At 71.9% G+C, this 99925-nt stretch carries 87 protein-coding genes and 2 tRNA genes; 16 read left to right on the top strand and 73 right to left on the bottom strand.

Annotated elements, in window-relative coordinates; all coding sequences use genetic code 11:
• From FRAQA3DRAFT_RS37770 to rimP, 4 genes are all read right to left on the bottom strand, one after another.
• The coding region (locus FRAQA3DRAFT_RS37770) for a translation initiation factor IF-2 N-terminal domain-containing protein (protein WP_035921610.1) at window positions 1–727 on the bottom strand (727 nt) is incomplete at its 3' end.
• Window positions 728–944: 217 nt separating this feature from the next.
• Window positions 945–1277 carry a YlxR family protein gene (locus tag FRAQA3DRAFT_RS33775; RefSeq protein WP_009742357.1) on the bottom strand — a complete coding sequence of 111 codons (333 nt, stop codon included), beginning with the start codon at window positions 1275–1277 and terminating at the stop codon, window positions 945–947.
• Between the two features lie 7 nt (window positions 1278–1284).
• A complete protein-coding gene (gene nusA, locus FRAQA3DRAFT_RS27675) occupies window positions 1285–2382 on the bottom strand; it encodes a transcription termination factor NusA (RefSeq protein WP_009742356.1) in 1098 nt (365 codons plus the stop codon).
• Window positions 2379–3059 (bottom strand): ribosome maturation factor RimP, encoded by a 681-nt coding sequence (gene rimP, locus FRAQA3DRAFT_RS27670; RefSeq protein ID WP_232291792.1) that lies wholly within the window; start codon window positions 3057–3059, stop codon window positions 2379–2381. Before rimP ends, nusA begins: the two co-directional genes overlap by 4 nt.
• Window positions 3060–3543: 484 nt before the next feature.
• Between rimP and FRAQA3DRAFT_RS27665 the strand changes: the two genes are divergently transcribed.
• Window positions 3544–4173: a hypothetical protein gene (locus tag FRAQA3DRAFT_RS27665; protein WP_009742354.1), complete on the top strand. Its 630-nt coding sequence runs from the start codon at window positions 3544–3546 to the stop codon at window positions 4171–4173.
• Window positions 4170–4709 carry a DUF4439 domain-containing protein gene (locus tag FRAQA3DRAFT_RS27660; protein ID WP_009742353.1) on the top strand — a complete coding sequence of 180 codons (540 nt, stop codon included), beginning with the start codon at window positions 4170–4172 and terminating at the stop codon, window positions 4707–4709. Before FRAQA3DRAFT_RS27665 ends, FRAQA3DRAFT_RS27660 begins: the two co-directional genes overlap by 4 nt.
• A gap of 15 nt (window positions 4710–4724) precedes the next feature.
• Here the strand turns inward: FRAQA3DRAFT_RS27660 and FRAQA3DRAFT_RS27655 are convergent, their stop codons facing one another.
• From FRAQA3DRAFT_RS27655 to rpsB, 14 genes are all read right to left on the bottom strand, one after another.
• Window positions 4725–5180, bottom strand: coding sequence for an Rrf2 family transcriptional regulator (locus FRAQA3DRAFT_RS27655; RefSeq protein ID WP_009742352.1), 456 nt, complete (start codon window positions 5178–5180; stop codon window positions 4725–4727).
• 131 nt (window positions 5181–5311) lie between these two features.
• Window positions 5312–6382 (bottom strand): ABC transporter permease, encoded by a 1071-nt coding sequence (locus FRAQA3DRAFT_RS27650; protein WP_009742351.1) that lies wholly within the window; start codon window positions 6380–6382, stop codon window positions 5312–5314.
• On the bottom strand, window positions 6372–7133 hold the full coding sequence (locus tag FRAQA3DRAFT_RS27645) for an ABC transporter ATP-binding protein (RefSeq protein WP_009742350.1): 762 nt from the start codon (window positions 7131–7133) through the stop codon (window positions 6372–6374). The genes FRAQA3DRAFT_RS27650 and FRAQA3DRAFT_RS27645 overlap by 11 nt, the downstream gene beginning before the upstream one ends.
• A 59-nt stretch (window positions 7134–7192) precedes the next feature.
• On the bottom strand, window positions 7193–8272 hold the full coding sequence (locus FRAQA3DRAFT_RS27640) for an ABC transporter substrate-binding protein (protein WP_009742349.1): 1080 nt from the start codon (window positions 8270–8272) through the stop codon (window positions 7193–7195).
• 405 nt (window positions 8273–8677) lie between these two features.
• Complete coding sequence (locus FRAQA3DRAFT_RS27635; protein ID WP_009742348.1) at window positions 8678–9529, bottom strand: DUF4081 domain-containing GNAT family N-acetyltransferase; 852 nt, start codon at window positions 9527–9529, stop codon at window positions 8678–8680.
• 12 nt (window positions 9530–9541) lie between these two features.
• The gene (gene ispG, locus FRAQA3DRAFT_RS27630; protein ID WP_009742347.1) at window positions 9542–10696 is read right to left on the bottom strand and encodes a flavodoxin-dependent (E)-4-hydroxy-3-methylbut-2-enyl-diphosphate synthase; all 1155 of its coding nucleotides are present in this window, start codon (window positions 10694–10696) and stop codon (window positions 9542–9544) included.
• Between the two features lie 109 nt (window positions 10697–10805).
• Entirely contained in the window at window positions 10806–11987 is a 1182-nt protein-coding gene (locus FRAQA3DRAFT_RS27625; protein WP_009742346.1) for an RIP metalloprotease, read from the bottom strand.
• Window positions 11988–12147: 160 nt separating this feature from the next.
• Entirely contained in the window at window positions 12148–13371 is a 1224-nt protein-coding gene (gene dxr / locus FRAQA3DRAFT_RS27620; RefSeq protein WP_009742345.1) for a 1-deoxy-D-xylulose-5-phosphate reductoisomerase, read from the bottom strand.
• 186 nt (window positions 13372–13557) lie between these two features.
• On the bottom strand, window positions 13558–14832 hold the full coding sequence (locus tag FRAQA3DRAFT_RS27615; RefSeq protein WP_232291791.1) for a PHB depolymerase family esterase: 1275 nt from the start codon (window positions 14830–14832) through the stop codon (window positions 13558–13560).
• 61 nt (window positions 14833–14893) lie between these two features.
• Window positions 14894–16144, bottom strand: coding sequence for a 23S rRNA (adenine(2503)-C(2))-methyltransferase RlmN (gene rlmN, locus FRAQA3DRAFT_RS27610; protein ID WP_009742343.1), 1251 nt, complete (start codon window positions 16142–16144; stop codon window positions 14894–14896).
• Between the two features lie 127 nt (window positions 16145–16271).
• Window positions 16272–17189, bottom strand: a complete 918-nt coding sequence (locus FRAQA3DRAFT_RS27605; protein WP_009742342.1) for a phosphatidate cytidylyltransferase — start codon at window positions 17187–17189, stop codon at window positions 16272–16274.
• A 132-nt stretch (window positions 17190–17321) separates the two neighbouring features.
• A complete protein-coding gene (frr, locus tag FRAQA3DRAFT_RS27600; RefSeq protein WP_009742341.1) occupies window positions 17322–17879 on the bottom strand; it encodes a ribosome recycling factor in 558 nt (185 codons plus the stop codon).
• 345 nt (window positions 17880–18224) lie between these two features.
• Window positions 18225–18839: a translation elongation factor Ts gene (locus FRAQA3DRAFT_RS27595; protein ID WP_009742340.1), complete on the bottom strand. Its 615-nt coding sequence runs from the start codon at window positions 18837–18839 to the stop codon at window positions 18225–18227.
• Between the two features lie 268 nt (window positions 18840–19107).
• Window positions 19108–19995: a 30S ribosomal protein S2 gene (gene rpsB, locus FRAQA3DRAFT_RS27590; RefSeq protein ID WP_009742339.1), complete on the bottom strand. Its 888-nt coding sequence runs from the start codon at window positions 19993–19995 to the stop codon at window positions 19108–19110.
• A 1328-nt stretch (window positions 19996–21323) separates the two neighbouring features.
• Here rpsB and FRAQA3DRAFT_RS37765 point away from each other — a divergent pair.
• A complete protein-coding gene (locus FRAQA3DRAFT_RS37765) occupies window positions 21324–21701 on the top strand; it encodes a M23 family metallopeptidase (protein WP_232291790.1) in 378 nt (125 codons plus the stop codon).
• 21 nt (window positions 21702–21722) lie between these two features.
• Here the strand turns inward: FRAQA3DRAFT_RS37765 and FRAQA3DRAFT_RS27580 are convergent, their stop codons facing one another.
• From FRAQA3DRAFT_RS27580 to recG, 26 genes are all read right to left on the bottom strand, one after another.
• Complete coding sequence (locus tag FRAQA3DRAFT_RS27580; protein ID WP_009742338.1) at window positions 21723–22829, bottom strand: tyrosine recombinase XerC; 1107 nt, start codon at window positions 22827–22829, stop codon at window positions 21723–21725.
• 156 nt (window positions 22830–22985) lie between these two features.
• Window positions 22986–24302 carry a DNA-processing protein DprA gene (gene dprA / locus FRAQA3DRAFT_RS27575; RefSeq protein ID WP_009742337.1) on the bottom strand — a complete coding sequence of 439 codons (1317 nt, stop codon included), beginning with the start codon at window positions 24300–24302 and terminating at the stop codon, window positions 22986–22988.
• Window positions 24290–25828: a YifB family Mg chelatase-like AAA ATPase gene (locus FRAQA3DRAFT_RS27570; protein WP_009742336.1), complete on the bottom strand. Its 1539-nt coding sequence runs from the start codon at window positions 25826–25828 to the stop codon at window positions 24290–24292. Before FRAQA3DRAFT_RS27570 ends, dprA begins: the two co-directional genes overlap by 13 nt.
• Window positions 25828–26184: a YraN family protein gene (locus FRAQA3DRAFT_RS27565; RefSeq protein ID WP_009742335.1), complete on the bottom strand. Its 357-nt coding sequence runs from the start codon at window positions 26182–26184 to the stop codon at window positions 25828–25830. The genes FRAQA3DRAFT_RS27570 and FRAQA3DRAFT_RS27565 overlap by 1 nt, the downstream gene beginning before the upstream one ends.
• 383 nt (window positions 26185–26567) lie before the next feature.
• Window positions 26568–26864: a DUF2469 domain-containing protein gene (locus FRAQA3DRAFT_RS27560; RefSeq protein WP_009742334.1), complete on the bottom strand. Its 297-nt coding sequence runs from the start codon at window positions 26862–26864 to the stop codon at window positions 26568–26570.
• Window positions 26861–27586, bottom strand: coding sequence for a ribonuclease HII (locus FRAQA3DRAFT_RS27555; RefSeq protein ID WP_009742333.1), 726 nt, complete (start codon window positions 27584–27586; stop codon window positions 26861–26863). Before FRAQA3DRAFT_RS27555 ends, FRAQA3DRAFT_RS27560 begins: the two co-directional genes overlap by 4 nt.
• Window positions 27583–28572, bottom strand: coding sequence for a signal peptidase I (lepB, locus tag FRAQA3DRAFT_RS27550; protein WP_009742332.1), 990 nt, complete (start codon window positions 28570–28572; stop codon window positions 27583–27585). The genes FRAQA3DRAFT_RS27555 and lepB overlap by 4 nt, the downstream gene beginning before the upstream one ends.
• 349 nt (window positions 28573–28921) lie before the next feature.
• Window positions 28922–29278: a 50S ribosomal protein L19 gene (rplS, locus tag FRAQA3DRAFT_RS27545; RefSeq protein ID WP_009742331.1), complete on the bottom strand. Its 357-nt coding sequence runs from the start codon at window positions 29276–29278 to the stop codon at window positions 28922–28924.
• 364 nt (window positions 29279–29642) lie between these two features.
• Window positions 29643–30467, bottom strand: coding sequence for a tRNA (guanosine(37)-N1)-methyltransferase TrmD (gene trmD / locus FRAQA3DRAFT_RS27540; protein ID WP_009742330.1), 825 nt, complete (start codon window positions 30465–30467; stop codon window positions 29643–29645).
• Window positions 30468–30664: 197 nt separating this feature from the next.
• On the bottom strand, window positions 30665–31207 hold the full coding sequence (gene rimM / locus FRAQA3DRAFT_RS27535; protein WP_035923615.1) for a ribosome maturation factor RimM: 543 nt from the start codon (window positions 31205–31207) through the stop codon (window positions 30665–30667).
• 47 nt (window positions 31208–31254) lie between these two features.
• Complete coding sequence (locus FRAQA3DRAFT_RS27530) at window positions 31255–31488, bottom strand: RNA-binding protein (protein WP_009742328.1); 234 nt, start codon at window positions 31486–31488, stop codon at window positions 31255–31257.
• Window positions 31489–31935 (bottom strand): 30S ribosomal protein S16, encoded by a 447-nt coding sequence (gene rpsP / locus FRAQA3DRAFT_RS27525; RefSeq protein ID WP_035923614.1) that lies wholly within the window; start codon window positions 31933–31935, stop codon window positions 31489–31491.
• A gap of 241 nt (window positions 31936–32176) precedes the next feature.
• On the bottom strand, window positions 32177–33730 hold the full coding sequence (gene ffh, locus FRAQA3DRAFT_RS27520; protein ID WP_009742326.1) for a signal recognition particle protein: 1554 nt from the start codon (window positions 33728–33730) through the stop codon (window positions 32177–32179).
• A 485-nt stretch (window positions 33731–34215) separates the two neighbouring features.
• Window positions 34216–35493 carry a signal recognition particle-docking protein FtsY gene (gene ftsY / locus FRAQA3DRAFT_RS27515; protein ID WP_009742325.1) on the bottom strand — a complete coding sequence of 426 codons (1278 nt, stop codon included), beginning with the start codon at window positions 35491–35493 and terminating at the stop codon, window positions 34216–34218.
• 70 nt (window positions 35494–35563) lie between these two features.
• The gene (locus FRAQA3DRAFT_RS27510; protein ID WP_009742324.1) at window positions 35564–39400 is read right to left on the bottom strand and encodes an AAA family ATPase; all 3837 of its coding nucleotides are present in this window, start codon (window positions 39398–39400) and stop codon (window positions 35564–35566) included.
• Window positions 39401–39815: 415 nt separating this feature from the next.
• Window positions 39816–40013: a hypothetical protein gene (locus FRAQA3DRAFT_RS27505; RefSeq protein ID WP_009742323.1), complete on the bottom strand. Its 198-nt coding sequence runs from the start codon at window positions 40011–40013 to the stop codon at window positions 39816–39818.
• A 213-nt stretch (window positions 40014–40226) separates the two neighbouring features.
• Window positions 40227–40523 carry an acylphosphatase gene (locus FRAQA3DRAFT_RS27500; RefSeq protein ID WP_009742322.1) on the bottom strand — a complete coding sequence of 99 codons (297 nt, stop codon included), beginning with the start codon at window positions 40521–40523 and terminating at the stop codon, window positions 40227–40229.
• 407 nt (window positions 40524–40930) lie between these two features.
• Window positions 40931–41692 carry a DUF2786 domain-containing protein gene (locus FRAQA3DRAFT_RS27495; protein ID WP_009742321.1) on the bottom strand — a complete coding sequence of 254 codons (762 nt, stop codon included), beginning with the start codon at window positions 41690–41692 and terminating at the stop codon, window positions 40931–40933.
• A 207-nt stretch (window positions 41693–41899) separates the two neighbouring features.
• Window positions 41900–42883 (bottom strand): bifunctional DNA-formamidopyrimidine glycosylase/DNA-(apurinic or apyrimidinic site) lyase, encoded by a 984-nt coding sequence (gene mutM, locus FRAQA3DRAFT_RS27490; protein WP_035921605.1) that lies wholly within the window; start codon window positions 42881–42883, stop codon window positions 41900–41902.
• Between the two features lie 106 nt (window positions 42884–42989).
• On the bottom strand, window positions 42990–43808 hold the full coding sequence (rnc, locus tag FRAQA3DRAFT_RS27485) for a ribonuclease III (RefSeq protein ID WP_009742319.1): 819 nt from the start codon (window positions 43806–43808) through the stop codon (window positions 42990–42992).
• Window positions 43805–44878: a phosphate starvation protein PhoH gene (locus FRAQA3DRAFT_RS27480; protein WP_009742318.1), complete on the bottom strand. Its 1074-nt coding sequence runs from the start codon at window positions 44876–44878 to the stop codon at window positions 43805–43807. The genes rnc and FRAQA3DRAFT_RS27480 overlap by 4 nt, the downstream gene beginning before the upstream one ends.
• A 6-nt stretch (window positions 44879–44884) precedes the next feature.
• Complete coding sequence (gene rpmF / locus FRAQA3DRAFT_RS27475) at window positions 44885–45055, bottom strand: 50S ribosomal protein L32 (RefSeq protein ID WP_009742317.1); 171 nt, start codon at window positions 45053–45055, stop codon at window positions 44885–44887.
• Window positions 45055–45666: a DUF177 domain-containing protein gene (locus tag FRAQA3DRAFT_RS27470; RefSeq protein ID WP_009742316.1), complete on the bottom strand. Its 612-nt coding sequence runs from the start codon at window positions 45664–45666 to the stop codon at window positions 45055–45057. The genes rpmF and FRAQA3DRAFT_RS27470 overlap by 1 nt, the downstream gene beginning before the upstream one ends.
• Window positions 45667–45999: 333 nt before the next feature.
• Complete coding sequence (gene coaD / locus FRAQA3DRAFT_RS27465; protein WP_009742315.1) at window positions 46000–46488, bottom strand: pantetheine-phosphate adenylyltransferase; 489 nt, start codon at window positions 46486–46488, stop codon at window positions 46000–46002.
• Window positions 46485–47042, bottom strand: coding sequence for a 16S rRNA (guanine(966)-N(2))-methyltransferase RsmD (rsmD, locus tag FRAQA3DRAFT_RS27460; RefSeq protein WP_035923610.1), 558 nt, complete (start codon window positions 47040–47042; stop codon window positions 46485–46487). Before rsmD ends, coaD begins: the two co-directional genes overlap by 4 nt.
• A gap of 11 nt (window positions 47043–47053) precedes the next feature.
• Window positions 47054–49231 carry an ATP-dependent DNA helicase RecG gene (gene recG, locus FRAQA3DRAFT_RS27455; RefSeq protein ID WP_009742313.1) on the bottom strand — a complete coding sequence of 726 codons (2178 nt, stop codon included), beginning with the start codon at window positions 49229–49231 and terminating at the stop codon, window positions 47054–47056.
• 220 nt (window positions 49232–49451) lie between these two features.
• On the opposite strand from recG, the gene rpmB reads away from it, so the two are divergent.
• Window positions 49452–49640: a 50S ribosomal protein L28 gene (gene rpmB / locus FRAQA3DRAFT_RS33765; RefSeq protein ID WP_009742312.1), complete on the top strand. Its 189-nt coding sequence runs from the start codon at window positions 49452–49454 to the stop codon at window positions 49638–49640.
• A 6-nt stretch (window positions 49641–49646) separates the two neighbouring features.
• Here rpmB and FRAQA3DRAFT_RS27450 read toward each other — a convergent pair whose 3' ends face one another.
• Window positions 49647–50291 carry an HNH endonuclease signature motif containing protein gene (locus FRAQA3DRAFT_RS27450; protein ID WP_051054491.1) on the bottom strand — a complete coding sequence of 215 codons (645 nt, stop codon included), beginning with the start codon at window positions 50289–50291 and terminating at the stop codon, window positions 49647–49649.
• 354 nt (window positions 50292–50645) lie between these two features.
• On the opposite strand from FRAQA3DRAFT_RS27450, the gene FRAQA3DRAFT_RS27445 reads away from it, so the two are divergent.
• Window positions 50646–51761 (top strand): D-alanine--D-alanine ligase family protein, encoded by a 1116-nt coding sequence (locus FRAQA3DRAFT_RS27445; RefSeq protein ID WP_009742311.1) that lies wholly within the window; start codon window positions 50646–50648, stop codon window positions 51759–51761.
• 130 nt (window positions 51762–51891) lie between these two features.
• Here the strand turns inward: FRAQA3DRAFT_RS27445 and FRAQA3DRAFT_RS27440 are convergent, their stop codons facing one another.
• Entirely contained in the window at window positions 51892–52365 is a 474-nt protein-coding gene (locus tag FRAQA3DRAFT_RS27440; protein ID WP_232291789.1) for a DUF3515 family protein, read from the bottom strand.
• 369 nt (window positions 52366–52734) lie between these two features.
• Window positions 52735–52968, bottom strand: coding sequence for an Lrp/AsnC family transcriptional regulator (locus tag FRAQA3DRAFT_RS27435; RefSeq protein WP_009742309.1), 234 nt, complete (start codon window positions 52966–52968; stop codon window positions 52735–52737).
• Between the two features lie 268 nt (window positions 52969–53236).
• On the opposite strand from FRAQA3DRAFT_RS27435, the gene thiD reads away from it, so the two are divergent.
• Both thiD and murA read left to right on the top strand, forming a co-directional pair.
• Window positions 53237–54061, top strand: coding sequence for a bifunctional hydroxymethylpyrimidine kinase/phosphomethylpyrimidine kinase (gene thiD, locus FRAQA3DRAFT_RS27430; protein ID WP_009742308.1), 825 nt, complete (start codon window positions 53237–53239; stop codon window positions 54059–54061).
• 101 nt (window positions 54062–54162) lie between these two features.
• Window positions 54163–55557, top strand: a complete 1395-nt coding sequence (murA, locus tag FRAQA3DRAFT_RS27425) for a UDP-N-acetylglucosamine 1-carboxyvinyltransferase (RefSeq protein ID WP_009742307.1) — start codon at window positions 54163–54165, stop codon at window positions 55555–55557.
• A 151-nt stretch (window positions 55558–55708) separates the two neighbouring features.
• Here the strand turns inward: murA and FRAQA3DRAFT_RS27420 are convergent, their stop codons facing one another.
• Window positions 55709–56719 (bottom strand): NAD(P)H-dependent glycerol-3-phosphate dehydrogenase, encoded by a 1011-nt coding sequence (locus FRAQA3DRAFT_RS27420; RefSeq protein ID WP_198286975.1) that lies wholly within the window; start codon window positions 56717–56719, stop codon window positions 55709–55711.
• 537 nt (window positions 56720–57256) lie between these two features.
• Between FRAQA3DRAFT_RS27420 and cofC the strand changes: the two genes are divergently transcribed.
• The gene (gene cofC, locus FRAQA3DRAFT_RS27410) at window positions 57257–58009 is read left to right on the top strand and encodes a 2-phospho-L-lactate guanylyltransferase (RefSeq protein ID WP_009742304.1); all 753 of its coding nucleotides are present in this window, start codon (window positions 57257–57259) and stop codon (window positions 58007–58009) included.
• 70 nt (window positions 58010–58079) lie between these two features.
• Here cofC and FRAQA3DRAFT_RS27405 read toward each other — a convergent pair whose 3' ends face one another.
• Both FRAQA3DRAFT_RS27405 and FRAQA3DRAFT_RS27400 read right to left on the bottom strand, forming a co-directional pair.
• Complete coding sequence (locus tag FRAQA3DRAFT_RS27405; RefSeq protein ID WP_009742303.1) at window positions 58080–60563, bottom strand: bifunctional diguanylate cyclase/phosphodiesterase; 2484 nt, start codon at window positions 60561–60563, stop codon at window positions 58080–58082.
• Window positions 60564–60852: 289 nt separating this feature from the next.
• Complete coding sequence (locus FRAQA3DRAFT_RS27400) at window positions 60853–61929, bottom strand: transglutaminase family protein (RefSeq protein ID WP_009742302.1); 1077 nt, start codon at window positions 61927–61929, stop codon at window positions 60853–60855.
• A gap of 351 nt (window positions 61930–62280) precedes the next feature.
• On the opposite strand from FRAQA3DRAFT_RS27400, the gene FRAQA3DRAFT_RS27395 reads away from it, so the two are divergent.
• Window positions 62281–64467, top strand: coding sequence for an RNA degradosome polyphosphate kinase (locus FRAQA3DRAFT_RS27395; RefSeq protein WP_035921597.1), 2187 nt, complete (start codon window positions 62281–62283; stop codon window positions 64465–64467).
• Window positions 64468–64488: 21 nt separating this feature from the next.
• On the opposite strand, the gene FRAQA3DRAFT_RS27390 is transcribed toward FRAQA3DRAFT_RS27395, so the two are convergent.
• The 3 genes from FRAQA3DRAFT_RS27390 to leuC all read right to left on the bottom strand — a co-directional run bounded on the left by FRAQA3DRAFT_RS27390 (window position 64489) and on the right by leuC (window position 67379).
• The gene (locus FRAQA3DRAFT_RS27390) at window positions 64489–64773 is read right to left on the bottom strand and encodes an HU family DNA-binding protein (RefSeq protein WP_009742300.1); all 285 of its coding nucleotides are present in this window, start codon (window positions 64771–64773) and stop codon (window positions 64489–64491) included.
• 524 nt (window positions 64774–65297) lie between these two features.
• Window positions 65298–65885, bottom strand: coding sequence for a 3-isopropylmalate dehydratase small subunit (gene leuD, locus FRAQA3DRAFT_RS27385; RefSeq protein ID WP_009742299.1), 588 nt, complete (start codon window positions 65883–65885; stop codon window positions 65298–65300).
• A 96-nt stretch (window positions 65886–65981) separates the two neighbouring features.
• A complete protein-coding gene (gene leuC, locus FRAQA3DRAFT_RS27380; protein WP_009742298.1) occupies window positions 65982–67379 on the bottom strand; it encodes a 3-isopropylmalate dehydratase large subunit in 1398 nt (465 codons plus the stop codon).
• Window positions 67380–67514: 135 nt separating this feature from the next.
• On the opposite strand from leuC, the gene FRAQA3DRAFT_RS27375 reads away from it, so the two are divergent.
• Both FRAQA3DRAFT_RS27375 and FRAQA3DRAFT_RS27370 read left to right on the top strand, forming a co-directional pair.
• Window positions 67515–68222 carry an IclR family transcriptional regulator gene (locus FRAQA3DRAFT_RS27375; RefSeq protein WP_009742297.1) on the top strand — a complete coding sequence of 236 codons (708 nt, stop codon included), beginning with the start codon at window positions 67515–67517 and terminating at the stop codon, window positions 68220–68222.
• Window positions 68223–68689: 467 nt separating this feature from the next.
• Window positions 68690–70852 (top strand): serine/threonine-protein kinase, encoded by a 2163-nt coding sequence (locus FRAQA3DRAFT_RS27370; RefSeq protein WP_009742296.1) that lies wholly within the window; start codon window positions 68690–68692, stop codon window positions 70850–70852.
• A gap of 327 nt (window positions 70853–71179) precedes the next feature.
• Here FRAQA3DRAFT_RS27370 and FRAQA3DRAFT_RS27365 read toward each other — a convergent pair whose 3' ends face one another.
• Window positions 71180–72754, bottom strand: coding sequence for a sensor histidine kinase KdpD (locus FRAQA3DRAFT_RS27365; protein WP_035921594.1), 1575 nt, complete (start codon window positions 72752–72754; stop codon window positions 71180–71182).
• Between the two features lie 186 nt (window positions 72755–72940).
• On the opposite strand from FRAQA3DRAFT_RS27365, the gene FRAQA3DRAFT_RS27360 reads away from it, so the two are divergent.
• Window positions 72941–73240: a hypothetical protein gene (locus FRAQA3DRAFT_RS27360; protein WP_232291788.1), complete on the top strand. Its 300-nt coding sequence runs from the start codon at window positions 72941–72943 to the stop codon at window positions 73238–73240.
• A gap of 117 nt (window positions 73241–73357) precedes the next feature.
• On the opposite strand, the gene FRAQA3DRAFT_RS27355 is transcribed toward FRAQA3DRAFT_RS27360, so the two are convergent.
• The 3 genes from FRAQA3DRAFT_RS27355 to FRAQA3DRAFT_RS27345 all read right to left on the bottom strand — a co-directional run bounded on the left by FRAQA3DRAFT_RS27355 (window position 73358) and on the right by FRAQA3DRAFT_RS27345 (window position 74723).
• Window positions 73358–73430, bottom strand: a tRNA-Glu gene (locus tag FRAQA3DRAFT_RS27355).
• A 93-nt stretch (window positions 73431–73523) separates the two neighbouring features.
• A tRNA-Gln gene (locus FRAQA3DRAFT_RS27350) sits at window positions 73524–73595 on the bottom strand.
• A gap of 348 nt (window positions 73596–73943) precedes the next feature.
• Complete coding sequence (locus tag FRAQA3DRAFT_RS27345; protein WP_009742293.1) at window positions 73944–74723, bottom strand: fumarylacetoacetate hydrolase family protein; 780 nt, start codon at window positions 74721–74723, stop codon at window positions 73944–73946.
• A gap of 254 nt (window positions 74724–74977) precedes the next feature.
• Between FRAQA3DRAFT_RS27345 and FRAQA3DRAFT_RS27340 the strand changes: the two genes are divergently transcribed.
• Complete coding sequence (locus FRAQA3DRAFT_RS27340) at window positions 74978–75241, top strand: hypothetical protein (protein WP_009742292.1); 264 nt, start codon at window positions 74978–74980, stop codon at window positions 75239–75241.
• Window positions 75242–75420: 179 nt separating this feature from the next.
• Here FRAQA3DRAFT_RS27340 and cimA read toward each other — a convergent pair whose 3' ends face one another.
• The 5 genes from cimA to FRAQA3DRAFT_RS27315 all read right to left on the bottom strand — a co-directional run bounded on the left by cimA (window position 75421) and on the right by FRAQA3DRAFT_RS27315 (window position 81317).
• On the bottom strand, window positions 75421–77025 hold the full coding sequence (gene cimA / locus FRAQA3DRAFT_RS27335; protein WP_035923602.1) for a citramalate synthase: 1605 nt from the start codon (window positions 77023–77025) through the stop codon (window positions 75421–75423).
• A 474-nt stretch (window positions 77026–77499) separates the two neighbouring features.
• Window positions 77500–78279, bottom strand: coding sequence for a Crp/Fnr family transcriptional regulator (locus FRAQA3DRAFT_RS27330; protein ID WP_369809382.1), 780 nt, complete (start codon window positions 78277–78279; stop codon window positions 77500–77502).
• 7 nt (window positions 78280–78286) lie between these two features.
• Window positions 78287–78673 carry a cyclic nucleotide-binding/CBS domain-containing protein gene (locus tag FRAQA3DRAFT_RS27325; RefSeq protein ID WP_009742289.1) on the bottom strand — a complete coding sequence of 129 codons (387 nt, stop codon included), beginning with the start codon at window positions 78671–78673 and terminating at the stop codon, window positions 78287–78289.
• A 437-nt stretch (window positions 78674–79110) separates the two neighbouring features.
• Window positions 79111–80037, bottom strand: coding sequence for a branched-chain amino acid transaminase (locus tag FRAQA3DRAFT_RS27320; RefSeq protein WP_009742288.1), 927 nt, complete (start codon window positions 80035–80037; stop codon window positions 79111–79113).
• Window positions 80038–80288: 251 nt separating this feature from the next.
• Entirely contained in the window at window positions 80289–81317 is a 1029-nt protein-coding gene (locus FRAQA3DRAFT_RS27315) for a 3-isopropylmalate dehydrogenase (RefSeq protein WP_035921591.1), read from the bottom strand.
• A 632-nt stretch (window positions 81318–81949) separates the two neighbouring features.
• On the opposite strand from FRAQA3DRAFT_RS27315, the gene FRAQA3DRAFT_RS27310 reads away from it, so the two are divergent.
• A complete protein-coding gene (locus FRAQA3DRAFT_RS27310) occupies window positions 81950–83305 on the top strand; it encodes an EAL domain-containing protein (RefSeq protein ID WP_009742286.1) in 1356 nt (451 codons plus the stop codon).
• 98 nt (window positions 83306–83403) lie between these two features.
• Entirely contained in the window at window positions 83404–83598 is a 195-nt protein-coding gene (locus FRAQA3DRAFT_RS27305; RefSeq protein ID WP_035923599.1) for a DUF1059 domain-containing protein, read from the top strand.
• A gap of 144 nt (window positions 83599–83742) precedes the next feature.
• Here the strand turns inward: FRAQA3DRAFT_RS27305 and leuA are convergent, their stop codons facing one another.
• The 11 genes from leuA to gatC form a co-directional block, all read right to left on the bottom strand.
• Complete coding sequence (gene leuA / locus FRAQA3DRAFT_RS27300) at window positions 83743–85506, bottom strand: 2-isopropylmalate synthase (protein WP_009742284.1); 1764 nt, start codon at window positions 85504–85506, stop codon at window positions 83743–83745.
• 363 nt (window positions 85507–85869) lie between these two features.
• Window positions 85870–86694, bottom strand: a complete 825-nt coding sequence (locus tag FRAQA3DRAFT_RS27295) for a septum formation family protein (RefSeq protein ID WP_009742283.1) — start codon at window positions 86692–86694, stop codon at window positions 85870–85872.
• Between the two features lie 242 nt (window positions 86695–86936).
• Entirely contained in the window at window positions 86937–88529 is a 1593-nt protein-coding gene (gene serA, locus FRAQA3DRAFT_RS27290) for a phosphoglycerate dehydrogenase (protein WP_009742282.1), read from the bottom strand.
• A gap of 307 nt (window positions 88530–88836) precedes the next feature.
• Window positions 88837–89829 carry a ketol-acid reductoisomerase gene (gene ilvC / locus FRAQA3DRAFT_RS27285; protein ID WP_009742281.1) on the bottom strand — a complete coding sequence of 331 codons (993 nt, stop codon included), beginning with the start codon at window positions 89827–89829 and terminating at the stop codon, window positions 88837–88839.
• 112 nt (window positions 89830–89941) lie between these two features.
• Window positions 89942–90466 (bottom strand): acetolactate synthase small subunit, encoded by a 525-nt coding sequence (gene ilvN / locus FRAQA3DRAFT_RS27280; RefSeq protein ID WP_035923598.1) that lies wholly within the window; start codon window positions 90464–90466, stop codon window positions 89942–89944.
• 106 nt (window positions 90467–90572) lie between these two features.
• Window positions 90573–92360: an acetolactate synthase large subunit gene (locus FRAQA3DRAFT_RS27275; RefSeq protein WP_009742279.1), complete on the bottom strand. Its 1788-nt coding sequence runs from the start codon at window positions 92358–92360 to the stop codon at window positions 90573–90575.
• Window positions 92361–92713: 353 nt separating this feature from the next.
• A complete protein-coding gene (locus tag FRAQA3DRAFT_RS27270) occupies window positions 92714–94534 on the bottom strand; it encodes a penicillin-binding transpeptidase domain-containing protein (RefSeq protein ID WP_009742278.1) in 1821 nt (606 codons plus the stop codon).
• 439 nt (window positions 94535–94973) lie between these two features.
• The gene (gene gatB / locus FRAQA3DRAFT_RS27265) at window positions 94974–96491 is read right to left on the bottom strand and encodes an Asp-tRNA(Asn)/Glu-tRNA(Gln) amidotransferase subunit GatB (RefSeq protein ID WP_009742277.1); all 1518 of its coding nucleotides are present in this window, start codon (window positions 96489–96491) and stop codon (window positions 94974–94976) included.
• Window positions 96492–96534: 43 nt separating this feature from the next.
• Window positions 96535–96792 (bottom strand): hypothetical protein, encoded by a 258-nt coding sequence (locus FRAQA3DRAFT_RS27260; protein WP_009742276.1) that lies wholly within the window; start codon window positions 96790–96792, stop codon window positions 96535–96537.
• A gap of 106 nt (window positions 96793–96898) precedes the next feature.
• The gene (gene gatA / locus FRAQA3DRAFT_RS27255; protein ID WP_009742275.1) at window positions 96899–98467 is read right to left on the bottom strand and encodes an Asp-tRNA(Asn)/Glu-tRNA(Gln) amidotransferase subunit GatA; all 1569 of its coding nucleotides are present in this window, start codon (window positions 98465–98467) and stop codon (window positions 96899–96901) included.
• Window positions 98468–98480: 13 nt separating this feature from the next.
• Entirely contained in the window at window positions 98481–98777 is a 297-nt protein-coding gene (gatC, locus tag FRAQA3DRAFT_RS27250) for an Asp-tRNA(Asn)/Glu-tRNA(Gln) amidotransferase subunit GatC (RefSeq protein ID WP_009742274.1), read from the bottom strand.
• A 340-nt stretch (window positions 98778–99117) separates the two neighbouring features.
• Here gatC and FRAQA3DRAFT_RS27245 point away from each other — a divergent pair, with 340 nt between their 5' ends.
• Window positions 99118–99828, top strand: coding sequence for an ACT domain-containing protein (locus FRAQA3DRAFT_RS27245; protein WP_009742273.1), 711 nt, complete (start codon window positions 99118–99120; stop codon window positions 99826–99828).
• Window positions 99829–99925: the final 97 nt, after the last annotated feature.

The raw sequence follows: 99925 nt of genomic DNA, 5'->3' as shown, positions 1-99925 counted from the left end.
CACCCGGGCGGGGACCCGGACGCGGAGCACCCGGCCGCGGCGGGGACGCCGGGCCGGAGCCGGACTGACCGGCCGACTGGCGAGGCCCGGCGGACGGCGTCGTGTATGGGTTGTTGCCGGGCGCGGACGGCCGGGGGCCGGGACGCGGACCGGGGCGGGGGCCGCCGGCGGACGGCCCGCTGGGAGCGCTGCCACCAGGCGGCGGCACCGGGGCGCCGGGACGCGCGCGGCCGGGGGCCGCCGGGCCAGCAGGACGCGGACCGGGCCGGGGACCCGACGGGGCGGTCGGGGGCGACGCCGGCGGGGACGAGGGCGCCGGGGCGGGCGACGGCGCAGCCGCGCTCGCCGCGGCGGGCCGCGGCTGGGGTGCCGGTGCACTCGGCGCCGGGGGCGCCGGGGGCGCCGCCGGAGGCGCTGCCGGGCCGGGACGGCCGGCCGAGCCGGGACGGCCCGGGACCGGCCGGGGGCCGGGCCGGGGCGCGAGGCCCGGGCGCGGCGGGGCCGGACGGGCGCCGTTGCCGGGCACCGGTCGACCGCCGGGACGCCCGCCCGAGGCGGATCCGCCCTCGGCGGGGAAGGCTTCCTTCAGCTTGCGGACGACGGGGGCCTCGACGGTGGACGAAGCGGACTTCACAAACTCGCCGAGGTCCTTCAGCTTGGCGAGCACGGTCTTGCTGTCGACACCAAGCTCCTTGGCGAGCTCGTGTACGCGGGCCTTTCCTGCCACGGTGCTCCTTCTTTCGGCCCGCGGTCCGTGCCCGCGTGACCTCGTTACCTGCCGGTCGTGATCATGGCTGGGTGCTCATTGAGCGATCATCGCTGTCTCGACCTGCTTCCCTGTCGACGTCATGTGGCGCCGCCTACCGGACCGGGCGCCCCGTAGGTGGCCGGCGTCCGTCCCGTCTGACCCAAGCACTCCGCTGCCGCGGACCACCCGTACCTCTTTACCCGACTTCCGCCCCGTCCGGAGCCGCTACGGCGGTCCGATCCCGCGGACGGGATCCGGCTGCCGCGAGACGAGGCCGCTCCAGGTACAGCCTGACCCGTCCCGACCCAAGCGGGCCTGCTACCCGCAGGGCCCGCGGAAACGCCTTTCGCCGCTCCGCGAGATCGAGACAGACGAGGTCCGGATGCACGTGTGCACCCCGACCATGCATACGGCGACGAGCATCCGGCAGGAGCTCGCCGCTGTCCACGACGATACGCAGTAGGTCGGAACTCGGCGCACGGCTTCGACATCCGATACAGGTACGGATGGGCTCCGCACGACACGCCATCATGAGTCTATCCCGCCCGACCCCGGGAGTGGCCACCCGCGGCGGGAGAGCGGCGCGGGGCCCCCGGCGGCCCGGACCGCCGCGGGACTCCCGCGGGCGGCGGCTCGGCGGCGGCCGGCGGCCCGCCGGCCCGGTCCTCGGTGTCGGAGTGGATGTCGATGCGCCACCCGGTCAACCGCGCCGCCAGCCGCGCGTTCTGCCCCTCGCGACCGATCGCCAGCGACAGCTGGTAGTCGGGGACGACGACCCGCGCCGACCGGCTCGCCAGATCCGTCACCTCGACCCGGGCCACCCGGGCCGGGGACAGGGCGCTGCCTACGAAGGTCGCCGGGTCGGCCGACCAGTCGACGATGTCGATCTTCTCGCCGTGCAGCTCCGCCATGACGGCGCGCACCCGGCTGCCCATCGGCCCGATGCAGGCGCCCTTGGGGTTGACCCCGGCCACCTTCGACCGGACGGCGATCTTGCTGCGGTGGCCGGCCTCGCGAGCGATCGCGGCGAGCTCCACGGTGCCGTCGGCGACCTCGGGCACCTCCAGCCGGAACAGGCCCTTGACCAGTTCGGGGTGGGTTCGCGAGAGGGTCACGGTGGGGCCGTGCGGACCGCGGGCGACGTGTACCACATAGCACTTGATCCGGTCGCCGTGCTCGAGCCGCTCGCCGGGGACCTGCTCTGCCGGCGGCAGGACGCCCTCGACCGTGCCGAGGTCGACAAGCACCACCTTGGAACCGGCCCGTTGCTCGTGATGCTGCACCACGCCCGAGACGACCTCGTGCTCCCGGTCGGCGTACTGCCCGTAGGTGACCTCCTGCTGCGCCTCGCGCAGCCGCTGCATGATGACCTGCTTCGCCGTCATGGTCGCGATCCGGCCGAAGTCAGCCGGGGTGTCGTCGTACTCGCGGCTGGTCCCGTCGGGACCCTGCTCGCGGGCGAGAACGGACACCTCCCCCGTCGTCCGGTCGATGACCACCCTGGCGTCGGGGGCCGACCCCGCCGTGTGGTGATACGCCGTCAGCAGGGCCGTCTCCATCGCCTGCACCAAGGTGTCGAAGGCGATGTCCTTCTCCCGCTCGATACCGCGCAGTGCGGCCACGTCGAGCTTCACCGGGTCATCTCCTCACCGGCCGCGCCCTGGGCGTCGACCTGGCGGCCCTCGTCGTTGGATACCGGCCCCGGCGACGCCGGGAGATCGTCCTGTGCCGCACCGTCGCGGACGGCGTACGCATCCGGCGCACCGGCGCTCACTCCGGGGGCCGGGGAGTCCGGTGCCTGCGCCGACGGCTGCGACGGCGACTCACCAGAAAGATCATCATACCCCTCGGCCGAAAACTCCACCTCTACCGTCGCCCGCGCGACCTGCGCGTAGGTCACCCGCGCGACGCGGCGCCGCTGCGGCCGCCCGCGCCGGGCCGGCCCCATGGCCACGGCCAGATCCGCCCCGGACTCGTCGGCGGACAGCACCCGGCCGGACAGGAGGTCCCCGGCGCTGTCACGCACCGTTACCATCCGTCCGACGGCGCGGCGCCAGTGCCGCGGCGCGGTCAGCGGCCGGTCGACGCCCGGGGAGGTGACCTCCAGGACGTACGGCCCCGCGCTGAGCCCCTCGCCCTCCGCCTCCGCCGCGTCGAGCAAATCCGAGACCACCCTGCTCGCCTCGGCCACCGCGTCCAGGTCGATGCCGCCGTCGCGGTCCACCGCTACCCGGACCAGGCTGCGCGAACCGGCCCGGCTCACCGTCACGTCCTCAAGATCGAAACCCGCCCCGGCCAGGCCGGACGTCAACCGGTCGCGCAACGCCGGCCGGACGGTGCCCGCCCGCCGAGCCGCTCCGGATGAGCCTCGGCCCTGTCCGTGACCGGACTCCCCCGCCCCTGACACCTGGTCCGTCCCTTCCCGCGTCCGTGCCTGTCCTGATCGTCTTGCCACACCCTGCCGGCCGGCCACCCCGCCCCTCCGGCCGCCACGCCACCAGCCACCAGCGACCAGCGACCAGCCACCAGGGGCGATACCCAGGTTCAGCCGGACGCCACGGATTCGCCGCCGGGTCAAACTGCGACGACGCACAGCGGCCGCCCGCCGCCGGACCGCCGCCCACGAGCCCACCGGACCACGGCGGTGGCAAACGGGATGAGATCCCTAGCCTACGTCCGCCGCCGCGCCGGCCGGCCGCGGCCCACGCACCAAGGGATCACCAGCGGACGGACGGATCACCCCGGCGGGCCGGACGGCGGTCGAACCAGCCGGCGGATGTGCGAAGCTCGGGACCGTGGACCCGGCGCTGCGCACACTCGTCTCGCGGCGGCGGATCCTGCTGGGGCTCGGCGGGCTTGCCCTCGCCGACGCGGTCGGGGCGGCCGGCTGCACGACCACGGTCTCGCCGGTGACCGGGTCAAACGGCGGGCTCGGCGCGGACGACATGGCCGCGGCGCGGGGCGCGATCGCCCGCGCCACGGCGCTGGCCGCGGCCTACCGGACGGCGGCGGGACGCCATCCGTCCCTGCGTTCCCTGTTCGACCCGCTGCGGGCCCATCACGAGGTCGCCGTGTCGACGCTGGGCGCGCAGGTCCCGGCCGCAGCCACGACGACCCCGCCCGCCGGGGCGACCGGATCAATCCCGACGGCCTCCGCTCCGGCCGGGGTCACGCCGGCCGGGGCGACGCCGGCCGGCGTCGACGAGTCGCCCACGGCCCTCGCGGCAACGCTGGCATCACTGCGCGCCACCGAGAGCAGCGCGACGGCCGCGGCGCGCGCCGACAGCCTGCGGGTGAGCGGCATGCTCGCGCCGTTGCTGGCCAGCCTGCACGCCGCCGGAGTCGCGCAGGTGGAGCTGCTCGACCTCTACACCGCGCAGGTCAACGGCGGCCAGCCGGCCGCGACCGCCAGGAGTGTCGGATGATCCCGGGCAGGCAGGACGGACGGGTCGTCGCGGCCTCCCCTGCCGGGAGCGGGGCGGGCGGGGAGAGCCCGGCGACTCCTGGGCACGCGGCCGCCGTCGTCGCCCTGAGCACGATGCTCACGGCGACCCACGCCGCGATCTACGCCGCCGCGACGGCGGGCGGCGCTCTCGCGCCGCTGGGCCCCGCGGCCGCCGGCGCCCGGGAGCTGGCCCGGCTGAGCTGGGTCGCCCACCAGGCACTACGCGACGACCTCATCGTTGCGATCGGGGCGCGGGGCGGCCAGGCCCCCCCGGCGCTGCCGGCCTACCGGATCCCCACGGCGCCGGTGAGCGTCGCGGCCTCGCTGACCCTGCTGGCCCAGATCGAGGACGCCTGCGCCGCGGCGGCCCATGACGCCACCGCCGTCCTCGTCGCCGACGCCCGGGAGCTGGCCATCGATGCCTTGAGCGGGGCAGCCGTGCGGGCCCAGCGGGCGCGCCTTGCGGCCGGCCTGCCGACCGCTACGGCAACCCGCGCGCTGCCGGGTGCGTCGTGAGCGCGCGGCAGCCCGCTACCGGGTGGTCCAGGCATCGGGATCCTTGCCGAGGGTGGTGACGATCTCCGGGAGGCGACCGCCGGCGACGTCCGCCAGGGTCACGTTTTCCAGAACGCGGCGCAGGTTGACCCGGACGGCGATCCAGACGTCCTGCAGGTTCTTCGCCGCACCCTCGTAGCAGGCGTCCTCCGGTCGGCGCCCGCGCACGCTCGCGAGCGGGCCGTCGGTCACCCGAATCACCGTGGCGACGGTGATCTGGTCGGCGGGGCGGCCCAGCTGGTAGCCCCCGTCGGCACCCCGTCGGCTCTGGACCAGCCCCGCCCGACGCAGATCGGTCAGGATGTTCTCGAGGAAGCGCAACGGCAGATCCTGTGCCAGGGCAAGCGACTCGCCCTTGACGAGCTGACCGTCACTCGCCGCCAACGTCAGGAGTGCGCGCAGCGCATAGTCGGCGCGAGCGGAGATCTGCATGCACCCATTTTGCCGCCCGGCAGCGCCGAGCGCGCCCGACGGGTTGGCCGGGCGTGCCGCGGGTGCACCCGCCGACACTCACCGTCCGCAGCGGCGCCCCGCCCACCCAGGGGAAACGGGACGCGATTCGCTCACCCCGCGCCGCCCGAATGCCCGCCGTCTGCGCCCCCGGCGCCCGTGTCCGCCGGCGGGTTCGGCGCCGTCCCGTCGCTGGAACCGCCCACCGGTTCGTTGGCGCCGCTGGCCAGGCCGCGTCCCCGTCCCCGGGCCGCCCGCACCGCGGACGTCCCCTCGGCGACGAGACCGCGACGCACGCGCATCCGCTGGTCGGCCGTGTTGAAGGCGGCGTCGACGACGACTCCGATGACGAAGATGGTGATCATCGAGGCCATCACCCCGACGGTGTCGATCAGTTCCCGGGAGTTCTGCAGGTCGGCGCCGATCGAGGGATGGCCGGGAACGATGACCAGCAGCTCGCCGGCCATCAGGCTGCGCCAGCAGAACGCCCAGCCCTGTTTGAGCCCCGCAAGCACGGAGGGCAGGGCCGCCGGCGCCACGACGTACCGGTAAAGGGAGAACCCTCGCGCGCCCATGCTGCGCCCGACCCGCACCAGCAGCGGCGGCACGTAGTCGACGCCGTAGATCACCCCGTTGGCGACCGAGGGCGCGGCCCCGAGCACCACGACGAACATGATCGCCGACTCGCTGAGCTTGAACAGCAGGATGGCCAGCGGGAACCAGACGATGGACGGCATCGTCTGCAGCGCGGTGATGAAGGAGCCCACCGCGGTCCGCAGGATGGTGGAGCGGGAGACCGCGACCCCCACCACGACCCCGATCACCACCGCGAGGGCATAGCCCTCCAGCGCCCGGATCAGGGTGCGCCCCAGGGCCTCCCAGAAGTGGCTGGTGCCGAGACGGCTGCCGAACTCGGACAGGGCCTTGCCCGGTCCGGGCAGGACGTAGGTGGGCTTCCAGCCGCTCCAGACGACGATCTGCCAGAGCAGCAGGAACAGGGCGAGGGCGCCGATCTTCGGCCAGGTGGCCGCCCACGCCCGGGCCGCGAGCGGCCGCTGGTGCGCCGTCGGGATGTCGAGCGCGTCGAGCCCGGCGAGCGCCGCGTCGACCTCGAGACCGGTCTCGGCGTCGAGGGCGGTCGACCGGGTACGGAGCTGGGTCGAGGCGCCGCTTTCAGTGGCCATGCCGGCCGACCTCCTCGCGTAGTCGCGTGGTCACCGTGGTGGCCAGCTCCGCGACCCGGGCGGAGTCGATCCGCCGCGGCCGCTCGATGTCGACGTCGAAGATCTCCGCGACCCGCCCAGGCCGGGAGGACAGCAGCACGATGCGGTCGCCGAGCCGGACGGCCTCGCGGACGTCGTGCGTGACGAAGATGACCGTGACACCGGTCTCCCGCCAGATCCGCTCCAGCTCGTCGTGGAGCAGGTCGCGGGTCATCGCGTCGAGGGCGCCGAAGGGCTCGTCCATGCAGAGGATGTCGGCCTCCTGCGCGAACGCGCGGGCCAGGCTCACCCGCTGGCGCATGCCCCCGGACAGCTCATGGGGACGCTTGTCGGCCAGCCCGGCGAGGCGGACCATCGCGAGCAGGCGCTCCACACGCTCCCGCCGCTCGGCGCGGCGGATACCCCGCAGCCGCAGCGGCACTTCGATGTTGCCGCCCGCGGTGAGCCACGGCAGCAACGCCGAGTCCTGGAACATCATCCCGGCGCGGCGACCGGTGGTGTCCACCGTGCCGGTGGTCGGCGCGTCGAGACCGGCGATCAACCCGAGCAGGGTCGACTTGCCGCATCCCGACGCGCCGAGCAGACAGAGGAACTCACCGGACCGGACGTCCAGGGAGACGTTGTCCAACGCCTGGACACGGGCGGCGCCGGAGCCGAAGAACCGGCTGACGCCGTCGATGTGCAATGCGGTGTCGGAGAGGACAGCGGTCACGGATCATTCCCCCGTTGCGGTGAAGACGCACGCCCGGCGAGGGGCGCCCTGCGGGTGGATCAGGAGTCGGAGACGGTCGGCTTGCCCTGCTTCGTCAGGACGTCGTTGAGGATCGCCAGGTCGAAGATGCCGTCAATCTTCGGATTCTTGATCAGGCCGAGCTCCTCCTGGTGCTTGGCCGAGGTGATCAGGGAGGGGGCGATCGGGTCCGGCGTGAACGTCAGCGACTTCCACGCCGCAGTCAGGACCTTGTCCGACAGCGGCTTGCCGGCGAGCTTGCCCAGGGCCGTGTTGGCAACCTTCGCGCCGGCGTCCCGGTCGGCGTTGAGGCCGTTGATCGACGCCACGTTGGCGGTGACGAGGCGGCGGACGATCTCCGGGTTCTTCTTCAGGTAGTCCGTGCGCACGAGCAGCACCGTCGTGACGAACTGCCCCTTGGTCTCGGGCCACTCGTCGGCCTCGTTCACGAGCACCTTGCCGCCCTCGGCGACCAGCCGGGACGCCGTCGGCTCGGGCACGAACGCGCCGTCGATCGCCTTGTTTTTGAAGGCGTCGACCGTGAGGGAGTTGTCCTGCGGCTTGATCGAGACGTCCCCGCCGCCCTGGATGTCCGTCTTCAGGCCGTTCTTCTTCAGGTAGTGGCGCAGCGCCACGTCCTGGGTGTTGCCGAGGCTCGGTGTGGCGAGCGTGGTGCCCTTGAGCTGCGCCACCGAGGTGATGTCCGGGCGGACCACGAGCGCCGCGCCGCCCGACGTCGCGCCGGAAATGATCCGCACCGCCTCGCCGTTCGACTTGATGAAGCTGTTCACCGCGGGGTTCGGCCCGATGTAGCCGGCGTCGAGCGCTCCGGACAGGACGGCCTCGGCCTCCTGCACGCCGGAGTTGAACGTCTGCGTCTTCAGCGTGACGCCGGAGCCGAGCTCCTTGGCGAAGATCCCCTTCTCGACGCCGAAGAGCGCGGGCGCGTGGGTGAGGTTCGGGAAGTACCCGAGGCGGAGCGTCCCACTCACCTGGCCGGGCGCCGCGCTCGCCGAGGCGCTGTCGTCATCGCCCGAACTCGAGCAGCCCACCACCGCCAGTGCCAGCGCCCCGGCGGTGATCAGTGGCGTCACGGCGCGCCACAGTCTGCTCGGCCTCATGAAAACCCCCTTCGCGCAGGCTGACGCCCGCGCCATGCAAGTCAATCGAAGTCATCGGGATGGTAAGCATGCCAGATGCCCCGCATCCTGGCCATGTGCCTTCGTCGCGCAGACATCGTCCCGTAACAAATGAATCAGATACTTTGACAAATTACACAAAACGGACACGATCCAACGGCGAAGATTGTTCCCCGTGGACCATCCCGGAACAGGCCGCGGACCAGGTCGGGGGCCTGCGCGGCGAGCTCGACGGCGGCCGCGCGGGCGATGCGCAGGTCACTACCGGAGCTACGGAGGCGGCGGGACAGCGCCCCGCGACCCACCGCGGGACGCCACGCCAATGAACCCGGCCCCCGGCGAGCGATCCTTCTCGCCAGGAGTGGCCCAAGGCAGAAGAGAATCGAGCTAAAAGAGGATCGAGGCGAAGGTGCCCACGCGCTGGAACCCGACCCGCTCGTAGGCGCGGCGGGCAGCGTGGTTGAAGTCGTTGACGTACAGGCTCACCCGCGGGGCGAACGCCGCCCGCGCGAGCGCGACGACGCTGGCGGTGCCGGCCGAGCCCAACCCGCGCCCGCGCAGCGCCGGATCCACCCAGACGCCCTGGATCTGGCAGACGTCCCCGGCCACCGCGCCGATCTCGGCCTTGAACAGCACCCGGCCGTCGACGATGTGCGCGAACGAGCGCCGCTGCCCGATGAACTCGGCGACCCGGGCCCGGTAGAGGGCCCCGCCGTCGGCGAGGACCGGGGACACGCCGATCTCCTCGGTGAACATGGCGATGCAGGCCGGCAGCAGGATGTCCAGCTCGTCGGGCCGGACGGGCCGCACGGCCGGGTCGGGCGCGATCAGCGGCGGCCCGTCGATCACGAGCAACGGCTGGTCGGCCCGGACCTCGCGGGCCCGTCCCCAGGTGGGCTCGAGATGCTGCCACATCGCCATGACCGACGAGGAGATGCCGACGACGGAGGAGCAGCGACGGCCCTGCCGGCGGGCCCGCTCGGCGAACAGCTTCGCCGAGGCCGGGCCCGCCGCCACGGGCCAGAGATTGGCACCGGAGTAACACAGCGCGGCCAGGCGGCCGTCGACCGTGTGACCCCACATCTCCGCGCCGAGCCGCCACGGGTCGAGCCCGGCGGCCTCGACGCGGGAGGCGACGAAAACGTCGGCGACCGGATTACGGGCCAGCAGCTCGCGTACGGCGGGAAGATCCCGATCGTCGAGCAGTCGCGTCGGCGCGGAGCGCAGCGGCAGGCCCACCGGTCGCGCCGCCTAGCTGACGGTGACCGAGGGCTCGCCGGACGGGGTGCCGTCCGCCGTCATCTCCTCGGCCAGCCGCATGGCTTCCTCGATGAGGGTCTCCACGATCTGCGCCTCGGGCACGGTCTTCACGACCTCGCCCTTGACGAAGATCTGGCCTTTGCCGTTACCGGACGCGACGCCGAGGTCGGCCTCCCGCGCCTCGCCCGGCCCGTTGACCACGCAGCCCATCACGGCGACGCGCAACGGGACCTCCATGCCTTCGAGACCGGCACTGACCTGGTTGGCGAGGGTGTAGACATCGACCTGGGCCCGGCCGCAGGACGGGCAGGACACGATCTCCAGCTTACGCTGCCGGAGTCCGAGGGACTCCAGGATCGCGGTGCCGACCTTGACCTCCTCCACCGGCGGCGCGGACAGCGAGACCCGGATGGTGTCGCCAATACCCTCGGCGAGCAGCGCGCCGAAGGCGACCGAGGACTTGACGGTGCCCTGAAAGGCCGGGCCCGCCTCGGTCACGCCGAGGTGCAGGGGGTAGTCGCAGGACTGGGCGAGCAGGCGGTACGCCTGGATCATGACGACCGGGTCGTGGTGCTTGACCGAAATCTTGATGTCGCGGAAGTCGTGCTCCTCGAACAGCGAGCACTCCCACAGCGCCGACTCGGTGAGCGCCTCCGGCGTGGCCTTGCCGTACTTGGCGAGCAGCCGCTTGTCGAGGGAGCCGGCGTTCACCCCGATCCGGATCGGGATGCCGGCGCCCTTCGCCGCGCGTGCGATCTCGCCGACCTTGTCGTCGAACGCCTTGATGTTGCCGGGGTTCACGCGGACCGCCGCGCAGCCGGCGTCGATCGCGGCGAAGACGTACTTGGGCTGGAAGTGGATGTCCGCGATCACCGGGATCGGTGACTTGCGGGCGATGGCCGCCAGCGCGTCGGCGTCGTCCTGGCTGGGGACGGCCACCCGGACGATCTGGCAACCCGACGCGGTGAGCTGGGCTATCTGCTGCAGTGTCGCGTTGACGTCCGAGGTCAACGTGGTGCACATCGACTGGACGGAGACCGGAGCGTCACCCCCGACCGGAACGTTGCCGACGTTGATCTGCCGGCTGTGCCGCCGAGTACCGAGCGGTCGGGCCGGAGCGGCTGGCATGCCCAGAGTAACGGTCACGTTGTCCTCACTGGCGAATCGGAAGAAATGATCGACGTGCGACTGATTCGGCCTGTCGGCTGCGGGACGCAGGGCAGTAGGGCGCACGGTCTCGCGCAACCGTGCGGGATCACTGGTTCAGGCGGATCGGATTGAAGATGTCGGCGGACAGGAGGAGCAGGCTGAACCCGAACAGGACGACAACCGTGGCGTACGTGGCTGGTAAAAGCTTGGCGAAATCCACCTTCTGTACCGGACCACGGTAGCCCCGAAGCCTGCGCAGACCGTGTCTGGCCTGCTCGAAGCCCAGCACGGCGATGTGGCCGCCATCCAGCGGGAGAAGGGGCAGCAGGTTGAAGATGCCGACCGCGAGGTTGATCGCGGCCACCAGGATGAGGAACTGGCCGACCCGTTCGAGCACCGAGCTGTCGGGCGCCGAGACGACGTCACCACCGATGCGCGCCGCACCCACGACGCTGATGAAGCCCTCGGGATCGCGATCGTTGCTGAAGATCTTACCGACGTCGCCGATCCGGTGGGTCAACGTCTCGTACATGCCGGTGAAGCCGGAGCCGATCACCTTGAAGGTTTGCGGAACAGCCTCGATCGGGTTGTAGTGCACCGTCTCGAGACCCGGCCGGACACCCAGCGCGCCGACCCGGTCGCTCCCCACATCTCCGGTCTCGCGGTCACGGCGGACCTCGACGAGGTCCGGGGTGAGGGTCAGCCGCCGGCCGTCCCGCTCCACCACGAGCAAGGCGGGCCCGGCTCCGTGCTCGCGCACCCGGCGGGTGAAGTCCTTCCAGGTGTGCACCTCGGCTCCGGCGAAGCTGACGACCCGGTCGCCGGGCCGCATCCCCGCCGCGGCGGCGGGGCCGGGCCCGGAACAGTTCGTGGTCGTCGCCACGCAGCTCGTCGCGCTGATCTTCGTGCTGATCTGCGTGGTGCCGAGCGTGACCAGCACCCCGTAGATCAGCACGATGGCGATGACGAAGTGCACGAAGGAGCCGGCGGACATGACCACCAGCCGAGCCCGGGCTCGGGCGTTGTGGAACGCCCGGGGCTCGTCGGCCGGATCGATCTCCTCCAGCGGCGTCATCCCCTCGATCTTGACGAAGCCGCCGGCGGGGATGGCCTTGATGCCGTACTCGGTCTCGCCACGCTGGCGGGACCAGATCGTCGGCCCGAAGCCCACGAAGAACTTCGAGGCCTTCATGCCGTAATGCCGAGCGGTCAGGAAGTGCCCGCCCTCGTGCAACACCACGGACACGAGCAGCGCCGCGGCGAACGCCACGATGCCGAGAATCGCCATCAGGCCGGCCTCCGCCCGATGGGACACCGGTCGGGAGCGCCCACGCGAGCCCGGGTAACCCGCGGACCGCCACGCCAGGCGCGGGCCGGACGGGTCGCACCGGCCCCGGAACGGATGCCGGCCGGGTGGGATGCACCGCCCACCCCGCACAGAGCGTGGTTCACACCGATTCCCGTTCGCTCTCGCGCCGGATCAACCGCTGCGCCGCGTCCCGCGCGGCGCGCTCGGTGGCGAACACCTCGTCGAGCGAAGGGTGATCGACGACCTCGTGTTCGGCGATGACCTCGGCCACCAGATCGACGATACGGACGAAGGGCAGGCGTCCGGCCAGGAAAGCGGCCACCGCCTCCTCGTTGGCCGCGTTGAACACCGCGGGGGCGGTGCCGCCCCGGCGACCGGCCGTGCGCGCGAGCTCCACGGCCGGGAAGGCCACCTCGTCGAGCGGTTCGAAGGTGAGCGCCTGGGCGCGGGTCCAGTCCATCGGCGGCTGCGCCTCGGCCACCCGCTCCGGCCAGCCCAGGGCCAGCGCGATGGGCAGGCGCATGTCGGGCGGCGAAACCTGGGCCAGGGTGGACCCGTCGGTGAACTCGACCATCGAGTGCACCAACGACTGGGGATGCACGACGACGTCGATGTCGTCGTAGGGCACCCCGAAGAACAGGTGCGCCTCGATCAGCTCCAGGCCCTTGTTCATCAGGGTCGCGGAGTTGATCGTCACCACGGGACCCATGTCCCAGGTGGGATGAGCCAGCGCCTGCTGCGGGGTGACGGCGGCGAGCTCGTCGCGGCGGCGCCCGCGAAACGGCCCGCCGCTGGCCGTGAGGACCAGCTTGCGCACCTCGTCCCGGCGGCCGCCGCGCAGGCACTGCGCCAACGCGGAGTGTTCCGAGTCCACCGGGACGAGCCGGTCGGGGTCGCCGCCGAGCGCGTCCAGGACCAAGGGGCCCCCAGCGACCAGCGACTCCTTGTTCGCCAGCGCCACCGTCCGGCCGGCGGCCAGGGCGGCGAGCGTCGGCGCGAGACCCACCGACCCGGTGATGCCGTTGAGAACAATGTCACAGGGCCATGCGGCGATCTCGCTCGCCGCATCGGGCCCGGCCAGGATCTTCGGCACGGCGAACTCGCCTCGGCGGTAGCCCCGCCGCGTCGCCTCGGCGAAGAAGGCGAGCTGCAGGTCCTGGGCCGCCGATGCGGCCGCCACACCCACCGCCTGGACACCGAGATCGAGTGCCTGGGCTGCGAGCAGGTCCACCCGGGACCCGCCGCCCATCAGCGCCACCACCCGGAAGCGCTGCGGATTGCGGCGTACGACGTCTATGGCCTGGGTTCCGATCGAGCCCGTGGACCCAAGCAGAACAACTTCACGCAGGTTCGAAGCCTCCACCACACCTCCATTCTCTCAGGCCCGTCGGCGCATCGGCGCCGCCCTGTTCGGTTCATGACAGGTGCCACCCGTAGATGTGCAATGGGTCTGACGGCCACTACCTTTTGTGACGTCATCCTCTCCCCATCGCAGGCACGTCGGCCCCAACCCGGCGGGGTCGCCGGTCTCGCACCCGCCCGGGGGAGCTCATCCGTCCGCGGCCGCCGGCGAGGGCGTCCCGGTCACCGACGGCGATGCCGACGGCCCAGGATTGCCCTGATCTCCCGTCCCCGTGCCGGCGCCCGGGTTCGCACTCGCCGAGGGCGACGCGTTCGCCGTCGACGACGGTCCGACCGGCGAGGCCGAGGGCGAGGGCGAGGGCGAGCCGCTCGGGGCAAGCGGGCCGGACAGCGGGGGCGCCACGGGCGAGCCCGGCGTCCCGGTGCCGCCGCTGCCGACATCCCCGGACGTGGGGGTGTAGCCGAAATAGGTCAGCGCCACCACGGTGGCGCTGAAGGCGTCCGAGGTCGGGCCGAGCGCCGGGCGGGCCTGCGCGCCGGGCCAGGTGTGCCCGGCGCCCTGCATGGCCAGCAACCCGACGTCCCGGCCGCTCGGACAGCCGCTCCACACGGTGCGCTGCCAGGCCGCGGTGTCCCGGGAAACCTGGGTGGCGCCGCTGCACCCGAGTGCGGAGGCATAGCGGGCGAGCCGGTCGGGCGCCGACTGGGCGACCACGCCGGCGAACGGCGCCGGACGGGCGGCGCCCCCGCCGTCGAGCGGCGCGATCTGGTCGGCGGTCCCGTGGATCTCCAGCAGGTTCGTACTGGGCGCCGCGCAGGAGGTGGGCAGCACGCTCGAACCGACCGTGACCGCCGCCGCAAGCCTGCCCGGCAGCGCGCAGGCCGTCGTGAGCACCATGTTCGCGCCGTCCGCGTACCCCACGGCGAAGATGCGCTTCGCATCGAGGCACATCCGGCCGGTGAGCTCGTTGAGCAGCGTCCCCGCGAACAGCACGTCGTCGGGACCGACGGCCGCGGACCGGGGAAAGTTCCACCGCCCCTGCGCCCCCATCGGTGCCGCAACCGCGAAGCCGGCCTTGGTGCCCTGGTCAGCAAGCCGGGTGTAAGCCTCCAGGTCGTCGGTGCTCTGCCCGAGATCATGGAAGGTGAGGATCAGCGGAAGCGCCTGGGCCTGCGATCCGGCCGTGGGAACGGCCAGGACATAGGTGCGGTCGGTGCCACCCACCCGCAACGTACGGGTACTCACCCCGGACGGCAGGGTCTTCCCGGTGACGCACCCGCTGGGTGGCGGCGGGGGGACGGTGGGCGTCGGCGACGCCGAGACTGCCACCGCGCGCGGTTCGCGCCCGTCGGCGGGGCCGAACGCGGAGGGTGACCCCGAGGCATGCTCCGAGCCGGGATCCCGCGATATGGCGTACCACAGCAAAAGCAGGAGCACGCCGACGGCGGCGGTGATCGGCAACCAGACCGTGTTCGTCGTCCGCGCGCGGTGCCGCAGGGAACCGCGCCGTCGACTCGCCGGGCTACCGAAGGACACGGCTGCCGTGCGCGGGCGAGCCGCTCGCCGCGCCGGCGGCCTCGACTGACTTCGCGGACTCGGCACGCCTGGCGGGTCCGACGGGCTCGGCGGCAAGCTGACCGCAGGCCGCCGCGATCTCCCGACCACGGGTGTCGCGCACGGTGGTCGCGATCCCCCGCTCCCGCAGCCGGCGGACGAACGCACGCTGGCCGGCGGGAGCACTGGCCTGCCAGGACGATCCATCCGTGGGGTTCAGCGGGATGAGGTTGACGTGCGCGAGGCGGCCGGCGAGCAGGGTCGCGAGCGCGTCGGCGCGGGCCACGTCGTCGTTGACCCCGTCGATCAGCGCGTACTCGATGCTCACCCGCCGGCCGGTGACCTCGGCGTACTCCCAGGCGGCGGCGAGTACCTCGGCCACCGGCCACCGGGTGTTGATCGGCACCAGCTCGTCGCGCAGCTCGTCGTCCGGGGCGTGCAGGGACACCGCCAGGGTCACCGGCAGGCCCTCGCCGGCCAGCCGACGCATCGCCGGCACGAGTCCGACGGTGCTGACGGTCAGCCCACGCGCGGACAGCCCCAGCCCCTCGGGCGGCGGCGCGATCAGGCGGCGCAGCGCCGCGGTCACCGCGCTGTAGTTGGCCAGCGGCTCGCCCATGCCCATGAAGACCACGTTGGACAACCGGCCCTCGCCCCCGGCCAGCTCCCTGCGGCGCAGGACGCGAGCGGCGTGCACGACCTGCTCGACGATCTCCGCCGTCGACAGGTTGCGGGTCAGACCACCCTGACCGGTGGCACAGAACGGGCAGCCCATGCCGCAGCCCGCCTGGCTGGACACACAGACCGTCGCCCGATCCGGATATCTCATGATCACGGATTCGAGCAGCGCGCCGTCCGCGGTCCGCCACGCGGTCTTGCGGGTCAGGCCGTCGTCGCAACTCAGCGTCCGGGCGGGCACAAGCAGCCGCGGGAGCAGAGCCTCGAGGAGCGGGCCGCGGGCACCCTCGGGCAGGTCGGTCATCGCCTCGGTCTCGTCGGCATCGACCAGCCGGGCGAAGTAGTGGCGCGACACCTGGTCGGCGCGAAAGGCGGGCTGGCCCAAGGAGACCGCGACCTGCCGACGCTCGTCGCGGGAAAGATCCGCCAGGTGCCGGGGAGGCCGCGCGGCGCGCCGGGTCAGGGACAGGCGGACCGGCCGGCCGGTCCCGGCGGACACCGGGCCGTCCGGGGATTCGGATTCGGCGGTCATGGGAGTCATCGCGGATCCAGTGTGCCAGGAGGCCGCCGCCTAGACGAATGCGACGATCGCCCGCGCGGGCGGCGCACACCGCCCGGCGCCCCCGACCGGGCATTCGACACCGCCGGTACGGGCCAGTGCCGTCGGCTCAGTCGAGGAAGGCGGTGAGCAGCAGCCAGGCGACGGGGGCGGTACACAGCAGCGAGTCCAGGCGGTCCATCACGCCGCCGTGGCCGGGCAGCAGATTGCTCATGTCCTTGATGCCGATGTCCCGCTTGAGCAGCGACTCGCCCAGGTCCCCGATCGTCGCCGTGCAGGCGGTCGCGAGGCCGAGCAGGATGCCCTGCCACGCGTGCGCCTCCAGCGGCCACGCCAGCAGGATCCCCGCCACCAGCACGCAGCCCACCGCCGAGCCCGCGAATCCCTCCCACGACTTGCCCGGGGACACGCTCGGGGCCATCTTGTGGCGCCCCCCGGAGAGGACCCCCGCGGTGTAGCCACCGACGTCGCTGGCCACGACCGTGCCGAGGAAGGCGAGGACCCGCCAGCTGCCGTCGGACGGTTCGGTCAGCAACGCCGCGAACCCGGCGGGGAAGCCGACGTAGCCGGCGACGAAGGCGATGCCGCCCACATCCCGGACCAGGCCCTCGGCGGGCCCGGCGACCCGCACCGCGACCCCGGCGCCGATGGTGGCGGCGAGCGTCAACAGCAGACCGTTCGTCCCGGCGACATAGGCCACCGCCGGCATCGCGAGCGCCCCGGCGACCAGCGGCACGGGCGGCACCCGCACGCCGGTGAGCCAGACCGCCCGGATCACCTCCCAGGTACCCAGAGCGACGGCGACACTGATGACGCCGACGAACGCCGCACGCACGGTGAACAGCGGGACGAGGATGCTCGCGCCGAGCAGGGCGCCGACCGCGATCGCGGCCGGCAGGTTCCGGCCGGCGCGGGAACGGCGCGGGGGGACCTCGGCGGGCCCGAAACCGCCGGCGGCGGCCCCGGTCGCGTCGGCGCTTCCGGATGGCCCGCCGTCAACCACGGCGCGGCCGTCGACTGCCGTCATGGATGCCTATATCTCGACAGAAGCGGACAGAACTGGCATACACGCCGCGCCGTCGCCAACCGCACGACGCCACGATCATCAGGCTCGGATCGCAGAGTGGACGGGCCGCATCGGCGTCGGAGGCAGAAATGGTCAAACCGACAGCAGGTCCGCTTCCTTGAGGCGGAGGAGCTCGTCCACCTGTCCGACGTAACGGTGGGTCGCCTCGTCGAGGTCCTTTTCGGCGCGCCGGCCCTCGTCCTCGCCGGCGTCGCCGTCCCGGACGATGCGGTCGATCCCGTCCTTGGCGTGGCGCCGGACGTTGCGGATGCTGACCCGGGCCTCCTCCGCCTTGGACCGGGCGACCTTGACCAGGTCGCGCCGCCGCTGCTCGGACAGCTCCGGGAAGACGATGCGGATGATCGTGCCGTCGTTGCTCGGGTTGACTCCGAGGTCAGAGTCGCGCACCGCCTTCTCGATCGAGGCCAGCGACGACTTGTCGTACGGAGTGATGATCACCATGCGCGGCTCGGGGATGTGGAACGAGGCGAGCTGCTGCACCGGCGTCGGAGCGCCGTAGTAGTCCACCAAGATCTTGGAGAAGACCGCGGGCGTGATACGGCCGGTGCGGATGTTCGCGAAGTCCTCCTTGGCGACCGAGACGGCCTTCTCCATCTTCTCCTCGGCATCGAGAAGTGTGTCGTCGATCACCGCGTTTCCTTCCGTCCGCTCTGACTCGCCGGCATCCGTCCGGCTCCGACAGCAGCCTCCCCGCTATCGGGCCCCCGGACACGGCCGCCTTCCGACCCGCAGGACGACACGGGCCGCCCGCACGTACCGGGGCCCCGGCCCCGTTGATGATCGCACAGCTGTGACAAGCAGTGTCCCGCACGAGGCCGCCCCCACGGAGCCCGGGGGGACGCGCCACGCCGAGCACGTCGAATCGTCACGTTGTCGCCTCGACACGTGGCCACCGGGACATCGCTCCCGCGGCCACCCAGGGAACGCGAAACCGGCGGGCGGCCACTGTCCGCCCGCCGGCCCAGGAACCTGCGCTCAGACCTGCCGGATATTGAACCGGGAGAACCGGCCGACCTCGATCTTCTCGCCGAGCGACGCGCCCGCCTGGTCAAGCAGGGCTCGGATGGTCACCTTGCCATCCTTCACCCAGGGCTGGTCCAGCAGCACGCTGGTCTTGATGTAGCCGTTGACCCGACCGTCGACGATCTTCGCTATCGCCTGCTCGGGCTTGCCCTCCTCGCGGGCGGCCGCCTCGTAGATCTTGCGCTCGGCCTCGAGCACCTCGTTGGGGATCTGGTCCGCAGTGACGTACAGCGGGTCCGCGGCGGCGATGTGCTGCGCGAGGTCGCGGGCGAGCTGCTTGAAGTCGTCGGTCTTCGCCACGAAGTCCGTCTCGCAGCGCAGCTCGACGAGCACGCCGAGGGTCGGGGGCAGCTGCGGGTCCGTGCGGTGAAGGTAGGACTCGACCAGGCCGTTGGCGGCGCTGCGCGCCGCGCGCTTGGCGACCTGCGCCTTGCCCTTCTCCCGCAGCCAGGACTTCGCCTTCTCGAAGTCGCCGTCATTGTCGACCAGCGCCTTCTTGACGTCGCTCATCCCGGCTCCGGTCAGCTCCCGGAGCTTGCGAATGTCGGCGGCTGTGATGTCTGCCATGGTGCTCTTCTCGTCGGTGTGCGTCGGAATGCTGTCGTTGTCCTGGAGGCGCGGCGTGGCGCGCCGTGGGGCTGCAGGCTGCCAGGTGGCGCCGCCGCGCCGACACCGCCCCTCAGCCTCTCCGACCGCCGCACTCCGGGCCCCCGGGTCGGCGGTTGCGCGCTGCCTTGCCTGACCGCCACGAGCGGCCGCTCCGGGGCGAACGCAACCGATGCGGCCGCCGGACGGCATGCGCCGGGCGCCACGAAGGCCCGGGGCGGGGCCGGGGTCAGACGGTCGTACTGACCGCCGCGTCGGGCTGAGTCTCGGCGGCCGGCGCCGACGCCTCGACGGGCTGCTCCTCGGCGGCCTGCTCCTCGCTCGCCGTGGCCGCGGTGCCGTCGCCGCGCAGCAGCGCCTGCTCCCACTCGGCCAGCGGCTCCTCACCCGTGGACTGCTCGGGCTTGGCGTCGGCGGCCTTCGAGGCGCCGGCCCGGGACATCAGACCGTCCGCGACGGCGTCGGCGACCACGCGGGTCAGGAGCGCCGCGCTGCGAATCGCGTCGTCGTTGCCGGGAATCGGGTAGTCGACCTCGTCGGGGTCGCAGTTCGTGTCGAGGATCGCCACGACCGGGATGCCCAGCTTGCGCGCCTCACCGACCGCGATGTGCTCCTTCTTCGTGTCCACGACCCACACCGCGCTCGGCACCCGGCTCATGTCCCGGATGCCACCGAGGGTGCGCTCCAGCTTCGCCTTCTCCCGGGTCAGCACGAGCTGCTCCTTCTTCGTGCGGACCTCGGTACCGCCGGTCACCTCGATCTCCTCGAGCTCCTTGAGCCGCTGGAGACGCTTGTAGACCGTCGAGAAGTTGGTCAGCATGCCACCGAGCCAGCGCTCCTTGACGTAGGGCATGCCTACCCGCGCAGCCTGCTCCTCGATGGCCTCCTGCGCCTGCTTCTTCGTCCCGATGAACAGCACGGTGCCACCGTGCGCCACCGTCTCCTTGACGAAGTCGTAGGCGCGGTCGATGTACGAAAGAGTCTGCTGCAGGTCGATGATGTAGATGCCGTTACGCTCGGTGAAGATGTACCGCTTCATCTTCGGGTTCCAGCGCTTGGTCTGGTGCCCGAAGTGCACACCGCTCTCGAGCAGCTGCTTCATGGTGACGACGGCCATGGCGCGTCGCTCCTCTCCGTCCGGCCGCGGCCGGACGCCTCGGTTGTGACGGCGCCGCCTGACGGCGGCTGCCCCTGACGCCCGGAGTGGTCGTGGCCGTCGCAGCGCGGCGGACCGAGGAGACCCTTCCGACAGCCTCGAGGAGACCTTCGGAAGCGGGCGTGCGAACTGAACCCGCGATGCGGGCCCTGCCGACGATGATACCCGGCCCCACGCTGCGGCCCAGCGGAAAACCCGCCTGCACCGGTCCGTCCGAGATCGCGTGCCGCCACAGCCGGCGTGCCGGCAGGATCATCGCCCGCCGATCTCCGCCGCGGACCGTGCGACGCATCCCCTGGAGACACCGCCACCGGCGCTACGCCGACCCGGGCGGCACCCGGCACCCACCCCGCACGGACACGGTCCACAGCCCGACCGCGGCCGCGCCGACGCGCGAAGCCGCCCGGCACCGAGCCAGATCCCCAGATCGAGAAACTCGCCCGAGGTCGACACCCAAGCAAGTTATCCACAACGAAAAACTTCGGACTACCCAACGAGAACGAAACGCCGCACCGTGGAACCGGCCGATCCGCCGCTCTCGCGGACCGGCCCAGCGGCGGCCGGGACCGTTGCCCCGGACGCCACCCGGCCGCCGCGCCTCCCTCGACCCCGGAGGTTGTACCGCTATGCCTAGAATGCCCCGCTTCGATCCACTCTGGCTCGTCATCCCGGCGATCGCGCTGCTGATCGCCGTCGGCTGGCCCGCCGAAGTTCCGATCAACACGCGTGGGAGCGGGCCGCCCGCCACCATCACCGCGCGTACTCCTGGCCCAGCCGGCCCACGGCCAGGTACAGATCTCGGCGTCGGCCACGTGACCGGCCTGCGGGGCGGGCCGGGCCCGAACGACACGATCGGCCAGGCGCTGAGGGTGGCACCAGAACCTGTCGCCGCCACGACCTCAGCACCGATCCCTGGCGCGGCGGTAACCGCCGCGCCGCGGCGCCCCACCCCATCGCCTGACGCGCCCCCCGCCAGCACGGTCCCCTCCGCCCCAAGCACGACGACACCGGCACCCAGCGCGTCCGGGCCCGGGCGAGGCGCCCACACCGGACCGGGCCCGGGCGGCCCTCCCTCCACCCACCGACCCCCCGAGCCGGATTCCCCTCGGCCCGGGGACCCTCGGCGACCGGCCCTGCCCCCGCCGGCCGCCGATCCGCCGGACGGTGGTGTGCGGGCGCCACACCGCGCACCGCCGTCCGGCACTTCCGACCGGTCCGCCGCGACGGCTGCGCCCGCGACGGCAGACGGCATTCCGCCGCTGCAGTGGCCTCTTGCGGGCCCGGTGGCGGTGAGCCGAGCCTTCCAACGCCCGGCAACGCCCTTCGGGCCCGGCCACCGTGGTGTCGATCTGCTGGGGTCGCCGGCCGGCCCGGTCCTCGCGGCCGCCGCCGGAACGGTGAGCTTCGCGGGTCCGGTGGCCGGGCGAGGCGTGGTCACCATCGGTCACGGGGCGGTCCGCACGACTTACGAACCGCTGCAGCCCGCCGTCACCGCGGGTGCCGTTGTCCGGGCAGGCGACCTGCTCGGTTGGCTCTCCGCCGGCCACCCCGGCTGTCCCACGACAACGTGCCTGCACTGGGGGCTGCTGCGCGGCGTCGAGTATCTCGACCCCTTGGATTCGTTCCGGCGGATCACACCTCGCCTGCTGGCCCTGCGCCGGGGATGATCGGGAACCGTCCGGAGTGGCTCAGGCCCGCGGGTGCGCCTGATCGAAGGCCGCGCGGAGCCGCTCCGGGGTCACATGCGTGTAGATCTGCGTGGTGGCGAGACTGGTATGGCCGAGAAACTCCTGGACAGACCGCAGATCGGCGCCTCCCTCAAGCATGTGGGTCGCCGCCGAATGACGCAGTCCGTGCGGCGTGAGCCCCGCAGGGACGGCGCAGGTCTGCGCGCAGCGCGCCAGGATCCGCCGCACCGTCCGCGGATCGAGCCGGCCGCCGAGCTGCCCCAGCATCAGCGCCACCCCGCTTCGGGGCGAGGCGAGCAGCGGGCGGCCCGAGGTCCGCCACGCCCGCAGCGCTCCGGCAGCGGGCACCCCGAAAGGAACACTGCGCTCCCGGCCACCCTTACCATGCACCCGCAGCAGCCGCCGCTCGTCGTCGACGTCCCCGAGGTCCAGTCCGCACAGCTCGGACACCCGCACCCCGCTGCCGTAGAGCAGCTCAAGCACGAGCGCGTCACGCAGGCCGAGAGCCCGTCGCACGGCCGGATCGCCATCGCGGCGCGGCTGTAGCTCGGCGGAGCGCCGTGCTTCCGCGGCGGCCGGGCCGCCGCCTTCGCCTTGTGCCGGGCCCACCCCAGCCACCGCGTCCAGGAGCTGGCGGGCGGCCACGGCGGTCAGGACCTGCGGTACCTGCCGGATCGCGCGGGCGCCGACCAGCCGGGCGGCCACATCGGTCGCCAGGAATCCGCGGCGGGCCGCATAGGCCGAAAACACCCGGGCCAGCGAGGCACGCCGCGCAAGTGTCGCCGGAGCGGCACCGGCCGCGCGCATGGTGGCCAACCAGCTGCGCAGAACCGTCAGGTCCAGGTCGGCGAGATCCGGGCACCCCTCCCGCTCCGCGTGCGCGCGCAGGCTCGCGAGATCGGCGCCGTAGGCACGCACCGTCTCCGGCGACCGGTCCAGCTCGGCGACGAGGTGGCGCCGGAAGCCCGCGATCGCCGCAGCCCAACCCGCTCCGTCTCCTTCGGGGGCTGCCGACTCCGGAGCAGGGTGCGCGCTCGCCGGCCGGGCTTGCCTCGGGACAGGAGCCGCCCGGCCACGCCCGAAGCCACGATCACGGTGCGATGCCATGCGAGGACCGTCTCCGTACCTGGTTGCCCCGTCAAGACCGTGGACCGCCGACAAGTGGGAGCGAGGACCGCGCGGGCCGGCTGCTGGGACGGCCGTCCGGGCGGTCCCCGAGCGAGACCCCACCGGATCGGGCCGGTATCCGGACGGGGTCTGGGCTCAGAAGAGGCGGGACCGGGACCGTGCGTTGGATGGCGCCCGACCGAGCGGGGTCAGCCGGTAACCGTCGGGAACGCTCTCGACCAGCCCCTCCACCACGAGCGGCCCCAGCATGGCCAGCACCTCCTCCGGGCGCAGTCCGGTCCGCTGGGCCAACACCGACACGCCGACCGCAGCGCGGGAAGGCATCGCGTCGAGCAGATCCCGCACCATCGCGGACAATTCGTCACGAGGCCCGACGGCCATCGGTGGGCGCGCAGCGAACCGGCCCATGGCCGCGATCTCCTCACTGATGTCCTCGGCCCCGGTGACCAGCACGGTCTGTTCCCGGAAGTCGCGGAGCAACCGGTGGCACCCGGCGCTCATCGCGCTGGTCACCGGCCCGGGCACGGCCATCACCTGGCGGCCGAGCCGGCGGGCGTGGGCGACGGTGTTGAGCGCGCCGCTGCGAAGGCCGGCCTCGACCAGCACGGTGCCCCGGCACAGGGCGGCGATCACTCGATTCCGGGTCAGGAACCGCCGGCGGAAGGGCGGGGTACCGGGCGGGACCTCGCTGACGACGGCGCCCGTGCGGGCGACCTCGGCCAGCAGCTCCACATGGGCAGCCGGATACGGCACGTCGACGCCGCCGGCGAGGACGGCGACGGTCGGCCCGGCCGCGGCCAGCGCGCCGCGATGCGCCGCGGCATCGATCCCGAACGCCGCCCCCGACACGACCGCCCAACCCTGCTCCGCCATCGCGAAGGCGATCTCGCCGGCGAGATGCAGACCGTAGCTCGTGGCGGCCCGGCAACCCACCACGGCAACCGCCCGCGACGCGAGCTCGCGCAGGTCACCGGGGCCGCGCACCCACAGGCACAGTGGGGCACCGATCGCGGAGCCGTCGCCCTCGTCGCGGAGGCGATCCAGCGCATCGAGCTCAATCGGCCATTCGGGATCCTGCGGGCATACCAGCCGGGCGCCGACCCTCGACGCGGCGTCCAGGTCGCGCAGGGGATCCACCCCGGGATGCGCCGACCGCAGCTCGGCCCACACCCGAGCCGCGCCGCGCCGTCCCACCTCGATGGCCACGCGCTGATGTTCGGGTCCGAACGCCCGGGTCAGCGCGATGCGGGCGAGTCGCTCCGGATCCGTCTCCGCCAAGCCACCGGGTATCGCCGCGTCGCTCAGCTCCCCACTGCCCTCCTCGGCCGGCGGGGCCACGACATCGGCTCTACTCGCCGCTGACCGCAAGGGGACCGCCGCCTCCGGTGCGGACAGGTCGGCGCCGGGCTCGGGCGGGTCGGAAGGCCGGGTGGTCGCGCTCATGCCACCCATCCGGGCAGCCTCAGATCCAGCGCGGCCCCGAACTGCTCCGGCCCCGGCGACGCCCGCCCGGCGAGGTCGGCGAAGGTCCAGGCCAGGCGGTGGACGCGGTCAAGGCCACGAGCGGTGAGCAGGCCCGCGTCGAAGGCCCGCTCGGCCACCGCCGTGACCTTCGCGGGCAGCGGCCAGAGACGGCGCAGCGCCGGACCCGGCACCTCCGCGTTGACCCGCCACGGGGTGTCCGCCAGCCGGGTGCTGGCCAGCGCCCTGGCTCCCGCCACCCGGGCGGCGACCTGCGCCGAGGTGTCCGAGCGGCCGAGGTCGGCCTTGAGCTCGGCCCGGCTGGGGGCGCTCAGCGCCACCTGGATGTCGATCCGGTCCAGCAGCGGACCGGAGAGGCGGGCGAGGTAGCGCCGGCGCACCAGGCTCGGGCACTCACAGCCCGTCCCCCGCGGCCCGCGTGCCTTCGCGCAGGGGCACGGGTTGGCGGCGAGGACCAGCTGGAACCGCGCCGGAAAGCGGGCCGTCGCCCGGGCCCTGGCCACCTCGATCGTGCCGCTCTCCAACGGCTGGCGCAGTGCGTCGAGACTCTGCCGCGCGAATTCCGGGGCTTCGTCCAGGAAGAGAATTCCGTGATGGGCCTGGCTGGCCAGCCCCGGGCGGATGACCGCGGAGCCCGACCCGACCAGCGCGGCCGGGGTCGCGCTGTGATGTGGGCTGCGGTAGGGCGGGCGGGTCACGAGGGGACCGTCCGGCGGTAGCAGACCGGCGACCGAGTGCACCGCCGTCACCTCCAGCGAGGCATCGGTGTCGAGCATCGGCAGCAGGCCGGGCAGCCGGTCGGCCAGCATCGTCTTCCCGCTGCCCGGCGGCCCCTGCATGAACAGGTGATGCCCGCCCGCCGCGGCGACCTCGACGGCGAGCCGGCCTCGGGTCTGGCCGGCCACGTCCGCCAGGTCGACGCTCGCCGCACCGGTCGGCACGGATGCGACGGGCGACGCAACCAGCACCCTCGGCGCAGCCATCTCCCCGCGCAGGACCGCCAGGACTCCGGCCAGATCGGTGGCCGGCTCGACACGGGCGCCGAGCACCAGTGCCGCCTCGGCCGCGTTGGCTGCCGGGACCACCACTCGTTCGACACCCGCGGCGGCCGCCTTGAGCACGGCCGGCAGCACTCCTCTCACCGCGCGCACGCGGCCGTCCAGGGCCAGCTCACCGATGAACACCCGGCGGAGCAGGGAGTCCGGCGGCACCACCGCGGCGGCACCGAGCACGGCGACCGCCATCGCCAGGTCGAAGCCGCTGCCCGCCTTCGGCAGGGTGGCGGGAAACAGGCCAAGGGTGATCCGGCGGTTCGGCCAACGCTGGCCGGAATTGACCACCGCGGCGCGGATTCGGTCACGCGCCTCGTGCAGAGCAGCGTCAGGCAGGCCGATGAGGGTCAGACGCGGCAGGCCGTCGGCTAGATCCGCCTCGACCTCGACAAGATGTCCCTCGACTCCGAGGACCGCCACCGCTCGCGCCCGGGCGAGCGCCATCAGAACGCACCCCGCAGATGCTCGACGCGGACCGGACCGGCCGGCGGGCGGGACACCAGCACCACGTCGAAGCGCACCGGGGAGGGGACGTGCGGGTGCTCCGCGAGCCAGCGTGCGGCCAACCGGCGGATCCGGGCCGCCTTCCGACCGACGACCGCCTCCGCGGCGGACCCGTAACGTGTCCCGGAGCGGGTCTTGACCTCGCAGAACACCAGATCGGGCCCGTCCTGGACCACGAGATCGAGCTCGCCCTCCCGGCAACGCCAGTTGCGGTCGAGGATCGCCGCGCCGCCCGCCGCCAGATGCCGGGACGCGACCTCCTCCCCGAACCGGCCCAGTGCGTCCTTCGCCCGCATCGCCACGCTCCCGTCCGCCGGGGGACGTGCGCCCGCCGGCCTGCTTCAGCGTCGCGGCGGCGAATGGAAACAACCAGGGCCCTTGATCAACATGTGGAAGACGGAACCTTGTCCACAGGTGTGCCGCGGACAGACCGACCCGGCTGGGCATGACCCGGGCGACCCCGGCGCAGGCGGGCGGCCGATGCAGACAGGTGCCTCGGGGAGAGTGCTGTGTCCAGAACCAGAGCACAACACCTGGCGGGAGGCCGTAGGAACTGCAGCCCAGGAAAGCGCCACGGACCCCCGTGCGTCGGGAATCCAAGGTGACGGACGGATCCCCGGCCCCATGGGCAGAGCCGGGGGAGCAGCGCCGGACAGGGCTTGCGACCAGGAGTGGAGCCTCAGAGCTCGGCCTTGGTCAGCTCCTCCACATTGATATCCTTGAAGGTAACGACCCGGACATTCTTTACAAAACGTGCCGGGCGGAACATGTCCCACACCCAGGCGTCCCGCAGGGTCAACTCGAAGAAGACCTCACCGTCCGTACTGTTCCTGACCTCGATCTGGTACTCGTTGGCGAGGTAGAACCGACGTTCGGTCTCGATGACGTACGAGAACAGCCCCACCACGTCGCGGTACTCGCGGTAGAGCTGGAGCTCCATCTCGGTCTCGTACTTCTCGAGGTCTTCCGCGCTCATGCGGTCTCCGTGACGCCGTGCAGGCTGGTCGCAAGCACTCTGTCCTCCAGCCGCAATGATCGGGCTTCCCTCGTCGGCACCGCATGCGCAGCCACGTTGACGTACGACTTCCGGTGCTCGTCACACGGTCCGTACCGCGCCAGCGCCGCCGCGTGGGCCGCGGTGACGTATCCCTTGTGCTGCGCGAAATCGTACTCGGCATAGCGCGTGTGCAACGCACGCATGATCCGGTCCCTCGTCACCTTCGCCACGATCGAGGCCGCCGCGACGCACGCGGCAACCCGATCCCCCTTCACCACCGCCAACGATTCCGTCCCGAAGCCGGCGACCGCAAACCCGTCCGTGAGCACGTAGCCCGGCCGACGCGCCAGCCGCGCCACGGCACGTCGCATGCCGGTGACGTTGGCCACGTGTACGCCGGTCCGGTCGATCTCCGCCGCGGGAATCACGACCGTCGACCAGTCCGTGGCGGCGCTCAGGACCTCGTCGAAGAGGCTTTCCCGGACCTGCTCGGTCAACAGTTTGGAGTCCGCCAGCCGGGCCGACAGCCGGCGCCTGCTATTCGGGCCCAGCACCACCGCAGCGACGACCAACGGACCGGCGCAGGCGCCGCGACCCGCCTCATCGACCCCAGCGACCGGGCCCAGCCCGCAGCGCAGCAACGCCCGCTCGTAACCGAACAGGCCGGCGTCGCGCCGGATCACGACCCCGCGCGGGCTCATGGGGATCCGCGGCGCCGCGACGGGACCGAACCCCCTGCGACGATGAGCGACCCATGGCGGCGCCGCGCCCGCCACGCCGGCGGGGTCAGCGCCACGAGCGCCAGCAGGGACGTGTCGTCCGTGGCCGGCAGGCCCGCCCCGGACCGGGCCGCCGCCGCGCCGGGTCTGGTCAGCGCCGCGGGTGTGGTCGGTGCCGGCGTCGCGCGAGGAGCGACCGCCGCGGCGGGTATTGCGCTGAAGGTGTCCGGCACGCCCAGGAAACCGAGCCGGCTCAGCGGCCAGACCCGGACGAAGGCGCGCCCCACCACCTTGTCCTTCGGGATCGGTCCGTTCTGGCGGGCATCGGACGACGCCCCCCGGTGATCACCCATCACCCACAGATAGCCAGCGGGCACCTTCACCGGGCCGAAACGCTGGTAGTCGTTCTGGTACACGTACGGCTCGTCCAGCGGATGGCTGTTGACCGTCACCCGACCCTCCGCGTCGCAGCACGCGACCGTGTCGCCGCCGACCCCGATGACCCGCTTGATGAAATCGGTTTCACTCGGGGCCCCGAGACCGAGGAGGTTCTGCGCACCACGGACGAACTTGCTGAAGACGTTGGTCGGCTTGGGAACGATCGACTCCTGATGGTCGAAGCCCGTCCCCTTGCCGTTGAAGACGACGACCTCGCCCCGGTGTACGTCACGAAAATGGTAGACGACCTTGTTGACCAGCACACGGTCGTCGACCAGCAGGGTCCGTTCCATCGACTCGGACGGGATCCAGAAAGCCTGGACCAGCAACGCCTTGATGAGCAGTGCCAGCAGAAAGGCGACCAGAACGAGCACGGGCAGCTCGCGCAGGAACGAACCTCGGCCCCGGACTCCCGAACCGGGCCGGGCGACCCGACGACCGCCGCCGCCCCGCTCGTCCGATCCCACGGCCGGCGCCCCGCCCGCGCTGTCGAGCGCGGCCGGGCCGTCGATATCGTCGCGGGGTTCCACGGAGTCAGCAGCCCACCCGGGCCGCTCGCCGTCGGCATCATCCCGCGGATGTGAGACCCGCGGCGATCCCTCGGAGGCGGGGCCGACCCGTCGTGGATCGTCTACGGGCCGGTCGCCTCCCGCGTCTCCCGGCGGACGATGCCCACCCGGGCTGGATGCGTTCACTCCGCCACCTCGCTGGATCGACCGTCTGACCTCATCGGACCGGTCGACGTGCCACCAGCCGCCCCTTGCGACGTCGCTGCGGACCGTGCCGCCTATCTTCGTCCAAGAACAGGGTCAACACGTGCACGGAGAACCGGCAAGTCGCCGACAAGAGGTCCGGGCGGGGCACTGGGTGACGAGAGCGTCAGCGCGAGACCGGCTCCCGCTTCTCCTTGATCTTGGCGGCCTTACCGCGCAGCTCACGCAGGTAGTACAGCTTCGCCCGGCGGACGTCACCACGGGTCACGACCTCGATCTTGGACACGATCGGGCTGTGCAGCGGGAAGGTGCGCTCGACTCCGACGCCGAAGCTGACCTTCCGGACGGTGAAGGTCTCCCGCGCTCCGCCACCCTGACGACGGATGACGGCACCCTGGAACACCTGGATGCGCTGACGGTTTCCTTCGACGACCCGCACGTGGACCTTGAGGGTGTCGCCCGGCCAGAACTCGGGCACGTCGGTCCTCAGCGACTCGGCGTCGAGGCTGTCCAGGGTGTGCATGGCAGTCGCTTCCTGAAGAGGTTGAGAGTGGATCGTCCGCGCCCTCGGCCCACGACCGCGGCGAACAACCCATGGCCGAGCCCGACCCGGACCCGTGCGTCGACAGGCTCCACCGCGGAGACGTCCCGCAGGGATCATTCGACCTGAGGCCACCCGAGCCGGTCACGAACCGGCGGACACTGCATTGTACTGTGCCACACGCGCGGGCGACTCCGGCCGCGCACCCCAGGGCTGGGGTACATCCGTCAGATGAACGGACCCGAAACGGACGCATAGCCGGAACAACCCCGCAGGGTGGCAGCCGGTGCCTGTCCCTGGGTCTACAGCGGCCACGCGCCGGCCTCGCGCCCGTCCGGTCGGACGATCAGACTCGGTCCGGCGAGTCCATGGCCGAGCCACGGCCGGCCGCGCACTCGCCGTCGGCAACCGGCCCGGATGCCGCCGCGGCGCCCTTTGGTGCTTCGGCCACCGCGGCTTCGAGGACAGCACGGTCCGCGTCGGACAGCTCGGCGTGCTCCACCAGATCCGGACGCCGTACCAGGGTGCGGCGCAGCGCCTGCGCACGCCGCCACCGGGCCACGGCCGCGTGGTCCCCGGATCGCAGGACCTCGGGCACCTCGGCGCCCCGCCAGAGCTGTGGGCGCGTGTACACCGGGGCCTCGAGCAGACCGTCGGAGAACGAATCGTCAGCCGCCGACGCGCTGTTCCCGAGCACCCCCGGCAGGAGACGGGCGACCGCCTCGAGGATGACCAATGTGGCGACCTCACCACCGGCCAGCACATAGTCCCCGATCGAGATCTCATCATCCGCCCAGGCGTCGATCACCCTGGCGTCGATGCCCTCGTAACGGCCACAGCAGAACACCAGCCACGGCTCCCGCGCGAGTTCCTCGGCGTGACGCTGGGTGAACGGCCTGCCGGCCGGAGTCGGCACCACGACACGCGGGCGGCGGTCCGGGTCCGATGCCGCGATCTCCGTCAGCGCCGCATCCCACGGTTCGGGGCGCATCACCATTCCGGGACCACCGCCGTAGGGGGCGTCATCGACCGTCCGGTGGACGTCGCTGGTCCACGCCCGCAAGTCGTGGGTGCGGACATCGAGCGTCCCCCGCTGCTGGGCCCGGCCCACCAGCGACAGGCGCAACGGCTCGAGGTAAGCGGGAAATATGGTCACGACGTCGGCACGCATCGGCTGCTCCCGGATCATCGGGGCTGGCCCCGAACCGGGGGTCGCCCGAAAACTCGGATCATCGTCGGCCGCCATCCGGGATCCGGCGGCGCGGCCATGGGCCAGGAATGCCGCGGCCCGGCAGACCCGTCCGGCCGGGGTGGGAAGGCGCCTGCGTCCCGAACGGACACCAGCGCATCCACCGGGGCCGGAACGGATCAGTCGAGATCAAGCAGGCCAGGTGGTGGATCCACGACGATCCGGCCCGCGGCCGGATCCACGGTCGGGACGATCTCCCGGACGAACGGAACGAGATGCTCGCCCCCGCCGGGGCGCCCGACGGCGAGCAGGTCGCCCGCCGGCGCGTGGATGACATCCGTCACCCGACCCAGCGGGGCACCGGCCGTCGTGACCGCCTCCAGGCCGACGAGGTCACGGTCCCACCACGTGTCGCCGGCGTCGCCCTCGGCGTCCTCGTCCTCGTCCACCGGTGGCCCGGCCTCGGCGGCGTCGATGGTCAGCAGAACGTCGCGCAGGGCCTCCGCGGCATTGCGGTCCTCGACTCCGTCAAAGCGGATCAGCAGACGGCCCGAGTGCCAGTGGGCTGCGGTGACAGTGAGGGGGGCACCGCCGCCCTCACGCCCGAGCACCGCTCCCACCGCGAACCGGCGCTGCGGCACATCCGTCCGGACCTCGATCGTGACGTCGCCTCGGACACCATGCGGTCGGCCGATCCGGCCGACGACGATCGCCTCAGCCACTGAGGTGGGCGTCGAGTGGACCGCACGCATCTTCACGCCGAAGAGTGCTAGCGGTCCACATCGACGACGTCGATCCGAAGTCCGCGGCCACCAACGCCGCCCATGACCGTGCGGAGAGCACGGGCCGTGCGGCCCCGCCGACCGATGACTTTCCCGAGGTCGTCGGGATGCACCCGTACTTCCAGGGTCCGTCCTCGCCGACCGTTGTTGAGATCCACGCGGACATCGTCAGGATGGTCGACGATGCCCCGCACGAGATGCTCGAGGGCCGCTTCCAGCACCTACTGCCCCGCGGCCGTCGACGCGTCCGCGGCCGGCGCGTCCGCACCCTCCGCCGACGCGGCCTTCTTGGCCTTCTTCGGAGTGGTCGCCGGACGGTCCTCGGCTCCCGCGGCGGCCCGCGCCGCCGCCTGGAAGATCTCCCGCTTGTCAGGCTTCGGCTCGGCGACCTTCATGGGCGGGGGGGCCGGCAGGTTCTTGAACTTCTGCCAGTCACCGGTGACCTTGAGGATCGCGAGGACCGGCTCGGTGGGCTGAGCCCCGACCGACAGCCAGTGCCCCACCCGCTCGGCGTCGACCTTGATGATGCTCGGGTCGGACTTCGGGTGGTACTGCCCGATGGCCTCGATGACCCGGCCGTCCCGCTTGGTGCGGGCGTCGGCCACGACGATGCGGTAATGCGGCTCGCGCATCTTGCCGAGACGCTGCAATTTAATCTTGGTTGCCACGGTGGTCGAACGGCTCCAGACGTGTCGGTGACCGCCGGACTCCAGAGGTACGAAGAGTCCGACGGTGGGAAGCACCAGCGCCGGAACAACCACTCGAGTCACTCTCGTGCGGCACGAGATCGGAGGGCAGCCACACCGACGCTGGCAGGCAGGGCCTGCACTAGAGCTTACAGTCTGCCAGACCGCGGCTGTCGACCGCGCACCCGGGAGACCGCGGGCTCGCCGTGCAGGATCACGCCTCTCAGCGACCGCCGCGCGGACCTCCCGGCGGCATCCCGCCGAGGCCGTCCTGCTGGCGCATGAGGGCCGCGAGGTCCGGCATGCCGTCGGGGAAGCCAGGCCCCTTGTCGAGGCGCTCCTGCGCCGCGGACTTCTGCGCCTTGGCCTGCGCCGCCCGCGCCGCCGGGTTTCCCTTGCGGCTTGCGCCCTTCCCCTTCTTGGCGGCCTTACGGGCGGAGGCGGCCTTCGCCCGGGCCATCCCGCCGGGCAGCCCCATCCCACCCGCCATCTGCCGCATCACCTTGCGGGCCTCCGCGAAACGGTCGAGCAGCTGGTTGACCTCGGTGACCGTGACGCCGGACCCGCGGGCCACCCGCGCCTTGCGAGAGGCTTGAAGGATCCGGGGATCGCGCCGCTCCCCCGGCGTCATCGACCGGATGATGGCGACCACCCGGTCGACGTCGCGGTCATCGACCTGCGCGAGCTGCTCCTTCATCTGCCCCATGCCGGGCAGCATGCCGAGCAGGTTGCCGATCGGACCCATCTTGCGGACCGTGAGCATCTGGTCGAGGAAGTCCTCGAGCGTGAACTCCGAGGCCGCCATCTTGGCGGCCATCGCCTCGGCCTGCTCGGCCTCGAAAGCCTTCTCGGCCTGCTCGATCAGGGTGAGGACGTCACCCATCCCGAGGATCCGCGACGCCATCCGCTCCGGATGAAAGACGTCGAAGTCATCGAGAGCCTCGCCAGTGGAGGCGAACATGATCGGACGTCCGGTCACCTGGGCGACCGACAGCGCCGCACCACCGCGGGCGTCACCGTCGAGCTTGGTCAGGACGACGCCGCTGAACCCGACGCCGTCAGCGAAGGCGTTGGCCGTGGCGACGGCGTCCTGACCGATCATGGCGTCGAGGACGAAGAGGATCTCGTCCGGCGAGACGGCGTCACGGATGTCCGCAGCCTGACGCATCAACTCCTCGTCGACACCGAGCCGGCCCGCCGTGTCGACGACGACGACGTCAAAGACCTGGCGCCGGGCGTGCGCGAGGGCATCGCGAGCCACCTGGACCGGATCCCCGACCCCGTTGCCGGGTTCGGGGGCGAAGACCTCGACGCCGGCGCGGGAGCCGACCACCTGAAGCTGGTTGACCGCGTTCGGGCGCTGCAGGTCGGCCGCGACCAGCAGCGGGGTGTGCCCCTGCGCCTTCAGCCACCGCCCAAGCTTGCCCGCGAGGGTGGTCTTACCCGTACCCTGCAGGCCGGCAAGGAGGATCACGGTAGGCGGCGTCTTCGCGAAGCGAAGGGTCGTCGTGCCGCCGCCGAGGATCGCGACGAGCTCCTCGTTGACGATCTTGATGACCTGCTGTGCCGGATTCAGCGACGCGCCGACCTCGGCCCCCCGCGCCCGGCTCTTGATCGCCGCGACGAAGCTGCGGACCACGGGGAGCGCGACGTCCGCTTCCAGCAGCGCCACCCGGATCTCCCGCGCCGTGGCGTCGATGTCCGCATCGGTCAGGCGCCCCCGACCACGCAGCGACGTGAAGACCTTGTCGAGGCGGCTGGAAAGGGTGTCGAACACGCGCACACACTCCGAGATCGCAGGCGGACCGCAGGCACCAGCGTACGCACCCGACGACGAGGGCAACACACCCCGCGTCCGAACACCCCACGCCCGAACACCCCGCGCCCGAACACCCGGCGGTGGACGTCCACTCGCCCCGCGCCGACTCGCAACCAGCACGGCGTCCGGGCAGACCTGCGCAACGCCCGGCGGCCGACAGTCGGGGGCACACCGTGTGCGGCCCGGCGAGGCATACCCGCACGGACGCCGGCCTGGTCTCGCACCGGCCGGATCCGCCCTCTGCGCTGAGGACGGCGAGACGCCTCGCCGGACGCTCACCCCCCAGCCGGAAACTCGCCGAGGACACTGGTCGCGGCTTGCCGAGGAGCCTCCCGGCTCCGCTCAGCGATGAAGCCTAGATCACATTCCGGACGGCGGGAAGACCTTGACGCGTGACACCCCGTGGTCTGCCTGCTCCACAGGACCCGATGGTGCTCGGCCCGTCAGACCGGTTCGCCGAGCAGGGCGTCGACGAAGGCCTCGGGCTCGAAGGGAGCAAGGTCGTCCGGCCCCTCCCCCAGACCGATCAGCTTGACCGGCACACCCAGCTCGCGCTGCACGGCGATGACGATCCCGCCCTTCGCCGTGCCGTCGAGCTTCGTCAGCACGACCCCGGACAGATCCACCGCCTCGGTGAAGACCCGGGCCTGAACCAGCGCGTTCTGCCCGGTGGTGGCGTCCAGTACCAGCAGTACCTCGTCCACGGGACCGTGCTTGCCCACCACCCGCTTGATCTTCGCCAGCTCGTCCATCAGCCCGGTCTTCGTGTGCAAACGACCGGCGGTATCGATCAGCACGGTGTCGGCGCCCGAGTCGATGCCCTGCTTCACCGCGTCGAAGGCAACCGACGCCGGGTCACCGCCCTCGGCCCCACGGACGGTCACCGCGCCGACCCGCTCGCCCCAGGTCTGAAGCTGATCCGCAGCCGCCGCCCGGAAGGTGTCGGCCGCGCCCAGCACCACCGTCCGACCCTCGGCCACCAGCAGTCGCGCGACCTTGCCGCAGGTCGTGGTCTTCCCAGTGCCGTTGACCCCGACGACGAGGACGACGGCCGGGCGATCCGGCACCGACGTCCGCAGCGAACGATCCGTCGCCGTGCCGACCTGGGCGAGTAGCTCGTCGCGCAGCATCGCCCGCGCCTGGGCCGGGGTACTGGCGCCGAGCACCTTGGTGCGCTCACGCAGCGCGGCGACCAGCTCGCTGGTCGCCGCCACCCCGACGTCGGCGACGAGCAGGGTCGCCTCCACGTCCTCCCAGGTCTCCTCGTCGAGGTTGTCGCCCGACAGCAGGGAGAGCAGACCGCGGCCGAGTGCGTTCTGCGAGCGGGACAGGCGCAGTCGCAGGCGCACCAACCGGCCGGCCGCCGGGGCCGGAGTCTCCGCCGGGGGCCGCTGCTGCGGTGGAACCGGGGGCGCGGGGGCGAGGTCCGGATCCACCGGGCCCGCGGTCGCGGCATCCCCCGTCGGTTGCGGGACCGTCGCATCCGCTCGGGGCGGCGCGGACTCGGGCGCGGCTGGCAGGCCGACATCATCGATCGTCCTGGTCGCCGAATCGCGTGGGACCTCGGCGTCGTCACCGACGCCGGGAGACAGCTCGGTGTCGGGCCGGCCGTCCCTCCCGACGGCCCGGCGGGGGCGCCGCCGCACGGCGCTGCCCACCACGAGTCCCATGGTGGCCAACACGACGACGGCGATGACGACGATCAGGATGAGGAGCTCCACACCCCGATCCTGACAGATGGCCGGGGCCGCCCGGGGTGCTCACCCACCGCCGGCACCCACCCGGGCCGGGTCAGACCGCCGCGCGTTCCCGCAACCGCTGGCTGATCACGGTCGTCACTCCGTCACCGCGCATCGCCACGCCGTACAGGGCGTCGGCGATTTCCATCGTCCGCTTCTGGTGGGTGATGATGATCAGCTGGGACTTCTGCCGCAGCCCCTCGATGGCGTTCAGCAACCGGCCGAGATTGCGATCGTCCAGCGCCGCTTCGACCTCGTCGAGGACGTAGAACGGCGACGGCCGGGCTCGGAAGATCGCCAGCAGGAGTGCGAGCGCTGTCAGCGATCGCTCCCCTCCGGACAGCAGCGACAGCCGCTTGACCTTCTTTCCCGGGGGGCGTGCCTCGACCTCGATCCCGGTGGTCAGCATGTCGTCGGGGTCGGTGAGCACCAGCCGGCCCTCGCCCCCGGGGAACAGCGTGGCGAAGACGACCTCGAACTCCCGGGCGGTGTCGGCGAAGGCCGCGGCAAACACCTCGCGGACCCGGACGTCGACCTCCTCGACCACGAGCAGCAGGTCCCGCCGGGTGCTCTTGATGTCATCGAGCTGCGCAGACAGGAACGCCGCCCTTTCCTGCAGGGCAGCGAACTCCTCCAGCGCCAGGGGGTTGATCCGGCCGAGGCGGGCCAGCTGCTTCTCTGCGGTGGCGGCCCTGGTGGTCTGCTCGGCCCGATCAAACGGCGTCGGCGTATCGTCCGGATCGTCGGGCGGCACCGGCACCTGCGGCCCGAACTCGGCCACGAGATCCTCCGCGCCGATCCCGAACTCCTCCATCGCCTTGGTCTCGAGCGTCTCTGCCCGCAGCCGCTTCTCCGCACGGGCCAGTTCGTCGCGGTGCGCCGCATCCCGCAGCGCCGCAAGCTCGGTGGCCAGCGTCCGCCCCCGCTCGCGCACGGCGGTCAGGTCCGTCTCGGTCGCCCGGCGCAGGGCCTCGGCCTCCTCGCGCTCGGCCGCCGCACGAGCCAGCGAACGGTCCAACCGGTCGAGGGTGACCTGGGTGGCGTTCCCGAGCGCCACCGCGGTCGCGGCCTGCCGTTCGCGCACCTCCCGCCGGCGGGCAGCGGCGGCCCGAGCCGCCCGTTCACTCGCTGCGGCCCGGATCAGCCCGTCCGCCCGACCCTGCAGGCCGCGCACCCGTTCCTCGCTGGTCCGCACGGCCAGCCGGGCCTCGACCTCGGCGGCGCGCACGGCCGAAGTGGCGGTGACCAGCCGGTCCCGCTCGGCCGGCGTCGGCTCGTCGATGTCCGGTTGCGCCGAGGTCGCGGCAAGGGCGGTCTCCAGCTCGGTCAGCGCGCCGTAGGCCCGGTCCCGGGCCGTCTCCGCGCGGCCGCGGGCGGCCTCGAGTCGTGCCACCTCCGAGCCTGCTCCGCCCCTCGCCCGGTCGAGCTGTGCCACCTGCTCGGACAGCGCCCGGTACCGGGCGTCGGCCCCGTGCAGGGCGGCCAGGGCCGCGTCGATGGCCGAGCGGGTCCGGGCAACCTCGGCTCGGGCGGGCTCGAAAGACTCGTGGGCCGTCTCGGCCCGTCGGGCCGCCTCCGTCACCCCGGCCTCTGCCTCGTCGGCCGCAGCCCGCAGCTCGATCGCCGACGGCGGATGCGCGCTGCCGCCGATCGACGCCGCGGGACCGAGGACGTCTCCGGCCCTCGTGACCGTCCGCAGATCAGGCCGGGACCGGACGGCCAGCTCGGCGGCGGCCAGATCGTCCACGACGATGGTGCGTTCGAGCAGCGACACCAGCGCGGAGCGGAAACGGTCGTCGACGATCTCCACCAGCGCGAGAACGGGAACGCAGCCCTCGGGGAGCGGGCCCGCGATGTCGGCGGCCGGCTCGGCCACCTCGCCGCGCCCCCGGCCAGCGTGATGCCCCCCGTCGGGACCGTCGGCGACGTCTGTCGTCCCGTTCGCATTCACCATGGTCCGGGCGGTCACCATCGCCGCCCGGCCGGCATCGGCCTGCCGTAACCAGGCGAACGCAGTCAGTACCTCGGCCGGCGTGGCGACCAGTAGCGCGTCGGCGGCCGGCCCCAGCGCCGCGGCCACCGCCACCTCGGCTCCCGGCCGCACGGTCAATACGCCGGACAGCCGGCCCAGGGGCGTGAACGAGGGGTCCAGGGGCGGGAGTTCGGGTCGACGCTCGACGGCCGAGTCGGAGTCCTTCACCGGAGCTGATCGATGCCGACGGCCGCCCGGACCGCCCCGCTTCCCACCAGCGGACCGCGCAGGCGGCGGATCGCCCGGCGGCGAGCCAGCCCGAGGCGGGTCGGCGCCATCAGGCCGGCCGCCTGCGTTGTCGGGCGACTCGCCCTGGGGAGCCTGCCCCCGCGCCACGGCCTCGAGCAGAGCCGCCGCCCCGTCGGCCGGCGCGAGCGAAAGCTGCAGGGCATCACGACGCGCAGTCCAGGAGGCCCGGTCCCGCTCGGCCGAACGTTCCTGTGCCCGCAGCGTCTCCAGACGGTCGGTCGCGCTGGCATGCACCGCCACCGCGGTGCTGTGCCGTTCGGCGAGTTCCTCTCGAGCGCCCTCCATCTGGGCGAGTTCCGTCTCCAGCGCGGTCCGGGACTCAGAGGCCTCCGCATCGCGCTCCCGCGCGGCCGCCAGCGCCTCCGTCGTCCGCGCGATCTCCTCCTCCGCGCTGGTCGCCCTCGACCGCGCGGCCTCGACCTGGCCGGCCAGGCGAGCGATCTCCTCGCGCCGGGAGGATGCGGCGCGGGCCGCGGCGATCAGCTCGCGTTCCTCATGTGCCAGCGCGGCCTCGAGTTCGGCCCGCCTGGTGACCACCTCTTCGAGCAGCTCGCGATCGCGCTCCAACCGCTCGGTGAGCGCGATCTCCTGCTCCCGGACCGCGGTCGCCTCCTGCTCGAGCTCCTCCGGATCGCGACGACCTCGTAGTTCGTCGGACCCGACCCGCAGCAGCCGGGCTCGCTCCGTCGCCAGCGAGCGGGTCCCCAGCAACCGTTCCCGGAGGGAGGCCATCGCATACCAGGTCTCCTGGGCCGCCGCCGTGCGAGGGACGACGGCGGCAAGCTCCGCCTGGAGCTGTTCCTCGCGCTGCGCCGCGGCGCGCTGCGCCGTCTCGGAGTCGGTAAGACGTCGCCGCAGCGCCTCCTCGTCCACGACATCGGAGGCGATCGCGGCCCGCGCGGAGTGCAGATCGTCCGCGAGCAGCCGAAGCCGGGCGTCCCTGAGCGAGGCCTGGATTACTCCGGCCTTTCGCGCGATCTCCGCCTGCCGGCCGAGGGGACCGAGCTGCCGGCGCAGCTCGGCGGAAAGGTCGGTGAGTCGGGTGAGGTTCGCCGACATCGCCTCGAGCTTGCGCAGCGCCTTCTCCTTGCGCTTGCGGTGCTTGAGAACGCCCGCGGCCTCCTCGATGAACGCCCGGCGATCTTCGGGGCGCGCGTGCAGCACGGCGTCGAGCTGGCCCTGGCCCACGATCACGTGCAGCTCGCGGCCGATCCCCGAGTCGCTCATGAGCTCCTGGATGTCGAGGAGCCGGCATCCCGTGCCGTTGATCGTGTATTCGCTCTCCCCGCTGCGAAACATGAGCCGACCGACAGTCACCTCGGTGTACTCAATTGGCAACGCGCCGTCGGAGTTGTCGATCGTGAGGAGCACCTCGGCCCGGCCGAGCGCTGGGCGCGCGGGAGTGCCCGCAAAGATGACATCCGACATGGTGCCGCCGCGCAGCGCCTTGGCGCCCTGTTCTCCGAGCACCCAGGCGATGGCATCGACCACATTGCTCTTACCGGACCCATTCGGGCCGACCACACAAGTAATTCCGGGCTCGAGATGCAACGAGGTCGAGCTCGCAAAGGACTTGAAGCCCCGCAGGGTCAGGCTCTTGAGGTGCACCGGTCTCCGGAGCGGTGAGGAGGGCTCGCCGGACTGGTGACGGATGGCCGGGATCAGCCGACGGTGGGACAGCCCCATCCTATCGAGCGACGCAAAGCGATCGCGTCGCTACACTCCGGCGAGATCCGCGGAGTCAGAACAACAACCTGCCTCACCAGAATTCCGACGAGACCGGTGCTACATCCCAGCCCCCCGAACGGGGACGGAACATCGCGGCACTCCAAGGTCGCACCGGAGGTCCACCCCCGAGACGACGATCCTGGCGCCGCGACGACCGCCTCCGATTAAGCAACGTTTCGATTACAATGCGTGACCGATTATGCACACACTGAGGCCCGAAAATTGCTTAAAGCTGGGCGCAGTTAGTACGAAGGGGCGCCCCCGCAGGAAACGCCCCGATAGCCGACCTTACGGTTCAGCTGTACGCCGGCTCAGCGTCGAGTGCCCGGACATCCTCCGGTACGTCGACACCTCCAACCAGCGCCTCGTTGACCTCGCGTACTCGAGTCAGTTCAGCCTCAAGCTCCGCAACTCGGGCACGGAGCCGGCGTACCTCGTAGGAGAGACGCAGGTCGCCGCCGGAACCGACGTGGCCGAAAAGGGCCTTCGCCATAGTGATGGTCCTCCACGATGAGTGACCTAGTGGGTGTCGGACAACACAAGATCCGAACAGATCAGAGTGCGCCCCAAACAATGTCTCTAGAGTCCCACGTCGAGTGACCGAAAGTCAAGAGCATGCCACATGCCCCCCGGCTGATCCGGTGAACACGCAAAAACTTGACCGTCATCCTGATGACAGTTCTGCCAGCGCAGCGTCCACAAGCAGTCACTTCCGGCGAAAGTCGACCAGATCGCCCTGTGCCCTCTGCCACACCACCTCGACCCGATCCGTCCAACCAGGGGTGTGACCCGTCACGAGCAGGCGGGCGAGGTCCTGACACGCAGGCTCCGCGCCCTCCGCAATCACCTCGACCGCGCCATCGGGCATATTGGTCGCGGTTCCCACCAGGCCAAGCCGGCGGCCACGGGTACGCACGTAGTCACGAAAACCGACGCCCTGAACGCGGCCGACGACACGAGCCGTGAACCGGACCACGGTCGGGCCAGGCGCCACCTGCTTCATGGGTACCTCGCTCATCAGCACGGTAGGGTACAGCCCATCGTGGACACCTCATCTTTCTCAGACATGGCAGGCCGATCGAGCGAGGCACGACGGCCGGTGGACCCCCAACGGGCGCGGCCCCTCCGGCCGCGTTCCCGCCGCAGGTCCACCGCCGTGGCACTCGTCTGCGGAGCCCTCGGGTCGGCACTGCTGCTCAGCGGTTGCGGGCAGGACTTCTCCCAGGACGGCGGAGCGCTACCCGTCCCGCATGCAAGCACCGACGGTGATCGTCATGTGACGCCCGAACCGGTCGACGGCCAAGCCGAGATCATCGGTCCCGGCTACGCTCCGCCTCGGACCGCCGGGCCCACGCAGACCGCAGTTCCCAACCTTCCGGGCGGCAAGCTCTAGCCAGGAAGATCCGTCGTCTATCCACGCGAGCCGATCGCCGGCGAGACCCGGCCGGACACCCGGTTGCCAAGCCCGAGATCGGCTCGCTCGCCGGCCAGGTAACCTGCCCGGCCGCCGCTGCCGGAAAGCTGACGAGCACGTGGCGTCCGCAGGCGCGGATAGACGGCGGCGAGATGCGCATCCACCCGCTGGCTCCGATCGGCCAGGACCACCGCGACCGACGGACCCCCCACACCGTCGTCCGGGTCCTCCCGCCGCTGAGCCTGAGCCCGCTCGCGAGCCGTCCGCTCCGTGCGGGCCAACCGCTGCGCGACGGCCAAGGCGAACCCGGCCATCCACGACCGGCGAAACGCTCTGGGGTCCTCATGCCGCGGCGGACGCGTGACGGCCAATCCGTGCACCTGCTGCACCAGCAGTGAGGTGAACAACAGCTGCACGCGGTGGATGTCCGTATCCATGCCGAAAAGGTGCGCGGCATGTTCCGTCCCGTGGTCACGGCGAACCGTGCGATGCACGAGCCGGCATCCCAGCGGGGCTGCGATGCTCGCCAACAGCGAGATCTTGTCTCGGGCGTAGGGCGAGTCGACAGCCACCACGAGGTCGGCGGCGGCGACCCGACTCGGCGCGGCCTCCTCGATGAGCGCGCGGTCGATGCCGTACTGAGCGATGAGCTCAGCCGCCTTGATGTTGTACGCCTCCCTGGCGGCCTCGGTGAGCCCCTCGGCCTCCGCCATGGCCAGGAGTTTCCGCACCCGGCCAAGCAGCGCATCCGGATTCATGGCATCTCCGTCCCTCTCGCGCCGGGCGGCCGAAGCGCGACCCGACGCCGTCGGTGGTGCCTCACCGAGCCGGGAGCATCCCGAACTCGGCCCCGGATGAGGCGACTGCGTTGTCCAGCGCGGTGGGCGGGCTCTCAGCGCCCCCGCGTTGCCACGTTCGAGATCACCTCACGACGAGGCGACCGTCTTCGAACATGTGATCGAATCTTACCATCTGGCCCGACGGGGTGGGCGCTGGCAGGTGGGGCAGGTGAAGCTGGATCGGTTCATGAAGGCGTCCCGCCGGATCGTGTCCCCACACCGGCCGCAGAGCAGACCCGCGCGACCGTAGACCTCGAGCGACCGCTCGAACAATCCGCTGACCCCCTCCGTCGAGACGTACAACCTGTCGAAGGACGTCCCGCCCGCGTCGAGCGCCGCAACCATGACCGCGCGGACGCAACCCAGCAGCCGACGGACCTCGGAACGGGTCAGGGTCTCCGTCGGACGGGCATAGTGGAGCCTCGCCGCCCACAGCGCCTCGTCCGCGTAGATGTTGCCCACACCGCTGACCAGCGTCTGGTCGAGCAATGCCCGCTTGATCCCGGTACGACGGTCACGCAGGCGTCGAGCGACGAGGTCCTCGTCGAAAGCGGGGTCAAGTGGATCCCGGGCGATGTGGGCGACCGGCTCGGGCAGTTCTCCACCGCCGACCGCGACCGCGAGGCCGCCAAAGGTTCGCTGGTCCACGAACCGCAGCTCACGGCCTCCGTCAAGGAAGGTGAAGCGGATCCGCAGGTGCTTGTGATCCGGAGTCGTCGGCGGCACCACGAGCAGCTGACCGCTCATGCCGAGATGCGCGATCAGGGCGTCGTCCGGGGCGGATGACGGGGCAGCGTTCGGCAAGGGCAGGCCCATGGGCGCACTCGCCATCTCCGGCTCGACCGCCGGTGGCTGCGTCGGCGCCGGCGCAGCCACCGGAACCACGGCGGCGGCCGTGGGATCCGCTCGAAGTGCAAGCCACAGGTACTTGCCGCGACGTCTCGCGGCCGTTACCCGCCGCCCGACGAGCAGCGCGGAGAAATCGCCCGCACCGGCCGCATGGCGACGGATCGCACGCGGGTGACGCACCTCGACCGAGGCGACGACCCGGCCGACGACGCCACGCTGCAGCCCGCGGCGAACGACCTCCACCTCTGGTAGCTCTGGCATGATCTCCGACTGTCGGGTAAAGGCAGACGTGACGGGCGGCACCAGTGCGGGCCATCCGTCGACCGCGGACCGTCGGGATCATGACGGGCAGGTCGGGCCGCCGCCCTCAGGGACCCGAGAGGTGCCCGTGTTCCAGTCGACCAGCCACGGATGCGTCGCCACGCAGAGCTGGACCGGTCGAACCGCCGTCTCCGTCCGGTTGTGCCGCCCCGGCCGCCCGGCTCTCGAGCACGGCGAAGGCCGCGGCAGCGGCCCGCTGCTCCGCTTCCTTCTTACTGCCGCCCTCGCCCTCGCCCAGGGGCTCGCCGGCGATCCGCGCGTAGGCCGTGAACCTCTTGGCGTGATCGGGACCGGCCTCCTCGACCACGTACTCGGGCGGCCCGAGGGCAAGCAGCGCCGTCTGCTCCTGCAGCGATGTCTTCCAGTCCAGCCCGGCGCCGCGACCCGCGGCCTCGTCCAACAACGGATCGAACAGGCGATGCACGAAGTCGGAGGCGGCGTCGAGGCCGGCCGAGAGATAGACCGCGCCGATAATGGCCTCGAGGGTGTCGGCGAGAATACTCGCCTTGTCGCGACCTCCGGTCGTCTCCTCCCCTCGGCCGAGCAGCAAATAGGGCCCGAGGCCGGTCGGACCGATGCCACGCGCCACGTCGGCGAGCGCCCGCATGTTCACCACCGAGGCCCGCTGCTTGGCCAGCTGCCCCTCGGGAAGATCGGGATGGCGGAGGAAGAGTGCTGCGGTCACGACGAGGCCGAGCACCGCATCGCCCAGAAACTCCAACCGCTCGTTGGTCGGAAGGCCGCCCTTCTCATAGGCGTAGGAACGGTGCGTGAGTGCCCGGTCGAGCAGCTCCGGATCGATGGCGGCCTCAAGGACCTCGATCAGACCGTCCCGCGGCGGAGGAGGCGGAAGATGGCGCGTCATCCGGCCAACCCAGCCAGCGCGCGCCGCCGCGTCACCAGGGTCGCCATTGCGGCCCGCGTCCGCGGGACGAGATCCCCGCGCACGGCCAACGAAGCCACCTTCAGCGCCGCGAGCAGTCCGCCGGCCCCGGCATCCACGGATCCTCCTCGGGTGCGCTCCGCGTGGACCGCGACACCGTCGACCCCCAGCACGATCGTTCCCCCTCGCACATCAGGATCTTCCAATGTTCCCCATGCCGGATCCAGGCCGGCATCGGTGCGGCCGGCCGCATCTTGACGTACCCAGCTCGACACGCCTCGAATGGTCGAGAGCACGACATCACCGGTGTATCCGTCGGTCACCGCGACCTCAAGCCGCCTGCCCGGCCCTGCGGCTGCCGACCATCCTGTCGCCGCCCCATCCTGGCCGGCCGGCTCGGGACCGGCGAGAACGCTTTCCACTGTGCACGGACCGACATAGTTCAGGTCGAGCAACCGAAGCAGCTCGTCGGCGAGGCGCCGCGGCTGATCCGACAACGCCTCCCGGGGGGCCAGCAGCCCGATCCGGGGCGTGTCCACCGTGAACCGCAACGCCGCGTATGCGCTGCCCAGCAGCGCGAACTGGGCGAGTTCATCGGCCGTCACCCCGACGGTCGATCCGGCATCGCACAACACGACGCCCGCATCTCGCCGGCCAACGATCGCAGCAAGCACCGCCTTCGTCGCGCCGGGCAGCAGCCCGTGGGTGAACTGGGCGGCAGCGACGACCGACTCGGCCGGCGCTACCGAGACCATCGCATCGGCGTGACCCTCGCGAACCAGCCGGGCGGCCACCCGGATACCTGCGTCCCGGCGCGCGCGCACGTCACGAAGAGCATCAGGTCCGCCCGTCACCGTACGGGTGGCGGACCTCAGCAGCACTCGCTCGCCAGGCACGATACCGAGCCGCGCCAGATCCTCACGAACACCTTCCGCGGGCGTCACCAGGATCAGCACCAGGCGCGGGTCCGCGTCCAACGCGGTGGGCAACGCTTCAAGGAGGGGCCCGATAGGGAGCCCCTCCCCCAGCAGATCAACGGCGATGCGGGTCACATCGGGTCAGACGTCAAGCACCTGACGATCGTTGTACCGGCCGCACGTCGTGCACACGGTGTGCGGCCGGATCACGTGCCCCCGCGAGCACTTCGCGAGGGTCGGCACCTTGGCCTTCCACTGCGAACGGCGGGACCGGGTGTTGCTGCGCGAGGTGCGCCGCTTCGGGACGGCCACTATTTCTTCTCCTTGCTCTCGTCAGGGTCGGACCGACCCTGATCAGTTCCCGTCGGAGCGCTTTCCGCCAGAGCGGACAACGCAGCCCACCGCGCATCGAGACGGTCGTGGGAGTGATCCGACCCGACCTCGTCCAGCCGGGCCCCACAATCCACGCACAGTCCCGCACAGTCCGGCCGGCAGGTAGGGGACAACGGCAGGTTCAGCACCAAGGCGTCCCGGACCACGGGCTCGAGGTCGGCATGATCGTCGACGAGGACCCGGGCGTCGTCTTCGTCCGCCACGTCCACCGCCCGGTCAGCGTAGTAGAAAAGCTCCAGGACCTCGACGGTGCCGACGTCGGACACCTCGTCGAGACAGCGTCCGCACTCGCCTCGCAGCGGGGCCACGACCGTGCCGCTGACCAGCACCCCCTCGATCACCGACTCCAGACGGAGATCCAACGTGGCGGTGGCCCCCGCGGGGACCCACATCATCTCGGTCCCGAGATCGGCAGGAAGCGCCGCCTGAGTCCGGACACGGCGCATCGACCCCGGCCGCCGGCCGAGCTCGCGGGTGTCAAGCACGAGGGGGCCCTTGGGCGTCCTACGGCGGGGGTGGGATCCAGTCATGGCGGCAGTCGAATTCACGTCTAGGTTCGGCTCGGGAAAGCCCGCCTGAGGCGGGCCTTACATGGGGGCGGGGCTGTTGCAGCGCCGGCTGACGACCGAGAAGCCGGCCCCCGATGGCTACTCAGGCCACCCGGAGGACCGCCGGGCGCACCCCAGCCAGTCGACGACTACGCGTCCAGCGTATCCGATCGGGTCCCGGCACGGCCCGCACGCGGTCGGCACCCCCGGTGGCACCCGGCGAGCCGGCCGGCCATGGCCGCCCATCCCGCGACCACGTTCGAGCGGACTGCTGGGCAAGCTCCCTCGGGCGCGCCCTCAGCTACGGCGGAACAACTACTCGACCGCGCGCTCGCGGAGCTGCTTGAGCACCACGTCGGGCACGAGGTGCGAGACGTCCCCTCCGTAGCGGGCGACCTCCTTCACCAGGCTCGAGGACAGAAACGCATACTGCGGGTTCGTGCTCATGAAGAGCGTCTCCACACCTGCGAGCGAATTGTTCATCTGAGCCATCTGAAGTTCGTAATCGAAGTCGCTGACTGCGCGCAGACCCTTGACGATCGACTGGATACCCCGCGCACGACAAAAGTCGACCACCAGGCCGTGTGATGCATCCACCACGACGTTGGACGGCGCCATCGGATGATTGCGCACCGCCTCACGAATGAGCTCCATGCGCTCATCGATGGTGAACAGGGTGGCCTTGTTCTTGTTGATCGAAACGGCGACCACGACCTCGTCGAAGAGCTTGCTCGCCCTGACGACGATGTCGAGATGGCCGTTGGTGATCGGATCAAATGAACCGGGACAGACTGCCCTCCTCATGATCGAATACCGTACCAGAGAACACCCTCTCCGTACCTCCGGTCACGCAGCGCACACAACCCATCTGGCCACGCAACCGGACCCGACCGATGGGACCTTTCCACAACACAGACACCGTCCGCAGTCAGCCATGCGCCACTCTGGAGCTTTGCCAGCACTTCGCCGAGCTCAAGGTCGCTCATCGCGTATGGCGGATCGAGAAACATCACATGATAGGGATCCCCCGAAGTGTTCTGCACCACACGCGACACCGGGGCCTGCAAGATCTCGGCTCCCGAGAGCCCCAGGGCAGCCACGTTCCGCCGCAGCGCCCGGACCGCCGCCGGATCATGGTCGACGAGAAGCGCGTGCGACGCACCGCGGGACAACGCCTCCAGACCCACCGCGCCCGAACCCGCGTAGAGGTCCGCGACCCGGGCACCTGGCAGATCAACGCACGTCGACAACGTGTTGAACAAACCCTCGCGGGCGCGATCCGACGTCGGCCGGGTGGATCGGCCCGTGGGGACGAAGAGCTGTCGACCACCTGCGGTCCCACCGATAATGCGCGTCATCGAGGCGCTGATCATCCCTTCTCGAGAAAGGCCGCACTGGCATCATCGAGTGCCGCAGCAAGCAGGCGCCGCAAGGCGGGATGCCGATCCAGTTCGGGATCGGCATCGACCAACCGGGTGGCCTCGGTACGAGCCTCCCGGATCAGCTCCTCGTCCCTCATGAGCGCCAGCAACTTCAGGGATCTGCGTCCCCCGGACTGGGCCGCACCGAGTACGTCCCCCTCACGGCGCTGGGCCAGATCGAGTCGGGCGAGCTCGGCTCCGTCGTTGGTCGCGGCGACCGCTCCCAGTCTGTCCCAGGCTGGCGTTCCCTGGTCCGCCGCCGTGTGCAACAGACACCACCCGGGTGCGGTGCCGCGTCCCACCCGTCCCCGCAGCTGATGCAGCTGCGACACGCCGAACCGATCCGCATCGAGAACCACCATCACCGTCGCATTCGGCACATTCACCCCGACTTCGATGACGGTGGTCGCCACCAGCACGTCGATCTGTCCCTGGGCGAAGCGGTTCATCGTGGCCTCCCGCTGCGCCGATGGGAGGCGACCGTGCAGCGACTCCACCCGCAGCCCGGCGAGTTCACCGTCCACCAGCTGCGGCAGCACGTCCGTCACCGTTGCCGCCGGACGTCCCGCACGCCCCTCTGCCTCGTCCGACAGCGCACCGGGATCGTCCTCCACGCTCTCCCCGCCGATACGGGGGCACACCACGTATGCCTGGTGACCGGCCGCGACCTCGTCACGGATCCGGCCCCACATCCGATCGGCCCACGAGCGCACGGCCGCGGGAACGACGAACGTCGCGACCGGGGAACGGCCGCTCGGCAACTCGGTGAGTTCGGAGACCTCGAGATCTCCGAAGACCGTCATGGCCACGGTCCGCGGGATCGGGGTCGCCGTCATGACGAGCAGGTGCGGTGGACGCCGGCCCCGCGCCCGCAGCGCGTCGCGCTGTTCGACACCGAAACGGTGCTGCTCGTCAACGATGATCAGCCCGAGGTCCGCGAAGACGACTCCTTCGTGCAGCAGGGCATGGGTCCCGACGATCAGGCCGGCCGAGCCTTCCGCGATGTCCGCCAACGCCTCCCGCCGAGCGCGGGCTCCCATCGAACCAGTGACCAGGGTCACCCGGGTCGCCCGCTCGTCGGCGCCGAGCTCGCCGGAGCGCGCCAGATCGCCGAGCATCTCCCGCAGGCTCCGGCAATGCTGGGCGGCGAGCGTCTCAGTCGGGGCGAGGAGCACAGCCTGGCCACCCGCATCGACCACGATGAGCATCGCCCGCAGCGCGACGACCGTCTTGCCCGACCCGACCTCGCCCTGCAGGAGGCGGTGCATAGGCACCGGACGCCCGATCTCCGCCGCGATGGTGGCACCCACTTCACACTGGCCCGTCGTAAGGGGGAAGGGCAGCGCGGCGTCGAACGCGGCGAGCAGGCCGTCCGGCCTGGCGCTACGGGCGGTCGTCGCCAGCGCTTCCACCTCGCGGCGGCGGCGCGCCAGCGCCACCTGGAGGACCAGGGCCTCGTCCCAGGTGAGGCGCTTGCGCCCCGAGGCAACCTCGCCGCGGTCGGCAGGTCGATGCACCAGCCGGTAAGCCTCGGCGAGCGTGGACAGTCGATGCCGCCGACGCAGGTCCTCCGGCAACGGGTCCTCGAGGGGGCCGAGGGAGTCCAGGACCAGGCGGACGCATCTGGCCAAGGTCCAGCTCGGCACCTTGGCGGCGGCGGGGTAGATCGGTACCAGCGCGTTTGCGAACAGCGGGCCGGTGACGTCGCCCTCCACCTCCGACTCCAGCAGCTGGACCTCAGGGTTGGTCAGCTGCCGGCGACCGAGGTACTCGTCGACCTTCCCGGCGAACAACGCTGTCGTCCCGGGGCGGAGGTCGCGTTCCCGCCAGCTCTGGTTGAAGAAGGTCAGGGCCAGTGGATGGGTGCCGTCTGTCACGGTGACTTGCAGCATCGACCGGCGGCTGCCCCGCATCGGTCGGCGCTCGGTCTTCTCCACCCGCGCCTGGACCGTGACCGTGTCACCGACGACCAGATCGGCGAGATCCGTCAGTTCGCCCCGTTCGTGATACCGGCGGGGCAGGTGCGCCAGGAGGTCACCGACCACGTGCAGCTCAAGGCCCTCCGCCAGCAGGGTGGCGGCGCGCGGACCGAGGAGTGACTTCAGGGGCGTGTCGAGGTCGACCACACCCCAGATAGTGCACCGAACCACCGACAGCGCCGAGCTCGATCGCCTCGTGCCCCACGGCCGGGACCACAACGCCTGGGGTAACCTCAAGCTGGTCTCTGCTGCGCGAGTTCTCCCGATCAGGCCATCAGGCTCATGGGATGAGTACGATCGCGGTCCTGACCGCCCGACGTCCCGGGCATGGCACCGGGACCATTACTACTTCGACGGAGTGTTTTTCGTGTCTTCGGTGTGCGACGTCTGCGGCAAGGGACCGGGCTTCGGTATGTCGGTCTCCCACTCCCACCGACGCACTCGCCGTCGTTGGAATCCGAACATCCAGACGGTCCGTGCCATCGTGGGTGGCACCCGTCGGCGGCTGAACGTCTGCACCTCCTGCATCAAGGCGGGCAAGGTCGCCCGCGCCTGACCCGCTCTACACCTGCTCGTCGAGGTAGGGCTGGGGTTCGGTGACGAACTGATAGCCGGTCTGGCTCGTCCAGACATGGTGGCCGGGCACCGGCTGGCTCAGTGTCCAGCTGCCGGCGTGCTTCAACCGGTGGTGATGGCGGCACAGCGGATCCGTGTTGTCGACTCGGGTCTCTCCGCCGTCCGCATAGGGCTTTGTATGATCCAAGTCACAGTCTCGTGCCGGCCTGGAGCATCCGGGGAACACGCAGGTCCTGACCCTCGCGCAGGCAAAGCGGGCCAGCTCGGCCGGGATCGGACCGTACCCTTCGAGCTCGCCCGGCGCGGTCGAGAGACCCATGAACGTCGGCAGGGACATCACGACCGACACCTCGGTGTCGGTCGTGCCGTATCGCTTGCCCATCACCAAATCGACCAGCACGTCGGCCCGACGCTCACCGATGCTGCGCCCGTCGTCCGCTCCCCCGGCGTCCCGGGCCAGCGCATCGATGCGCCGATAGACGGCGACCATACGATCCGCAGGCAGCACCGCCGACAGTTCCCCCATCCCGTCCTCCAAGGCACGGGTGCGAACATGGCGGTCACGCTCCCGCCGCCGCCGCCGCCGGCGGTCGGCCCCGTCCGGATCGACGGCGAGAACCGACCTGGTCACCGCGGCCCTGAAGCCGGGGCAGCTCGCCCGTGCTCCGCGCGCCAGCACCCTGTTCTCGACCGGCCGAGCCTGGCCCCTGGCCTTCGGCGGACGGGGGCACGCCGGCCCGGGAGGTCTTGTCGGCCCCCAACGTTGGATCGAACATGTATTCGATCATGCACCGCCGTCCCGACCACTCCGCGCCAGTGCCTGTCAGCGGCCGGTCGTCGCAGGTCGTCAGCCGGTCGTCAGCCGGTAGCCGGTGGGTCACCGGCCTGGCCGGCACCAGCGCAGCCGACCCGGCACGGCGACGGCACCAGCCGCCGTCGCCGGGTACGGCCCCGGACCTCGGCGCCGATCCGTTAGTGTCCCGGCATGGCAGGCACCAGGCGTCGGATTCGACTCGCCCTCCTGTTCGGTGGCCGCAGCACGGAGCACGCGATCTCCTGCGTGTCCGCCGGCGGCGTGCTGCGCGCGCTCGACCCCGACGTCTACGACGTCGTCCTGGTCGGCATCGACCCGTCGGGACGCTGGGTCGTCCTGCCTGGAGCGGATGCCCTTGCGTCAGCGGGCGGGGAACTCCCCTCGGTCACGGCGTCCTGGGGGACGAGTGTCGTGCTTGCCCCGGACCCGACCGCGTCACATCTGCTCCCCCGCGATGCCACGGAGGCCATCCACGGCCCGCTCGGGGACATCGATGGGGACATCGATGTGGTCTTCCCGCTCCTGCATGGCCCCTTCGGGGAGGATGGGACCGTACAGGGCCTCCTCGAGATGGCGGGGGTGCCCTACGTCGGCTCGGGTGTCTTCGCCAGTGCGGCCGCCATGGACAAGCAGCACATGAAGTCCATGCTGCGGGCCGCGGGCCTGCCCGTCGGCCCGTACGCCGTGCTGCGGGCCGGCCAGACCCTGTCCGAGGCCGACCAGGAACGCCTGGGCCTGCCGGTCTTCGTCAAGCCGGCTCGCGGTGGATCCAGCATTGGGATCAGCCGGGTCGACGCCTGGGCTGATCTGGACACGGCGGTCAAGACCGCCCGGGCGAACGATCCCAAGGTGCTCGTCGAGTCGGCGATCACGGGACGTGAGATCGAGTGCGGGGTACTCGGCCGGCTGGACGGGCCCGGCGCGCAGGCCAGCGTCCCGGCCGAGATCACCGTCACCTCGTCAGCCGGCTTCTACGACTTCGAAGCGAAGTACGTCTCCGACCAGACACGCTTCGACATCCCTGCGCGGCTGTCCCCCGCGGCGCTGGCCCGGGTGCAGCAGGTGGCGGTGGCGGCGTTCGAGGCTCTCGACTGCGCCGGACTCGCGCGCGTCGACGTGTTCGTCACCCCCGAGGATCAGGTGGTCGTCAACGAGGTCAACACGATGCCGGGATTCACCCCGATGTCGATGTTCCCCCGGATGTGGGAGGCGAGCGGGATCACCTATCCGCAGCTGGTCGACCGGCTCGTGCGGCTCGCCCTGCGTGACGGCGCCGGGTTGCGCTGACCACCGGGCCGACAATCCGGGCGGGCCCGGTCGAGCCGGCGGTTGGAGCAGGCCGGCGGTTGGACCAGGCCGGCGACGCCGACCCGTCCCACCGCCTGCGTGAGAGAGCCGCAGGCGCCGTGGTCCGCCCTCAGGGCGTCGTCGACGCGCTGTGAGCCCGCACCGCCGGGCCGACGGAGACGAGGATGTCGAAGGGTTGCACGTCGGTCGAGGCGGAGACCGGCAGGGTGAGCATGACGTGGGGCGAGCGGGTCGGAGTCGAGTACCGCACGGTCTCCCCGAGCTTCTCCGCGAACCACCCGACGTCATCGACCTCCGACAGGATCGAGACCGGCCGATAGCTCGCCGGCACACCCGAGGCTCCGCAGGTGAGAACGATCGGTCCCCGGCCGTAGGCCGCCGCGCTGTCCCACGGCGGATCGAGTCGGCGCCGGTCGAGATCGTCGCCGAGCGAGGACGGCAACGCCCCGATGAGCGCGGCGCAGGACGCACGGTCGGACGGCGCCGGCACCGGGACGTTGGTCAATCGGACCGGTCCGGGCCCACCACAGGCCGTCACCAGCAGGCATCCCACGGTGCCGGAGACGATGAGTCTGACGGCCACCCGGCGCGACGCCAAGACCGAAAGCCGGGTCAACGCCCGCCAACCGGCCCTCCACGGGCCGACCCGCCCGAGGTCGGCCCGCCCGCTATCGACCCGCCGAGTTGGCGCGAGCCGCCCCAACCGTCGGACGGCGGGCAGGCGCTGGCCCTGCTCGTCACGACCCACTGCTGTCACGACCCACTGCTGTCATATTCCGATTGTGGCCGTCGCAGGGGGCCGCCCACCGGGCGGGCGTCGTCCCTCCATGGCCCACAACCGCTGCCGACCGGCGGTGGGAGCCGGCACGCGACCCCCGCCCGCATCCTCGAGCGATCGGCGAACGGAGCGCCGCGCGCCCGCCACCCCTACCGGGGCACGAGCCCGCAGCGCTCAGAAATGGACGACCGGGCAGGTCAGCGTTCGGGTGATGCCGTCGACCGACTGCACCCTCGACATGACCATCTTGCCGAGATCGTCCACTGTGGGTGCCTCGGCACGCACGATGACGTCGTAGGGACCGGTCACGTCCTCTGCCTGGGTGACCCCGGGGATCTGCTCGATCTCCTTGGCAACCGACGCGGACTTGCCGACCTCGGTCTGGATAAGGATGTACGCGTGGACCACAGACGCTCCCTCGTCGGACGTCAACAGCCCGTCGAGCAGAACTACGGGCCGACAGAAGGTAACAGGCAAACGGGCCGGATGAGAGCCTCTGAGGCCGAGGAATTTCTTCGACTCGACCGACGGGCGCCGGTCGACGCCCCCCGCACGCTCATCCGGTCCCCAATCCTGGGGTGCGGCGCCCCGGTCTCGTACCCGATTGTGATGGCAACCACGATTCTCGCTACGGATAGTGAAGCTCGAGGAGACACATGAAGGTTCGGAGCGTCCCGTGAGCGAGTCCCCTCCCACCGCCGCACCCCCGGCCGCGGCGCCGCCGCGCGTGCTGACCATCGCGGGCTCCGATTCGGGCGGCGGAGCGGGGATTCAGGCTGATCTCAAGACGATGCTCGCGTTCGGCGTCCACGGGATGAGCGCCATCGTCGCCGTGACGGCGCAGAACTCGCTGGGCGTCCACGGCGTGTGGGATCTGCCGTCCGACGCGGTCCGTGCCCAGATCAGGGCGGTGGTGGACGACATCGGGGTCGACGCGGTCAAGACCGGCATGCTCTCCTCGGCCGCCCTCGTCGCCCTGGTCGCCACGGAGCTGGACCGCGTCGACGCACCGGTGGTGGTCGATCCGGTGGGCGTGTCGAAGCACGGCGACCCGCTGCTCGCGCCGGACGCGGTCGACGTTGTCCGCCGGGAGCTCATGCCGCGCGCGACCATCGCGACCCCGAACCTCGACGAGGTCCGCCTGCTGACCGGGGTGACCGTGCGGGACGCCGCCGACCTGCCCCGCGCCGCTGCGGCGATGCTCGCGCTGGGGCCGCGCTGGGTGCTGGTCAAGGGAGGTCACCTGCCCGGCGACGCGATCGATCTGCTGACCGACGGCTCCACGGAGATCCTCCTGCGCAGCCGCCGGCTGGACCGGCGACACACCCACGGCACCGGCTGCACACTGGCCTCCGCGATCGCCTCCAGGCTGGCCCGGGGCGACTCGCCGACGCAGGCCGTTCGGGCCGCGAAGGATTACGTCAGTGGCGCCCTGGCGGCCGGTTTTCCACTTGGAGCGGGGATCGGCCCGGTAGATCACGGATATCGTCACCGCAGGTAGCCACCAGTGATCCGGGCCGAGCCAGCCCGGGGAACGTCTGGTTCAATCGCCCCGCCGCATGTGACCTGACGCATCCGCATCATCGCCGTGGGAGGTAGCCCGTGGGGGCGAACAGTGCTGCAGTGGCCGCCCAGGGAGGCGTGGACCACCGGTGGTACCGCATCAGCGGCGGCGCTCCGCTGCGGGGCTCGGTCGAGGCGTCCGGCGCCAAGAACTCGGTCACAAAGCTGCTCGTCGCCACTCTGCTCACCCCAGAGCCGTGCACCCTGACCCGAGTCCCGCGGATCGCCGAGGTCGACGTCGTCCTGGGCATGCTGACCGAGCTCGGCACCCAGGTGGAATGGCTCGACGAGCACACGGTGCGGCTCGCCACCGAACGGATCGTCGACGCCTCGCTGTCCGAGGCCTATTCCGGGGTGAACCGCATCCCGATCCTCATGATGGGTCCGCTACTGCATCGCGTGGGCGAGGCCGTGATCCCCCTGCCAGGCGGGTGCCGCATCGGGAAACGACCCGTCGACTTCCATCTCGCGGGGCTGCGGGCGATGGGTGCGGAGATCGTCGAACAGGTGCGTTCCGTTCAGGTCAAGACCCTCGGCCTGCGCGGCACCCACGTCGCCCTGCCGTTCCCGAGCGTCGGCGCGACCGAGAACCTGCTGCTCGCCGCAGTGCGCGCGCAGGGCACGACGGTGATCTCCAACGCGGCGGTGGAACCGGAGGTCGTCGACCTCATCCTGTTCCTGCAACAGATGGGCGCCCTGGTCGATGTGGAGGCCGACCGGACGATCGTGGTCCAGGGCGTGGCGGAGCTGCGCGGCGCCACCCACGCGCCCATCCACGACCGGATCGAGGTGGCGTCGTTCGCGGCCGCCGCGGTGGCCACCGGCGGGCGGGTGGAGGTGATCGGCGCGCGGCAGGAGCACCTGATGACGTTCCTGAACCATCTGCGCCGGCTCGGCGGCGAGTTCGAGGTGACCCCGCGCGGCATGACGTTCTCCCGGGCCCGGCCGCTCACCGCCGCCCATGTGCAGACCGACGTGCACCCCGGGTTCATGACCGACTGGCAGCAGCCGCTGGTGGTGCTGCTGACCCAGGCCAGGGGAGCCTCGGTCATCCACGAGACGATCTACGAGGACCGGTTCGGGTACACCCGCCAGCTCGCCGAGATGGGCGCCGACATCGCGCTGTCGACGCTGTGCCTCGGCGGGAAGTCGTGCCGGTTCGCCGCCCGCGACTTCGAGCACTCGGCAGTCGTGAGCGGACCGACCCCCCTCACCGGCGGTGATCTCACGATTCCCGACCTGCGGGCAGGCTTCGCCTACGTGCTCGCCGCGCTGGTCGCGGATGGGACGAGCATCATCCGTGGGACCCGGTTCCTCGAGCGCGGATACGAGGACCCGATCGGCAAGCTCCGCTCGATCGGGGCCCGCGTCGACGCCGATCCGGTGCCCGCCCCCCGCGCCGCCAGCCCGTCACCCGAGGCGCTCCCCGCCTGACAGGCCTCACCCGCACCACAACCGCCGCCCGAACTACAACCGCCGCCCGCGCTACAACCGCTGCCCGAACTGCAACCGCCGCCCGAACTGCAACCGCCGCCCGAACTACAAGTCCTCGCCGGAGCCTGGCGATCCGGCGCGGCGGCCCATGTCACCGATGGGGTCGGTACTCGGGCCCCGGCTCCCGGCTCATCAGGTCCTTGACCGCCTCCAGCGGCGGCAGCCCCTCGTAGAGAACCCGCTCGACCTGCTGCGTGATGGGCATCGAGACGCCGAGCTGATCGGCCATGGCGAGCAGCGGTCGGCAGGACCGCACCCCTTCCGCGACCTGCCGCTGCTCCGCCTCCACCTGCTCCAGGCTGAGCCCGCGCCCCAGCTTCTCGCCGAAGGTCCGGTTGCGCGACAGCGGCGAGCCACAGGTCGCCACGAGATCACCGAGCCCCGCCAGGCCGGCGAAGGTCATCGGTTCCGCGCCCAGCGCGATGCCGAGCCGCGCCGTCTCGGCCAGACCTCGGGTGATCAGGGAGGCGAGGCTGTTGGTGCCGAAGCCCATTCCCTCGAGCATCCCCGCGGCAAGGGCGATCACGTTCTTCACCGCTCCCCCGAGCTCGCATCCGGTCACATCATGATTGGTGTACGGACGGAAGTAAGGCGTCCAACAGGCAGCCTGAACGATCTCCGCCGTCCGGGTCGAGGTGCTGGCGACCACGGTCGCCGCCGGATGCTCCGCGGCGATCTCATGTGCCAGGTTCGGGCCGCTGACAACAGCGATCCGGTCCGGCGTCACTCCGGCGACCTCGGCGATGACCTGGCTCATCCGCAGCCGGCTCCCTGCCTCGACCCCCTTCATCAGGCTGACGTAGATCGCGTCGGGCGCGATCCGCGGCACCCAGCGGGCGAGTACCGATCGCAGTGCCTGCGAAGGCACGGCCAGCACCACGAGCTCCGCGCCCGCCAGCGCGCCGCCCGGATCGGCCGTCGCCCGGATCCGGTCGGGGAGCTGGACCGAGGGCAGGTATCGCGGGTTGACGTGCCGGTTGTTGATCGAGTGGATGACCTGCGGGTCCCGGGCGACGAGGTCGACCCGGGCGCCTGCGTCCGCAAGAACCTTCGCGAAGACGGTCCCCCATGACCCGGCGGTCAGCACCGCCGCCCGCCTCACGTCGTTCTCCCGGGAGCAGTGCGGCGACCGCCATCGGCCGCGCCGTCGCGAGCCCCGGCCGGCCGGGCCGGGGCCGGGGCCGCGACACCGCTCGCGGCGTCCTCGGACCGGTTGTTGGGATCGGCGGTAATGGTTCCCTCCGGATGGGTCACGGGACCGGCGTCGGCGTCCGGTGCGGCGAGCACCCCGACGCTGCGCGATGGCGTGCCCACCGCGTCCTCACACTCGACCGTAGACGCCGGTCTGACGGGCATCACGCAGGATGCGCCGCTCACCAGCGACGTTGCCACCCACCAGGGACATTGCCACGGCCCCAGCGCCGAGAGACCACGCTCGGCGATAAGGCCGCGTCCGCCGCCCGCACGATCGACACGGGCAGCGACTGGAGGCAAACACTGGAGATACGCTCACGGACGACGCTCACCCCACGGTCAAGGCGTGGCGGCGACCGACTCGCCCGGGACGGGTCCATCCCATCGCCGCTCATCGCCCGCGCCCGAGCCATCCGGCTGGCGGCGCCGCGGCGCGCCATGGCCTATGGTCACCTTCGTGTGGCTCCCACGAGGCGGGGCGTCCTGGACGGTCCTTCTGCCGCTGAAGAACCTGGCGCGGGCGAAAAGCCGGCTGGACCGGCCGGACCGAAGCCTGCTGGCACTCGCGATGGCCCTCGACACGGTGACGGCCGTGCTCGCCTCCGCGACCGACCTCGTCGGCGCCGTCGTGATTGTGACGAACGATCAGACGGTCCACCGGGCCCTGTCGCGGCTGCGCGACCAGGGCGACATCAGCACTGGGCGCGACGGGGGTCCGGCCCCGGCCGCCGCCCTGTCGACGCAGATGCGCGCCCGCCTCGTCGTCGTTGCGGACGCCCCCGACCAGGGCCTCAACCCGGCGCTGGCGCACGGCGCGGAGCTTGCCGCCGGCCGCTGGCCCGGGCATCCAGTGGCGGCCCTGTCCGGGGATCTGCCGGCGCTGCGGACCGCGGAGCTGCACCAGGCCCTGGCCGCAGCCGGCGACCACCCCCGCGCGGTCCTCGCCGACGCCGCGGGCACGGGCACGGTGTTGCTCACCGCCACGACCGGGGCACCGCTGGGGCCGTCGTTCGGACCACACAGCCACGACGCGCACCGCCGCTCCGGTGCGGTGGACCTGACAGACGCCCTCGGATCCTCGGTGCCCGGGCTACGCCGCGACGTCGACACCGTCGATGATCTCGCGCAGGCACGTCACCTGGGGGTGGGCGACGCAACGGCTGCGGCGCTTCTGGTCGGCCGGGCGGCGGTGCCCTGACCCGGCCCGGCAGGAGCCGGCCGGGACCGCCGCAGGCGGAGTCGTCAGGCGGAGTCGTCAGGCGGAGTCGTCAGGCGGCAGGCCCCGCCCCTCGAGCCGGCTCGGCTGTCGGCAGCCGGCCATCCGAGGGGGCCCACGGCCGGATCGGCGCAAGGGGCAGCGGACCCGGCCGCGCGAACAGGTAGCCCTGGCCCAACTCGCAGCCAAGCTCCTCCAGCTCGGCGATCTGGCCTTCGTGCTCGATGCCCTCCGCGACGACGACGGCGCCGAGCGCGTGCGCCAGGATGATCATGGAGCGACGCATCGCCGCAACCCGACTCCCGTCCTGCGGCGGTTCCAGCAGAGTCCGATCGAGCTTCACGACGTCCACCGGTAGCAGGTGCATCGCGGCGAGCGTGCTGTTGCCCGCACCGACGTCGTCGAGAGCAACGGCGACACCCAGCGCACGCACCTCGTCGAGCACCTCACGCGCACCGTGCAGGTCCTCGATCCGGCTCGTCTCGGTGATCTCGACGACCAGGCGGCGGGGATCGAACCGGCTCGCGGCGAGCGCGCGGGCGACGCTGTCGAGCAGGGTCGTGTCCGCGACCCGGCTGGCCGAGACGTTCACGTGCAGGCGCAGCGTGGAGTCCGGGTAGGCCACCGCGATCTCCGCGCAGGCCTGGGTAAGAATCATGTCGTCGAGCGCGCCGACGATGCCACCGTTCTCCGCGGCGGCGACGAAGGTGCCGGGTGGCACCGGTCCGCGGCCGGGCGCGGTCCACCGGGCCAACGCCTCCAGCGCGACCGGCCTGCGGTCACGCAGGCGCACGATGGGCTGGTAGTGGACGTCGAACCCAGCCGACCGGCCGCCGCGACGCAGTGCGGTGGCCAGGGCGTCGGCCAGATGGGTGCCGGCGACGAGGTGGGCGCCGGGAGCGGAGCACAACCCGGGCCGGTAGACGACCAGGCGGTTCTTGCCCGTCCGCTTCGCCGCGTGCACGGCCGTGTCGGCCCGTCGCAGCAGGGCCTCGGTCGTCTCCTGGGTACGGCCGGCCACGACCAGGCCCACGCTGCCCCGCACGGGCCAGTGGTGGCCACCCACCGACACGGGTTGTCGCAGGGCCGCGAGCACCCGTTCGGCGACCGTCTCCGGCAGTTCCCGTCCCCCGTCGAGCAGCACGGCGAACTCGTCGGAGCCCAGCCGGGCGACGGTGTCCGAGGCGCGAACGCAGTGCCTCAGGCGCTGGCCCACGGCGCGCAGCAGATGGTCGCCGGCAGCATGGCCGAGGCTGTCGTTGATGATGCGGAAATCGTCGAGGTCGCAGTACAGGACGGCGACGTCCCGACCGTCGCGGCGGCTGGCGGCGAGGGCGTCGGTGAGCCGCTGGTGGAACAGTGTGCGGTTGGCGAGCTCGGTGAGCGGGTCATGCGAGGTCCAGTGCCGCACCTCGCGCTCGGCGTTCCCGACCAGCGTCACCAGCCGCTGGCTCGCCCGCAGGGTGACCATCTGCCGGACGAGGACCGCGGCGACCAGAGCCGAGCCGACCACGATCTCGACCGGGTCGAGGACGACGCCGGCCCGCGATCGGCCGAGCAGCAACGCAGCGACGCCGGCGGCGGGAACGTAGGGCACCGCGAGTCGCAGCCAGCCGACGAGGTCGCCGCGCGGCCCGTCCAGGGTCGCCCGACCCCCGTCACCCGCCCAGCCCGCACGCCACGCCGCCAGGACGATGAGCAAGGCGCCGACGACCGCCCCGAGGCCAGCCACTGAGCTACTCAGCCGGCTGGTGTCCCCGCCGACCTGTGCGCACCAGACTCCGACGACCGCAAGGAACACCAGGCCGGTCCCGGCGGCGGCAACCGCGGGCAGGTCGACCGGCTGGCGGAAGCCCGCTACGTGCAGGACGGCGAGCGCCAGCACGAGGACGACGATCGGGTGCGCCACCGTTACCAGGTGCCGCACCGCCCCGACGCCGCCCTCGCCGCCCCCGGCCTCGGCGACGTCGGCCTCGCCGAGGCCGGCCAGGATCCCCGACCAGGTCAGCAGGAACAGCGAACCGCCGAGGATGATCTCGTCGAGGGCGGTGGCCGGTACGCCGACGAGCCCGCCGAGCGACCGGGACTCGCCGCCCGCGCCACCGGTACCGGTACCGGGCATGCCGGCGAACCGCAGGCCGTCGGCGAGACGCCCCGGTCGCGAGCCTCCACCGGCCGGCCAGTCGATCCTGCCCAGCCCACCGGCCGAGGTGGCAGAGGCGAGCAGCGTGGACCGAGCCCGGGAACGCCGCACCCGGCTCGCCGGTACCGCCGCGAGGGCGGCGAGCGCCAGGACGGGCATGGCGAGCTGCCCGGCGTCCGCGAGGAACCCGACGTCCGCGACCGTCGGGCGGGTCGCGGCGAGCCGATCCCAGCGGTGCAGCGTCCAGGCCGTCTGCCCCACGGTCCAGGCCGTCAGCGCGAACGACAGCCAGACCAGCCAGCGGCCGCGGGCCCGGCCGAGCCGGCGACCGGCCCACGCGCAGCTCAGCGTCGCGGTCAGGCCGGCAGCGATTGCGGCGGCGTCGACGAGCATCCCTCGTCCCGCCCTCCTCCCCCGTGCGTCGGCCGCCTGGGACAGAAGGACCCTCAGGGAGGGACGGAAACGGCCGATCAAATCACCAAAAGTCATCAACGGGTACGTTGACACCCGTCGCCAACGTAGCGCGTGATCGCTCTATCACAAAGAGTAGCTAGATGCCTCGCGTGCCGCGCGGTATTCTCAGGCGTTCACCGTGTCGACCGTCACGGCCAGGCCCATCCTTGGGGTGGCCGCCGACGGGACACGCTCGCTTCCGGCGAGGAGTCGCACCCCAGCGGGGAGATCACTGCACCGGCTGGACCTCGACGACGGTGACCTGCTGGCTGGCGGTCAAGGTCCCCCGCCCCTCCCCGGTGTACCAGCCGGATGTCGGCGCGACGTCGGAGTAGTCACGGCCCACCGCGACCGTGACGTAGCGCAGATCGGCGAGCCGGTCGTGGCACGGATCGTAGGCGACGGCGACGGCACCGGGCTCCCAGCTGTCCGCCCCGGCCGCAGCCCCGCCCCCCGTACCGGTCCGGGGAACCCGGCCGGCCGCACCGCTGTTCATGACGACCTCCACCCAGGCGTGTGACGGGCCGTCCCCGACGAGATGCCCCGACACGTAGCGGGCGGGCAGCCCCACCGCGCGGCACAGGGCGAGCATCACGTGCGCCTGGTCCTGGCAGACCCCCGAGCCGCCGGCGAGGGCCTGGGCCGCGGTGGTGGCCACGTCCGTGCTGCCTGGGACATACCGGATCCGGCTGTGCACCCAGCCGCAGAACCGCCGCGCCGTCGCCACGGGATCGTCGGTGGCCAGAGCGCGGGCTGCGGCGGTGAGCGCCGGGTCCGGGGCGGTCAGCGGGGTGGCGTCGAGCAGCCGCCGGCCGGCCAGCGCCGTGGCCCGCAGCCAAGGCCGAGCACCCCCGGCGACCCGGTCGATCGTCACACTGACGTCGAAGTCCAGGCGGGCCGGCACCCGGTCGAGGCGCACCGCCGCGATGCGCGTCCCGTCGGCGCCGCGCTGCCAGGTCGTCCGGGCCGCGTCGGAGGAGACCGCCAGCCGCGCGTCGCGGACGGTCTGGTCGCCGTGCCGACCGGGGGGGACCACGACGAGCCGGTGCACCAGATCGGTGGCGTCGCCGTCATAGGTGTACCGGAAGCGCTGCACGACCCGATAGGTCACCCGCGTCCCGGCCGGCAGGTCGGTCAGACTGACGGCAGCCGTCCCCGGCCGGGAACCCGCGCAGGACCCACCCCCGTCCGCCTCGTCCCGGCCGGTCGGTCCGCCCTGGGCCGGGAGCACCCCCGGCACGCCGCCGGCCGCCGTCGAGGGCGGCGGCAGTGTCGCCGCCCCACCGGGGTCGGGCGGATCCGCCATCCTCACCGGCGGTCCCCCCGCCCCGCCGAACACCCGCCGAATACCGTGATATCTGACACATAGCCGGAGATTGACCGGGAGACGACCGCGACGTCCTGATCCGTCGAGAATGACCGACGGACGGCCGATGTTTCCATCACGCTGCCGATCGTCGCCTCCGACTGTTTCCGTGCCGTTAACGACGGGCCCCGGGGCCCCGCGCGTGACCACCTGGCGGCGACCGGACCACTACAACGGGCACGGATCGAACCTGTGGCCCGCCATGATGCCCCCGATGCGTCATCGGGACGGCCGTTTCGGGAAATCGTCCCGCGCTGCCGAGTTCACCGCCGGCTGGCACCATCTACAGGCATGAGCGAGCTGGTGGCGACCCGTCCCGAACAGCCTCAGCGCAAGGCCCGCAGCGGCCTGCTCGAACCCCTGGAGGCGCCCCGTCAGCCGGCGCCATCCGACCTGCCGGCCGACCGGTTCATCAACCGCGAGGCGTCCTGGCTCGACTTCAATGCCCGCGTACTGGCGCTCGCGGAGGACGTCTCCACGCCGTTGTTGGAACGAGCCAAGTTCCTGGCGATCTTCGCCAGCAACCTCGACGAGTTCTACATGGTCCGGGTCGCCGGTCTGATGCGGCGCGAGGCCACCGGCCTTGCGGTCCGCTCGGCGGACGGCCTGAGCGCGCGGGAACAGCTCGATCTCATCAGCCGGGCCACCGCCCAGCTGGCGGAGCGGCACTCGCGTTGCTTCACCGACGAGGTGGTGCCGTCCCTGGCGCACGCCGGGATCAGCATCCGGTTCTGGTCCCAGCTCAGCGACGCCCAGCGAGAGCACCTGCACAGCTACTTCCACGAGCAGATCTTCCCGGTGCTCACCCCGCTCGCGGTCGACCCGGCGCATCCGTTCCCCTACATCAGCGGCCTCTCGCTCAACCTGGCCGTGCAGGTCCGTGAGCCGGGCGGGGAAGTCGACCACTTCGCCCGGGTGAAGGTGCCGCAGAACGTGCCGCGACTGGTCCGCGTCGCGGTGGACCCGGCCGGCACCGGCCCGACACCGTCGGAGAGCGCCTGTTTCGTGCCGCTCGAGGAGTTGATCGCCGCCCACCTCGACCAGCTCTTCCCCGGCATGGAGGTGATCCACTCCCACCTGTTCCGCGTGACTCGCAACGCCGACCTCGAGGTCGAGGAGGACGAGGCGGAGGATCTGCTGCAGGCGCTGGAGCGCGAACTGGCCCGCCGGCGTTTCGGCCCCGCAGTCCGGCTGGAGGTCGACGACGACATCGACGCCGACCTGCTCGCACTGCTCATGCGCGAGCTCGAGGTCACCGAGCGGGAGGTGCACCGGGTCGCCGGGATGCTCGACCTGTCGGCCCTGTGGGCCCTGTACGACCTCGACCGGCCGGAGTTGAAGGACGCGCCGCGGGTCCCGGTCACCCATCCCCGGCTGATGACCGAGGAGGGGGAGACGCCCGACTTCTTCAGCGTGCTGCGCGAGGGTGACGTCCTCGTCCACCATCCCTACGACTCGTTCACGACCTCGGTGCAGCGGTTCATCGAACAGGCCGCCGCCGATCCGCACGTCCTCGCCATCAAGCAGACGCTCTACCGCACGTCCGGCGACTCCCCGATCGTGGACGCCCTCATCTCGGCGGCCGAGGCGGGCAAGCAGGTCGTCGTGCTGGTCGAGATCAAGGCGCGGTTCGACGAGCGCGCCAACATCCGCTGGGCGCGCGAGCTGGAGCGAGCCGGTTGCCACGTCGTCTACGGCCTGATCGGGTTGAAGACCCACTGCAAGACCTGCCTCGTCGTCCGGCAGGAGCGCGGTGGACTACGCCGGTACTGCCATGTGGGCACCGGCAACTACAACCCCAAGACCGCGCGGCTCTACGAGGACCTCGGCCTGCTCACCGCCGATCCGGAGGTGGGCGCCGACCTCACCGACCTGTTCAACGTGCTCACCGGGTACAGCCGGCAGACCGAGTACCGCTCGCTGCTGGTCGCCCCACAGCACATGCGCGAGGGGATCCTGCAGCGCATCTCCGCGGAGGCGCGGGCAGCGCAGGAGGGCCGTCCGTGCGGCATCCGCCTCAAGGTCAACAGCCTGGTCGACGAGCAGGTGATCGACGCGCTCTACCGCGCGTCCATGGTGGGCGTTCCCGTGCACTGCCTGGTGCGGGGGATCTGCGCCCTACGGCCCGGCGTGCCGGGCCTGTCGGAGACGGTGCACGTCCGGTCGATCCTCGGCCGTTTCCTCGAGCACAGCCGGGTCCTGGAGTTCGCGTCCTCGGACGAGTTCTGGATCGGCAGCGCCGACATGATGCATCGCAACCTGGACCGGCGGATCGAGGCGCTCGTCCGGGTGCCGCATCCGGAGCGACGGGACACCGTGCGCCGCATCCTGGATCACGCGTTCTCCGACGAGGTGTCCGGGTGGGTGTTGCAGTCCGACGGCCGGTGGGAACGGCGGACGACAGGACCGGACGACGTCCGGCTGTCGGACTACCAACACGACCTCATGGCCGAGGCCATGCGGCGCGGGCACCGGTGACTCCGGCGCCCGCACCGCGGATCAGTCGCCGCTCGCCGAAACGCTCGACTTGAACTCGGAGCCGGGCCGGAACTTCGGCACCACCGAGGCCGCGACATGCACGGGCTCGCCCGTCGCCGGGTTGCGCCCGGTGCGGGCGGCGCGCTCCACCCGCTCGAACACGCCGAAGCCGGTGATGGTCACCTTCTCACCACTGGCGACGGCCTCCTGAATAGCGTCGAACACGGCGTCGACGGCTTTGGTGGCATTCGACCGTCCGCCCTCGATCTGCTGGGCGATGCGGTCAACCAACTGGGACTTGTTCACGACAACCTCCGGACGCCCCCCGCAGGCGCGGGGTGGGGAGCAGATCGGGCATCACACTGCGCTGCACCGTAGGCATCTCCACTGTCGAGGGCAATTCCCGCGACCGTGTCGCGTCACACAAACCCGCACGTCAACGGGTTCGCGCCAGTGGGCGACGGGATGCGTGCTGTACGACCGGCACAGACCATCCGGTAGATTCATCACGTTGAGTAGCGAGAGGCGTCCGTTTTTTTGGGCCCAATGTCACGCTTTGGTAGCCGGCCGCCTCCGCCGCCGCGGGCCCAACTCTGCTACGTAATCAACCAAACGCCACAGGCGATGATGGACCGGGCTGCGCCGGTCGGTCATCGACCGCCTACTCGGTCCGACCCGTTCACACATCGACCCCGATGTGATATTGATCACATCGGGGTCGACACCTGGGTGGAGGCCGCACATCGGCCGTGCTGCAGCGCTCTGCCCGGCCGGCGCGGGGACGCAGCCGGGGGCGGCCGCCGACGGCGCGACGGCCGGGCCCACGGGCGCTACGCCACCGAGGGCAGCCAGGCCGGCCGGGTCGTCTCGAAGCCGGTGATCAGCTCCTCGTGCCGCAGCGTCAGGCCGACGTCGTCGAGCCCCTCCATGAGCCGCCAGCGGGTGAAGTCGTCGAGTTCGAACGGGGCGACCAGGCCGGCTCCCCGCACCTCGCGGGCGGCCAGGTCAACGGTGATCTCGACCGTCGGGTCCTGCTCCGCGGCCGTCTGCAGGGCCTCGACCGTCTCCGCCGGCAGCTGCACCGGCAGCAGCCCGTTGCCGAGCGCGTTGCCCCGGAAGATGTCGGCGAACCGGGGGGAGATCACCGCCCGGAAGCCGTAGTCCTGCAGCGCCCACACGGCGTGCTCACGCGACGAGCCGGTGCCGAAGTCGGGGCCCGCGACCAGGATCGACGCCCCGGCGTAGGCCGGGTTGTTGAACACGAAGCCCTCATCGGCCCGCCATTCGGAGAACAGGCCGGCACCGAACCCGGTGCGCTCGATGCGCTTGAGCCACTCGCTCGGAATGATCTGGTCGGTGTCGACGTCGCTGCGCCGCAGCGGCACGGCCCGACCGGTGTGGATCGTGAACGCCTCCATCGCCGGAAACGCTCCCCTCTGGACGAAGTCGTGATCAGGATGGCGGTCGCGGTCGCGGCGCAGCTCGATGCCGAACGGCGACCGCGCAGGTGCGGCCTACAGCTGCGCCGGGGCGGTGAGCCGGCCGGTGACCGCGGTGGCAGCGGCGACCGCCGGGGAGACGAGGTGGGTCCGCCCACCGGGTCCCTGGCGCCCCTCGAAGTTCCGGTTCGACGTGGAGGCGCTGCGCTCCCCCGGGCGCAGCGTGTCCGGGTTCATCCCGAGGCACATCGAGCATCCGGCGCTACGCCACTGCGCGCCGGCGGCCCGAAAGACCTCATCCAGCCCCTCCGCCTCGGCCTCCGCCTTGACCTGCATCGACCCGGGGACGACCAGGGCCCGGACGCCGTCGGCCACCCGTCGGCCCCGCAGCACGTCGGCCGCGGCCCGCAGGTCGCTGATGCGGCCGTTGGTGCAGGAGCCGATGAACACCGTGTCGACGGCCACCTCGGACAGCGGCACGCCCGCCGTGAGGCCCATGTAGGCCAGGGCGCGCTCGACGGACGCCCGCGCGGCCGGGTCCGCGTAGTCGGCGGGCGCGGGAATCCGCGAGCCCAGCGGCGCCGCCTGACCCGGGTTGGTCCCCCAGGTCACGTACGGGGTGAGGCTGGCGGCGTCGATGACGACCTCCCGGTCGAACACGGCGTCGTCGTCCGAGGCCAGCGTGCGCCAGTAGGCCACGGCCTCGTCCCAGGCCGGCCCGGTGGCGGCGTGCGCCCGGCCGGCGAGGTACTCGAACGTCGTGTCGTCGGGAGCGATCATCCCGGCGCGCGCCCCGGCCTCGATGGACATGTTGCAGACGGTCATCCGGCCCTCCATCGACAGGCCCCGGACCGCCGCACCGCGGTACTCGATGATGTGCCCGGCGCCGCCGCCGGTGCCGATCCGGGCGATGATCGCCAGGATGAGGTCCTTCGCGGTGACGCCGGCCGGCAGGTCGCCCTCGACCGTGACCGCCATCGTCTTCGGTCGGCGCTGCGGCAGCGTCTGGGTCGCGAGCACATGCTCGACCTGACTGGTGCCGATGCCGAAGGCCAGCGCCCCGAACGCGCCGTGGGTGGAGGTGTGGCTGTCGCCGCACACGATCGTCATCCCCGGCTGGGACAGCCCGAGCTGCGGGCCCACGACGTGGACGATGCCCTGACCGGGGTCGTTCATCGGGTACAGCCGCACCCCGAACTCCGCGCAGTTCTTGCGCAGCGTCTCGACCTGGGCGGCGGAGATCGGGTCCGCGATCGGCGCCAGCGTGTTCGTGGTCGGCACGTTGTGGTCCTCGGTGGCGAGGGTCAGGTCGGGGCGGCGTACCGGCCGCCCGGCCAGCCGCAGCGCCTCGAACGCCTGCGGCGAGGTGACCTCGTGCACGAGGTGCAGGTCGATGTAAAGCAGATCCGGTTCACCGTCGACGCGGCGCACCACGTGGGCGTCCCAGACCTTCTCCGCGAGTGTGCGCCCCATGGCCACTCCCCTCCTGCGCCGGGCGAGCTGCCCGCGCGGTCGTCCCACAGTCCTGCGATCGGGGTCGTGCCGCGATCGGTATCGCGCCATTTCCCGATCTTGCTATCCCACCATATGGGATGTCAGTATCAGGCTATGAAACAGCTTAGCGGAGTCGGGGTCCTGGACAAAGCGGCACTCGTCCTGGCCGCCGTGGAGCAGGGGCCGGCCGCCCTCGCCGACCTGGTGGCCCGGACCGGGCTCACCCGTGCGACCGCGCACCGCCTGGCCAGCGCGCTCGAGGTTCACCGCCTCATCGGGCGGGACAGCGCCGGCCGGTTCGTCGCCGGCCCGCGGCTGGCGGCCGGGGTGGCCACCCCGCTGCCCTGGGACGTGCTCGACCGGGCCGACCGGGTCCTGACCGACCTGCGCGACGTCACCGGCGAAAGCACCCAGCTCTACGTCCGGCGCGGGGCCCTGCGGCTGTGCGTGGCCGCCTCCGAGCGGGCGAGCGGCCTGCGCGACACGGTTCCGGTCGGCGCGGCGCTGCCGATGACGGCGGGATCCGGGGCGCAGGTCCTGCTCGCCTTCGCAGATCATCCCGAGCCCGACCTGCTCACCGCCGCGCCGTTCGACGCCGGGACGCTCACCCTGGTGCGCGAGCGGGGCTGGGCCGAGAGCGTCGGCGAACGGGAGACCGGCCTGGCGTCGGTGTCCGCGCCGGTCCGCGGTGAGTCCGGGACGGTGATCGCGGCGGTGTCGCTGTCCGGCCCGCTGGAGCGCCTGACCCGATCTCCGGGGCGCCGGCACGGTGCGGCCGTGCTCGCCGCGGCGGCGCGGCTGTCGACATCGGTCGTCGACTAAGCGATCCACCCGTCGTCAACTCCGGGCCACCGGAGATCGGCTGGCCCGCCGGTCCGGCCGGGTCCCGCGAACGGCCGACGTGACCGCGCAGACACGTTTCCCCCACTTGTCCTGGCTTTCTAGACATTGCGGATGCCCCGATCGGGCCCCACAACCGAACGGCACGCGGACTACGCCCGTTGGGACCGTTGCGGTGTCCCAGTGGCGTGGGTCTCCCCCGCCGCAGGGAGTGGCTTTCCGACGTCGTAGCCTGTTCGAGTCGTCCGTCTCGGATGATCGGAGAAGTAGGCCGGATGACCCGATGGGGTCATTTGCCATCCAGCGAGCAAGCGATATAAGTCGCCCGCGCACTGGGTGCGCCCGTCCGGAGGACTCTTCGGGTTCCGCGTGGATGGGCGGTCCTCGCCCGCGGCGGCGCCGTCGTAGGTTCGGCCGCCTCGTGCGGCGCCAAGGAGGGACAGGGCGCGGTGCGCAAACTGGGTTCGCGGTACGTGCTGCACGAGGTGCTCGGGCAGGGTACGACCGGCCAGGTCTGGCGAGGTGTCCGGGTCCAGGACGGCGCCCCCGTGGCCATCAAGGTGCTGCGTCCCGAGCTCGCGGACGATCCGGAGATCGTCGACCGGTTCCTGCGGGAGTGGGATCTCCTCGTCGATCTCGACAGCCCCGATCTGGTCGCGGTCCGCGACCTCGTCAACGAGCCGGACGCACTGGCCATCGTGATGGACCTCGTCGAGGGCCCGGATCTACGGGCGCACCTGCGCGAATTCGGCCCGCGACCCGCGCAGGAGGCGGTCCGGCTCGCGGTCGGCACCCTGTGGGCCCTCGACAGCGTGCACGCCGCCGGGATCGTCCACCGAGATGTCAAACCCGAGAACATCCTCATCGACACCTCGCAGCCCGACCGCCCGATCGTGCGTCTCACCGACTTCGGCATCGCCCGCGTGATCAGCACGCCGTCCCGGATCAACGCAACCGGGCCGATCGGCACCCCCCTCTACATGGCGCCCGAGCTCGGAACCGGCGCCCCCCCGACCCCCGCAGCCGACGTCTACTCGGCCGGGGTCGTGCTCTACGAGCTCCTCGCCGGATCACCGCCGTTCGACTCGACGAACCCCGCGGAACTGCTGCGGGCGCACCGGGAGGACGACCCGCTGCCCATCGCGGGTGTGCCGGCACCGGTGTGGGACGTGCTCGCCGGCATGCTCGCCAAGTCCCCGAGGCAACGACCTGCGAGCGCCGCCGACGCGGCCGACGACCTCAGCGACGCGCTCGAGGCCAGCCTGCGCGGCGTCGGCGGCGGCCTCGGCGCCCGCCCCGACGGTCGCGACCGTCGCGGCGCCGCGGCGCGCCCGGGGCACGGTGAGGACCTCGACGAGTCCGCGCCGACCGGCGCCTACGACCGGCGGGCCGGCGAGCGGCCGGCAGCGCCGACCGGCACCCAGCGGGTGATCCGGCCCGCCGCCGCGGCGGCTGGCGTCGGGGCGGCCGCGGGCGCCGGTGGCTGGAACGACCTCGAGCACACTCAGATCGCGGGCAGCCTGACCGCAGCCGCGACGAAGGTCAACGGCTGGGACGGCGGCGACGCCGAGCACACCAGAATCGCCCCGATGACCGGCGCCCAGGGTGGCGGCCGCGGCGGATGGGACAGCGACGCGCCGACCGGGATGAGCCCCGCGGTTCGTGTCCCCGCCCGCTCCGGCGGCCCCGCCGCCGACACGAACACGGTCATGTCGGCGATCCCGGCCAGCAAGCAGCCCGGCGCGGCCGGCGGCAGCGCCGGCGGCGGGTCGCGGGCGGCCGCCGACCGGCGCCGACGCAGCCGGATCGCGGCCGGTGCCGGTCTCGTCGTCGCCCTCGTCGCCGGGGCTGGCGGCTGGGCGCTCGCCTCCGGCGGCAACACCGACACGGCGCTGTCCGCCGATCGCACCGTCGCCGCCTCGGCGGATCCGAGCGCGGGCAGCCCGGCCGACGGCTCCCCGGGGGCGGGGGTGCCCGGCATCGCCAGCGGCGTCGACGGCAGTGCCCCCGGGACGGCCCCCGTCCGGCCCGGAGCGAAGGGCTCCCCCTCACCCGGCGCGAGCCCGTCGGTCGGCGCCTCCGCGGCGGCGACGACCCCGGCCAGCAGCCCGACCGCGGGCAGCAGCCCATCGCCCTCGCCGACCGACGACGGCACGGCGACGGTCCCCAACACCGAGGGCAGCGCGCTCAACACGGCGGAGAGCACTCTGAAGTCCGCGGGCTTCACGAAGATCAACAAGACCTACGACTGCTACAACACCGGCAAGGCCGACAACGTCGCCCATCAGTCCCCGAAGACGGGCAAGGTCGCCAAGACCACGGCCATCAGCCTGCAGGTCGAGGACTGCGCACAGGTCCCCAACGTCACCGGGATGTCGGAGTCGGACGGCAAGTGGCAGCTCTACTGGGCCGGCTTCACCTCCACGGCGGTCAACGGCGCCTGCGCCAACGGTGAGACGAGCAGTGTCTCGGGGTACTCGCCGACGGGGCAGCGTCCGCGGCACTCCACCACGGTGACGCTGACGGTGACCTGCACCAAGAAGCCGGCGCCTGCCCAGACGACGGCTGCGCCCGCGCCGACGACGGCACCGCCCACGACGGCCACGAAGTAACGACGGCGGGGGGCAGCCGCCCACGACGGCCACGAAGTCCCGCCGCGGGCGGCGCCCAGACGGGCCGCTCGCGGCGGGATTTTTCGTGGAGTTGCGGGCCCGTGCTCCGGGGCCCGGTAGGTAGCACGTCAGGCAGATCCCGGCTCGGGCCCCACATCCGCGAGATCCCCGCACGGGCCGCGGCTGCCGGTGCCCGGTCCCGGCGGGCCGCCCGCTGCTGGGCGTGGCGATGCCTGCGAGAAACCGCGCCAGCCGACCCGCCCGGCGGGGGTGAAGCGGTGCCCGCTCGCAGCCGGGGCGCGGGCTAGCCGGCGTCCTGGCTGCCGCTCAGCCGAGCTTGTCCATGGGCAGCGATCGAATGTCGTCCCGGGCCAGCGGACCGCTGGTGAGCCGCGGCACGCGCGGCTCCTCGTCGTCCGTCCGGATGCTGCGGGGCAACGGCATGGGCACCGGCAGCGCCGCCTCCGGCTCGGGCGCGAGCGCCGCGTGGGCGGTGGCCGCCCACAGGTCGACCTCGACGATGATCTCACCGTTCTCCGAGGACATCCGCAGTCGTCCGCCATGCACCTCGACGAGCCGCCGGACGACGTAGAGCCCCATGCCGGCGCCGTCCGTGGGCCGGGTGGCGGTGCCGTCCCGCTGGGTGAAGGGTTCGAACAGCTGGCGGATCGTGCCGGGATCGAGGTCGGGCCCGGGGTTGCGGACGCGGAGCACGACCTCGTCGCCGACCCGGCCCGCGATCAGCCGCACGGGCGCGCCCGGCCAGGAGTGCACCAGGGCGTTGTCGACCAGGTTCGCCACCACCTGGATGAGGGCCTGCCGCGCCATCCGCACGGGCAGTTCGGGCGGCAGGTCCACCGTGATGCTGCTGGGCGAACTCGTGTAAGACAAGTTGGCGATCACATGCCGGACGACCTCGGGCAGGTCGGCGATGGTCGTCTCGTCCGTGCCGGTGGCCGTGGCGGCCGTCAGCATGTTCTCCAGCAGGCGGGAGAGCCGGTCGGAGTAGTTCACCGCGGCGTCGAGCAGATCGTCGAGCTGGGCGTCGGAGAGCCGGCTGCGGCGCCGCTTGATGGTGAGCAAGTTTCCTCGGATTCCGGTCAGCGGCGTGCGGAACTCGTGCGACACGGTCGCGACGAGGTCGCTGCGGATGCGGTCAGTCTCTTCCAGCCGGGCCATCAGGCTCTGCTGGCCCTCGTAGAGTTGCTGGCGGTAATGCTCCACCCGCCGCCGGGACTGCTCGTTGTAGTGCCAGAAGACCATCTGCGCGCAGGCGAGGGCGAAGATGAAGCCGGCGTGCAGACCGGCCAGCAGCCAGGCGTTGTCCAGCACCGCCGCGCCGGTGCTGACGATGTTTCCCATCGCCAGGTTCGCGACGAACACGAACGCGATGGCCAGCAGGTAGACGGTCCACTCCTCATACAGCGCGATCAGCGCCACGACCACGAAGAAGTGGAAGTACATCGGGGTGAGGCCGTCGGAGACATGCACGAACACGACCGAGCAGCACAGCAGGCCGAGGCTCGCGGCCAGGGCGCGGACCCGGCGCCGGCCGGGCACGACCGCGGCGGCGAACAGCAGGGCAGGCGGGCTCGCCGCCAGGAACCCGTGCGCGAGGCTCAGGTCCTGCCAGATCGCGTAGCCGACGATGACCGGCAGGTGCATCGCCAGCACCAGGCACATGAGGGTGTGCCGGGCCGTCCAGTCCTCGATCGGCAGCCCGCGGCCCTGCGGGAGCAGCGCGGTGAGGCGCCGGGTCATCCCCGGCTGCGATCCCCCGCCCTCCCCCGCCGGCGCCCCCGCTGAACGCAGCCGTCCGGCGCGGCGCGCGGCGCGTCCCGCGTGGGCGCTGCCGTGCCGGCGTCGGGCCCGTTCGGGCGTCGATGGACTGACGGTGGACATCCGCGCAAGTTTCTACCGTTCCAGCCTGGGAGCACCATGGTTGTCAAGGGTGGTGTCGCATGGCGACAGTGCCCAGGTTTGACTAGGCCATCCGCACCACTCGACACCGGGCTCAACGGAGCATGGCGCGATCCTTGGTTCCCCCGCCAGGCTGTGGTCCGCGAGGTGGCCCCAGGATGGCCGCCCATGGAGGAGGACACCGTGCCCCCAGTGGCCCTGACAGCCTCGACCGCGTCCGCGATCGTTCCGCCGACCGCGGGACGGATCGGCCCGTCGACGGCCGGCGCCACCGCCGAGCCCACTGGGCCCGCCGTCCTGACCCACCCGGCCCGTCCCCAGCTGCGACTGGTCGCGTTGGGACAGGAGGGCGTGGGCGGTCCCGTGGCCGAGGTACACGGCTGGGGCGGGCCCGCCTCCTGCGGCTGCCGGGAGTGCACGATGGCCCGCCATCCGGCGGCCATGCCGCGCCTCACCGTGGTGAGGTAGGCCGCACCTGGCCCCTGACATGACGATGGCCCCCGGATGAAAATCCGCGGGCCATCGTGAGTCTTGGAGCGTGGGCATATCTTTGATCCTCTACGAAGAATGAAGATAAACCCTTTGTAGCCCCGACCGGATTCGAACCGGCGCTACCGCCTTGAGAGGGCGGCGTCCTGGGCCGCTAGACGACGGGGCCAAGACTTGCCTATTTGGTGCTGAGGTGCACGTCGTACTGTACACGATACCGGACCAGTCCGGCGAAGCGGTGCAACTCCAGCCTTTGGTGCAGCTGGGGTACCAGGACTCGAACCTAGACTAACGGAGCCAGAATCCGTTGGGCTGCCAATTACCCCATACCCCATGGGCCCTTGTTCGGGCGCTGCCTACTGTACCTCATGGCGCGGGGGTGTCTGCGCACCCGGGGGTCCGATGCACACCCGTCATCCCCCGAGCCGCACCGATCCCGCTCTACCCACCCCATCCGGCCGCGTCACCCAGCCGATCTCGCCACCCAGCCCTAACCCGCCACCCAGCCCCTGCGCGCCGTACCACCCCGTCCGCGCGCGGCGACGGGGCGGAAAGGCGCCGCGCGCGGGAAGAAGCGTGGACAGCCGGCGTGAGCCGCGCATGCCGCCCATGCCGCGCAGCGGGATGGAAGCTGTCCGGCTGACAGGAGGCGACGCGCGCCGTCCGCCGCCACGGGTGGGGCTCAGCGGGCCGTCACGGGGTTGGTCAGCGTGCCGATGCCCTCCACGGTCACTGCCACGGTCTGCCCCGGTCGCATCGGCCCCACCCCCGCCGGCGTACCCGTCAGCAGCACGTCGCCGGGCAGCAGGGTCATGGCCGCGGACATGTAGGCGATGAGGGCGGGCACGTCGCGCAGCAGCAGCTTCGTGCGGGAGTTCTGCCGCAGCTCACCGTCGAGGGTGGTGCGGATCGGGAGGTCCGTGGGATCGAGCTCGGTCTCGATCCAGGGACCGATCGGGCAGAACGAGTCGTGGCCCTTGGCCCGCGTCCACTGACCGTCGGTCTGCTGCTGATCCCGAGCCGTCACGTCGTTCGCGCAGGTGTAGCCGAGTACCACGTCGAAGGCCCGCTCCACCGGGACGTCACGGCACAACCGGCCGATGACGACCGCAAGCTCCCCCTCGAAGTCGACCCGGTCACTGTCCGGCGGCAGCATGATCGGGTCGCCCGGGCCGGCGACGCTCGTCGACGGCTTCAGGAACAGGATCGGGCGTTCCGGCGGGGTGTCACCGCCCATCTCCCGGACATGGTCGGCATAGTTCTTGCCGACGCAGAGCACCTTGCTGGGCAGGACCGGAGCGAGCAGCCGGACGTCGCCGAGCGGCCGCCGGGCGCCGGTGAAGGAGAAGGGGCCGAAGGGATGCGGGGCGATGACCGAGATCACGGCGGTGCCCGCCTCGATCGACCCCTCGACGACCCCGAATCCGGGCTCAGAACCATCGGTGAACCTCGCGATACGCACGCCCCTGACCGTATCCAGCCCGACCGCCGGAACCGGCCGCTGTCCGGCGGACGCACCGCGGCGAAGCGGTCGGGCGTGATCGGGTTCGCCAGAACGCAGGGGTGTGCCAGAGAATCGGGCGAGATTCCATGACAGGTCCAAGCAGGCACCGGGCGGCACCCGTTGCGGCCTGCGCCCCGCCCGTCCGGCGCCCCCGCACCGGCAGCGGTGAGGCGGCTTCGCCGTGTCCCACCCGGATTGGAAGAAGGAGAATGGTGAGCGAGACCGACACCACCCCCGTCTACGACGTCGGGGCGCCCGAGCCGAAGCCGATCGACGAGGAACTGAGCGTCAAGCTGGGCCACCTCGCCGAGGACGCGATCCTGCGCGGCAAGCCCAACGGGGACGAGCGGTGCGACAACTGCCTGTACTACCTCGACACCGACAAGGACATCACCTACTGCTGGCACCCGAAGCTGCGCATCCTCGTCGGCGGTGACTGGTGGTGCCAGTGGTGGGAGGAGATCCCGGAGGACTGATCGGGCCGTCCCACGCTGCTGGTCGGCCATCCGATCGGGATGAGCCGGACACCCCCTGAACGGGCCGCTACGGGCCTGTCAGGGGGTGTCAGGGGGTGTCGGTGCTAGTTTGGCTCTTGCCGCGGGCGGCGTCCCCAGCCAGTCGTCGCCACGCTTGCCGCCAGCTGCTCAGATGCCGCTCAGGTCGCGTTCGGGTCAGCGCGCTCGCCCTGCCGCCGCAGCCCGAAGTTCACCGCGTCCTCGAGGGCGGACCAGGAGGCGGCGATGATGTTCTCGTCGACGCCGATGGTGTCCCAGCGTGAGAGCCCGTCGCTGGTGCCGACCAGTACCCGGGTGACCGCCCCGGTGCCCTGCTTGCCGTCGAGGATGCGGACCTTGTAGTCCACGAGCTCCAGGTCGGCCAGGCCGGGGTAGGCCTTTTCCAGCGCGTCACGCAGGGCGGTGTCGAGGGCGTTGACGGGCCCGTTGCCCTCGGCGGTGGCGACATGCCGCACCCCGTGCGAGGTGAGCTTGACGGTCGCCTCGCTGACCACCTGGCCGTCGGAGCGCTGCTCGACGATCACCCGCCAGGACTCCAGGGTGTAGAAGCGCTGGCGGCCCGTGACCTCGTCCCGCAGCAACAGCTCGAACGACGCCTCGGCCGCCTCGTAGGCGAACCCGGTGGCCTCGCGCTCCTTGACCAGGTCCACGACCCGGCCGAGGGCCTCACGCTCGTTGGACAGGTCGAGCCCGAGCTCGCGGCCCTTGAGTTCGATGGTCGCGCGGCCGGCCAGTTCCGAGACCAGCATCCGCATGTCGCTACCGACGGCGGCCGGGTCGATGTGCTGGTACATATCCGGATCGATCTTGACGGCGCTGGCGTGCAGCCCGGCCTTGTGCGCGAACGCACTCGCGCCGACGTAGGGCCGGTGCGGGTCCGGAACCGAGTTGGTGACCTCGTCGATGGCATGGGAGACCCGGACGAGTTCCCGCAGCCGCCCCGGCGGCAGGGCGGCGCGGCCGAGCTTGGTCTCCAGGCCGGCGATGACGCTGAGCAGATTCGCGTTGCCGCACCGCTCGCCGTAGCCGTTCGCCGTGCCCTGCACGTGGGTCGCCCCCGCCTCGACGGCGACCAGGGTGTTCGCCACCGCGCAGTCGGCATCGTCGTGGCAGTGGATGCCCAGCCGGGCGCCGGTCCTCGCAAGCACCTCGGCGACCACGGCGCCGACGCGTGTGGGGAGCATGCCGCCGTTCGTGTCGCACAGTACGACGACCTCGGCGCCGGCCTCGGCGGCGACGGAGACGACCTCGAGGGCATACTCGGGATGCACTCGGTAACCGTCGAAGAAGTGCTCGGCGTCGAGGAAGACCCGCTTACCCTCCGCCCGCAGGTGGGCGACGGTGTCCCGGATCATCGCCAGGTTCTCGCCGGGGCTGGTGCGCAGCGCGCGCTCGACGTGCCGCAGATCCGATTTCGCGACCAGGCAGACCACCGACGTGCCGGCCTCCCGTAGGGCCGCCACCTGGGGATCGTCCGCGGCCACGCGACTGGCGCGCCGGGTCGCCCCGAAGGCGGTCAGCACCGCGGTCGACAGCGTCAGCTCGGTGCGGGCCCGGGCGAAGAACTCCGCGTCCTTAGGATTGGATCCCGGCCAGCCGCCCTCGATGAAGCCGACACCGAGATCATCGAGGTGGCGGGCCACCGCGAGCTTGTCCCCGACCGAGAGCGACAGCCCCTCCTGCTGGGTACCGTCACGCAGGGTGGTGTCGTAGATGTGCAGGGAATCGGGATCGTATGGCCGCACGGGGGGCGCCTCTCCGGTGGATCGGATGGCCGTGGGACCGACCGCGTCCGACACGGCCGTCCCGCCTCCCACCGGTCGCGCACGGACCGTGCTCCGGCACCGACGTCCGGCAGGGTTCGGGGACCATGGGACCGCCACGCGCCCGGTCCCATGGGTCAGCGACCGGAGCGCGCGACGGAGACGGGTTCGCCGCCGGGTGACAAGCCTACGATGTAACAGACTCGACATGTAACAAGTGTGGCGCGCGCCATACCGTCTCCAACTCCGCACCCACGGGGATCGCCGAAGGCGATTCCCGCAGACCACCCACGGCCCCAACCACCAGCCGGGGTCCCCGTGGATTCGCGAAGCCCCTACTCCGCACCCACGGGGATCGCCGAAGGCGATTCCCGCAGACCACCCACGGCCCCAACCACCAGCCGGGGTCCCCGTGGATTCGCGAAGCGGATCCACGGGGCTGCTCCACGGGGCTACTCAGTCCCCGGCGAAGCGGCGCAGGCGGTCGACCTGGAGAATGGTGATCGTCTGCCCCTCCGAAAGGATCCAGGTGCGCCGCTCGAACTCGCGCAGCGCCTGGTTGACGGACTGCCGGGAACCACCGAGCAGCGAGGCGATCTCGGTCTGGGTGAGGCCGAGTTCGATCACCGGCCGGCCGGCTTCACGCATTCGCAGCAGCAGCAGCTTCGCCACCCGGCGCGGCAGGTCGAGGAAGACGAGGTCGGCGTTCGCTCCGGTGAGCCGCCGGACGTGGGCGACCAGGGCCCGGATGAGCTGCTCGGCGACGGCCGGGCGTTCCCGGACCAGCTCCCACACGGCGGTCCGGTCGAGTACCAACGCCGTGCTGGGTTCCAGGGCCTCGACGCTGGCGGATCGCGTCCCCGCTTCGACGATGTTGAGCTCGCCCAGCGTCTCCCGCGGGCCGGCGATGTTCAGCACGTGATCGCGACCGTCGTCGGCCTTGGTGAGTACCTTGAGACGCCCCGTGGCGACCACGAGGAGGGTGTCCCCGGGTTCACCCTCGGTGAAGACGACCTGCCCGCGACGGAATCGCCGCGTGACCGCCCGTGAGGCGAGCCGCAGCAGATCCTCTTCGTCCAGTTCCTTCAGCAGCGTGGTCGCTCGGAGCAGGGCGACCGCCTCATTGTCGTGCATGCGGTGACCGTAGCGCCGTTGCTCCGCCTGATGCTCCGCAGCCACCGAAGAATGCTGGCTCGGGGTGGACGGCGCACCGGGAACACCCTTGGCGTGCGTCACGCCGGCATCATACCGTTATATGTTGGTGACTCCAGCATCGCACCACGTCGCGCATGGAGAGAATGCCGGCCACTCCACCACCAGACGTGACGATGAGATGACGAAATCCTCCGCGCAGCATCGAGGCCGCCGCCTCGTCGAGCGACCAGCCCGGATCCGCGAAGACGACATCGCGGGTGAGGTGGTCACCCGCGATCTCGACATCCGGATCCTGTTCCGCGGCGATCGAACGGAGAATGTCCCGTTCGGTCAGAATCCCGTAGCCCTGACTGTCCGCATCGTGGACGACCGCCGCACCCACCTTGCGAGCGGCCATCAGCCGCGCCGCCTGGCGGAGCGTGTGCCCCGGGCCGATCATGAGAACAAGGGAGCTCATCCCCTCCGAAACACGCACGACGCCCTCCGAACCCCCGCAATACCGTCCGAGACCCCGGCAATACGGTGCGAAACCTCCGCGATGCCGCCCGCAAGCCCCACCATGCCCTCCCGGCGCTTGTGCATTCGTGAAGCCTGCTACTCGCGACGGTAGGCCCTGCGGGACGGGTTGACCAGGGCGAAACGGGATGTGGCGTGGCCGCATTGTGACCTCGACCACGCCCCACGAGGGATAAATGCGTCAGAAGCGGACGGCTGGTCGGCAGGCACGGCTGACGCCGCCAGGTGAAACGGGGGAACACCGCACCACCCGTCCCCGGGCGACCAGGAACACCGGGTCCCCCGATGCACACCGGCCCGCACGGACCGGTGTGCATCGACACGGCGTCAGTGAGTCCGGTGAGTCAGTGAGTCCGGTGAGTCAGTGAGTCCGGTGAGTCAGTGAGTCGAGGCCGCCTAGTCGCGGACCAGCTCGTTCCAGGATCGGTAGCGGTCCAGCTCACCCCGCGTGGCACGGTGGAAGATCTCCAGCAGCTCTCGGGTCACCGGACCCGGCTTGCCCGTCCCGACCTGACGGTCGTCGACCGCGACGATCGGCACGATCTCGGCCGCCGTCCCGGTGAAGAAAGCCTCGTCGGCCAGGTAGAGGTCGGTGCGCACGACGTGCTGCTCGATCACCTCGTAGCCCTGGTCGGCGGCGATCTGCATGATCGAGGCGCGGGTGATGCCGCCCAGCGGCCCGTCGGTCAGCAGCGGAGTGATGACCTGGCGGCCGGAGACGATGAAGACGTTCTCGCCGGTGCCGTCCGCGATATGACCGTTCGGGCTGGTCAGGATGGCCTCGTCGTAACCTGCCTTGACCGCCGCGACCTTCGCCAGCGACGAGTTCAGGTACTGCCCGGACGCCTTCGCGGCCGGCGGGGTGATGTTGGGGTCGTTCCGCTTCCAGGAGGAGATCATCGCCCGGACGCCGTTCGCCTCAGCCTCCTCGCCGAGGTAGGCACCCCACGGCCAGACCGCGATCATCACCTCGACCGGCGAGGGGAGCGGGTTGAGCCCCATCTCCCCGTACCCGAGGTAGACCAGGGGCCGGATGTAGCAGGAGGCGATGTCGTTGACCGCGATGGTCTCCTTGGTCGCCGCCACCACCTGCTCCTGAGTGAAGGACGGCTCCATCACGTAGATCTTCGCGCTGCGGTACAGGCGAGCGATGTGATCCGTCAGCCGGAAGACGGCGGGGCCGTCGGCCGTCGCGTAACAGCGGATGCCCTCGAACACGCCCCAGCCATAGTGCAGGGTCGGGTTGAGCACGTGGATGCGGGCGTCGTCCCAATCGACGAGCTCGCCACTCATCCAGATCTTCGAGGTGGGGGTGATGGGCACAGCGGACTCCAGGCCAGGATCGATCGACGAAGCGAACAGGGATGACGAATTCGCCGATCATCGCCGTTGTGGGCCCCGTCGGCTGCCGTCTACCGGATCTACGGCTCCCGTTCGAGGATAACCACCTCGCCGTGCGGCGGGAAACGCCACGAGAACGGCAGACGACCAGCGGCGACCGACCGGCGCGGCCCCGACGGACGATCCGCCGGAGCGGGACGGGACAGCGAAGGGCGCCGGCCGAGCGGAAGAATCTAGCCGACCGCGCGAGCGGCGAGGTCCTCGCCGCGCTCCCGGGTCGACAGCGCCGCCGCGCCCGCGCCCGCCCGGTCCGCGAGCGACGCGGCGACCGCGGCCTCGACCCTGGCCGCCTCCTCGGCGTGCCCGAGGTGGTCGAGCAGCATCGCGACGGAGGCGACCGTCGCCGTCGGGTCCGCGAGCTGCTTGCCGGCGATGTCGGGCGCGCTGCCGTGGACCGGCTCGAACATGCTCGGGTGGGCGCCGGAAGGGTCGAGGTTGCCGCTGGCTGCCAATCCGATGCCGCCGGTGATCGCGGCGCCGATGTCGGTGATGATGTCGCCGAACATGTTGTCCGTGACCACGACGTCGAACCGTCCCGGATCGGTCACGAAGAACATCGAGGCCGCGTCCACGTGCTGGTAGTCGACCCGCACGTCGGGGAACTCGGGCGCCACTTCGGCGACCGTGCGCGACCACAGGTCGCCGGCCTTGGTCAGCACGTTGTTCTTGTGCACGAGGGTGAGGTGACGGCGCTCGCGGCGAGCGGCACGGCGGAACGCGTCCCGCACGACCCGCTCGACGCCGTAGCGGGTGTTGATGCTCTCCTCGGTGGCCACCTCGTGCGGCGTCCCCCGCCGCAGCACACCGCCGGCGCCCGCATACGGGCCCTCGGTGCCCTCGCGCACCACGATCATGTCGATCGTCGGCTCCCCGGCCAGCGGTGACCGGACCCCGGGGTAGAGCCGCACCGGCCGCAGGTTGACGTGGTGGTCGAGCTCGAAGCGCAGGCGTAGCAGCAGGCCACGCTCGAGCACACCGCTCGGCACACCCGGGTCGCCGACCGCGCCGAGCAGGATCGCGTCGTGCCCGCGCAGCTCCTCGAGCACCGCGTCGGGCAGCGTTTCCCCGGTCTGGTGCCAACGCCGGGCGCCCAGGTCGTACTCGGTCGTGTCGACCTTGGGGTGCACGGCCCGCAGTACCCGCAGCCCCTCCGCCACCACTTCGGGGCCGATCCCGTCACCGCCGATCACCGCAAGCCTCATGTGCCCGACTGTAGCCGCAACCGGCGCGTCGAAGCAGTTTGGCTCGGCCCGACGCCGCTGCTCCGAGGCGATCCGTCAAACCGCGAGGGCGGGTCTCCCGGCCGCGGCGGCGAGGCGGCCTGGCGAGGGCTGTGGGGACCCGGCACTGGATATGGGGACACGGCGACGGATGGACACGGCGGGATGAGGCCCCACCACGCCATCCGTTACCACACGGCATCACCAAGCGACCGGCGAGACCACCGCACCGCGGCCTAACGATTACCAAGAGTAACAGTCATACAGCTCGAGCCGTACGGAGGATCACCACCGTTGTTCACGGATTGATGTGCGCCTGCCGGGTCAGGCACTCCGACCCCGCGAGACCGACGCCTCAGAAAGTGAGGTGCATTGTCCGGTAGGGCAACAGATCAGTGGTGCTCGACGGTTCAGCCGTATAGAACACGCCGACCATGCCGGGCGGACGCAAGAAAGACGACAACCAGCAATCCGACTGCCACCCGCCGGTCACACAAAAGACCGCAGGATTCACAACTCCGGACGGTACTCGCGACCAGCGCCGAGGCAAGATGGTAAGAAACTCACTTACAGGACAGGTGCGACGTGCTTCGAGGCGAGGGGGTGCACGGCGCATGATTACTCGACAGCGGACTCCCGCGGGATCTCCACCCCGCGGCCGCTCCGATGTCGGCGACGCGGCCGAGACATCCGGCGAGGTGACCGGTGCCCGGCACGGGGTCGCGTCCGCGGGCCCCCCTGCGTCGGGCGTGGAGAGCCCGCCGGGATTCGCCGGGAAGCGGGACGCGTACGAGGCCGACCACCCCGACCTGGCTCGCGTTCTCGCCGAGCCCGCCGAACCCGTGCTGTTCTTCCAGCCAATCGTGGATCTCCAGCGTGGGGTTATCGCCGGTTATGAGGCGCTTGCCCGCTTCCACACCCATCCGACGCACTCACCCGACCGCATTTTCGCCGCGGCGGACCGGCTCGGGCACGCGGCCGAACTCGAGGCGCGGGTTCTCGCTGCCGCGCTCGCGGCACGCGATCGCCTTCCCGACCGCTGTTTTCTGGCCGTCAACGTCCTGCCGCACCTGCTTGGCGAGCCCGAAGTCGCCGAGGTCTGGCGGAACGCGGACCTGCGCCGACTCGTGCTGGAACTCAACGAGGCGGTCGACCTCGACGCCACCAGCGGACTGACCGCCACCGCGAGCGCCCTGCGCAACCGCGGAGCCTTCGTCGCCATGGACGACGTCGGCTCGGGCTACGCCGGGCTGCGTCAGCTCGCCCGGATCCGGCCGGACTTCGTCAAGCTGGACCGCTCACTGGTGGTCAACGTCGACGACGACCAGGTCAAGATCGCCCTGACCGAGCTGGTCGGCAACTTCGCCAGCCGGCTGAACGGCTGGGTGATCGCGGAGGGCATCGAGCGGGGCGATGAGCTGGCCATGCTGGTCGCGCTCGGGGTTCCCCTCGGGCAGGGGTTCCTGCTCGGACGCCCCTCCGAGGGCTGGCAGCAGCTCGATCCGGGGGTGGCCCGGCGGATCCGACAGCTGTCCGAGCGCAGCAACCGGGCGGCGAGCATCGAGAGCCTCATGGAACAGGTCACCGTCAGCGTGGGTGACTCGGGCTCGTGCGCCATGTCGCCGGACTGCCCGAGCTGCCCGATGCGGGCGACGACGAATCGCGCCGATTCGACCGCCGGCCCCGACGACGAGCAGGCCCCCAGGGCGACGATCATCGTGTCCAACCGGTGCCGCCCGGTGGCGCTGCACCTGTCCGGCGGTCCCGGTGGGGGCACCGAGCCCCGCCGTGTGCCTACCACGCTCTTCGCCCGTCCGGAGGAGCCGGTGACGGAGGTGGCCCGGCGCGCCATGACCCGCGCCAGGGCCAGCCGGTTCGACCCGGTGATAATCGTGACCGAGATGGGTCGACCCCTCGGTCTGGTACAGATGGAGCGCCTGATGCTGCGTCTCGCGGAAATGTCCACATGAGACGGAACCGATATTGGACCGCCCAGGCGCTGATGTCACCGAGCCCGGCGGCCGGAGGTCATTCCCTGCCCGCGGAGATCACCGTTCGGCGGCCGGCCATGAAGGAATTCTACTGTGGCGCGATCATTCACGGGTGCGAGACGCGCATCGTCGCGTCCAGCGAGGAGGATCTGCTTCGTGCCGTGGACACCCACGCCCGCGTGGACCATGGCATGACCGACGTCCCGGAAGCGATGCTGGACCAGGTGCGCCGCAGCGCCCGCGAGGTGGAACCTGCGGACGTCCGCGACTGATCGTCGCCTCGTTCACCCGGCGGCACGCCCGGGGCCGCGCCAGGTCCGGTTCGCCGCGATGAGGGTCGCTCCCCCGGCGCCCCGGATCGGCCTGCGGCGGCGCGGGGCCGCCACAGGCCGCGGGCAGGCCTGCGCGCGCCCGGCTCAGGCCACCGGTGCGGCGGCCGGCTGACCGCCGTCCCTCGGCGCCGCAACGACCGGCTCGGGCGCCGGAGCCCGGTCACGAGAGGCACGATTGACGGCACTCACCACGGCCCGCAGCGACGCGGTGACGATGTTGGGATCGATGCCGACCCCCCAGTAGATCTGGTTGTCGACGGAGACCTCGAGGTAGGCCGCAGCCTGGGCGTCGGCACCCGAGCCCAGCGCGTGCTCGTTGTAGTCGAGGATGCGCACGCTCAGGCCGCGGGTCGCCAGGGCGGCCACGAAGGCGTCGATGGGGCCGTTGCCGACCCCCGTGATCACCGAGTCCGCACCGCCGAACCGCACCGAGACCGAGACCTCGTCGCGCTCCCCCGAGGCGGCGTTCGTCCGTGATCCCAGCAGCTCCAGCGGGCCGGCCGTCTCCGCGCCGTCGAGGAAGTACTCGCTGCGGAAGATCCGCCACAGCTCCGCGGCGGTGACCTCGCCGCCCTCGGTGTCGGTGTGGCGCTGCACGACGCCGGAGAACTCGATCTGCAGCCGTCGCGGCAGATCCAGCGAGTGCTCCGACTTCAGCAGGTACGCCACGCCTCCCTTGCCGGACTGGCTGTTCACCCGGATGACAGCCTCGTAGGTACGGCCCACGTCCTTGGGGTCGATCGGCAGGTAGGGCACCTCCCACCGGGTCTGGCCGGTCCGCTCCATCGCCTCCAGGCCCTTCTTGATCGCGTCCTGGTGCGAGCCGGAGAAGGCGGTGTAGACGAGGTCGCCGCCGTAGGGATGGCGGAGGTGCACGGGCAGCTGGTTGCAGTACTCGACCGCACGGCGGACCCCGTCGATGTCCGAGAAGTCGATCATCGGGTCGATGCCCTGCGAGAACAGGTTCAGCCCGAGGGTGACCAGGCAGACGTTGCCGGTGCGCTCGCCGTTGCCGAACAGGCAGCCCTCGACCCGGTCCGCGCCGGCCAGCACGCCGAGCTCCGCCGCGGCGACCGCGCAGCCCCGGTCGTTGTGCGGGTGCAGCGACAGGATGACGGCGTCGCGCCGGGTCAGGTTCCGACCGACCCACTCGATCTGGTCGGCGTAGACGTTCGGCGTCGACATCTCGACCGTCGCCGGCAGGTTCAGCACGACCGGCCGCTGCGGCGTCGGCGACCACACGTCCATGACCGCCTCGCAGACCTCGACGGCGTAGTCCAGCTCGGTGCCGGTGAACGACTCCGGGCTGTACTGCCAGCGCACGTCGGTGCCCTTGAGCAGCTTCTCGGCGTACTGGACGCACCAGCGCGCGCCCTGCACGGCGATCTCGGTGACGCCGGCGCGGTCCAGGCCGAACACGACCCGCCGCTGCAACGTGGACGTCGAGTTGTACAGGTGGATCAGCGCCCGGTCGGCGCCCACCAGCGACGCGGCCGTCCGCTCGATCAGCTCCTCACGCGCCTGGGTCAGCACCTGGATGACGACGTCATCCGGGATGCGGTCGGACTCGATGAGCTCGCGGATGAAGTCGAAGTCGGTCTGGCTCGCCGCGGGAAATCCGACCTCGATCTCCTTGTAGCCCATCGCGACCAGCAGTTCGAACATCTGCATCTTGCGCGCGGGGGTCATCGGGTCGATCAGTGCCTGGTTGCCGTCGCGCAGGTCGACACTGCACCACTGCGGGGCGCGGGTGATCGTCTTCTCGGGCCAGGTCCGGTCCGGCAGCGGGACGGGGGTGAACGACCGGTACTTCTCGATCGGCATGCCGGACGGCTGCTGCGTGGTCATCGTGCTCCTGCTTCCTCGAAAGAGCCCCACATCGACCGGATCTCACGACCGCACAGGGGACTTGGGGGCCGGCAGATCCCCCGCGGCGTCGGACGGCCGGCCGCCCGAGCTGGGCGTGGCCGCCGGGCCACCACGACTGCGGGGATCCCGACGCTGGCGCACGAGAACACCGCGACGGGGAAGCCAGCTGGATCAGGCCCCGCCGCGGCGGCTAAGGAGGAGCAGCGCACGCATCGCGGATAAACAGTACCCGATGTCGGGACGATCGGACGGTGCTGGCGCCGCCGCGCCTCGGTTGCCCGCCGCGCCTCGGTTGCCCGCCGCGCCTCGGTTGCCCGCCGCGCCTCGGTTGCCCGCCGCGCCTCAGGTACCGATCGAGCCGATGACGCGGAACCGGCCGGTGCGGGCCCGCAGGTCGTCGGTGCGCACCGTACAGGCGACCGACCTGGCGCCGTCCTGCCAGCTCGGCTCGGACGGGTAGATCGTGCCGACGATGTGGTGGGGGGTGGCGTCGATGGCCCCGGCGAAGTCTCGCAACGCCCCGGCGCAGCGCGCGTCCGCAGCCTGGGTCACCGCCGACGCGCCGGGCCAGCGGTCGAACAGCGGCGCGAGGTTCACCAACCGGGTGACCTCGTCGATGTGCGGCCGGTCGCAGCTGACCCGGACCGGGACCACCGGTGCCATCCGCGCGGGGGCGTTGGTCGGGTAGGGCGTCCAGTTCAGGCAGTCGCCGCGTTGCAGGGCGGCCAGCAGTGCCGGGGTGACCGCATAGCCGGCGGGTGGGCCGGTCAGAGTGCCGGTGACCGCGGGCACCGCACTGACGGCACTCGCCGAGCCGCCCTGCGACGCGGTCGGTGCGGCCAGGCGGGTGGCGGTGCCCGGCCCGCCCCGGGTCGCCGTCTGCCGCAACGCCACCACGGTGATAGTGATCATCCCGACGATGATGGCGATGAAGGTGACCATCTGAGCGATCTGACGGGAGCGTCCCGGCGGCTTCGGCGGCGACACGAGCCGGTGGAAGAACCCGGGAAGCCCCCGGGGAGCGGGAACGACCTGGCAGCGACCGGATGCGGTCCGGCCGTGCTGCCGGCTGCGTTCGGCCGCGGACGGTTCGAGGAAGCGGGCTCCGCGGACGAATCGCTCATCCAGGCGAAGCCCCTCGAACGGGTCCTGATGCCGCGACGCCATGCTAGCCACGGTAAACCCGGCACCCAGCTAAAGCCGCACGTTCGGCGTAAAGATCACCCAGGCACCTCCGGGCGGGAACGGGCCGGTCGGCAGGGTTGCACCGGCCCGGCGGGCGGCCCCGACCGGGCGCCACCGGCGAACCACCTGCGGCGGGCCGCCCGCCCCACCGCCGCGGCGCGCCAACACTCGGGTGCCACAATCGCGGACCGGCGGCCCGGCACCGACCGGCCACTGGTCCGGTGCTAATCGGTGTGGATGCTGACCGCCCGCGCGTAGGAGGCACCGATGATCTTCGCGATGTCGGCCAGGATGTCGGCGGCGACCGCGTCGTCCAGCGACAGCGACATCAGCGCCTCCCCGCCCGCCTGGACCCGGCTCACCTGAGCGCTGGCGATGTTGATGTTCGCCTCGCCGAGCAGCGCGCCGACCGCGCCGACGATCCCGGGCCGGTCCTCGTAGCGGAAGAAGGCCAGATGCGCCTCGGGCCGGATGTCGACCTCGAAGCCGTCGATCGCGGTGATCTTCTCGACCTGCCGGGAGCCGACGAGGGTGCCGCTGACCGACACCGGGGTGCCGTCGGCAAGCACGCCGCGCACGGTCACCAGGTTGCGGTAGTCCGAGGAGCCCTCCTCGGAGGTCTCCAGGGCGACCTCGACGCCGCGCTCCTTCGCCAGCAGCGGGGCGTTGACGTAGGTGACCTGCTCCTCGATGACGTCGGTGAACACTCCCTTGAGCACGGCGAGCTGGAGCACCGAGACGTCGTGGACCGCGATCTCCCCACGGACCTCGACGGTGATGGCGGCGGCGAGCCCGCCGGCGAGGCCGGAGAACAGCTGCCCCAGCTTCTCGGCGAGCGGCAGGCCCGGCCGGACGTCCTCGGCCACCACCCCACCGGCCTGCACGTTGACCGCGTCCGGCACGAACTCGCCCTGCAGCGCGAGGCGCACCGAGCGGGCGACGGCGAGCCCGGCCTTGTCCTGGGCCTCCTGGGTGGAGGCGCCCAGGTGCGGGGTGACCACCACGTTGTCGAGGCCGAACAGCGGCGACGCGGTCGTCGGCTCGGTGACGAAGACGTCGATGCCGGCGCCGCCGACCTGGCCGGAGCTGATCGACTCGGCGAGCGCCGCCTCGTCGACGAGCCCGCCGCGGGCGGCGTTGACGATGATGACGCCGGGCTTGGTCCGGGCCAGCTCGTCGGCGCCGATCAGGCCGAGCGTCTCCGGCGTCTTGGGCAGGTGGATCGTGATCACGTCGCTGCGCCGCAGCAACTCGTCGAGGTCGACGAGGGTGACGCCGAGCTGGGAGGCGCGCGCCACGGACACGTACGGGTCGTAGGCGATGACCTTCATGCCGAAGCCGGCCAGCCGCTGCGCCACGAGGACGCCGATGCGGCCGAGGCCGACGACGCCGAGCGTCTTCTCGACCAGTTCGACGCCGGTGAACTTCGACCGCTTCCATTCCCCGCCGCTCAGCGACTGGTTGGCGGCCGGGACCCGGCGGGCGACGGCGAGCAGCAGCGCGATCGCGTGCTCGGCGGCGCTGACGATGTTCGACGTCGGCGCGTTGACGACCATGACGCCGCGCTGGGTGGCGGCGGCGACGTCGACGTTGTCCAGGCCGATGCCGGCCCGGGCGACGACCTTGAGCCGGCTCGCCGCCGCGAGCGCCTCCGCGTCGATCTTGGTGGCGGAACGAACGATCACGGCGTCGACGTCGGCGATCGCGGGCAGGAGGGCCGACCGGTCGGCGCCGTCGACGTGACGAAGCTCGAAGTCCCCGGACAGCACCTCCAGCCCGGCCGGCGACAGCTCCTCGGCAACGAGTACGACGGGCACTGGACCTCTCCTAGCAACCTCTGGTCAGGCCGGAGGCGACGCGCGGAACGAGGTGGATCACGTGGCCGTCGGCCTGGCGGTGGTGAGCGTGCTGACTGCGCGCCGGGTGGCGCGGGCCCAGCCTACCGACGTGGGCTGCGCCCGCCGAACGCTTTGCGCACCAGTCCCGCCAGAAATGCGCGATCCCGGCGATGTGGTCCGGCTGTCCTCGCCGGTTCGGCGGCCGGGCGCCGCCACCATCCGGCGGCGGAGCCCGGCACCGGCATCCGGCGGTGGCAGGCGGCCCGGCTACTCGGTGATCCGCCTGCTACCTGGCGATCCAGGACATCAGCGGCCGCAGCTTGGCACCGACCTGCTCGATCGGGTGCTGCTTGCCCTCCTCCACGAGCTTGGTGAAGTTCGGCCGGCCGTTGTCGTCCTCGGCGACCCACTCGCGCGCGAACGTGCCGTCCCGGATCTCGTCGAGGATCTTGCGCATCTCGGCCTTGACCGCCGGGGTGACCACGCGCGGGCCGCGGGTGACGTCGCCGTACTCGGCCGTGTCGGAGATCGAGTAGCGCATCTGCGAGATGCCGCCCTCGTACATCAGGTCGACGATGAGCTTGAGCTCGTGCAGGCACTCGAAGTAGGCGACCTCGGGGGTGTAGCCCGCCTCGACCAGCGTCTCGAACCCGGCCTGGACCAGCGCGCTGGCGCCGCCGCAGAGCACCGCCTGCTCACCGAACAGGTCGGTTTCGGTCTCCTCGGTGAAGGTGGTCCGCAGCGCGCCGGCGCGGGTGCCGCCGATGCCCTTGGCGTAGGCCAGCGCGACGGCGAGCGCGTTGCCGGTGGCGTCGTTCTCGACGGCGACGAGGACGGGCACGCCCTTGCCCTCCTCGAACACCCGGCGCACGAGGTGGCCGGGGCCCTTCGGCGCCACCATGAACACGTCGACGCCCGCCGGCGGCTCGATGAGCCCGTAGCGGATGTTGAACCCGTGCCCGAACGCCAGGGCCTTGCCCTCGCTCAGGTGCGGGGCGATGGAGTCGGCGTAGATCTTGCGGTGGGTGGTGTCCGGGGTGAGCAGCATGATGATGTCGGCCTCGGCCGACGCCTCCGCCGGGGTGAGCACGCGCAGGCCCTCCTCGGCGGCCTTCGCCCGGCTGCGGCTGTCCGCGGGCAGGCCGACCCGCACGTCGACGCCGCTGTCGCGCAGGTTCAGCGCGTGCGCGTGGCCCTGGCTGCCGTAGCCGATGACGGCGACCTTGCGGCCGGTCAGGACGTCGAGCGAGGCGTCGTCGTCGTAGTAGATCTCGACCATCGTGGGGGTGTCTCCTCGTTGAGTGAAGGGAAGTGCGCCGCGCGGCCTCGCCGGGATCGCCGCGGGACGCGCCGGGCTGCTCCGGCCGGGCCGGGTGGAGCGGGCCGACCGATCAGGCCGACCGGTCGACGGCGCGCAGGCTGCGGTCGGTGATCGACCGCGAGCCGCGGCCGAGCGCCACCATGCCGGACTGGACGAGCTCCCGGATCCCGAACGGCTCCAGCATCCGGATGAGGGCGTCCAGCTTGTCGCGGGTGCCCGTCGCCTCGATCGTGACGGCGTCCGGGGCGACGTCGACCACCTTCGCACGGAACAGCGCGACGGTCTCCAGCACCTGTGACCGGACGGACAGGTCGGCCCGCACCTTGAGCAGCATCAGCTCGCGCTGCACCGAGACGGACGTGTCCATCTCGACGATCTTCAGGACGTTGACCAGCTTGTTGAGCTGCTTGGTCACCTGCTCCAGCGGCAGGTCCTCGACCGCGACGACGATCGTCATCCGGGAGACGTCCGGGTGCTCGGTCGGGCCGACCGCGAGCGACTCGATGTTGAACCCACGCCGGGAGAACAGGCCGGAGACCCGGGCGAGCACCCCCGGCTTGTTCTCCACCAGCACGGACAGGGTGTGCCGGGTCATGATGTCGCGCTCCTGGTTCGACAGCGGAAGGTTGGCGGCGACGGGATTCGTCGCCATGCGGCCCGCGGGCCGATCGGCCGCGCGCCGGCCGCGGGGCCGGGGGCCGTCACAGGTTCACCTCGGCGTCCCCGGAGTAGTCGAAGTCGGGCGCGAGATCGCGGGCGACCCGGATGTCGTCGTTGCTGGCGCCGGCGGCGACCATCGGCCAGACCATGGCGTCGGGGTGAACGACGAAGTCCACGACCACGGGGGCGTCGTCGATCGCCATCGCCTTCTCGATCGTCGCGTCGACCTCGGCGGCCGAGTCGCAGCGCAGGCCGACGCAGCCCAGCGCCTCGGCGAGGCGGACGAAGTCGGGCACCCGCTTGACCCCGGTCCGCGGCGACGCCGGGTGCGTGCCGAGCTCGGTGTTCGAGTAGCGCTTGTCGTAGAACAGGGTCTGCCACTGCCGGACCATGCCGAGCGAGCCGTTGTTGATGACCGCGACCTTGATCGGGATGCCCTCCAGTGCGCAGGTGGCGAGCTCCTGGTTGGTCATCTGGAAGCAGCCGTCGCCGTCGATCGCCCACACGGTGGCGTCCGGGCGGCCGACCTTGGCGCCCATCGCCGCCGGCACCGCGAAGCCCATCGTCCCGGCGCCGCCGGAGTTCAGCCAGGTGTAGGGGTTCTCGTAGGAGATGAACTGGGCGGCCCACATCTGATGCTGGCCGACCCCCGCCGCGAAGATCGTCTCGGGGCCGGCGATGCGGCCGAGCCGCTCGATGACGTGCTGCGGCGCCAGCGCCCCGTCGGGCGGGGCGTCGTAGCCGAGCGGGTAGGTGCGCCGCCAGCCGTCCAGGGTGCGCCACCAGCTCTCGAGCTCCGGGCGGGGCTCGGTCACCAGCGCGGCGATCAGCTCGTTGATCACCTCGCGGCAGTCGCCGACGATGGGCACGTCGGCGGTCCGGTTCTTGCCGATCTCGGCGGGATCGATGTCGGCGTGGATGACCGCGGCCTTCGGCGCGAACGAGGCCAGTCGGCCGGTGACCCGGTCGTCGAAGCGGGCACCCAGAGTGATGAGCAGGTCCGCCTTCTGCAGCGCGGTCACCGCGGCGACCGAACCGTGCATGCCGGGCATGCCCAGGTGCTGGGGATGCGAGTCGGGAAAGGCGCCGCGGGCCATCAGCGTCGTGACGACCGGGATGCCGGTCATCTCCGCCAGCGTGCGCAACTCCGCGGCGGCACGGGCCCTGAGCACGCCGCCGCCGATGTACAGCACCGGACGCCGGGACGCGCTGATCAGCTTCGCCGCCTCCCGCACCTGCTTGTTGTGCGGGCGGGTGATCGGACGGTAGCCGGGCAGGTCGAGCGTGGGCGGCCAGATCTCGTGCGGCAGCACCGAGGTCACCGACTGCAGGATGTCCTTGGGCAGATCGACCAGGACGGGGCCGGGACGACCCGTGCCCGCCAGGTGGAACGCCTCGGCGATCGTCCGCGGGATGTCGTCGACGGACTGGACGAGGAAGTTGTGCTTGGTGATCGGCAGGGTGATGCCGCAGATGTCCGCCTCCTGGAAGGCGTCCGTCCCGATCGCCGCGCTGGCCACCTGCCCGGTGATCGCGACCATCGGCACCGAGTCCATGTAGGCGTCCGCGATCGGGGTGACCAGGTTCGTCGCCCCGGGGCCCGACGTCGCCATGCACACCCCGACCCGCCCGGTGGCCTGCGCGTATCCCTCGGCCGCGTGGCCGGCGCCCTGCTCGTGGCGGACGAGGATGTGGCGCACCCGCGTGGAGTCGAACAGCGGGTCGTAGGCGGGCAGGATCGCGCCGCCGGGGATGCCGAAGACCACATCGGCTCCGACCGCCTCGAGGGAGTGGACGAGCGACTGGGCTCCGGTGATCTCTCGTGTCATCTGGGCGTCTTCCTTGACAGGCCGGGAATCTGCGACAGCGGGTGGTCTCGGCGGGCGGAACGCGGGGCGCGCGATGCGGGTCGGTCACGCGGTGGAGCAGGATCACGAACGCGGTGGAGCTGGGCACGAAAAAGCCCCTCGTGCCTAGGGCACTGAGGGGCGGCGCACGGGTCGATGTCGTCGACTACGCGCGCTCTGAACGTACAAGAATCTGACGGTGCACGGATCTACCGTGCCGGAGTTCGGGCCGTACGTCAAGCAGTGGGCGCAGGTGGCGGGACCGGACACCCTGCCAGCAGGCCACGGCGGCAGGGTACGCGCGGTCGGCGAGGCGCCCGGGGGCGACGGCGGGATCAGCGACCGCCGGAGCCGGGCGCCGGCGGGGCGACCGCGCCGCCGTCGAGGGCGGTCAGGAAACGGGCGGCGACCGGGGCCGCCGTCTCGGCGCCGAAGCCGCCGTCCTCGACGACGACGGCGAAGGCCACGTCGCCCCGGTAGCCGACGAACCAGGCGTGGGTGGGCGGCGGGTTGCCGTCGGCGTACTCGGCCGTGCCGGTCTTGCCGTAGACCTCGCCAGGCATCGGCACGCTCGCGGCGGTGCCCTCGGTGACGACCGCCCGCATGAAGTCCCGCAGCGGCGGGAGTACCGCGGGTGGGATGGCATTGCTGCGCGCCGGCTGCCCGACGACGAACGGCTGGCGCCAGGTGCCCCCCGCGACGGCCGCCGCCACGCTCGCCATCTGCAGGGGTGAGACCTCGATGCGGGCCTGTCCGATCGACGCCGAAGCGGACTCGACCGAGTCGTGCGGGGTCGGGAAGCTCCCCCCGACGCTGGCGATGTCCAGCGGCGCCCGGCCGTCGAAACCGTAGAGCTGCGCGGCCTTCTCCAGGGCGTCGGGGGGCAGCGACTCCTCCAGCCGGATGAAGGCGGTGTTGCAGCTCTTGGCGAAGGCGGTCCGCAGCGGGATGGGTCCGAACTGCTCGGCCTCGGCGTTCTGGAAGGTCCGCCCGCCGACGCTGACCGTCTGGGTGCAGTCCAGCGAGGTGTTCGCCGACTTGCCGTTCATCAGCGCGGCGGTGGCCGTCACGATCTTGAACGTGGAACCCGGCGGGTACTTGCCGCGCACGGCTCGGCTCGCCCCGCTCGGCGGGTGGTTCGCCAGCGCCAGCACGCCGCCGGTGCGGGTGTCGATGGCGACCATCGCCGCGGTGGGTCGAGCAGCGGTCGCGAGCGCCGTCTCGGCGGCCTGCTGGACCCGTAGGTCGAGGGTCGTCCGGACGGACTCGCCGTCGGTCATCGGGTAGGTGTGCAGCGTCTGGACGGTGGCGCCCCGCGCGTCGCGCACGACGACGGCGCCGCCCTGGGCGCGCAGGCGATCGTCGTAGATGCGTTGCAGCCCGGACAGCGGGTCGGTCCGGCCGACGAGGTTGCCGGCGAGGTCCCCGGAGTCGCGCAGCGGCTGGCCGTCGGCGGCGAGCAGGTCGCCGCGGTGGCCGGTCGAGGCGGTGCGGTCCAGGTGCAGCCCGGGGCGCAGGGCGGGGTGCACGGACGCCGGCTCCGCCCGCACCTTCCAGCCTCGGTCGGTGTCGACCAGGTTCAGCACGCCCGCGTACTCCAGCGGCGCCGGCAGGCTGGACAGGTCGAGCTTCGCCACGTAGGGCGCCGTTGCCGCCTTGGCGTTTCGGTCGATCGATCCTGGAGTGAAGCTGGCCTCGGTGACCAGCAGCCGGTCGCGCACGTCGGCCATGGTGGTCAGCAGGGCCGCGACGTCGATGCTGCCGGGCACGGTCACCGCGCTCACCGCGGCCCGACCGGCCCCGTCACGGCCGCCGGCCGCCACCGACCCAGTGGCCCCCGCACCGGCCGCGGCCGGTGTCGCCGCCGCGCCGGCCGCGGCCGGGGCGGCGCTGGCCGCCGACGCCGAGCCGGCCGGGGCGCGGGTCGCCGTCCCACCGGTGATGGTCAGAGTTCGCCAGGCGGCGAGGTAGGCAGCCGCCGCGGCCTGGACCCGGCGGTCGGCCGCCCGCTCGTCGGACCGGTTCTTCAGGACGTAACCGATCCCGCTGCCGGCGGCCAGGACGACGACGACCACGACGGCGATGATCGCCCGGCGACGGCCGCGGCCGCGACGCCGCGACGTCGACGCGGTGAATCCGGACGGAGTGAGGGGCATGACCAGACGCCTCCCCTCGCAGACGACTGCCCGATCGGAGACCCACCCTACGAAGGCCCCCGGCACTGCGCACCCGACGCGCCGGTCAGCGTCGGCAACTCGACACGCGGGTCCGACACGAGGGGAGAACGTGGTCTTCTCCGGCCCGGGCCACGCCGGGGCAACCTTCGGCACCCGCGACGCGCACCCCGGAGCGGGATGACTCCCCCCGAACCGTCCACATCCTGCGAAAACAGATGCGGCAGCCCGCAGGCCGCCAAAGCGTCAGGACGGCCCAATATCGATCATAGCGGTCAGCCGACGAACGGCAGGACCTGGCGTGGCGGCGGGCGGCGGCCGCGCCGAAGCGGACGTGCCAGTCGGCGGTGCGCTCGCTGCCGCACCACAGCGCGAACTCCGGACAGCCGCAGCACCCGGGAGCCGTCACACCCGAGGGCCGTCAGGAGGCGCCGAGACGCTCCAGCAGCAGGCCGCGCACGCTGGCCGCGTCCGCCTGGCCCTTCATCGCCTTCATCACCGCGCCGACCAGCGGGCCGACAGCGTTGACCTTGCCGCCGCGGACCTTCTCCGCGATGTCCGGCGCCGCGGCGATCGCGGCGTCGACCGCCGCCGTGAGCGCCCCGTCGTCCGCGACGACGGCGAGGCCGCGCCCGGCGACGACCTCGTCCGGGGTGCCCTCTCCCGCCAGCACGCCGTCGATGACCTTGCGGGCGAGCGCGTCGGTGAGCTCGCCGGCGGCGACGAGCACGGTGATCCGCGCGACGTCGGCCGCAGTGATCGCGAGGTCGCTCGGCTGGCTGCCGGCGTCGGCGGCGCGCCGCGCCAGCTCGTTGAGCCACCACTTGCGCGCCGCCGCCGGGGCCGCCCCGGCGGCCACGGTCTGCTCCACCAGGTCCAGCACGCCGGCGTTGCGCAGATCGGTCAGGTCCCGCGTGGTGTAGCCGTGTTCGGCGATGAGCCGGGCACGCCGCGCGGCGGGCAGCTCCGGCAGGCCCACGCGCAGCTCGTCGACGTACTGCACGGGCAGCGCCAGCGGGGTCAGGTCCGGCTCCGGGAAGTACCGGTAGTCGGTCGCCTCCTCCTTGGACCGGCCGGACGACGTCCGCCCGGCCGCCTCGTCGAAGTGGCGGGTCTCCTGGCGGATCCGCTCGCCGTCGTCGAGCAGGCCGGCCTGCCGGGTGATCTCGTAACGCACGGCCCGCTCCACCGACCGCAACGAGTTGAGGTTCTTCGTCTCGGTGCGGGTGCCGAACGGCGCGTCGGGCTCGCCGGGGGCCGGGCGGCGGCGCAGCGAGACGTTCGCGTCGCAGCGCAGCGAGCCCTGCTCCATCCGCACGTCGGACACGCCGAGGGCGCGGATCAGCTCGCGCAGCTCGTCGACGTAGGCGCGGGCCACCTCCGGCGAGCGGACGTCGGGCTCGGTGACGATCTCGACGAGCGGGATCCCGGCCCGGTTGTAGTCGACCAGCGAATGGGTCGCGCCGTGGATGCGCCCGGTGGCGCCGCCGACGTGCAGCGACTTGCCGGTGTCCTCCTCCATGTGCACGCGGGTGATCCCGACCCGGTGCACCTCGCCGTCGACCTCGACGTCGAGCCAGCCGTCCGTGCACAGCGGCTCGTCGTACTGGCTGATCTGGAAGTTCTTCGGCATGTCGGGGTAGAAGTAGTTCTTGCGCGCGAAACGGCACCAGGACGCGATGTCGCAGTGCAGCGCGAGCCCGATCATGACGGCGAACCGCACCGCCGCCTCGTTGACCACCGGCAGCGAGCCGGGCAGGCCGAGGCAGACCGGGCAGACCTGGGTGTTGGGCTCGGCGCCGAACGCCGTCGGACAGCCGCAGAACATCTTGGAGACGGTGCCGAGCTCGACGTGCGTCTCCAACCCGATCACCGGCTCGTAACGGGCGAGGGCGTCGGCGTAGGAAGGCAGCGCGCTGGCGGGAGCCGCAGTGCTCACCGGGGGTACTCCTCGTGGGTCGCTGGATGCGCGGGTCGACCGGTCATGACGGCGTGTCGTCGGCGGAGCCGGGCTCGGCGGAGGTGGGCTCGGTGACACCGCCGGGTCCGGAGGGCGGGCGCGGGCGGGTGTCGCGCAGGTGCACGTAGCTGAGGAACACCGCGGCCGGCAGGCCCAGCACGCCCCAGACGAGCAGGATCGGGTTCACCGTGGCGATGCCGAGGCCCAGCACCACGACGGTGAGCAGCCAGACCACGATGACCAGGAGGCGGTCCTGCCGGCCGCTGCGCAGATTCACCATCGCCGGTCCCCGCCGGTCCTGATCTCCCGGCCAGTCCTGATCTCCCCGCCGGTCCTGATCTCCCCGCCGGTCCTGATCTCCCCGCTGGTCCTGATCTCCCCGCCGGTCACAGCGCCGGGGCCTCGTCCAGCAGCGGGTGGCCGCGCCGGGCGTCGAGCGCCTCCTCCAGCGCCCCGCCGACCAGGTAGAGCCGGTCGTCGGCGAACGGCGGCGCCATGATCTGGATACCCACCGGCAGCCCGTCCACCAGGCCCGCCGGCAGGCTCATCGCCGGGCCACCGGCCAGGTTCGACGGGATGGTGCACAGATCCGACAGGTACATGGCGACCGGGTCGTCCACCTTCGCGCCCAGCGGGAACGCCGGGGTCGGGGTGGTGGGCGAGACCAGCACGTCGACCTGCTCGAACGCGGCGGAGAAGTCCCGGCTGATCAGCGTGCGAACCTTCTGCGCCTGCCCGTAGTAGGCGTCGTAGTAACCCGAGGACAGCGCGTAGGTGCCGAGAATGATCCGCCGCTTCACCTCCGGGCCGAAGCCGGCCTCGCGGGTCCGGCTCATGACCTCCTCGGCACCGGCCTGACCGTCGTCGCCGATGCGAAGCCCGAACCGCATCGCGTCAAAGCGAGCCAGGTTGGACGAGCACTCGCTGGGCGCGATCAGGTAATAGGCCGGCAGCGCGTAGGTGAAGTGCGGGCAGCTCACCTCGACGACCTCGGCGCCGAGCGCGGTCAGCGTCTCGACGGCGGCGGTGAAGGCGGCCTCGACCCCGGGGTCGTAGCCGTCGCCGGCGAGCTCCCGCACGACGCCGACCCGCACGCCGCGGATGTCGCGCCGGCCCGCCGCGGCCACCACCGCGGGCACCGGCACGTCGACGCTGGTGGAGTCGAGCGGGTCGTGGCCGGCGATCGCGGCATGCAGCAGCGCCGCGTCGGTGACGGTGCGGGCCAGCGGACCCGCCTGATCCAGCGAGCTGGAGAAGGCGACCAGCCCGTAGCGGCTCACGCCGCCGTAGGTGGGCTTCACCCCGACCAGCCCGCAGACCGCGGCCGGCTGGCGGATGGAGCCGCCGGTGTCGGTGCCGATCGCCAGCGGCGCCTCGAGGGCGGCGACCGCCGCCGCGCTGCCGCCGCTGCTGCCGCCGGGGATGCGGGTGGTGTCCCACGGGTTGCGGGTCGGCCCGTAGGCCGAGTTCTCCGTGGACGAGCCCATGGCGAACTCGTCCATGTTGACCTTGCCGAGCAGGACGACGTCCGCCGCGCGCAGCCGGCTGACCACGGTGGCGTCGTACGGCGCGTGCCAGCCCTCAAGGATCCGGCTGCCGCAGGTGGTCGGCATCCCGCGGGCGGTCAGGACGTCCTTGAGCGCCAGTGGCACCCCGGCGAGCGGGCCGAGCCGCTCCCCGGCTGCCCGGCGCTCGTCGACGGAACGGGCCGCGGCGAGCGCGCCCTCGGCATCGACATGCAGGAAGGCGTGGATCGTGTCGTCGACCTTGGCGATGCGGTCGAGCGCCGCCTGGGTCGCCTCGACGGCGCTCAGCTCGCCCGCGGCGATCGCCGCGGCCGTGGCCGCGGCGGTCAGGTGCACGACATCGGTCGCGGCGGCTGCACCGGTCGCGGCGGCTGCGGTGGTTGTGGCGGCTGCGGTGGTTGTGGCGGAAGGTGTCGGGTTGTCCGTCATGCGGGCGGCGACCTCACTCGTCCGGATCAAGGATGCGGGGCACCCGGAAGCGGCCGTCCTCGGTGGCGGGAGCACCGGCCAGGGCCTCGGCGGCGGGCAGCGACGGGCGGGCGACGTCCGGGCGGAAGACGTTCGTCAGCGGCACGGCGTGACTGGTCGGCGGGATGTCCGCCGCCGCGACCTCGGAGACCCGGGCGACCGCCGACAGGATCGCCTCGAGCTGCGGTGCCAGCGCGTCCAGCTCGTCGTCGGTCACCGACATCCGCGACAGCCGGGCGAGATGGGCTACCTCGTCCCGTGTGATCCCCATTGCGTGTGGCCCCTTCGTGGCCGGTGGGCGCGAGGCCCGTGACTGATCGTGCGTGCCGCGGGCGGCAGCCGGGAAAGCCGGGGACTCCGGGCCGCCCGGAGGCTGGCCACAGGGGAGAGAACCGGACCGGACGCATCGCCGCGTCGACGTCATGTCATGGTACGGGCCGCGGCACGGCTGGGACGGACCCCGCCCCGCCAGCCAGCCGGCCGATCTGTCGTCGCGGTGGCGGCGCCACCCGTGCCGACGCCGCCCGCCAGGTCCCTGACCAGGCAAGCGGCGGCGCGCCGCGTCATCTCGGCGTGACCGGTCGGCCATGCCCACGACACGCTTTTTGTGCATGCTCAGCTACATGTCGTACCTGCTGCGCGTCGTGCTACCGGACCGCCCGGGCACCCTCGGCGCCGTCGCCACCGCCCTGGGCGCCGCCGGCATCGACATCGTCAGCGTCACCGTCGTGGAGCGCACCGCCTCCGGCGCGGTGGACGACCTGCTCGTCATGCTGCCGCCGGGGGGACTCGCGGATCGGGCGATGAGCGCGGCCCAGTCGGTGCCGGGCGTGGTCGTCGAGTCGCTGCGCCCGTTCCTGGCGGACGGCGGCGGCGTCGCCAGCGACCTCGACCTCGTCGACGCGCTGACCGACCGGCCACTCGACGCCGCGGCGACCCTGACGGAACTGGCCCCGGGCGTGTTCAACGCCGACTGGGCGGTGCTGCTCGAACACGTCGGCGCGGGCGACGTGCGGGTGCGGGAGACCTCGGTCGGCGCGCCCACGCTCGGCGGTGACGACCTCGGCGTGCCCGAACGGGTCCGGTTACCGCTGCCCTGGCTGCCGCTGGACCGGGCGCGGCGGATCGGGCCGGACGAGGGCACCTTCCCGCCGCGCTGGAAGGCGGTCAGCATGGAGCTCGCCGCGGCTCCCGTCGGCTGCGACCGGCTGGTCATCCTCATCGGCCGCCCCGGCGGCCCGGCCTTCCGCGCCTCCGAGGTCGATCGGCTGGCCCACCTCGCCGGCATCGCGGCGAGCCTGAGCAGGACGGGCCGCCCGTGATGGGACATCCCGCCCGCCCAGCCCACCGCGGCTAGGCGTCGTCCCCCGCCCGCGCCGCCTGGCGCGCGGAGTCGGCGTCCGGGGCGTCGGCGTCCGG

The organism is Frankia sp. QA3 (genome assembly GCF_000262465.1).
Classification (GTDB): Bacteria; Actinomycetota; Actinomycetes; order Frankiales; family Frankiaceae; genus Frankia.
This window is presented reverse-complemented; position numbering and strand designations above follow the sequence as displayed.

Coding starts and splice junctions, on each gene's coding strand:
- FRAQA3DRAFT_RS27275 (WP_009742279.1), bottom strand. CDS start 92,360: ATGACACGAGAGATCACCGGAGCCCAGTCGCTCGTCCACTCCCTCGAG.
- dprA (WP_009742337.1), bottom strand. CDS start 24,302: ATGGGTGGCATGAGCGCGACCACCCGGCCTTCCGACCCGCCCGAGCCC.
- rplS (WP_009742331.1), bottom strand. CDS start 29,278: ATGCACACCCTGGACAGCCTCGACGCCGAGTCGCTGAGGACCGACGTG.
- FRAQA3DRAFT_RS27305 (WP_035923599.1), top strand. CDS start 83,404: ATGAAGGAATTCTACTGTGGCGCGATCATTCACGGGTGCGAGACGCGC.
- FRAQA3DRAFT_RS27375 (WP_009742297.1), top strand. CDS start 67,515: ATGAAACAGCTTAGCGGAGTCGGGGTCCTGGACAAAGCGGCACTCGTC.
- FRAQA3DRAFT_RS27400 (WP_009742302.1), bottom strand. CDS start 61,929: ATGGCGGATCCGCCCGACCCCGGTGGGGCGGCGACACTGCCGCCGCCC.
- leuD (WP_009742299.1), bottom strand. CDS start 65,885: ATGGAGGCGTTCACGATCCACACCGGTCGGGCCGTGCCGCTGCGGCGC.
- FRAQA3DRAFT_RS27555 (WP_009742333.1), bottom strand. CDS start 27,586: ATGAGCCCGCGCGGGGTCGTGATCCGGCGCGACGCCGGCCTGTTCGGT.
- FRAQA3DRAFT_RS27505 (WP_009742323.1), bottom strand. CDS start 40,013: ATGGCGAAGGCCCTTTTCGGCCACGTCGGTTCCGGCGGCGACCTGCGT.
- FRAQA3DRAFT_RS27295 (WP_009742283.1), bottom strand. CDS start 86,694: ATGGCGTCGCGGCATCAGGACCCGTTCGAGGGGCTTCGCCTGGATGAG.
- ilvN (WP_035923598.1), bottom strand. CDS start 90,466: ATGACCCGGCACACCCTGTCCGTGCTGGTGGAGAACAAGCCGGGGGTG.
- FRAQA3DRAFT_RS27270 (WP_009742278.1), bottom strand. CDS start 94,534: ATGCCCCTCACTCCGTCCGGATTCACCGCGTCGACGTCGCGGCGTCGC.
- trmD (WP_009742330.1), bottom strand. CDS start 30,467: ATGCGTGCCGACGTCGTGACCATATTTCCCGCTTACCTCGAGCCGTTG.
- FRAQA3DRAFT_RS27640 (WP_009742349.1), bottom strand. CDS start 8,272: ATGAGGCCGAGCAGACTGTGGCGCGCCGTGACGCCACTGATCACCGCC.
- FRAQA3DRAFT_RS27365 (WP_035921594.1), bottom strand. CDS start 72,754: ATGTCCACCGTCAGTCCATCGACGCCCGAACGGGCCCGACGCCGGCAC.
- FRAQA3DRAFT_RS27500 (WP_009742322.1), bottom strand. CDS start 40,523: ATGAAGCAGGTGGCGCCTGGCCCGACCGTGGTCCGGTTCACGGCTCGT.
- FRAQA3DRAFT_RS27570 (WP_009742336.1), bottom strand. CDS start 25,828: ATGGCGCTCGCCCGGGCGCGAGCGGTGGCGGTCCTCGGAGTCGAGGGA.
- FRAQA3DRAFT_RS27260 (WP_009742276.1), bottom strand. CDS start 96,792: ATGGTGAATCTGCGCAGCGGCCGGCAGGACCGCCTCCTGGTCATCGTG.
- FRAQA3DRAFT_RS27395 (WP_035921597.1), top strand. CDS start 62,281: ATGAGCGAGCTGGTGGCGACCCGTCCCGAACAGCCTCAGCGCAAGGCC.
- gatC (WP_009742274.1), bottom strand. CDS start 98,777: ATGGGGATCACACGGGACGAGGTAGCCCATCTCGCCCGGCTGTCGCGG.
- FRAQA3DRAFT_RS27595 (WP_009742340.1), bottom strand. CDS start 18,839: ATGGCAGACATCACAGCCGCCGACATTCGCAAGCTCCGGGAGCTGACC.
- FRAQA3DRAFT_RS27405 (WP_009742303.1), bottom strand. CDS start 60,563: ATGCTCGTCGACGCCGCCGCAATCGCTGCCGGCCTGACCGCGACGCTG.
- FRAQA3DRAFT_RS27315 (WP_035921591.1), bottom strand. CDS start 81,317: ATGAGGCTTGCGGTGATCGGCGGTGACGGGATCGGCCCCGAAGTGGTG.
- FRAQA3DRAFT_RS27445 (WP_009742311.1), top strand. CDS start 50,646: ATGGCAGGCACCAGGCGTCGGATTCGACTCGCCCTCCTGTTCGGTGGC.
- FRAQA3DRAFT_RS27660 (WP_009742353.1), top strand. CDS start 4,170: ATGATCCCGGGCAGGCAGGACGGACGGGTCGTCGCGGCCTCCCCTGCC.
- rpsB (WP_009742339.1), bottom strand. CDS start 19,995: ATGGCCGTCGTCACCATGAAGCAGCTGCTCGAGAGCGGTGTGCACTTC.
- FRAQA3DRAFT_RS27650 (WP_009742351.1), bottom strand. CDS start 6,382: ATGGCCACTGAAAGCGGCGCCTCGACCCAGCTCCGTACCCGGTCGACC.
- rsmD (WP_035923610.1), bottom strand. CDS start 47,042: ATGACGCGCATTATCGGTGGGACCGCAGGTGGTCGACAGCTCTTCGTC.
- ilvC (WP_009742281.1), bottom strand. CDS start 89,829: ATGGTCGAGATCTACTACGACGACGACGCCTCGCTCGACGTCCTGACC.
- rlmN (WP_009742343.1), bottom strand. CDS start 16,144: ATGACTCCCATGACCGCCGAATCCGAATCCCCGGACGGCCCGGTGTCC.
- gatA (WP_009742275.1), bottom strand. CDS start 98,467: ATGACGGACAACCCGACACCTTCCGCCACAACCACCGCAGCCGCCACA.
- FRAQA3DRAFT_RS27360 (WP_232291788.1), top strand. CDS start 72,941: ATGGAGGAGGACACCGTGCCCCCAGTGGCCCTGACAGCCTCGACCGCG.
- FRAQA3DRAFT_RS27625 (WP_009742346.1), bottom strand. CDS start 11,987: ATGGCGATTCTCGGCATCGTGGCGTTCGCCGCGGCGCTGCTCGTGTCC.
- FRAQA3DRAFT_RS27565 (WP_009742335.1), bottom strand. CDS start 26,184: ATGCGGGCGAAGGACGCACTGGGCCGGTTCGGGGAGGAGGTCGCGTCC.
- FRAQA3DRAFT_RS27605 (WP_009742342.1), bottom strand. CDS start 17,189: ATGACGGCAGTCGACGGCCGCGCCGTGGTTGACGGCGGGCCATCCGGA.
- rnc (WP_009742319.1), bottom strand. CDS start 43,808: ATGACGCGCCATCTTCCGCCTCCTCCGCCGCGGGACGGTCTGATCGAG.
- FRAQA3DRAFT_RS33775 (WP_009742357.1), bottom strand. CDS start 1,277: ATGGCGTGTCGTGCGGAGCCCATCCGTACCTGTATCGGATGTCGAAGC.
- coaD (WP_009742315.1), bottom strand. CDS start 46,488: ATGAGGAGGGCAGTCTGTCCCGGTTCATTTGATCCGATCACCAACGGC.
- mutM (WP_035921605.1), bottom strand. CDS start 42,883: ATGCCAGAGCTACCAGAGGTGGAGGTCGTTCGCCGCGGGCTGCAGCGT.
- FRAQA3DRAFT_RS27580 (WP_009742338.1), bottom strand. CDS start 22,829: ATGGCATCGCACCGTGATCGTGGCTTCGGGCGTGGCCGGGCGGCTCCT.
- FRAQA3DRAFT_RS27560 (WP_009742334.1), bottom strand. CDS start 26,864: ATGAGCGCGGAAGACCTCGAGAAGTACGAGACCGAGATGGAGCTCCAG.
- leuA (WP_009742284.1), bottom strand. CDS start 85,506: ATGACCACGCAGCAGCCGTCCGGCATGCCGATCGAGAAGTACCGGTCG.
- cofC (WP_009742304.1), top strand. CDS start 57,257: ATGGTCACCTTCGTGTGGCTCCCACGAGGCGGGGCGTCCTGGACGGTC.
- FRAQA3DRAFT_RS27470 (WP_009742316.1), bottom strand. CDS start 45,666: ATGACTGGATCCCACCCCCGCCGTAGGACGCCCAAGGGCCCCCTCGTG.
- FRAQA3DRAFT_RS27655 (WP_009742352.1), bottom strand. CDS start 5,180: ATGCAGATCTCCGCTCGCGCCGACTATGCGCTGCGCGCACTCCTGACG.
- FRAQA3DRAFT_RS27310 (WP_009742286.1), top strand. CDS start 81,950: ATGATTACTCGACAGCGGACTCCCGCGGGATCTCCACCCCGCGGCCGC.
- FRAQA3DRAFT_RS27495 (WP_009742321.1), bottom strand. CDS start 41,692: ATGAATCCGGATGCGCTGCTTGGCCGGGTGCGGAAACTCCTGGCCATG.
- leuC (WP_009742298.1), bottom strand. CDS start 67,379: ATGGGGCGCACACTCGCGGAGAAGGTCTGGGACGCCCACGTGGTGCGC.
- FRAQA3DRAFT_RS27245 (WP_009742273.1), top strand. CDS start 99,118: ATGCTCAGCTACATGTCGTACCTGCTGCGCGTCGTGCTACCGGACCGC.